Genomic DNA, 115,343 nt, shown 5'->3' on the forward strand with positions numbered 1-115,343 from the left:
GGAGGCAATGAATATCAACGAGTTATGAAATTGGCATGGTGTAAATTATCCACGACAAGGAGGTGTTTTCCAAAATATGGATATGGGAAGCATATTGGGAACTGCTGCCCATAGTATCCGAACGTACAAGAGTGCGACGCAAGTACAGCTGCACTTGGATTTATTGCCGGGTACACCTATATTTTTATGCAAAAAATATAGGCAAAAACAGATATTTGTTACAAATAACATCTTGCCACCAAAACATACTGCCTAATGGCAGGTGCATGCACATGAAAAATATTAATACCATTAAAGTAAATTTCAAGGGAGGTATTATTCATCCCGATAGTTTGTACAATATTCTAATTGCCGCCGGTAAATGTGGCTTGCGCCATGTGCGGTTTGGGCTGCGACAGCAACTTTTGTTTGATGTGGAAATTGAAGAGCTGGACCATATTACCACCGAACTGGAAACACTGGGTATTAGCTTTGAAATTAATAAGGAAGGTTTCCCCAATATTGTAAGCTCGTACCCGGCTGAGGAAATATTTATTAATAATACCTGGCTTACAGAAAATATTTATAAAGCCATTTTTGCCTCATTTGAATATACGCCCACTTTAAAAGTAAATGTGAGCGATGCCAACCAAAGTTTTACGCCCTTGCTAACCGGTAATATTAATTGGGTGGCTTCGCCCGAAGCAACCGATTACTGGTATTTGTTTATACGGTTTCCTAAAACCAATATTATTTACGAGTGGAAGGATATATTGCCCACCAAAGATTTAGCTGCCATAAGCCAGCGTATTGAAGAAACCATATTGCAAAATGCTGCTGCTTTTTACGATAATACTGAGGCCGATGGAGAAGCCTTATACGAGAAAGTAAAAGCATTTACCCTAAATAGCCAGCCCGCCACAGTACCCCTGGTGTTGCCCGCTTTTAACCTGCCCTATTACGAAGGTTTAAACCGCTATAACGATAGTTACTGGCTGGGTATTTACCGCCGCGATGAATTGTATAGTATTAAGTTTTTGAAAGAAATATGTATGCTTTGCCTTACCACCGGTGCGGTGCAATTATGCGCCACGCCATGGAAAACCATTATTATAAAAGGTATTGCCGAAGTAAACCGTAAGGACTGGAATTACCTGTTGGATAAATACCAGATAAATGTGCGTCATGCCGCCAACGAACTTAATTTTCAGGTAGAAGATAATAGCCTGGCTGCCATAAAATTAAAACAGCATCTGGTTAAATATTTAAATGATGCCGATACCAGAACTTTTGGTGTTTGCATAGGTATAAAAACAAGACGTAAAAGCGAAGTGTTTAGTAGCATTCTGGTACGCCGCAGGCCATTAATACGTATTGGTAAATGGGGCTTTTTACATATGTACGATATTTTGTGTGCCAAAGAATATAACCCCAACGAGCGTACCGATTTTGTATACAGTAAAGACAATTTTAAGTTTGTACTGGCCGAGCAATTGCGCCGTGCCGTACTATCGTTTTATCAGTACCACGATAAAAAAGAAAAAGAAGCTGCCGCCAAAGCAGTAAGTGAAGAGTAAGGTAATTTGGATATTATTAAAGAGCAGGGCAATACAGGTGTGTTGCCCTGCTGTTGTTAAATGGCGGCTTTACTTGCGTCGCACTCTTGTGCTTTCTGTTCATTATGCAGCTTTTTATATTGCATATAATATACAGCAGCCAGTTATCAATCCTTAACACAACGCACTGAAAGGCCGTCCCTTTTATCGGCAGCACCCCTAAATACAGTGCCATCGTTATAATTTAATCTGTAATACAAGGGCAGTCCGCTACTGTCTGTATTAGCACTCCAGCCCCAACCATAAATACGAAAGTAGAGAAACTGACCATTGTTATACCTGTTACCACCCGGCAGGCCGGTAAAACCGCTGCTATTGGTGGCATTGGTATTGGGGGCCGACCAATGGGCTAATCCGGTTTCTTTCATTTTGCCACCGGCTACCAGGTTGCCACCAAGGGTGTTGATAAGGGTAGTCCATTCTGCATCGGTGGGTATATGCCAACCTGCAGGTGCCAGGCCACGGGGATCATTTACGGCATGCCAGTTGTAAATTTTACCATATACTGTTCCGGCCAAAGAATCGTTATTGTGCCAGCACCAGGCACCGGTGGTTAATGCGGCCCATTTTGCTGGATTTGTTACCTGTGGTATCCTGTCCCCATTTCTATAACGGCTTACATTCAGGTTGCTGCTCATCCAGCGTTGGTTGCCAATTTTTGCAATAGGCATTTCGCCGGTAGTATTTATATCTGCCAACAGGTTATTGGCTGCATTGCTTTGGGTAATATTTGCATTGGCATTGCTGTTGTTTTTATTACAGGCCATCAGAAGCAATACCAGCAACATAATGGTGAAGTGGCTAATTTTTTTCATGGTAATTAATTTATGTATGGAAAATGATGATTAATACAAACCGACTGTGTTTGTGGTAGAAGAAAGCAATCATGAAGATCGCTGATCTTTTTGGTGCTACAGGTGATTTGAATCATTAAGCTGTGCATAATACAATTATTTCCGGAAGTTGGCTTGTGCTGGCTGTTTTTTTAATATACTGTTTCGTTAAGGGTGCAAGAAGTGTATGCCGGATAGTTTTATTGTATATGTGAGCAAATAAGCTAAAAAGCATTTATTTTTATGTATTGGCCCGTTTGCCACCTTAATGTTTGTATATGAAAAATTTATTTCCTTTTATGTTGCTATTGGGTAGTGTTTGTATGGGTTGTGGCGGTAGTAGTCCGCAACCCGTGATGCATTTTATACCACTGGTTTCATCTCATTTTAATTTTTCTGCCGATTCTTCTTTTGCCGTACCTGATGGAAAAGCATGGGAAGCCAGAAAGCGGGCACATGATAGCTGTATGGGAGAGTCGTTTCCTGCGAATGCCATATTTATAAAATCGAAAGATACTTTTCAAATTGGGGCCATTGTAAACAGGAACACAATGAAAGTGGTAAGAACGTTTAACATGGCCAACATACCACGTGATTTATTAAGTGATGCCTTTAATTTTGTTACCAAACCCTGTTATGAGAAAAGCGTGGTGCCTGTTTCGCCAGCTGTATTTATTAATGAGCATATTGTGCTTAGTGTTCCCGGTGCTGCCAATAAGGTAAATGAGGAATTGAATACAGCTTTTCAAAATAGTGTTCAAACGGAAATGGAAACAGGCTCCTGGCTTAATATCGAATTAACTGACGCTTTTGGTAAAATATTAGATACTACTACAAATGCCCTGTTGCTGGATTATAAAAATTATTTACTGGATAGCGCCAATATGGTACTGATAAAAAGTGCCAGTATAACCGATGTGAATTTTTATATTACTACGGCCAAACCTATGTCGGCCCCCCTGTTAGCGGCTTTAATTCAAAAGCCGGTGGTAGATATGGGTAATCCACTTTTGCATGCCCAATTATTTTATATAAGTAATACCAGTTTTCAATTAAAGTTTAATAGTATTTTTCAAATTATGGGGCAGTTTATGCAATGCAAGGTTGAGTAACAATTCTTAATTTGCAAAAGGCCTGCATCTTATCCCGAACATAAAAGTTGGTGTGGTAATTGCCCAAATTTGTATGGTGTTTTCCTTCTTAGTGCTGCGCCAACTATCCAGCCGCACAAGTGCGCGACGCAAGGATGTTGCCCTTGGTGCAATTGCCCGGTACATCAATCTGCCTTTGTATTTACACAATTATTTTCAGGCCTTTATGCAATAGACCGCCTGCAAAAATCTTTTATTTAAAGTATGACAATGGAATAATCTTCCACATATCGTGCGATAAATTACCTGTTAGTAATTCGTATAAAAGATAGATGGGCCAAAATATATAATGCACAATAAGTAAAATAATTGAGTGATTATAATACCAGCTTATCATGATGGTATACAGGCCCAGCAAAAAATACAGCAGTCCGCCATTTTTTTTGTCCATTGCGTTGGTGTTTTTATTGTTAGCAATTGTGCCTTATAAAGGTAGCCAATTTTTGTGCCAGACAATTTTCTATTATGCAGCTTTACTTGCGTCGCACTCTTGTACGTTTGGATACATGGTGCAGCCAAATTATTGTGCATTAATGTAAGTATGCACTTTTAGCAAGGTATTATTTACTCTTTTTAAATACAGCCAGGAAATACAGGGGCTTGCCTTTGGTATCAAATGCTTCGGGATAGTTATTGCCCATTAAATTATAGCAAATGGTTAATTGCTTGTTTTGATAGATATAAATGGCGGTAAAATGTTTGCCTGCATTAACACCATCCTTGCCATAAATATCCATTTTTCTATCCTTGTATCGGGCAATGCCTTTATCAATACTTTCGGCGAATACGGTGTAGTTGCTGTCTTTTATAATTAGTTTTTGTTTTTCAAATGCGGTGGCTGGTAGCTGCGTGCCACCTATTTCCTGGGCAATGGGTAGCCAGGTGCCATTTAACATATTTGCTTGAGTTGTAGTGTTTTTAATGCCGGAACAGCCTGCGAAAAAACAGGATAACCAATAATATCTGTCGCATAAAAAAACAATTTGCAGAAGTTTATCAGGCTTGTGCCTTTATTTTCTGATGCCAGTAATAATAAGAAATAATACCGGGTAATATAAATGCCAGCATAGATATCATCATAGGGTCGAATTTACCGGATGATGCAATGCTCGAATAAATGGCGCCTGCCAAATCGAAAAATAAGCCGGCATAAGCCCATTCTTTTATGCGCTTAAAACCTGGCAGTAGAATAGTAATGGAACCCAGCAATTTTGCTACGCTGATAAATTGAATAAAATACACAGGATAGCCCATGTCATCATGCAATAATTTGATAGTGTCCTCAGTTGGCCCTAATCCGCCCACAGCAGATACCAGCATTAGCGCAGCGAAAATAATAGTAGATACCCAGTAGATAATGTTGGTTGTTTTGGTTGTCATACAATTGTTTTACAGGTGGTTATTTTAAGAATAAATATAAGTGCTTCCGTTGAGTTTATATCTTAAATTTTTTCAGCTGTTTTATTAAATTAAGACTGTGAAGTATACAATATAGACTTCAATTACCTGCCTTAAAATACTGTAAGACATTTTTTAAGCAAGCCAAAGTGTTTATTTTTTTACTCTACTACAAGAGGCAGGTAATACAATTTTGCTTTTTTTACTTTAAATTACAATTAATAACAAGGTATATAACAGTTGTTCGTTACTTTCATATAACAATGAAACCCAACTTAAAAGCAAGCCTGATAGTGTTGATATTCGCACTATCCTGCACAAAAGAAAACGCCCTGCAACCATCTGCCGTATCTACATCTTCCACAGCAAATGCGGCCACTACACATTATTTGGGGGAAGCATTTGGAGGAGGCATTATTTACTGGATTGACAGTGCCGCCGGCACCGGTTTAATTGCAGCCACCGAAAACCAGAGTGATGCAATGGCATGGAATAAAGACAGCTCTTATAAATTGATAGGGGCAAAGGGCAAAAGTATTGGTACCGGCAGAATAAATACCCAAAAAATTATTACTGCATTTGGTACTGCAGGCTCGCCTTATGCCGCATTGCTTTGTGTGAATTATAGGGGTGGCGGGTTTACCGATTGGTTTTTGCCTTCCAGGGAAGAACTGTATAAAATGAGCCTGAACAAAAAATATCTGCAAGGGCTTACCGGCGGCAACTACTGGAGCTCATCTGAGCGGAATTCTATAACTACCTATTTGATACATTTTCACAATAACCTAAAATCCAACACCAACAAAAGCGATACTTTTCATGTACGCGCCATTAGAACTTTTTAAGTTTGGTATGCAACCAGATTTTAAGTGGTATTGTAATTAGATGTTGCCCTTCTTTAATTCACTTACTGCATAATCGCATGCACGGGCTGTAAGTGCCATATAGGTTAAGGATGGGTTTACACAAGAGCCCGAAGCCATACAACTACCATCGGTAATAAATACATTGGGCACTTCGTGCATTTGGTTAAATGCATTTAATACAGAAGTGCGTGCATCCCTGCCCATACGTGCTATGCCCATTTCGTGGTTGGCATTGCCGGGAAAGGAAATACTTCCGTTTACTTTTACATTGGTATAGCCGGCTTCTTCCAGCATTTGCTTACCGGTGGCGGCAATGTCGGCATGCATTATTTTTTCGTTTTCCTTAAATGCGCAATCTATGGTAATAGTGGGCCGGCCCCAGGGGTCTTTCTTATCCTTATTCAGGGTAATACGATTATCGCTGTAGGGTAAGCATTCGCCAAAAGCATAGAGGCTTAACTGCCAGTTGCCTGGCTCGCTAAGTGCTTCTTTAAGATCGGCACCAATAGCGGTATCATGTGCCTGCCTGCTGCGGTAGGCATTGCCTGCAAAATGATAACCGCGTAAAAAATCAGCAGTGGTTTCCTTTACATTTTTAAACCGCGGAATATACACCGGTGCCGGTCTGCGGCCATAGTAATAGCTGTCTTCAAATCCATCAATATTGGCAGTAATGGAAAGGCCTTTGTGATGATCCATCAGGTTGCGGCCTACCTGGTCGCTGCCATTACCCAACCCATTTGGAAAGCGGTTTGACACCGAGTTGAGTAAAATAAAAGCTGTAGCTACCGTGGCCGCATTTAAAAAAATAAGTTTGGCATAAAAGGTTTCTGTTTGTTTTGTTTCTGTATCTATTATTTCAACGCCGGTGGCTTTCTGCAGTTGCTCATTATATAACACTTTATTTACCAGACTGTGTGGCCTAACGGTAAGATTACCGGTAGCATAAGCTGCTGGTATAGTACTGGCATTGGTACTAAAATAGGCACCATAAGGGCAGCCACGATGACAAAGATCCCGGGCCTGGCATTGTCCCCGGCCTTTAACCGGTTTCGTTAAATTGGCGGTGCGGCCAATAATTACTTTTCGGTCGTTAAAAGTAGATTCAATTCTTTTTTTAAAATCTTTCTCGGCGCAATTCATTTCAAATGGCGGTTGAAATTTTCCATCCGGTAAGTGGGGTATGCCTTCCACCGATCCGCTAACTCCAATAAAAGATTCTACATAGTCGTACCATGGTGCAATATCTTTATAACGAATAGGCCAATCCACGCCATGCCCATCTTTTGCATTGGCTTCAAAATCAAGATCACTCCAGCGATAGCAAGCCCTTGCCCATAACATGGAGCGGCCGCCCACTATATCGCCACGTACCCAGTCAAACCTTTTGGTTTCGTCGTAGGGATTTTCTTTATCGTTTATATAAAAATGTTTATTGTCTTCGCGGTAAGAGTAATGGCGGCTTTGCACATAGCAACGTTCCTTATCTTCTTTACTAAGACTAAGACGGTGCGCAAAATTCCAGGGATCTTTGGTAGCAGTTGGGTAATCGCCATGTTCAACATTGCGGCCCCGTTCCAGTAACAATACTTTTAAGCCTTTTTCGCATAGTTCTTTCGCGGCCCAGCCGCCTGTAATGCCCGATCCAACCACAATGGCATCATAGGTGTTTTGTTTGGTAGCTGTATTGTTTACATGTAAAGTATCGCCCGGCATAACAGGTATTGTTTTGTACGAAAGGTAAATATATTTTTTACAAATACATGCAGCCATTTTTGTTCCCGTCAAGGAGTAATATGGCAGCTTTACTTGCGTCGCACACTTGTACTGCAACAACCATGTGCAGCAGTCATATATAATAGAAAATAATTTTTGCCTGATGAACCAGGGCATACATATTTTGTTATTTCACATTCCAGTAGAAATCGTACATTTCTTATCTGTTTATGACAATGCCATCTAACTATATCAGGATACTACTGCTTTTTGGGGCTATGGTATTTTCATTGCACAGCAGTTGGGCACAGGAAATTTGTAATAATGGTAAAGATGATGACAATGATGGCTTAACGGATTTGTATGACCCGGAATGCCAGTGCCGTTTTACAGTAAATGGGAACCTGCTGTTAAATGGTTCCTTCGAATTGTTTGACCATTGCCCCGTAAACTATGCGTATGATATAGACCATAATATTGCCAATAATTGGGAGTATGGCACTTACACCAATATTAACGAAGCCGTATTTTATCATCATCTTTCCTGTGTATACGATTCGGGCCAGGTAATGCTCACCATGCCACCAGCCACGCCTTTGCCCAACGGAAAAGGATTTATTTCAATAAGAAACAATGCCTATAACCAGCCTATTCCCCAAAATGAAATGACCAAGAGTTATGTGGGGCAATGTTTGCAGGCACCATTACAAAAGGGGGAAGATTATACCTTAAGCTTTTATGCCGGCAGGTTTAGATCATGGGATAATTTGAGGGGTAAAATTTATCCCTTTACGGTAGCTGTTTTTGGTAATGCCGATTGTAATGCAGTACCATTTGGTAAGATATATGCCTCCGGCAATGGCTGTCCGGCAAATTATCCGGGATGGGTATTGCTGGGTAAAACTACTGTATACAGTTATGGAGATTGGGTGCAATCTGTTGTGCATCTTACCATACCATTTAATATTAATACCATACAAATTGGCCCTGATTGTTCCGCACTGCCACCCATTGCCGATCAGGCAGATAGCACCACTTTTTTAGATTATCACTTGTATTATTTGGATGATATGCACCTGCTGCCGACCAAAGATTTTCCTTTTCAGTATATTCATTTACAAACCGGGGTTTCCTGTAATATAAACCCTGTTTTAAAAGCACCTGTGCTGCCCAATGCCAGCTACCAATGGTATAAGGATAGTATTGCCATTATAGGTGCTACAGATAGCATATATGAGCTACCCAATGCATCAATAAGAGCTTATTATAATGTGGTGATTAATACAACCCCAACCTGTATTATTACTGAGCCTTTTTTGGTAACACCCAGCAATCTTTCTAAAATTCAAATACCGGCAGATACTACAATTTGTTTAAATGCCTCCCTATTGCTTGCTCCAGGTATGGAGGGTATTAGCTACACGATAAATGGTGTTCCTGCTAATGAAGTGATGATTAAGAATGAAGGCTTGTATACCATTATGGCAACAGATATTTACGGATGCCAAAAATTATTTGCCACGCAGGTGGTTGCGCAAAATTGTATTGATTGCGATGCATTCATTCCCAATGCGTTTACGCCAAATGGAGATGGGTTAAATGATGTTTTTAGGGCAAGGATAGATTGTAGTGTTACCAAATATCATTGCAGGATATTTAACCGATGGGGTAAAATAATATTTAGCAGTAATAACCCCCAAACCGGATGGAACGGCGCGGTTAGCGGTACAAAAATGCCTGCGGGTAGCTATGTTTATTTTATTGAATATACAACAGCAGCGGGCAGAAAGAAAATAGTAAAAGGGGTATTCACGCTGCTTTAAAAATGATGAAAAGTGATGGGTAGGCATTTACCAAATGAACCAGCATATACTTGCAGCACAATTATAATTCCTCCAGATTTTTGGGTGTATTAACAGGCTGTTTGCAGCTGCGGTATATTCTATAGTACAAGTGTGCGACGCAAGTAAAGATGCCATTGGGTATATTGCCAGGCTCTAAAAAATACTGCTTCAAATTTTTGGATACACTAGTTTGCTGTTGGTGTTAGAAGCCTTTTAAATCATAACTAGCAGTATCAATAATCTCTACTTTCTTGCGCATTTTCTTTTGGATAATTTTGAAATGATGTTCTTCTTCTTCGCTAATTAATGCAATAGCTGTACCGGGTGATTCGGCCCGGCCCGTACGCCCAATGCGATGAATATAATCTTTGGGAGAGCGGGGTAGTTCGTAATTAATTACATAGGGCAGAAATTGAATATCTATACCACGACTGGCAAGGTCGGTAGCTACCAACACCCTGAACACGCCTGCTTTAAAATCATTCAGGTTATTGGTTCGGGTGCCCTGACTTTTTTTACTATGCAAGGCGGCAGCTTCAATGCCATTTATTTTTAATTTCTCCACTACACTATCTGCGCGATGAACGGATGAGGTAAATACCAACACCTGTTGCATGTTTTGCTGTTTAATCAAATAACGTAATAAAGGGCCTTTTCTTTCTTCGGCCACAGAATAGGCCAATTGTTGTATTAAGTCAATATTTTCTTCAGCTTCTTCAATTTCAATTTTTATGGGGTTGTGTAATAATAGTTCTGTAATGGTATGAATATCTTTTCCAAGTGTGGCAGAGAATAAAAGGTTTTGGCGCTTTGGAGGTAATAAAGCAAATATCTTGTTCATCTCATCTTTAAAGCCGAGATTCAACATTTTATCCGCTTCGTCCAATACCAGTAATTCCACTATATCAAGGTGCAATGCTTTAACCGAAACAAGGTCAAGTAAACGCCCCGGTGTGGCTACCAATACTTCTACGCCCTGTAATTCCATCATTTGCGGATTAATAGAAACTCCACCAAAAACGGCCATTGTTTTTATTGGTTTCGGCAAATATTGGGATAGCTGTTTAAATACCTCGCCAACCTGTACAGCCAATTCTCTGGTTGGTACCAGAATCAGCGCTTTTATATGCCTGTTGGCAGCAGGTGGTTTATGCAATTGCTGCTGTAATACAGGCAATGCATAACTTAATGTTTTGCCTGATCCTGTTTTGGCAATTCCCAATACATCTTTGCCACCTAAAATGGCCGGTATAGCCGCTTGTTGAATAGGATATACGGTGGTAAAATGTTGTTGCTCTACTGCTTTTAATAAAGCTGCTGATAAACCGAGTTTTGAAAAAGACATACTCCAATATTGTTAAAGGTATATTTAGCCCTGCAAACATAGTCTATAAATGCCGCAAGCCGGCGATACGTTCTCTGTTTGGGGGATGCTATTGTTTTACAATGAATCGGTTAGGTCCAATTAATAACCTGCTTAAAGGGGATAGATAGCATAATAGTTGAGGCCATAATAGTTAAAACTGGGTCACAAACCGGCGAGCCACCTTTTATTGTGGGGTATGCATGCCAATGAAAAGTTGAGCAGTTTATTTACCAGTTACAATTTGAATTTTCCGGATGATAAACAGATGATCAGTGAATTATTATGGGTATAAATTTTTATATTCACTATTATGCAATAGATTGACCAACAAATCATTTGCCGATGCAGGAAACAAAAACAGTTAACCGGTATTTTATTATCAACAAACCGCCAAATATGGTATCTCAGTTTGTGAGTACACATGATGTAGGTTTGCTGGGCGATCTTGATTTTCAATTTCCTGAGGGCATACACGCCATTGGCCGGCTGGATAGCCATTCAGAAGGTTTATTGATTTTAACTACCAATAAAAAAGTAACAAAGCTTTTGTTTCAGGGAGCCGTGCCCCATAAAAGGGTGTATTTGGTGCAGGTGGTAAATAAGGTTAGCGAGGCAACGCTTACACAATTAAGAACGGGTGTAACTATCCGTATTAAAGGCGACGTGGATTATACTACTTCGCCCTGTGATGTTGAAATAATTGAACATCCGGAGTTGATAACCAAACAGGCATATGCTTTGCCTGACTATGTTTCGGTTACCTGGTTAACCATCACACTTACAGAGGGTAAGTTTCATCAGGTGCGGAAGATGGTGAAGGCCGTGCATCACAAGTGTAAAAGGCTTATCCGCATTTCTATTGAAGACCTGTTGTTAGGGGATCTTGAGCCAGGCGCGGTAAAAGAAATTGAAGAGCAAACTTTTTTCCGGTTACTAAAAATTGATAACTGGTAATTGCTCCTTCTGTTTAATAGTAATAACCCAACATGGCTTTTTGCTGCACAAAGTACAAAACCCTGAACCGAGCGTGGCAAGAAAAGATGCCAAGCATACAACTGCCGGTAAACAAAGCAATTATCTGCATGGCATAATTATGTGATATTAAAATGCTTAAGCTTGTACAATCATCTTCCCAGTATTGTCGCCGTTAAACAAGCCAAGAAATGCATTTGGTATTTCGTTAAAACCTTTAACGATGGTTTCTTTATACGTTAACTTGCCCTCCTTCACCCACTGTGCGAGGTGTTGTATACCTTCAGCAAACTGGCTTTGAAAATTACTTATGATGAAGCCCTGCATTAACACGCTTCTGGTAAGCAGCATAGGCTGTAATCTAGGCCCTATAGGCGTTTCTGTGCTATTGTAAAAAGATATTTGCCCGCACAAAGGTATACGTGCATGAAAGTTGATATGGCTAATGACTGCATCAGAAATAGGACCGCCCACATTGTCAAAATAAATATCTACTCCATTAGGGCAGGCTTCGGCAATAGCCTCACGCATATTGGCAGTGGTTTTATAATTAATAGCCTCATCAAAACCAAATTGCTCTTTTAGTAAAGCTGTTTTATCATCAGAGCCTGCAATGCCAATAACACGACAGCCTTGTATTTTAGCAATTTGGCCAACCACCACGCCTACGGCTCCTGCTGCGCCCGATACAACGACAGTTTCTCCTGCTTTGGGCTTGCCAATATGCATTAAGCCAAAATAAGCGGTTAAACCGGGCATACCCAATACGCCCAGGTAGTAACTGGCCGGGGCCAATGTGGTATTAATTTTTTGTAAACTATTGGCAGATGCTACTGTTTGTTTGCGCCAGGGCAAAAGACCAACCACCATGTCGCCTGCAATAAATAATGGTGAGTTACTGTTTATTACCCTGGCTACAACGCCACCCTGTATGGGTTCGTTTATCTGAAAGGGTGGCGCATAAGATTTGGTATCGTTCATGCGGCCCCGCATATAGGGGTCTACTGAAAAATATAAGTTTTCCAATAACACTTCTCCCTCGGCAATGTCTGGTAGTTCTACCGCTTCAAACCTGAAATTATCTATAACTGGTAAGCCTTTCGGCCTTGATGCGAGTACAATTTGTTCGGTGTTCATTATTTTGTTTTAGGGGCAAAGGTAGTGTAAGATGCTGCGTTGCTTATAGTAATATTGTTACAGATGATTATATAGTAATTGTTGTAGCCAAACTAAAGTAATATCATTAAGCACCGCTTGCGTCGCACACTTGTACGGTTATCTCTTTATGGGGCAAAAGGAAATGAAAAACAGTTTTATATATTTAGTTGCTTAAGCCTGCAGGGTGTTCAATGTAAAGAAAGTCAATGGGTTAAATTTTATTTAATTGTTGAAACAGCGAGATTTTTCATTTATAAATACTATATTTATTTCAGGTTTAATCCGGGCCGTAAAAGTCAGCTGCATCCCTTGTTCATGTAGCCTTGATTACTCAAATCATTTAAAGTCATGCATCCGAATTGCATGCAGAGGAATCCAATATCGATGAAAAATTACTGCTAAAGTTGCTATGGGTTTTTCTATGAAAAAAACCGGTATTATTTAATTTTTTAAAGGAATATTTTCTCTTTCTGGTAAAGAGAAAATAAATGAATTGCATTGTGTGCTATGGCAGCAATCATTTACTCAGGCGCTGTTGTGGGTAAACATGTTATGCCATGCGTGAGCCTGAGTATAGGATTTTAACAATTTCAACCTGGAGAAACTGGCCTCAGGCCGTTTTCATCCAAACAACATCATATGCAGGAGAAACTGGTTTACGAAAGCAAAAAATCTAAAATTTATTTTCAGGATGAAAGTGAATGGGGTAAGCCTGTAGCCATGAAAATCCTGAATTATGAATTTCCTACGCCTTCTGATATACAACAATTTTACAATGAATTTGAGTTAATTGAAGGGCTAAATTTACCCGGCATCAGAAATGTGCTAAAACGTACAAAAGCCAAAAACCGGCATGCTATTTATTTGGAATGGGTAGCCGCAGAAACTATCAGTAGTGCTTTTAAAAACAAGCAGGGCGATATAATCGACTTTCTCTACATTGCTATAGCAGCGGCAGGCGCTCTAAGTGAAATTCATAGAAATAATATTATTCATAAAGACATTAATCCTTTTAATGTACTGGTTAATCTGCAGGAGCGTTCCGTAAAGATTATCGATTTTGGTATCTCTTCTAAAATTGATTTGCGCCAGGTAAATTTGGGCAACCCCGAAAAACTGGAAGGCACACTGGCATATAACTCGCCTGAGCAAACCGGTAGAATGAATCGGGTAGTGGATTATAGAACCGATTTATATTCTTTGGGGATTACTTTTTATGAAATGCTTACCGGCAGGCTGCCATTTGCTATTACAGATGCTATAGAATTGGTACATAGCCATATAGCGGTTATACCCAAACCTGCATGTAGCATTAATCCTGCCATCCCCAAACCTATTTCTGATATTATTGATGTGCTAATGGCAAAAAATGCAGAAGACAGGTATCAATCTGCCTTGGGCTTACAACATGATCTTGCCATTTGTTTGAAGCAATACGAAGAGAAACGGCTAATAACTCCCTTTGCTTTAAAACAAAATGATTTCTCCGGAAAGTTTCAAATACAACAAAAATTATATGGCAGGGAGCAGGAAATAGCATTACTCATAAATGCTTTTGAACGTTGTGCAGCGGGTAAAATTGAAATGATTTTAGTGGCAGGGTATTCAGGGACAGGAAAATCTGTTTTGGTAAGGGAAGTGCATAAACCTATTACACAAAAAAGAGGCTATTTTATTGAAGGAAAATACGATCAGTTTCAAAGGGCGGTGCCTTATTACGCCATATTACATGCATTTAGTGAATTGATAAATATTCTTCTCACAGAAAATGAAGAAAGGCTGGGTAAAATCCGTGGAGAAATGCTGGAAGCCTTGGGTGCCGAAGGCAAAGTATTAACAGATGTAATTCCCAACCTTGAACATATCATTGGTAAGCAACCTGAAGTGCCGGTAGTAGGTGGGGCAGAATTGCAGAATCGGTTTAATTATGTGTTTCGTAAATTCCTGAAATCCATTTCTACCAAAGAGCATCCGCTGGTTTTGTTTATTGATGATTTACAATGGGCCGACTCAGCTTCTCTTAGTTTGCTGGACGTGTTAATGACTGATTCCACACAAGGCCATTTTCTTTGTATAGGTGCTTACCGGGATAATGAAGTAAATGCTTCTCATCCATTTATTATTACCAAGGGCGAGATGGAAGAAAAAGGGGCCATAATAAATACGGTTACGATTGGTAATTTAACGAATGAACATGTAAATAACCTTATTGCGGATATTGTTAAAGCTCCCCAAAATGCTACTACCGACCTAACAGAATTGGTATATGCCAAAACATTGGGCAATGCATTTTTTGTTAATCAATTTTTGAAATCATTATATCAGGAAAGCCTTCTCAATTTCAATTTTGATACCCATCAATGGGATTGGGATATTCAAAAAGTAAAGGAGCAGAATATTACTGATAATGTAGTAGCATTAATGGCTGGTAAAATTTTACGTTTACCTGTAGCCACCCAAAAAGTTATGCGGCTGGCCGCCTGTATTGGTAATAGTTTTGATGTAAATACCCTTTCAGATATTTCTCAGCAGGAAAAATCTGAAACAATTAAAGATCTTTTTGAAGGTTTACGTGAAGGTTTATTGGTGCCGGCAGGCGAGCATATGCGTTTTTCTCATGACCGTATTCAACAGGCAGTATATTCATTAATTCCGGATGCGGAAAAAAATGCTGTTCACCTGAGTATTGGTAAGCTCATGTTGCAAAATATTCCACAACCACAACAGGAGGAAAAACTATTTGATATTGTAAACCAATGGAACTGGGGTAAGGATATTATTAGTACCGATGAAGAAAGGGAATTGCTTGCCAATTTAAATTTACAGGCCGGGATAAAAGCAAAACAAACCTCCGCTTTTAAACCTGCCTTTGACTATTTTGAAACAGGAATTCAATTACTGAAATCAAATGCGTGGGTCAATCAGTACCAACTATGCCTCAATTTATATACCCATGCCACTGAAGCAGCTTATTTGAATGGGGATTTTGCTGAGATGGATAAGAAGTATAAAGACATCCTTGCCAATGCAAAAGACCTGCTGGAAAAAGTTAAACCCTACGAAATAAGGATCCTCGCTTATAAAGCAGAAAACAAATTGCTGGATGCGATAAAAACTGGTCTGGAAGTGTTGGCCCAATTAGGAGAGCGTTTCCCATCGAAACCAAATATGTTGCATGTAATGACAGATTTGGTAAAAACTAAATTTAAGCTAAGCGGTAAAAATAATGATAAGCTGAAGGAATTGCCTTTAATGACCAATGAGTATAAAATTGCTGCCATGCGTATTATGGCAGATATTGCCTCCTCCAGTTATTGGGCTACGCCAACTTTATTTCCATTACTTATTTTTAGAATGGTGCATCTTTCTTTGCGATATGGCAATACAGCTGTTTCAGCATTTGCTTTTGCTACATACGGTGTTATTATGTGCGGTGTATTGGGCGATATGAAATCAGGTTATGAATTTGGAAAACTGGGTTTGATTCTATTGGAAAAATTTAATGCCAAAGAATGGAAAACGCAAATTTATACACCTATTTATGCTTTAATTATTAACTGGAACGAGCATGTGCACAATACCCTACGGCCACTGCAGGAATCCTATCATATTGGGTTAGAAACAGGGGCAATAGAGTTTGCCTGCATTAACACCAATATTTATTGTATCCATGCCTATTTAAGTGGTAAAAGATTACCCCGGTTAGAGGAAGAAACCAGGGCTTACAGTCAAAGCTTTAGCCAGTTTAAGCAGGAAACTAATTTTAATTATAATGAGGTCTATCATCAGCCCATGCTCAATTTTATGGGCAAATCCGCAGACCCCATTAAGCTTACCGGTGAAGTATATGATGAAGATAAAATGATGGCCCAAAACCTGGAAAGAAATGATAAAACCGGTACCTTCTTTATTCATTTTAATAAATTGATTCTGTGCTATTATTTTCAGGAATATAACAAGGCTTTGTACCATGCAGCGGAGTCTCGTAAATTATTAGAAGCGGTACTGGCTAAATTTGAAATTCCCAATCATCATTTTTACGAGGCACTTAATATGTTATCGCTTTACCCAAAGGCTTCCAATGCAGATAAAGGAAAGTACATGAAGCGGGTGAAATCTAATATGGGCAAACTAAAAAAATGGGCTAAAAATGCACCTGAAAATTATTTGCACAAATATTATTTATTAGATGCAGAGCGCTTAAGGGTATTGGGTAAATGGGATGAAGCCAGGCTGGTATATGATAAAGCCATAGAAGGTGCTTCCAATAATGATTATATACACGAAGAAGCGCTGGCATATGAATTGGCTGGTAAGTTTTATCTGGAACAAAAATCAAAAGACCTGGCAGAGTTTTATTTAAAAGCTGCCTATAATGCCTATCGCGAATGGGGCGCCATTGCCAAACTGCGTAATCTGGAACAGAATTACCCCAAATATGTTTCTGGCGTTTTAAGACGGGAAGGCAGTTTTAGCGATACAGAAATGCTGGATGCTACAACAAGTATGGTGGATGGTTCGGTGCTGGATATTACTACTGTATTAAAAGCCTCCACTACTATTTCCGGAGAAATTGTATTGCCTAAGTTGCTTAGAAAATTAATGGATATTGTGATAGAAAATGCGGGTGCCCAATATGGGTTTCTAATGCTGGAAAAAGATGGCTCGCTGTTTATAGAAGCACAATCCTACCGCGATGCTGCGGCTGCCAATATCCTGGAACATATACCCGTAAATAACTCCGGATTGCTGGCAGAATCTATTGTAAAATATGTAAAACGTACTGGAGAAAGTGTGGTAATTAATGATGCCGGAAATGATTTGCGTTACGAGAAAGATCCTTTCATTGTAATGCACAAACCTAAATCTATTATCTCCTTGCCCGTATTTAATCAGGGTAAATTTATTGGAGTGCTTTATCTCGCTAACGATCTTACCACAGGGGCATTTACACAGGAGCGTATCGACTTGTTGAAACTGCTTTCAGGGCAGATAGCTGTTTCTATTGATAATGCCATATTGTACGATCAAATGGAACAAAAGGTAAAAGAACGCACTGCTGAATTGGCTACCGAAAAGAAGAAATCAGATGATTTGCTGTATAATATCCTTCCGCTGGAAACTGCGGAGGAGCTGAAACGCGATGGTAAAACAAGGCCAAGAAAATTTGAAAGCGTTACAGTAATGTTTACCGACTTCCAGGGATTTACGAAGATATCAGAACATCTTTCTCCTGATGAATTGGTTAACGAAGTAGATACCTGTTTTGGGGCTTTTGATGAGATAATTGGCAAGTACGGTATTGAGAAAATAAAAACCATCGGAGATTCATACATGTGTGTTGGGGGCCTGCCCATTCCCAATTCTACACATGCACAGGATTTGGTAAATGCTGCCTGCGATATTCAGCAATGGATGCAGGCGCATAGCAATCAGCGTATTCAAAAAGGCCTGCCGCATTTTGAAATTCGTATTGGTTTGCATTCCGGCCCTGTAGTCGCCGGAGTAGTTGGTACCAAAAAATTCGCATTTGATATTTGGGGCGATACAGTAAATACCGCCAGCAGAATGGAATCAAGCGGTGTGCCTGGTAAAGTAAATATTTCCGGGGCTACGTACAGGCAAATTAAAGACAAGTTTAACTGTACCTATCGTGGTAAAATTGCTGCCAAGAATAAGGGAGATATAGATATGTATTTTGTAGAAAGCGCTATGCAAAATACGTTAACTGTGTAGTAGCATTGGAGTGTAAAAAATATATTGTTAATCAACTGTAAGCCTCATGGCAGCTTTACTTGTGTCACTCACTTGTACTGACAGATACTTTGGGCAACTAAAATATTTGATTGCACCATAAAGAACAGAACGTACAAGAGTGCGACGCAAGAAACGATAAAAAATAGTACAGTCGCCGGGCTATAAATATTAGAAATAAATATCCAATTGTATAAAATTAAATGCAATGACGAAAGCAGAAATTGATGAAATTATTGAAAGCTGTTTCCTGGAAACAAAAATTGTCTTTGGCGATAAGGGGCATTTTTTTTCGCCCAAACTGGGGGGCATAAATTACCTGGAAGTAGGTAAATCAAAAATCATCCGCAGCTGGGTTACCATTATGGCGGAAAGGCTATATCGTTGGATTGATAGATTGAAAGATGCCATTGAGAAATGGTGGAAAGGAATGACACCACGTACAAATGTTATTTATGGTTCTGTCTTCGATAGTAGTCTTGTAGGTACCCTAACTTTTGCAAGACCAGGCGATATTGCTATTCCCATACATAACAAGCGGGTGCAATTATGGGCACGTACCAAATTTTTTAAATGGCGAAAACTGGGAGAAGCTATTTCTGCGCAGGATGGCAGTTTTGTACTTCCCTTTGATTTAAGGGCGGCAAGGGCCTGGGTAATACGTAAAAAACTTCATGTTGAAATTTACCAGATAACTGATGTGGTAAACGATAATGGCCAGATGATTCCAAATAAGATAGTGTTTAAAACCTTATTTATTTCCAAAAAGGATTTGATTGGCATGGAATATAACCTGAGGGATGTGCAATTGTTTTTTTGGGAATACAGGGATGATACGCCATTACCACGTGTGGTAATAAAAGACGATGGAACAGATGTACCCGAAAGCTATACCCATGGCAGGGTAGAAGCGATGAGCGAACAACTGATACCGATAGAAATAACCAAACAAAAGCACCTGTTGCAAATTGCCCGTGACCCATCATCCATTGATGTATATGAAATTCAAAGCGACTACCCAAAAAACCTTACAGTAGCTATTGAAGAAAAACTACCCGGTTATACCAGAGGAGATGATTGGTTTGGCGAAAGAATGATGAATGGAATGAATATGGCAACATTTTTACAAGATAAAACTGACCCCGCTTTTTATTGGGTAAAATATTTTGGCGCCTGTAATTATGAAGTAAATGATGAATATGCTTTTCCTTCGGTAGAAATAAAATTTACGCTAAAGGAGGATGGACTGCCTTTACCTGTGGAAATTCATTTAACGGGGCCTTTAAATGCAATTAATAAGGATCCATTTCAAAAAATAGTGGTTACACCTCAGGATGGCGACAAATGGTTACAGGCCAAAAGAGTAGCCAGGGTATCGGGTGCCTTATGCGCAGAACTTGATCAGCACCTGGCAGGTACCCATTTAAATACAGAACAGTATTCTATTGCTATTCACCGTAACCTACGGCTAAACCCTGTTGTATTGTTATTGATGCCACATGTAAAATCGGTAGCACTGATAGATAAGGATGCAGATAGACTGTTAATACATGGATATATTCCTAATGCAACCGCTCTTACCGTAAAAGGAGCTGAAGAACGTGCCTGTGATTTACTTGGATTGCAGGACTGGAAAGGCTGGAAGCCTATGAAACAGCTTTCTGAAGCACATATATACGCAAAAGCCGAGGATCTTTTTTGTGAGGTAGTGCGTGAATGGGTAGATCTTTTTTTTGAACAAAATGAATTCGAAATAAAAAAACAATGGTTTGAAATTTACCGTTTTAGCGAAGAGCTGGTAGAACATGCCGTACCATTTTTCCCTTCAACTGTTGACTTGTCTGCAATGTCTCCCGAGGAAAAAGATTTTACCCAACGCCGGCTGGAATATTTACTGGAAGAATACCGTGTGGATATCAATAGCCCAAGAGTAACAATAAATGGTGAATTAAAAGCCGTATCGCCCATAACCAATTCACCAGTGTTTGATGAAAATAGCGATGACTGGCAAAATTTAAAAGATTGCTGTTGCTATATTATTACTACCGCTACCTTTTTGCATACATGGGTAAACGAGCACCAGTATGAAGATATTGGTGAAGTATTATACAGTTGCCTTGGGCTGCGCTTTGGCACCAAACCGCATGGCATAATGGCGCCGGAATCTGATTTAAGTATTGCGCCAGATGCTACCCGCAGCACCCAAATGATGTGGTTTAGTAACCTGCTTTCAAGAACCGAATATGGGTTTATTTTAAAAAATGAGCAAGGCGATATGTTCCAGGAATTTATGGATTTATTGGCGGCAAGAAAAGATGAGTTTGCCAAACTTAAAGTTGACGTTGAACAAATTGAATCACGTACTAATATTTAATAATTATGTATACCAACCTGGTAATGCCAAAGAAAAAAATAACCTTTTGGCGCTTTATTGCACTATGGATTGCTGCTAAATGGGATAAAATGATTTTATGGGGTATTACAAAAATATTTGCCCTGGCTATTGCTATAACCCTTGGTCTTAAAAAGCGTTACCGAATGTCGCATAATAATGGTATTGCCGGCCGCGGTAAAGTGCGTATTGTAAATAATCCCCAATTTCCTGAGCATGATTTTTTTGTGCCCGGTAAAGAATTTGATGCCCGTGTACGCCATGCTATGGCTACCTTTTTAGACGATGCTATGAAAGGTATCAGAAGCTGTTCTGTTAAATTTGCTGACACTGATTTTGACAGCCCTTTCGACCTGGAATGCAATACCGGTGAAATAAATTTATTTTGGAGTGCAGCCAGCTTTTTGCAGTTTGCCAAATTGCGCAAAGAACAATGGGGGGTAGAGTATGTGGAATATTACCGCAAATATCCACAGGGAATAAAAGGTGCGCAGGAAGCCCTGCGCAAAGATGCTACCTCTTTTACCAATTTGCGTTATTATGCACTTACACCTTTTTTGTTTTATGGTAAAGACAAAGTAAAACGCTATGCAAAATATAGGGTAATACCTTTTGATGATATTCCCGAAACCGGATTGATTGACAACCCCAGCGATTGGGATACTGCCAACCAACGCATCACCCCGCACGAAACCCGTGGCAGAAATTATTTAAAAGAAGAATATAAGGAGCATATTCAAAAAGAGGGCGCTGCAAAATACCGCATACAAATTCAAACACGGGTGGCCAATGATGATGATAGTCCTGAAATATTTAATAACCAAATACCATGGGATGCTGCCATCTTTCCCTGGTACGATTTGGCTACCATGGAAATAACCGAAATACTCGATTGGAAAGAAAGCACACTCACCAGCTTTTCATTAAATAATATGCCCAAAACACTGGGTATTATACCGGCCAAATCTATCTATGATTATAACTCGCTAAACTATATGCGTGCCAATGCCGAAATTGCCAGAAAAGCCAGGTTGTTGTCCTATAAATTAAAAGGTATTCCGGGGCCTATACCCAATAACGATAACAGAAATACAGATGTATGGGATCCTAAAAAATAAAATACTGAATTGAGATAGTATACATCAAATTAAATACAGCTGGGCTGTATTTTTCTAAGTATGGAATCATCGCCGTTTACTATAATTCCCTGCAATACAAAGCAGCCAATTATGGCACCAGCTAATAGCAACTATTTAGCTTTACTTGCCACGCTCGGTTCAGGGTTCCTCCCTTGTGGCGGCTATTAAATACAAGGCTTATTTAACCTGGTTGCCGTCAATATTTTTTGGTTTGTATTCAGGGTGTGTTTTATATCGCTCATAAACAGTGTCATCAATACTTTGGTTGTTATCGTCGTTAATATTAATGATGCGCCAAACGGGGCGCCAAAACCAATACATGGCAGAATATGAATTTCTAAGTACGCCTTTATAATCAGGTTTTATTTTGTCCAATACATCCTGGTTATAACAAAGGCCGGCCTCTTTTGCTTTGGCAATCAGCCATTGTAAAGCAATGTCGCTTAGTCCGCTATCTGCATAGCCGCCACCTACATTAGAGTGTACACCACTAAACCATCTTTGTTCCAACTTTTGTTTATGGTTCGGGTCTTTTTTTACTGTTTCACTTTTTTCCCAAAGGGTAGGCAAAAACAGTTTTCTTTTTTCATCAACTGCCAATGCGTGGTAGGCATTTTCTACATAGCTGCTTAAGGTAACATCGTGAAATTTATATTTCTGAATATTCTTTATTTTATAGGCCGGTAAGGGTATGCCAAGGCTGCCCACTGTATCCCACACGCCAATAAATTTAATAGGCGTAATATCTTCATAGCAATAATTACTTCTAAAAAATTTCATCATATCACTATCCGGCGTGGTATAGCCATTACGGTCCCGGTAAAGGTTATAAGCATCCTGAATAAGATAGTAGTTCTCTGGTTTTAAAATACCGCAGTTTCTAATAAAACCTCCAATGCTTCTGGCTGTATAGGCACCCCGGCTAAATCCAAACAAATAAATTTCATCACCGGGCTGGTAGGTCATTACCAAAAAGCTGTACATGTCTTTAATATTCTTATCAATACCTGCACCGGTGGTGCCACCCATAATTTTATCAGTAAGGGTATAGCCGGTGCCTACCCCTTCTTCGTATGCTTTAAGTTGTTGCATGCCATTACCATCGGCGCAAATGGCGTTAAACATTTTTTCTACATTGGTTTGTACAATGGTATTGCCGTCTTTACCGCCAATTTTATTCCAGGTGCCATCGCAGCAAACAATAATTCTTTTCATAAGGTGCAGTTTTGTATTGGGTATACGAAATGTTATAGTACAAAATATTAATTGCATTTACATGTGTAAATATTTGCAATTAATGGCAGCATGCTTGTTTGAAGATAAGATTTTTGGATTTTAATAGCTGTAATAATGCTATATTCTTACCTAATTATTTTTTTGAAGCAGCTGGCGTGAATGATGTTGTGTGTTAGAACAACTAAATGCTTATGTTAACAAAATTTCGCATGCTGTATCTATTTCAATAGCTGCGTGTAGAACCGAACGCACAAGTGTGCGACGCAACGGATGCCCGATGCCTGCAACTTGCCTGGCTCAAGATATTTCTTATTATTTTTATTTTTAATAAATTAAATCCAGTTTACCTGTAACCCCGTATATGCCTGTGAATGTATTACTCATCAAAAAAAACAGGCATGAAAAACACCAAACTTAAAAAAATTGTATTAACCGTTTTATCGGTTTTTGTGTTGCTGGTTGCGGTACTTGCAGTGCATATATATATGGTTACCAAACCTGCAACAGATGCACATACCAAAGTAATGGCACGGTTAGATTTTAAACAAACCATACTACCTGCAGATGCCAGTACCATTACCAATTGGTTATATCAGCAAAAAGGAGTGGAGCATGTATTGTGCAACCCCAAAACCAACATCGTTGTATTTACCTATTATCCTGTACAAAACAATGCAGATGTAATTGCCGCCAATTTAAAAGCTAACCTACATTATAATCTGGTGCGCTACAAACCCACTGCTGCCGAAATGCAGGGAGGTTGCCCGGTGGCTGCCGGTTCTGCTACCGCCAGGATATATAGTTCCATCTCAAATATTTTACATTAACACTAAAAATGAGCATTATGAAAAAAACACCAGTATTACTGTTAGCCGGCTTTGTAGCCATGATGAGTTGTTTTGTGGCGTGTGATAAAAACGACACACCCGTTCAACCCGTTGTATTAACCTTGTATGATTCCTTAGGGGGTACTACATTGGTTACCGACCCTACTAATCCGTCCATGAAAATTGAGCAGGGTAGATTGGGCATAAGATCAGTTGTAGACAGTACCATTTTTGTTATTGCTGCAGATACTGCTATTAACTCTTATTTCACGGTATTGCTATCAGAAGTTACTGTTGGTAACCTGAGTGGCTTTCAGGATTTGAGTAATGAGTTAACCAATTTTTTCTGTGTAGCTACGGGAGCAAAAAACTTTATGTATACCGGACTGAATATGGTAGATGCACATGACCCCGCCAAAAATTCGCGTATGAATGGCAAAGCAGGTAATGATGATTTTGATGCTTTTGTGGCAGACCTGGTGGCAGGTGCACAACAGAATGCATTGCCGGATTATTTAATTGCCCGTGTAGGTGCATTGGTAGAAACCCTGCGTACACAAGTAGTTCAACAATAGTATGAGTGTTTTTTTGAGTATAAAGCTGTTGCCAAAGGGTAACAGCTTTTTTGTTGTAATACTTAAAGCAACTTATTTAACTTTTTTCAGCTCTTTTACCACCATACGGGTGATAACTGCATAACCCTTATCAGATGGATGCAGCCCATCAAATGTCATATCCATAGCGCCGGCTGGGTATGGGTATTCATCCGTGTCCGGATTAAAGGGGTACAGAATGCAATCGGGGTAAGTTAAGTCTTTATACAAACCTGTTGCAGGGTCTTTTACGTGTTTAAATTTTACCATATTATGCAGTGTCATGCCACTTTTATTAAACAAGTCAATCACTGCAACATCTTCCTCCTTGCCAATAGCAATTACTGCATCGGCAAATTGAGATAGCAATTGGCCATTCTTTGCTTTATACGAGCCCCATGCATTATTGTGCATATCGCCCACATACACAAAATCAAGCCGCTGCATAGGCGTAATTAAAATAATTTTTGCATCGGCATTCAGGCTGCGCAGTTTATTAATAATAATGCGGAAAGAACCATACACCGTGCCATTGCCGGTATTATTGGTATAGTCGGCAATAGTGCCAACAGGCCTTCCCTGCCACCAATCGTTGGTGCCTAAAAAAATAGAATATACATCGGCCTTAACAATGCCCAGTTGATCAATCTGCTCAGCAATGCCACCGGATGTCCAGCCATTATGCCCCTGATTGATATAATGTATATTGGGTAACTGTTCAGTTACCATGGTCATATAGCCTTTGGTAATTTTATGGGCAGTTTCTTCGGGGTGATCGTTAAGATAGGTAATAGAATCGCCAATGGCCACCCAGCTAATATCTTTTGGTGTAAACGAAGTAGTAATACAAAACAGGCAGCAAAAGGCAATCAGTTGTTTCATGGTATATTTTTGAGCATGGTATAATCATAACAATGCCAACTAAAAATAATGAAATCTGCTCAGCCTTGCGGGTAAATAAAATAGTGGGGTTAAGATTTCTTTTTTCTTATATCCGGGGTATAGTAAAAAAAGCAGCGATAGGTATTATTAAAATCGTACTGATAGCCATTGGCTTTTTCCTGAAACACCATCATATAACCCAGGTCAAAACTCAGGTGTGGGTTAATGGTTTCTTTAATGCCTACAAAAGCCCTGTTTTGGTCAAAAGTATTATACACCACTTCTTTGCCTACCTGCAGGTTTATTTCGTCTGATATAAGCAATGAGGGCACATGCGGTTTTTTACTAAGGGGTATATTTACGGTTAACGTATACCTGAAACGGTTGGTAAATTTATTGGTATGGGTGCTGGTGTCTTTCACCACTTTTTCCTGCCAGCGCTGTTCAATTCTAAGTCGGTTGATAATATTAACATTGCCCGTTTTGGCACTGGTTTGTATTTGCTCGTAAATCCTGTTTTCATCTGCAAAAGTAGTATAGCCGGGGGTGGTAGGTGCCAGCCATAAATGCCCGTAACCTGCGGCAATACTGGTACTGCTGTTAAGGGTATAGCCTGCACCAAAACGTATAAAATAAAAGCTGGGGTCGCTGGCAAAATGGTTGCGGCGCATATGCATATCCACAATAGCACTCCATTTATCGCTAAGCCTGATGGTATTATTTAGCGATAGCCATGTTTGTGTTTGGTAATTAATTTCTTTGGGTTTGGTTTGTGCTGCCAGCGGGTTATTAAATAGCAGGGATATTGCAAAAAGGGCTGAAAAAAACAAGTAGTGCAGCTGTGTTTGGTAGCCTATATAGAATTTCATGGCCCAAAGGTAAAACCGCAGGTGGCAGCATTTTGTGATTTTTATCAGCATTATTATAAAAATATATCATGTATAAACCCGTATGTACGCAACAGTAGTTTTTATGTGTACCCGACCATTGCAGCCCTATTTGGCTTTACTTGCGTCGCACTCTTGTGCGGTTGGATACTTTGGGGGGCTTTTATGGTGTGGTTTGATGTATGAGATTGGCTTTGTATGGAAAGATACTAGCTATTTGGAAAAACACTATTAGCATTGGATTATGAAACCAGACTTTTTTGGTATGGCTATTTAGTTCGGGTATTTTTGAGTTGGCAATAATTGTAAACAAGCTTTACGATTCTAAGCAAATAAGTGTGTGACACCTTATGAACAAAATCAAACATAATTTATCGGACAAAGTGAATGGTAAACTTCTTAAGTATCGACAAGGTGACTGCTTAAGTGTCAACTGTAAGAATGGAAAATATTTGGGAGTTTTAATTTCAAACAAATTCAACAAGTATTACGACCTAACAGTAATTGATTTTTACGAGCCACACAAGCCAGGTTTGACAGACTTCATTAATGGAAAATTCTTTGGGACACGTTTTGGTTCGTGGGAAGAACTTACTTACGCGGTAAACGTTAGAATGATAGAATGCAAGTATGTTGATAACTGTTCGGAAATAGAAAAAGTCGGTTCAGTAAAATTAATAAGCAATTTCATAAAAGACGGTTATGCTTATTTAGACGACATTGAACAATTGGAGCAACATTATATAGAGGAATTACCAATTAGAATAGAAAAAAGCAAAAACGCAGAAAAGTTTCCTGACTTAGCTTTTGTAAGTAAACATTTTGTTGACTTTAGACACATCATGCAATAACAACTATTGGCAACATTGGGTTTTATGCAATTTGGGCCTGACCAACAAACGTCAACCAATTGAAAATCCAAGCTGTGATTTGGGCAGCACAAACAACTTTCAACTTTAGTTCTTAAATTCAACTTTATATTTTCAATCAGCTGCGGTAGTAGGCAATCGGAATTCTAATTCCCAATCTGCATAAAGTCCTGCTCGTAGCATGTTATTTTAAAGCCAAAGACTAATGTTAGACTTCGATAAAGTAATAGAAAAAATAACATCATTCTTGAAGGCCTATAACTTTTTTGTTGTAGAAAACCATAAGAATCACGTTAAGTATGAATCGACAAAGACTTCAATCGTAATTGGATATGATGAAAGGGAATATTATTATTTTGCAATTGTAGGAGACAAATCAAATATTTCTATCCCACTTGATGTAAACAATTTGACAAATGTTTTTCAATATGATAGTGAAAAATTTATTAGGAGTCCGTTTGAGGAATTTTTTATTGACTTCTTTATGACAACCAATGGAAATCGTATTCTGACTGGCGATAGAACCATTTTTGAAGCTTTGAAAAGGGATAGAGACAAACGAGCAGAAGAATATACAAGACAACTCTTACAACGACAAAACTTGGATTCTGCAGACAAAGCTTGGCTTTCAAATAACTACCTTGTATTTGTTAAGCATTTGGACTTGATTGATAAGTCGAGTTTACTACAATCGTATGAACTTAAGTATTCAATAGCAAAGAGAAAACTAAACGAATAACAAATCAGCACACAACTAAAATATCATTTTAAGTTTGACAAATAGACTTTTGTTGCTATTAGTTGTCAAGCTAAAATAAGAAAAGTCTTAAATAGAGACAGTTTTACATTCATAATTGCTGAATGCCAATTAAAATAATAATATGACTGAGAAATTTATAGAATTACTTTTTTGTACAGTTATAATATTTTTGTTCTTGTTGAATTTTAATAATAGGTGGACAAATAGAAATTATGAAAAATTGAAATCAAAGAATTCAAGTTGGTATTGGTTTAGAGCTTTTAAAATTGCAGAAACGAAGGACAATTTCATAAAATTTCAAAAGGGACTTAGCATTTTTGTAATTGTAATTATGATAATAGCAATTTTAAATGTTTTAAAATCATAAGACAGACCAAGATAAAATCGCACTACAGCCAACTGTCTTGTCCAGCAATAGATGGACAAAAAATCAACTCAAAATGGCCATCAGCAACAGTTTATTTCCTGTGCTTTTGAAACACTTTCCGCCACATATATGCTGCATAACATTCCCACATGTACAAGAGTGCGACGCAAGGGAAGGTAAATAGCCATTGTTTTGCCAGGTCAAAATTGAATATTAAAAATTAGATGTACCATGTACGCATTGAATATTAACACCAGACTATTTTTGGTATGGCTATTTGGTTCGGTTATCGGCTACGGTAAACTGATAACACGTTATGACGCAACTGAAGCAACAAATTGATAAATTTGAGACAGTTGCCGATAATAATTATTATTTCGAAAATCAAAAAAACATGAAAGACTTCAAATCAGCTAATAAAGCACAAATAAGGTATATTCAATTGCTGAAGGTTGTATTTGGCTTATTTATACTGACACTTTCGCTTAGTAAAAATGCCATGGCACAAGAAAAAGTTCAAATGGTTAGGTTAGCAAAAATAAAAGTTGACCCACTACAATTAGACAAGTATAATAATGCAATAAAAGAGCAAATGGCAACTGCTATTCGTCTTGAGCCAGGAGTGTTAACATATTACGCCGTTGCTGACAAAAGTGATCCATCACACATTACCATACTTGAAATTTATGCTGATACTGCTGCATATCAAGCCCACATAATAACACCCCATTTTAAAAAGTACAAAGAGGCAGTTAAGGATATGGTTAAATCGTTGGAGCTAGTTGATGTTAATCTAATTGCATCTGCTAAACAACCAAGCTTATAATTTGAGTAAAAACCGTTAAGCTGGGCTGTATTGTTTACAAGGACAGCCGTCAGGTAGTTAAGTAATTGCTGGTAAAGCAATACTATTGCAATGTATGTATGTTATTTTTTGTTGTTAAATAGAACAATATGCTTACCAAAAGGCTGCATAGCAATTCCACAAGTACAAGAGTGCGACGCAAGGGAAGTTAAATAGACATTCTTTTGCCGGGCCAATAATGGAAACACTATTCAAGTGGATGTTGTCAATGCCAGACTTTTTTTGGTATGGCAATTTGGTTCAGTTATTTTTGATTTAGGTGCCATCATTCCAAAACATCTCTTCTACATGCATAAAAACAAGCAACTAGTTAGAACCATAGGCTGGGCATTTTTAATTTTACTTATTGTTTTTTTGTATTTAATTTTCTGGCCAAGGCATTACAGTGTACAATCAGAAGCAACCGAAATAAATAGCAGGTTCTGGCACTTATCTACAGGATCTACTATTGGGTATACTTACATATCCTCTACTGCAAAAGACACCCAGGTATATCCTATTATTTATTTGCATGGGGGGCCAGGTGGCGCTATTTCCAGGCGGGTGATAGATGATTTAAAACCGCTTAGCAACGATGGCTTTGATCTATACTTCTATGATCAGGTTGGTAGCGGCGCATCAGGCAGATTAAATGATATTTCAGCATATACAGTGCAAAGACAAGTGGATGATCTCAATGAAATAATTACTAAAATTAATTCAGGAAAAGTTATATTAATTGGACAGTCCTGGGGCGCTATATTAGCTGCTGCCTACTTATCAATGCACCCTGAAAAGATTGACAAAATAATTTTTACCAGTCCGGGCCCTATTTATCCAATAAATGATGCAGAAATAAACACTCCTGCTCCGGATAGCTTTAGATTAAGGGCTCCATTATATACAAATAAAGCCGCAAATGAATCTTCAACCAATATTCGGGTAAAAGCAATTAGTTTTTTCGCTACCCATTTTGGTATAAAAATCGCTTCTGATAAAGAAGTAGACGAATACGCCAACTTCCTTGATGCTAAATCTTATAAATCTGCTTTGTGTGATACATCCATAAACCTGGCAAATCGGGGTAATAATGGATTTTATGCAGGTATTATGACCTATAAAAGCATATTGCAGATGAAAGATTTCAGAGAGAAAATTAGAAGTAGCAACACGCCGGTTTTAATTTTGAAGGGACAATGTGACAATCAGTCATGGGGCGCTACCAATGAGTATTTGCGTCTTTTTCCTAATCACAAATTTGTACTAATACCAAATGCGGGACACTTCATAAATGTGGAGCAGCCTGAAATGTATATCCGTGAAATAAGCAATTTTTTATTACCATAATGGCTGGCCAAAAATTGGGGTTTTATTCTGGTTGGGCTGGAGAAATAAATCTCAACAATAGTTCTTACATTCAATTATATATTTTTAACCGGAAGGCGGAATGCTATTCCCTAGCTGTGTAAAACCTGAATGAGAGCCGCGATTCAATTATCAATTATAAAAAAATCAACACATTGAGAAAAGTAATCTTCTGTACTATTGCCATTTTTTTTGCTACTCTTTTGCATGCACAACAATTATTGTCAAAGCAGGAACAGGAAATACAACACGCTGTTGTTAACATGTTTCAAGCCTTATCTAACAGGGATTCAATTGCCTTAAAATATTATTGTGCTCCTGATATAACATTTTATGAATATGGGCAAATATGGAATATTGATACCCTTATAAAGAAAGCAATTGCAATGAACCAGTCGGCAGATTTTGAGCGAACCAATACTTTTGAATTCATCAATACGGCATCAGATAAAACTACCGCATGGGTAACTTATCGGCTGAACTCGGTTATAACTAAGGATGCAAATAAAACAAATATACAATGGCTGGAAACTGTTGTTTTAATAAGGCAAAATAAGCAATGGAAAATAAAGCATCTCCATTCAACAATGATTAAAAAAAGCTAGCAGAGATTTCCGGCCTTTCTTGGTATACGATGGGCAATGATCTATTTCAGTATTTACTGATGTAATTGAATGACAAAATAGATATTTGATATTCAAAAACGCACTATAAAAAGAACGATTAGCAACACCAGATTTTTTTTGGTTTGACTTCTTAGTAAGGTATTTTTGAATTGGCTGAAACCAATAACCAATTAATCAAACTTATGAATTTCGATTCCTTATTCTTTTTGGCATTCGGTATATTTTCTTTAATCATGGGGGTGTTAAATAGGGGCGGATTATTTTGGTTTTCCATGTACGATGGATTAAAAAAGGTTTTAGGTAAAGATTACAATCGGGTAACCAATATTATATGGGGAATAATAAGCATACTCATAGGGTTGGCATTATTTAAAAGGTAGTTTTAAGAATAATTCTTGATCTTCATATGTCCCCTAACAATAAAAATTCCCTTCAGGCATACGCAATAATAAAAGCCCAATAAAGTTCCCACCATACAAGTGTGCGACGCAAGTAAAGCTGCCATGTAGCTTTTGCCCGGCTACAAAAAAGGCTGTTAGATTCTAACATAAAAAAAGCTGCTGCGGAACTAACCGCAGCAGCCTGGTTTTCAAAAAAGCCTTGGGCCTTAGTCTTTTATTAATTGTGTTCGGCCAATAATGGTATTGTTTTGTTCTGCAATTACCATAAATACGCCTCGGGTAAGTTTTTCAAGGCCATTTAGTGTAAAGGTATTTTTACCCTGTACTGCATTGCTCATTTTTTGAGATAACAATAACCTGCCCGACAGATCGGTTACTTTTAAGGTGATTGCACCTTTTTGTTGTACATCCATATTTACCGTAACCGCTGTACCTTTTACAGGGTTAGGCATAATATTTACCACAGTATTGCCTGTATTGGCAGGAGTGGTAGCTGCTGCTGCAATTTCAGCAAATGCGGTGCCGCCGGTTATATTAACACTGTAATCTTCTGTTTCACCATAATCAAATGTGGCACATGGATCGGTATTTAAAATACCATAGAACATTTGTACCCTTAATAAACCGCGGCCATTTTTTGCCGTTAATGGTACGGTAAATGTAACCGTGGCAGGTGCTGTGGAAGCTGTTGTAACAGTGCCTACCAGTTCACCTGCATCGGCAAGGCTGCCATTTCGGTTAAAGTCAATATACACTGCCCAGTTTTCGCTGTAAGCGCCGGCCACAAAACCTGGTGTTAAGGAAAGTTTATAAGTACGGCCTGCTTTTAACTGACCAACAATATTGGTAAGGTTGGCATAGCCATTATTGTTGCCGCTGGTATAACCAACAGGTCCTACTGCAATACGATCTATATATTCATATGCAGTACTTAGTCCGGCAGAAGTACAATAACCACCTACACTTAACGTACTAAAGGATACGGCAGAACTATAACCACTTCCAGTACCACTTGGGCAATTGCTTTCTACTTTAAAGTCGTACGATAAGCCGGCACCAAGGCCAGTTAAATTATAGCTGGTAGTGGCAATAGTAGAAACGGTTGTCCAAACTGATCCGGTAGTAAGTTTATACTGGAGGTTATAGGTGCTTACACCTGCTACTGCATTCCAGTTTAAGGTAGCGGTATGTTGTGTAATGCCAGTGGCTACCAGGGTGCCTGGTGCATCGCAACCAGTGGCAGATGAACCAATACCCACGGCATAAAATGCATTTTTAACCTGTGCAACTTCGTTAGAGGTGGGGCCATATAAATCAGATGCTGCATTTATACAGGCGGTGCGCCAATCGGCATATTGTGAGTTGGCAACCAGGTATACTGTTTGAGAACGGTAGATGATCTGGTCGGCAACGGCAAGACCTAAAGCACCTACATTATAGCTATTGCCAATATCGTTGGTGCCGGTACCGCCATTTACCAATAAATAAAACATAAAATTACCTACGCCGCTGTTATAGTGTACGCCACCATTATCGCCAAAACCACTATACCAGAACGTGCCCTTGTAGGTGTCTGGCTGAGAAATAAGGTTGGGGTTACTCATGTCGCGAATAATCCAGTTCATATCATTACTCAGCTGCCAGTTAATATCAGTTGGCTTGGCCCAAAACTGTACTGATTTTCCCATAATATCACTCAGGCTTTCGTTAATAGCGCCAGACTCATAGCTATAAACCAGGTTACAGCTACTTTGGGTAACACCATGCGTTAATTCGTGGCCGGTAACATCAATACCGGTAACACCGCCGGCTTCGCCGGTGGAGCGCTTGTTATAATTCATGGAACTGCCATCCCAAAAAGCATTGTCGATATAGGTAGGGTCGTTTACATAACTGTATAATGCAGTACCCAATCCGTCGTAACTGTTACGGCCAAAATTGGTCATATAATATGAATAGGTTTGCTCTACACCAAAATGGGCATCAAGGGCGGCAATATCAGCACCTGCCAAACTCCAGTTGGCTGATGCGCTGGTATAATCTGTACCTCTTTTGCCTGCATCGCCATGTAATGTAATTACACCACCACCGCGGGAATAATCACGCAGGCGGTAAGCTGTACCTGTAAAATCTGAATGGATGGTTTGGGTACTGCTCCAGTAAGTAGCTGCAGTGCCGGTAGCATCAGAAAAATAAATTTTATCCTGTTTGCCAATTACTTCGCCTGTAATAGCGTCTACAAAATAATCGGCGCGGCTTAATGGTTTTATGGCGTAAACATCTACTTTATAGCAAAGGCGCAATTCCCTTGGTTGCAGGGTTTCGCCGGGGTTAAACCAAACCAGGTTAGCCACGGGTGCATAGCTGGCGTTTTTATTACCTGTTTGCATTTTAATACGGTCCTGCATGCTTTCATCCTGCCATGCATAAGTTTGGGCACCCACTTTTTTAATGGTATTTTGTATGGCCGCCGCGTTGTTAATGCGTGTACTGCTGCGTTTGTCCATCAAAGGGTCAAACTCAGTAACAATGCTGCCACTTAAACCCTTAACCAGTTGGTTGCGGGTATGTATGGTGTACATACTGTTTTCTACCGGTATACCCTTATAGGTTTGATAATACCGGTAATGCACAAAGCCCAGTTTGTCGGTCTCGGTACGCGTTAATACCAGGTTGGCATTGGCGGCTAAGCCCAATATGTTTTTTACATCATTGCCATTGAACGAAATGTTCTGGTCTTTGGCCAATGTAACAAAATGGTTACTAACCCCTTTTGGGCCACGAATGGCGCTGGATAAATTGTTTTGCGCAGCGGCACCCAATGCCAGAAAGAGTACAATCGCTGAAAGTAAATGTCGTTTCATGGTTTGTGTTTAAGTATGTAAAAAATAAAATAGCCAACTGTTACCACCCGCATACAGCAATAGGTTTATTAATGCTGTGCACAATGCAACCCAAATGAAATGTGCATAATTTTCATTTGCATAGCATGTTAATATGCGGGTTATTTAAAATAAGGTTTGAAAATGAAGTGCTGGCTTTGCAGTAGATATTGGACCTAAAAGGTATTTATATTTTTTTGAAAAAAAATAATTTTATTCTACGCATTTTATCCCTAAGTGTACGCTGTTTACAAAGGTGTAACATTGTTTTTATTTATATGTATTCAAAGTATTTGGTACATTAAAATGCATTGTATTATTAGCCGAACTGTGTAATTATATGGCGGCTTTACTTGCGTCGCACTCTTGTGCGGTTGGATTATATATGCAGCATAGAGACCATTGCAAAAAAAGTAGTTAACACCCAAATGCCTGTTGCCTTTGCATGCAAGTGGGTTTATTTTATTTTTCCTGGCAGTTATGCATTCTTGTCGTTTATAAAAGCTGCATCAGGTATCTAACCGCACAAGAGTGCGACGCAACGGATGCCAAATAGATATTCTTTAGCCGGGTACCCACATTTTTTATTTATTTTGCCGCCAGCAAAGCACAACCAACAATGAAAATAGCATTGATAGGCTACGGTAAAATGGGCCAGGCCATAGAACAAATTGCCCTTAATAAAGGCCATGAAATAGTATTGCGTATTGGCATTGAAAATGTAGAAGATTTTACTATTGAGGCAGTACAAAACGCCGATGTAGCTATAGAATTTACCGGTCCGCATAGTGCAGTAGACAATATTAAAAAGTGTTTGGATGCTGGTGTGCCCGTTGTAAGTGGCTCTACCGGATGGCTGGCCCAATGGCAGGAAGTGACCGCCTATTGCCAGGCTTGTAATGGTACTTTGCTCTATGCCAGTAATTTTAGTATTGGCGTAAACCTGTTTTTTAAATTAAACAGTTACCTGGCCAGTATTATGCGCCAGTATGAAGAATATGAAGTGAGTATGGAAGAAATACACCATACGCAGAAAAAAGATGCCCCCAGTGGCACTGCCATTACCTTGGCAGAACAAATTATGGGGCAAATACCCCGTAAAACAGGCTGGGTAAACCACGCTACTACCGCTGCCAATGAACTGGCCATAATCAGCGAAAGAGTAGACCCTGCCCCAGGCACCCATAAAATAAAATATGCCTCGGCCATTGATGATATTGAAATTATTCATACCGCCCATAGCCGGCAGGGGTTTGCCGCCGGTGCCGTTTTGGCTGCTGCTTTTGTGCATGGCAAAAAGGGTATTTTTAGCTTTGACGATATTTTAAAGGCATCTGAAGTATAATTCCCGGGTTTTATGGATAAATTCTACGTTTGGTTAAAATATAATAGTGTATTTTGACCGGGTAAAACCAATACGCTTTAACGATGCCCTATTATATTAAGATAATGCTGACCATTTCGGCATGTTTTGTAATCCTGTTTGCCCGTGCGCAGCAAACCACTCCCATTATTGATAGCATTGAAAAACTCTTGCCAACACAAAAGGATAGTGTGCTGGCAGCTTCGTACAACGAACTTACCTGGCAATACCGCCTGGTAGACAGGGATAAAGCCATTAGCTATGGCAATAAAGCCATTGCCTTGGGTAATCAGCTGCATTATAACAAAGGGGTGGCCCAGGCGTATAATGACCTGGGAATTATTTTTTACGATAAAGAAAACTATGATACCGCAATTTACCTGTACCAGCAGGCCCTGAAAATTCGCCAGCAAATGAACGACGATTTGGGTATTGCCAAATTGTATAATAAAATAGGGATTGTTTACCAACGCGAAAGTGTGTTTGATAAAGCGCTGGACAACCAGATTAAAGCACTGGATATTTTCAGAAAATTTAATAACGATATCGGGGTCTCATACTCGCTTAATAATATTGGTATTGTAAACCAGAACATGGGGCAATACGAGGAAGCGATTAAATATCACTTGCAGTCGGTGGCCATTAAAGAAAAAATAGGGGATAAAACCGGGCTGGCAGGATCTTTTGTAAATATTGGCAATATTTACCTTATTCAGGAGGATTTTGATAGTGCCAGGATTTTTTATATAAAAGCTACAGATATGTGCCGGCTATTGGGCGATAAGGAGTATTTATCCAACTCGCTGAATAACCTGGGTAAACTATATATCAAAACCAGGGATTTTGCCAATGCCTTGCCGGTTATTAAAGAATCGTACCAGTTACGCAGTGAACTTACAGATACCAAGGGCATGGTAAGCTGTCTGAGTAATTTAAGTGAAATATATATTGGTCTAAAGCAATACGATAGTGCTGCAGCTGTTTTAAACAAGGGGATGGTAATGGCAAAATCGGCCGTAAACTGTAAGCCCGAATTAAATGGTATTTACCAGAATTTTGCCAACCTGTATGAAGCCACCGGCGATACCGGCAAGGCCCTGGCCATGTATAAATTATACTCCACCACCAAAGATTCTTTATATACAGATGAACTGGGCGAAACCTTTGCCGATTTAGCCACCAAGTATAAAACACTGGAAAAAGAAAACCAGATTCAGCAACAGGAATTTGAAATAAAACAGCGCAATTACTGGATTGCCGGTATTGCAGGTTTACTGGTGTTGGGGGCTTTGCTGGGTTATTCTTACTACCGCAGAATGCGGTTGCAGCAACAGGCAAAGCTGCAAACGGAAATACTAAAACAACAGGAACTGGCTACCAAAGCGGTTATTGAAGCAGAAGAAAGAGAGCGTAAGCGCATTGCCGGCGATTTACATGATGGCGTGGGTCAAACCATGAGCGCAGCCAAAATGAACCTCTCCGCCATTCAAAGTAACCTGCCATTTGTAAGCGAAGAGCAGCGCATTAATTTTGAAAAAGTAGTACACCTTATTGATGAAAGCTGCCAGGAAGTAAGAACCGTTTCGCATAATATGATGCCCAATGCGTTATTAAAAGCAGGCCTTTCCTCTGCCGTAAGGGAATTTATTGATAAGATAGACCAGCATATTATAAAAATAAGTTTGTACACCGAGGGTTTAAATGAAAGGATTGATACCAATGTGGAAACGGTACTCTACCGTGTAATTCAGGAATGTGTAAACAATGTAATAAAACATGCAGGAGCCAGCCAGCTGGATATTTCCCTGATAAAAGACAAAGAAGGCATCAGCACCACCATTGAAGACAATGGTAAAGGGTTCGACAGTAAAGACACCACCAAATTCAATGGCATCGGGTTAAAGAATATTCAAAGCAGGATAGATTATTTAAAAGGTACAGTAGAGTGGGATTCATCACCCGGTAATGGTACATTGGTGGCAATACATGTACCTGTAAGCCTATAACAATATTTTATGATTTAAGAACCTGTGACAAATATGTAATGGTTGGCTGACAAGCATCAGTTGTTGGTATCAACCAAAACAGTTAATTTGTACAAGACATTTTACCACAAAAGCTAAAAAGAAATACCGGTAAAAATTGTAACCAACCGGAACACACCACAGGAGACAGATGCTTTTTTAGTACAAGTGTTAAATTATTATGTAATCCAATGAACAGCCCTCACATCAAAATTGCCATTGTAGACGATCACCGTATTGTGATCGACGGTATTAAATCCTTGCTGGAAGATCACCCTTCTTTTAAGATTGTTGCCTGCTCTACTTCCTCCGGCCAAATGCTGGAGACTTTACAGCAAACACCAGTTGATATTCTGCTTACAGATATCATGATGCCCGAAATGACGGGGCAGCAACTGGCAAAAGCAGTAAGAAAACAATTCCCTGCTATAAAAATTCTTGCCCTTAGCATGAGTGGCCAGGGCGATATTGTAAGTGAAATGATTAACGATGCAGATATTGCAGGGTATGTATTAAAAAATATCAGTAAAGAGGAGCTCACCACCGCCATTCTTAAAATTGCCGGCGGCGGTATTTATTTTAGCGATCAGGTATTGGTAGAATTGGAACGTTTTAGCAATATGCAAAAACAAAACGATGAAGCCCATCTTACCCAGCGCGAAATAGAAATTATTAAACTAATAGAAAAAGAACTTAGTAATAAAGATATTGCCGATACACTCTACATTAGCGAAAGAACCGTAGAAACACACCGTAAAAATATATTTCGCAAAACCAAAACCAATAGCGTAATTGGCCTGGTTAAATATGCTTACGAACATAAACTAATCTAATTACAGCCCTATGGCCAAACCGGCCTTAATACCCACCCACGATGCAAAACCAGCAGGGTTGCTGCGGGTAAACCCTTCATAATCCATTTGTATTTCCAATGGGCCCAGTTTAACACCGGCACCCGCATCGGCGGTAAATTTTTGTGTGGCATCTGTATACTTGTTTTTAATATTGGCAATGCCCATATCGCCATGCAAATACACCAGTTTGCCAATAATATATTGCCTTATTCCTGCTTTAAAAGGTACTACGGTTAAAGCACCTGCGCTATTATTGCCGGCTGCGCCAAAACTGTTATAGCCAACCGTTCCCACAATAAAGGTTTTTTTCCAGCCAATACCCAGCCCGGCTTCTGCGCCAATGCCTGCGGTGTATGCATTGTTTAATTGGGCATCTGCAGGTTTATTGTAGGCGCCATGCCCAAAAACAAATACCAGCTTTTGCGCATGCGCCTTATTTGCTAAAACACCCATACAACTGCAAAGCAGCAACAGGGCAATTGGTTTAACGGTAATTTTTTTCATATAAAATCTTTGTATTTTAAAATAGGCAATTAAAATGCCAAATCAATTAACTTGCGTAAAACAATTGAATGCTTTCCAAAAAAACCCAATATGCTTTTAAAGCCTTAATGTATCTCTCGCAGGAATACGAAAGCGGCCCCATACTTATTGCCGACATAGCCGTTAAAAAAAAGATACCGCTTAAGTTTTTAGAGAATATTTTGTTACAATTAAAAAAAGCCGGCATTCTCGAAAGTAAAAAGGGCAAAGGCGGCGGCTATTTTCTGGCCCGTGACCCACACCAGATTTTACTGGCCGATGTTTTACGCCTTGTAGATGGTCCCATTGCCCTGCTGCCCTGCGTTAGCCTGCATTTTTACGAGAAATGCAAAAACTGCGACGAAAACAACTGCGGACTTAACCGCGTAATGATAGAAGTAAGAGATGCCAACCTGGCCATTTTAGAAAAGAAAACCGTAGCCGATATAGCCAATTTATAAAGCCATTTTTTGGGGCCAAAAGCCAGTACTGCTATGCAGCATCCTTGCGTCGCACTCTTGTACGGTTGGGTACTATATGCAGCAAATACCTATACAACTACCCCCAAAAAGGCATAAAGCAAGGCAGTGTTTTTACCTGCCCCCAACACAGCAGCACTACCATATATAAATAAATTGCAATAAAAATTTAATGTGCTAACCACCCGGTTTGTGCATATTCTCGCTATATTACAAACCTATTAATACCCAGAATCCAACCCATGCTAAACGCAACAATAGAATTTTAAAACAAATGGGTGTGTTAAAAAGCACCACCCTTGCAAACAGGTACCAAGCTATATTTCCTGAGTATGCGTTTTTATACATTATAAAACCAACCAACACGTATGAAACAATTAACCCTAATTGCATTTGTTTGCATTGCTTGTATGTATGTTTCTGTAGCGCAGCCTGGTACTCTTGATAGCAGTTTTGGGCAAAATGGAAAAGTAATTACTAGTTTCAATAATGATGTTTCAATTTGCTACGGTTCAGCTACGCAAAAGGATGGGAAAATAATCGTAGTTGGAGGTGGCAACATAGATAACGGTCAAGGAGGTTTTCTGGCAGTCCGTTATACTATTGAAGGGCAACTGGATGCAACATTTGGTGTGGGAGGAAGGGTTCTTGTAACTTTTGAAGAAGGAAGTGGAGAAGCACGAGATGTAGCAATACAAAATGACGGCAAAATAGTAATTGTTGGTTATGGCGGTACTACCAAAACAACACCTAATGATATTTTTTTAGTAAGATTAAATTCTAATGGATTAGTCGATTCCACTTTTGGACTTAATGGAAGAGTTATTACTGATTTTAATAATTATGAAAATGCAAGGGCTATAGCAATTCAAAGTGATGGTAAAATTATTGTTGCAGGGAACTTTGAGCAACAAAAATTTCTAATAGTAAGGTATTTATCAAATGGGGTAATTGATAACACTTTTGGCGAAAATGGAAAAGTAATAGCACCTTGGGGTGGACTTGCATTCGCAAATGATGTTTTAGTACAACCAGACGGCAAGATAATTACATGTGGGTCAAGTGGTGGAATTGCTGTAATTGCACGCTATTTTCCCAATGGTATTCCTGATTCTGCTTTCGGCACTAATGGAGTTATATCAAATAGTTTTGGTTTTGCATCTACAAGTTTTAAAAATGTATCTCTTGATAAAAGTGCTTCCATTATTGCAGCGGGTTCAGCAGGTGATGGCATAGGCAATAACATGCTATTAGTAAAATACAATTTAATAGGAAAGCTCGATTCAAGCTTTGGCGTTGGCGGAAAAACAGTAATCACATTTAATGAGGGTTTTTCCAGAGTTTCTGCAATCGGATTGCAAAAGGATGGAAAAATTGTTGCAATGGGAGATGTATATAATCCATTCAATGGCAAGAAAAATAATTTTGCTGTTGCAAGAGTAGTTTCTGATGGCACTATTGATGAATCTTTTGATTTGGACGGGAAAGTTATTACAGATTTTGGCAGTGATTATTGGGAATATGCAGTAGATGGTTTTTTAACTGCTGAAGAAAAAGTTGTCGTTGTTGGCAATTCTGGTAACTATGATTCCCCCGTTGGTTATGCAATATTATTAGCCCGTTACAACGGCGATGCCCCCGAAAAAAACAAATACCTCCGCATCAAACACTGGCTGCACCACCACGGCATTACCTGGGAGGATAAACCCAATAACCTGATTAATTATTACAGCATACAAAGCAGCACCAATGGCAATGCATTTACTGAGGTAGCACGTATATTTAGTAACCATAATGGGGGCATACAAACCTATACTGCGGCCAACAATGCCACTGCCAATTACCGGGTAGCAGCCATAAGCAATACGGGTAATATTACCTATAGCAATACACTTACTTTAACCGCTACGCCCACCATACAACTCTACCCCAACCCCGCCAAAAACAACCTGCAAATAAAGGGCTTACCCGCAGGCACCACCAAACTTACGGTAACAGATATAAGGGGCAATACCAGCATAATAGCCACCACCAACAGCACGGTATACAATATAAATATAGCACAGCTAACCAGCGGCAACTATCTGCTACATATTAAAACCGCCAACGAGGTTATTACCAAACAGTTTATAAAAGAATAAGCAAAAAATGCATTGTATGAAATCACTCCTCATTTTATTGGTATTGGTAAATTGTATGTACATAAGTAAAGCGCAGCCTGGTACTCTTGATAGCAGTTTTGGTGCAAATGGAAAAGTATTAGGTGAAGCTTTTCAAGGAGTTGCAAACTCGATGATTGTTCAGCCTGATGGTAAGATAGTTATTGGGGGAACACAATATGGTGAACACAGTGGTTTTCTAGTTGCGCGTTATAATATGAATGGTACATTGGATATTAATTTTGGTGACAGTGGACGCGCAGTAAATAATCTTGGAGATGTAGCGTTCAGTAAGATAATTTATTCTATTGCGCTACAAAAGGATGGAAAAATTGTGGCTGTTGGGCAATATGCAAGTACAGGTGATAATAGTGGATTTGCTATAATGCGCTTTAATTCAGATGGAAGTATTGATAAACAATTCGGGGATAACGGACTTACAATAACATCAGTATCTGGCAATTATGATATTGTTCGGGATATGGGTATATTACCTGATGGAACAATTATAGTTACTGGGGATACTGAAAAGAATCCCAACGACAATAAACGATCATTTTTAGCAAGCTATAATAGCAGTGGAAATTTAAATGAAAGTTTTGGAAATAAAGGCATACTTATAATCACACTCATAGATGTTGCTGATATAAGAGCATTGGGGATAACAAATGATTCCAAAATAATAATTGGAGGTTATTATAAAACATTTGAGAAAAGCATTTTATTGAAATTTAATTCTGACGGAAATGCTGACAAATCATTTGGAAATAATGGATTAGCAGAGCTTTCGTTTAATAGCAATATCTACTTTAATCAATTAAATGACATAGCAATTAACCCTGACAATTCTATTGTAGCAACTGGATTTGTTCAGCAATTTTCAAATGAATATTATAATATCATTGCCGAGAAGTTTCTTTCAAACGGAACGCCTGATAGTAGCTTTGGAACTAATGCCTATTCTTTAATTGGAATAGAAAAAAAGAACATTTATGCAAACTCAGTTCTATCTGAATCTAACGGAAAAGTTATTGCATCTGGATACTATGTAGATAAAGGAATAGGGTATTTTTTAGTATCTGCCTTTACGAAAAATGGGAAACCTGATTCAACATTTGGTATCAATGGAATACAAACAACATCTTTTGAAGGATCTGGAACGGCTTATTGCTCCGCGCTTCAAGAAGATGGTAAGATTCTTTTAGCTGGTACGAATGCCGATTATTCTATACCACGCTATCAGGTAGCAATAACCAGATACATGGGAAATGGTAGCGATAAATTGATGTATGTAAAAATAAAACACTGGCTGCACCACCACGGCATTACCTGGGAGAATAAACCCAATAACCTGATTAATTATTACAGCATACAAAGCAGCACCAATGGCAATGCCTTTACTGAGGTAGCACGTATATTTAGTAACCACCATGGGGGCATACAAACCTATACTGCGGCCAACAATGCCACCGCCAATTACCGGGTAGCAGCCATTAGCAATACGGGTAATATTACCTATAGCAATACACTTACTTTAACCGCTACACCCACCATACAACTCTACCCCAACCCCGCCAAAAACAACCTGCACATACAGGGCTTGCCCGCTGGCACCACCAAACTTACGGTAACAGATATAAGCGGCAACACCAGCATAATAGCCACCACCAACAGCACGGTATACAGCATAAACATAGCACAGCTAACCAGCGGCAACTACCTGCTACATATAAAAACCGCCAACGAGGTAATAACTAAACAGTTTATAAAAGAATAACCAAAAATGCATTGTATGAAATCACTCCTCATTTTATTGGTATTGGTAAATTGTATTTACATAAGTAAAGCGCAAACCGGTACGCTTGATAGCAGTTTTGGCATCAATGGAAAAGTTATAAGCGAAACTTTCAAGGGGCGCATCAATGGAGTTGCAGTCCAAAAGGATAACAAAATTCTTATAGTAGGTTCAGGAAATTATGATGACAAAGGAGGTTTTCTTATAGTTAGATACAATCCCGATGGGAACCCAGATGAAAGCTTTGGGAATTCTGGAAGGGTAATTACAACTATCGCTGGCGCAGCAAATGAATTTTTATCAGTAGCTGTTCAATCAGATGGAAATATAATAGCTTCCGGGTACTATTCCCCTAGTGGCTCAGGATCTGTAGATGCTGTCCTAATTAGATATAAGTCGAATGGTACTCTTGACAGTACTTTTGGAAATAATGGTATCGTTATTACTAATATTGCCCGTTGGGATTACCCTTATGATTTGACTTTACAGAAGGATGGTAAAATTTTAATTGTTGGTGATAAAAGGATAAATGACAATGATAACCAAACATCATTTATTGCTCGATATAACATTAATGGTAGTCTTGATGAGGGATTTGGGATAAATGGCATACAATTAACGACTTTTAATAGCCTAATTAAGATGCGTTCAATAGCATTAACTTCAGACGAAAAAATCATAGTTGGTGGTACATATGGCGCTGGGGACGCATTTATTCTTGTTAGCTACTTAACTAATGGAGCTATAAACCCTGAATTTGGAAATGCCGGCAAGGCAACCTTATCATTATCAGATGGGGAGTTGGACGAAATTAAGATTCAAGTTGATGGGAACATATTAGCTACAGGTGTAGAAAGAAATAACGTTATTATAGCAAGATTTACAAAGAGCGGTGGGATTGATAATACATTCAGTAACGATGGGTTTAATGATAAAGTTTTTGAATCAGGTTTTTCCGATGGGAAAACTATTTTGTTACAGCCCGATATGAAGATAATAGTTGCTGGAAATAGGAGTAATAATAATGGTTCGTTTTATACCGTTTGTCGTTTTAAATTGGATGGTACATTAGATTCTACTTTTGCTACAAATGGTATTCAGCTCACATCTTTTGATGAAAGCACGTCTACACTAGTTTGTAATGATGCGGCATTACAAGCTGATGGAAAAATTGTTTTGGTTGGTAACTTAACAGAAGGTTTTCCGCCAGGTATATACGCAGCTTTGGCTAGATATAATAATGATAAGGGTTTAGGATCAAATCCACAATATGTAAAAATCAAACACTGGCTGCACCACCACGGCATTACCTGGGAGGATAAACCCAATAACCTGATTAATTATTACAGTATACAAAGCAGCACCAATGGCAATGCCTTTACTGAGGTGGCACGTATATTTAATAACCAGCATGGTGGCACACAAACCTATACAGCAGCCAACAATGCCACCACCAATTACCGGGTAGCAGCAGTAAGCAATACCGGCAATATTAAGTACAGCAATACACTTACTTTAACCGCCACACCCGCCATACAACTCTACCCCAACCCCGCCAAAAACAACCTGCAGATACAGGGCTTACCCGCAGGCACCACCAAACTTATAGTAACAGATTTAAGCGGCAATACCAGCATAATAGCCACTACCAACAGCACGGTATACAGTATACATATAGCACAGCTAACCAGCGGCAACTACCTGCTACACATTAAAACTGCCAACGAGGTTATAACCAAACAGTTTATAAAAGAATAAGCAAGCCAGGGCATATATATTAGGTAATCCGGATTTTGCAGTTGGCTGTATTGGATGTTAAAAGCTGAATTATATGCTGTAGTACAAGTGTGCGACGCAAGCTAAGATGCCATTGAAACCTGCCGCCTGGTTCAACATATTTCTATTGCAAAATTTGGGTGTAACTATACCACAAAAAAAAGGATAATACCACCACTGTATTATCCTTTTTTAATAAAGCAAACAAGCCCCGCCCTATATGGCAAAGCCTGCCCTAACCACCACATCAACAGTACCTGTATTGGTAAATTGCAGGTTGGTTTTTGTGGTATCTAAACCCATTTCTGTCAAGGTTTTCTTGTAAGTAATTTGTGGTTGTGCGGTAAAGCCATTGCCGCTGGTGCAGGCAGTACCGGCATCATCGGTACTGCACACAATAATACCATTACCACCAATAACCCGCAGGTATAATTGCTTGCCACTGGTTAAGCTGCCGCTAACAAAATTAATCAACCCATTGGCAGGCACGGTATAATTGCTAACATCAAAACCTGCAGAATCGCTGCCGCCACCGCTATTATCTATGGCACGGCTTAATACCCAACCACTATACAAGGGTTCGTTGGTATATTGGTAAATGGCCATTTGGTCATCCGCATTGCCAAGTACTACATCTGCATTACCAAATAAAGTACCTACCTGTTCACCGGCTACCTGACTGTTTATTTGCTCAGTTCTTGGTTTTTGTACCCAGTCTTTAAAACTGTTGGTTAAACTGTTTAAACTGGTAATGGTAGCGGCATTAACACCCCAGGGTGCCAGTTGGGCGCTTAAGGGGGTAGCCACATCCAATATCCTGTCGCTAATAACCAATACATCCGCATCCCGGCTATTATACAGGTCAGTTTTAACAAGGCTAACCAATTGCTTTTTAGCCGTATTGGCATTAGTGGTGTAATAGCCCCGGCAGGCGGCAGCAACGGTAAGAATAACAGTTTCTAACTGGGTACGTACTTCGGCTTTGTTTTGTGTATAACCTGTAAGGTCACGGGTGGCGGTACTGTCTGCATCTACAATGGCATTTATGGTAGTATCAAGGCTGGTAGCCAGTACCGCAATGGCGGGGTTAATGGCAAGGGTGGCAGCATTGTTTTGCAGGTACAGTTTGCATTTAATAAACATGCCTAATTTGTCTTCCTGAATTGCGTTCATAATTTTAAGATGTTAGGTGAGGGTTTAAGTTAAAAAATATTGCAGAAAAACACCAAAAAAACGCCTCCTTTTTTTCAAAAAAAACCGTATTTAATGCATTGTTTATCAATTAGATGTGTAAATTTCCCGTCCACATGGCAATAGTGTCTGTCCACATGACAATAGTGTCCGTCCATAGGGCAATAGTGTCCGTCCATAGGGCAATAGTGTTTGTCCATAAGGCAATAGTGTTCATCCATAGGGTAATAGTGTCCATCCATTAGGCAATAGTGTCCGTCCAGATGGCGAACCTGTCCGTTTAGATGTTTTTTTGGCATTTTTGAGCTCCAAAATGAAACATATCCCGCCCCAAAAAAATAGTACGGCAGCTTGTTCATGTTCAAAAAATTTTTTACTTTAATCGGGTAATTGTTTCCCTAAACAATAAACACACCCTATGATTCATATAAATATTGCAGCCCTGGCCAAATTGCGCGGCATACGCCACCCGCACAGGCATTTAATAAAAGCTGGTATTAGCGATAAAGTAGCAAGGGAATATTTAAGAGGTAAAAAAGACCGGCTGGTAGTGCAGCATATAGAAATATTGTGCGAGTTATTCAATTGCAGCCCCAACGAATTATTTGTATGGCAGCCCGATAATAAGGCCAAAGACACGCCGCAACATCCCCTGCAGGTAATACGCGTACAACCCCTGCCCGATACCATACAGGCATTACAACAGATACCCGTAGCCGAAGTAAAAAAGTTAATGGAAAACCTGCAGCAGCAAAAGCAACCATAGCCAGCCGGCGGGTAGCCCTGCGCCAATTAATTAATTGAAATAAAACATTTTTGGCCCGGGCAATAGCAATGTTATGCAGCATCCTTGCGTCGCACTCTTGTGCGGTTGGGTACTTTATTGGGCTTTTATAAGTAGGAAAAACTAGCAGATAGGCATGGTAGAGACATGCACCATCTATTTGAAAAACGTACTATATAAGAAGTGATTATCTCCACCAGACTTTTTTTGGTATGGCTATTTAGTTCGTTTGATTTTGAGTTACTGTGAATTGCATGAGCCCCATACTTACTATCAACATTCCTTCACTGACAGTCCTAAAGACGGGCAATATTTACTATTTTTGATAAATGAGTTTGGACAAAAAAGATTTACAACCTTTAGGTGAAGTTTTCGGTTTTCCTATTAACAATGAAAGTGATAGAGCAAAACGTTATCGGGACAATAAGCTTTGTCCATATAATAACATCGTCTCAAACTGCACAAAAAACAGTATTGAGTTTCCATTAGGTGTTTGTAGTCTAAATCATAAAGACAAACAGGTAATCATATGCCCAATAAGGTTTAGAGAAGATTGGACTATCATAAGTGATGCAGCTAATTTTATTTTTGACAGCAAGGCGACATGGACTCATGTTGGGGAAGTAAGACTTAAAGACAAGCATGGTAAATCCGCAGGCAATATTGACTATGTTTTAGTTTCTTATGACGATAAAGGCCGTGTTTTAAACTTTGGTTCACTGGAAGTTCAAGCTGTTTACATTTCAGGTAACTTAACAGGGCCGTTCACTGCATATCTAGAAAGCCCAACACCCAAGTTTAACTGGATGCAGGCCTTCAAATATCCAAAACCTGATTACCTATCATCGTCAAGAAAAAGACTTATCCCACAAATAATTGCGAAAGGTTCAATCTTGAAGCAATGGAATAAAAAACAGGTTGTTGCCTTACAAACAAGTTTTTATAACACGTTGCCTTCTCTTCCGGAGTTTGATAAAGCTGATTCTGATTTTGCATTTTTCCTCTATGACCTTGTGCCTGATAATAAAACAAAAGTATTATCTCTCAAACTTCAAAGAGTGGTGTATACCAATTTCGCAAGTGCATTAGAACAGATAGCCAAATTTGAAGCAGGTTCTATTAGTCAATTCACTGAAATGTTACAGAAGAAACTTGACGCTAAACGAGCAGGATCATCAGATATTGATAACCTTGAAAACATAGTTGTAGAATGAAAAATCAATTGACTATGTTCGATATTGGCGAACAAAACCCAACTCAATCCATCATTAATGTTGCATCTGTTCCTCAACGCAGCCCTTTTCGTTATCCAGGAGGCAAGACATGGCTAATCCCGACTGTTAGACAATGGTTAAAACAAGAAAGTAAAATTGCGAAGGAATTAATAGAACCATTTGCAGGTGGTGCTATTGTTAGTTTGACAGCAGCATTTGAAAAAATGGCTGAACACATTACGATGGTAGAAATGGACGAAGAAATTGCTGCGGTTTGGCAAGTTATTTTAAACGGTAAAAATAAATGGCTTGCAGACAAAATTTATTCTTACGACTTGACACATGCAAACGTAAAATCTGAATTAGAAAACCCAAACAAAAAACTACAGGACATTGCATTTTGTACAATATTAAAAAATAGGGTTTTTCATGGAGGTATTCTTGCAAAAGGTTCTGGAATGATTAAAAACGGGGAGAATGGTAAAGGAATTACTTCCCGTTGGTATCCAAAAACACTGCGTGACAGAATACTTGCAATAAACTACGTTAAAGACAAGATAACATTTATTTCAGGTGATGCTTTTGAAGTGTTAGAAGAAAATGTAAATAGCGAAAGTTCTTACTTTTTTATTGACCCGCCATACACAATTGCTGGCAAACGCCTATACACATATTTTGAAATTGACCATGAAAGATTATTTGAACTTACTTCTCAACTAAAAGGAAAGTTCATGCTGACATATGATGACACCCCAGAAATACGACAGCTTGCAAACAAGTACAATTTACAATTCAGGACTATACCAATGAAGACAACGCTTCATTTTGAAAAAAATGAAATTATTATTTCAGACAACTTCTCATGGTGGTAAGATAGTAGCTTCTGTTAACAATAGATTTGCCAAAAGGAGCGGACGAAAGCCGTGTGTTAACTTTTTGTTTGTCTCGCCCTTCAATAAGTTGCCAAATAATCAACATGAAATTGTCCTCGAAAACGCTTTCCCCCCCCCTTCCTTAAAAACTCCTTACTTCATCACAATCTCCTTCAATAAATCCCTTTCTCTTTAAAGGTCTTAGTATTGTTAATGCAGGGTAGTGAGTTGTTGTTGCAGGGCTTTTTCCTTGCGGGAGGGGCGTTTGATTTCGGGTATCAGATTAGTTAGGGTCTCGAATTGGTTGGTTCACTGTACCCTTCGCCGTTGTTGTAGTTGTCTCCAACCACCTTCGCATTCATCTTCGCTTCGATAAAAGCTCCACAAAATTCCGAACGTACAAGAGTGCGACGCAACGGCTGCCTCATACAGCATCTGCTGCCGGGTACATAATGGCTGTATTAGTGCCAGTTTCCCTAACTGCCGTAACAAATAATTATCTTTACGGCTCATGCAATACACATTAAAAAAATCGCTGGGTCAGCACTTTTTAAAAGACGAGCATATTTGTAAGCAAATTGTGGCTGCCCTGCAACAAAGTCAGTCGGCCACCGGCATAACCCAATGGCTGGAAGTTGGCCCCGGTGCGGGTGCACTTACCAAATACCTGTTACCACTGCCGGGTATTAATTTTAAAGCAGTAGAACTGGATACTGAAAAAGTAAACTACCTGCAGCATACCTATCCTGCCATACAAGGCAAAATTATTCACCAGGATTTTTTAGAAATAGCACCCCCATTTACCGATAGCTTTTTGGTGGTGGGTAATTTCCCTTACAATATTTCTACCCAAATTGTATTTAAAGTGCTTGATTGGAAAGCACAGGTACCGGTAATGATTGGCATGTTTCAAAAAGAAGTGGCCGAGCGTATTGTAAGTAAAAAAGGCTCGAAAGTATATGGTATTTTAAGTGTACTGGTACAGGCATTTTTTGCGGTAGAATATTTGTTTGATGTACCGCCCGAAAGCTTTAATCCGCCACCCAAGGTAATGAGTGGTGTAATACGTTTTACCGCTTTGGAAAATAAACCAGCCATACGCAGCGAACGCGATTTATATGTGCTGGTAAAAGCGGCCTTTAACCAACGCCGTAAAATGTTGCGCAATGCCGTTAAAAGCCTTTTTGATGAAACGGTATTGGAAGAAGCCTTGTTTAGCAAAAGAGCCGAACAATTATCGGTAGAAGATTTTGCCGCACTTACCTTTCGCATGAGGTAGATAGTAATAAAGATGAATTGATTAATTTTTTGAGTAGAACTATGGATAAAACAGTGTTAATTACGGCTAAAGTGCATCCTTATTTGGCAGAGCGTTTACAAAGTAGCGGGTATACCGTTAATTATTTACCTGCTATTACCTATAATGAATTGCCGGCCGCCATTGCCAATGCCACCGGACTTATTATAACCACCCGCTTACAAATAGATAAACCAATTATTGATGCGGCTGCCCACTTGCAATGGATTGGGCGGCTGGGCAGTGGTATGGAACTAATTGATGTACCCTATGCAGAAAGCAAAGGCATTACCTGTGTTAGCAGCCCCGAAGGCAACCGCAATGCCGTAGCCGAACATAACCTGGGCTTACTGCTAAACCTGATGAACAACATTAGCAGCAGCTTTACCCAGTTACAGCAGGGCCAATGGATACGCGATGCCAACCGAGGCACCGAATTAAGCGGCAAAACCGTTGGCATTATAGGCTATGGCAATACCGGTGCTGCTTTTGCCAGGCTATTAGAACCCTTTAATGTTACTGTATTGGCTTACGATAAATATAAAGCTGGTTTTGCCAATCATTTTATACGCGAAGCGGCCCCCGAACATATTTTTAAATATGCCGATGTGGTTAGTATGCACATTCCCTTAACCGCCGAAACCCTGCATTTTGCCAATGATGATTTTTTTAATGCCATGGAACAGCAGCCCTATTTTTTAACTGCCTGCCGCGGAAAAGTAACCGATACCGCCGCATTGATGAGGGCCTTGCAAAACCAAAAAATTGCCGCCGCAGGTATAGATGTGCTGGAAAACGAAAAATTAGATACCCATACCGCAATACAAAAGGAGCAGTTACAATGGCTTTGCCAGCAATCTAATGTAATTGTAACGCCCCATATTGCCGGTTATAGCCACGAAGCTTATTTTAAAATGGCCAAAATTGTTTTAGATAAGCTTAGTATTTAGTAAGGCGCAAAAAAAGGATGGCTTTATCATTTTTTCATAGTACAAATAATTTTACTACTTTTACACCAGCAACGCTTCAGCAGGTCTGAAGCGTTGTTATTTTTTTGTATGTAGTTAAACAAATAAGACTATGAGTGATGTAATGTATGTTTCAAAAGAAGCTTTTGAAAGAATGAAGGAAGAACTGCAGCACATGAAAGCAGTAGAAAGACCAGCCGCATCAAGGGCTATTGCAGAAGCAAGGGAAAAAGGTGATTTAAAAGAAAATGCAGAATACGATGCCGCTAAAGAAGCACAGGGAATACTGGAAGCTAAAATGAAATTACTGGAAACACAGGTGGCCAGTGCCCGTGTGGTAGACCCCAATGATATTGATTTAAGCAAAGTATCTGTAATGACCAAAGTAACCATTACCAATATGGCTACTAAAAAAACCATGACCTACCAACTGGTTGGCGAAAAAGAAGCTGATCTAAAAGCGGGTAAAATTTCTGTAGGCTCGCCCATTGGCAAAGGCTTGCTGGGCAAGGTAATTGGCGATATTGCAGAAGTGCAGGCGCCCACTGGTATTATTAAATTTAAAGTAGAAAATATCGGTATTTAAATGATGCTGTATGGTATAAAACCACCTCTGTTTGGGGTGGTTTTTTGTTGGTAATATGTAATAAAGGCTAATACAAATTAATTTGGGGCATTCATCCAATAAAAATACTGTACTGTGGTAGCGGCTATCCGTTACTACTCCGCCACATCCCAAACGCACAGGCCTTCAGCGGGGTATCCACTTCTATCCGCCTGCCCTTCAGCTGCTGTAATTGGGTTGGGCAAAAGGCCATATGGTGCCAATAATTTGCCTGTTTATACTGCTACAAAAACCTAATTTTACGCCTTAACATAATTGCACAACATGACTATTTTTTCCAAAATAATTGCCGGCGAAATACCCTCATATACTATTGCAGAAAACGAACGTTTTTTTGCCTTTCTCGATATATTTCCCATGGCAAAAGGCCATGTGCTGGTAATACCCAAAATAGAAACCGATCATTTTTTTGATGTGCCCGATACTTATTTGTCTGAATGGCTGGTATTTGCAAAACCCATTGCCAAAGCCATTGAAAAAGCATTTCCCTGCAACCGCTGTGGTATAGAGGTAATAGGCTTAGAAGTGCCACATGCACATATGCACCTGGTACCCATCAATTCTGCCGATGATCTTAATTTTACCCGTAAAAAATTAACACTAAGTGCGGCTGAGTTAAAAGAAGTGCAGGAGAAAATACTGGCAGCTTTATAGCATAAACCAGTAAGGGTGGGAGTGTGGTTTATTTTTTAACCCTCTCCGGGTTTTTAGATAGAAAATCATCCCAGCCTTTAAAGCCCTTGCTAACACCTTTAAGTGCCGATGAAGTTTGATAATGATGGCATAATGCCACGGCAAGTGCATCCGTAGCATCAAAGTATTTTGGGGCTTCCTGTATGTTTAATACACGTTCTAACATATGCCACACCTGCTCTTTGGCCGCATTGCCGTTACCGGTAATGGATTGTTTTACTTTTTTGGGTGAATACTCAGTCACCAGCACTTTGCTTTGCATGGCAGCAGCTATAGCTACACCTTGTGCACGGCCCAGCTTAAGCATACTTTGTACGTTTTTGCCAAAGAAGGGTGCTTCAATGGCAAAGGTTTGGGGTTTATATTGTACAATCAGGCTATGCACTTTGGTATGTATCATTTCCAGCCTTTCGTAAATATCTTTTATGGCACCCAGTTTTAATACATCCATTGTTAAAATGCTGATATCGTTACCCTTTACTTCAATAATAGCATAACCCATTATCACTGTACCCGGATCTATTCCTAAAATAACTGTGCTGTTTTTTATTGCTGCCATAGTATGCGTACAAAGAAAGATAATTTACACATCATTTTCCCTGTTTTTGATTTATAGTATTGTCATTGCTATTTAATTAGGCTTTACCAACAGAGTTATGCCATTGCATTTATGCCAGATGCCACAAAGGGTGAACCCTGCAGTGTGCGACGCAAGTAAAGCTGCATAAGTGTTCCCCCGCCGGGCTCAATATAATTTCCACTTTACACACTATTATGCCACTTAAAGAAATTATAACTGTTTGCTGCATGATAAAGTTATACTTTCAAAAAAATTATTGCAAGTGGATGTATTAACACTTAATGGTATTACCAAAAACTACGGTAAAATTTGTGCACTTAATAATGTGTCTTTTACAGTGCCTGAAGGCAGTGTATTTGGCATTTTGGGCCCTAACGGTAGCGGTAAAACTACTATGTTGGGTATTGTGCTAAATATTTTAAAACCCAGTGCCGGCAGCTTTACATTAATGGGCCAGCCTTCAACGGTTAATATGCGCAAACATATTGGCACTTTACTGGAAACGCCCAATTTTTATCATTATTTATCCGGCGAAAGAAACCTGCGTATTGCAGCAGAAATAAAGGGTAAGGGGCACGATGGTATTGAAGATGCATTGCGTAAGGTAAACCTGCTTCACCGCAAGGATAGTAAATTCAGTACTTACTCTTTGGGTATGAAACAAAGGCTGGCAATTGCCGCTGCATTACTGGGTAACCCTGATGTATTAATATTCGACGAGCCTACCAATGGCTTAGACCCTGTGGGTATTGCCGAAATTCGCGAATTAATTACCCGTCTGGCTGCGGAAGGTAAAACCATTATCATGGCCAGTCATATGCTGGATGAGGTAGAAAAGGTTTGTACCCATGTTGCCATACTTAAAACCGGCGTATTAATTACTGCAGGTAAAGTAGATGAAGTACTCACCAACGAAGACCTGGTTCAAATTGGTGCAGCAGATATTAACGCTTTGTCGCAAATACTACAAGGTTATTCCGGATGCACTGCTATAAAGCAACTGGGTAGCCACTTACAGCTATCTTTTGCACAAGGCACTGCCCATTTGGAAAGCATCAATACTTTTTGTTTTAATAATGGCATTGTATTAAACCATTTGCAATTAAAGAAGAAGAGTCTGGAAACCAAATTTCTTGAACTTACCAATAAATAACATCATGCGGCAACTGTTAAAAATAGAATGGCTCAAAGTAAAAAATTATAAAACCTTCTGGGTTTTATCTGCCTTATACTTATTAAGCATTTGGGGTATAAATTATATTGTATTTGTATTTCAGCGTAAAGTATATGCCAATAAAGAAGCAGGAGATATGGCTAAGCTTTTTTTAGGTGGCCCTCCCTATGCTTTTCCCAAAGTGTGGCAAATGACTACCAATGTTAGTAGTTACCTGCTATTTATTGCCGGCTTAATTATGATTATTCTGGTTACGAATGAGTTTACTTTTAAAACCCACCGCCAAAATGTAATTGATGGTGTAACCCGCACACAATTTATAATAACCAAACTGGTTTGTGGTTTTATTATTGCCCTGCTATCTACCGTTTTTGTTTTTTTTACGGCGCTTTATTTTGGACTGGTAGAAGAAAGCAGTACCATTAGTTTTAGCGATATGCAATATTTGTTTTACTTCTTTTTACAGGCATTAAATTATTGCTGGCTGGCCATATTTATCAGCTTATTGGTAAAGCGCAGTGGTATTGCCATTGGCGTGTTTTTCTTATATACCATTGTCTTAGAAAACGTGCTGGTGCAAATGCTAAATTTTTATTTTGATGGTGCCGGCCGTTACCTCCCCATACAAAGCAGCGATGAATTAATTCCCGTGCCCGTATTTGAAAGTTTGCAAAAGCAAATTTCGTGGATTGAGATTAGTGTATACACTTTAATTTTGCTGGTATGTATGTATTTGGCTGCCTGGTTCTTTATTAGCAAAAGAAAATTTGAAACCGACGATCTGTAAAACAAATATGTATTGGCCCGGCAATTAAGCTACATGCAGCTTTACTTGCGTCGCACACTTGTGCGTTCAGATAAATGGGCAGCAAAAGCATGCTATATTATTTTGGCAGTAAGGTTGGTAACCGCCGCTTCAATAGAAGGATACAAAAATTGAAAACCGGCCTGCTTTATTTTGGTAGCACTAACTGTAGCACTTTTTAGTACTTCCACACTCATTTCGCCCAGTACTAGTTTAAGTGCAAACGCAGGCACATGCAGTGGAATATAATAATTACCCCGCATGGCTTTGGCAAGGCAAAGCGTAAGTAATTTATTGCTAACCGGTGCTGGCGCAACGCCATTATATATGCCTTGTAAATTGTTTTCTAATGCATATAAGTACATGCGGCAAATATCTTCAATATGAATCCAGCTGATTACCTGAGTTCCGCCACCCAGAATAGCGGCTGTGCCAAACTGCAAGGGCTTTTTAAACTCTGCCAAAGCGCCACCGGCATTGCTTAAAACGATGCCAGTTCTTATGATGGCCAGGCGCTTTCCTAATTTTGTAACGGGTTCTATACTTTCTTCCCACTGCTGGCAGGTATCACCCAGAAAATCTGTGGCAGCCGGTTCTGTTTCTGTAAAGGGCTTAATGGTGGAAATGGCTCCATCATCTGCACCATACCAACCAATAGCAGAGGAACTAATTACCCCCTGTACCTGATTGGGTATTTCGGTTAATGCTTTTACCAATAGAGTACCACTTTGGGTGCGGCTGTTAAGAATTTCTTTTTTGCGGGCATCACTCCATCTTTTTTCTGCCACACCGGCACCCGCCAGGTGAATAATATAATCTGCACCGGCAACCGCATTAGCATCAATTGTGCCGGCATTAACGTTCCATTGGGCGTACGATAGCTGCGGATTAGTGCTGGCAGGCGCAGTGCCGCGGGTAAGAATAATTACCTTATAGCCTTTGTTTAACAACATGGGTGTTAAAGCTGTACCTATTAAGCCTGTGCCACCTGTAATGATAACTGTTTGCATATGGTTATATTATTTCAAAATAACAACAATGTACACCGTATGTTTTGTTTCAGCTGTTAATATCCGGGTTTTATTTGAATAGAATGGGTGCAGTACAAGAGTGCGACGCAAGTAAAGTTGCAAATAGGTACCCATGCCTGGCTCAAAAAATTATAAGCATAAGACAAAAAAAATCCCTCCTGATGAACAGGAGGGAAACAACTAAAAACAACTAAAACTTATTTGGTGTTAATCTGGCTTTTTACCTTCCAGGAATGAATTGAACGAGGATAAATTGGTGGTATCATCATTCTCATTCTTTTTTACAGTGTATTTGCTATAAAACTGTTCGGCCGACGTTAACGTATTGCCGAATAATTCCATATTTCTGCGTACATAGGCGGGTACATTATCGTACTCGTTATTGGCCTCTTTAGAGTTCATGTTAAAAGAAAGGTTGCGCAGTTTATTAATGCGTTCTGTAGCACGTTTGCGCTGGTCCTGCTCCTCGTCAAACGAATTATTTTCCGGTGACTGGTAAGCATCAGCAACAGGCTTTGGTGCCTGCTCTTCTTTTACCACTAATGTAAATGCCGTATTATCTTCTGGTGTTGGTTCTTCTTTTACAAACATAACAGGTTCCTGTACCGGCTCCTCTCTGATAAACATTTCAGGTTGAGGTGCAACCAAAGACTCAGGTGCTTTTTGTACCACAGGAGGCTGCGTGTATGCAGGCATTACAGTTTGCTGCACAGGTGCTGGAATTTGCTGCGGCGCCGGCACCGGTGTTTGCATGAATGATTGCTGTGGTTCTGAAGCATAAATGTTTTTAGGCTTGTTTAATAAACTACTTCCCATAAACATTGGCTTGTTAACAGGTTCCTCTCTTTCGGTATAAGTAATTTGTGGTTCAGTGGGTACCTCTTTTACCGGAGTAGCAACTGGTATTGCTGTTTCCTGTACAGGAATTGCTGCAGGCATTTCCAGTTCAAAATGTACAACCGTTTCTTCTGGTACCGGAGCTGTGGTTGTTGCAGGTGTAGTAAAGGTAAACATGGGTGTAGCACTCACTTCTTCCTGCTCCATAATAGTGGGTGCATAAGGATCTGTCTCTTCTTTTTCAACAAAAGGAAGTGGTTGCTGGTTGTACATCTTTTTTTCCTCACCATCAATACCCAAAGTCATCACTATTTTTTCTTCTGTTTTTGGTTGCTCCTTAATTACCACCGGTTCTTTTTTAGCAAAAGGATCTTTGAATTCAAAGCCGGTAGCAATAACAGTAATACCAATTTTATTGCCCAGTGTATTATCGTAGCCTGTACCAATAATTAAATCAGCATGTTCGCCACTTTGCAAACGCAGGTGGTTATTAATGATTTCAAATTCATCCATCGTACATTCATGTTCACCTTCTGCACTATTGATGTTTACCAATATCCATTTCGCTCCGCGGATATCACTGTCGTTCAGCAATGGAGAATTCAATGATTCTTCAATGGCTTTTTGTGCCCTGTCTTCTCCTTCAGCAGTTGCATTACCCAGAATAGCTACACCACCATTTTTCATTACGGTGCATACATCGGCAAAGTCTACAATGATGGTACCACGGCTATTGATGATATCGGTAATACATTTGGCAGCGGTAGCCAATACATTATCAGCCTTGCCAAAGGCTTCAGTCATTTTAAGATTACCATATTGCATGCGCAATTTATCGTTGCTGATAACCAGCAAGGTATCTACATAAGGTTGTAACTGCCTGATGCCTTCTTCTGCCTGCTTTAAACGGCGTGGGCCTTCAAAGCTAAAAGGGGTAGTTACAATACCTACCGTAAGAATACCCAGGTCGCGGCATATTTTGGCAATAATGGGTGCGCCACCTGTACCGGTACCACCGCCCATACCTGCTGTAATAAATGCCATTTTGGTATTTACTTCCAGTATGCGGCGTATTTCATCCAGTGATTCTTCGGTGGCCTGTTTGCCTACCTCTGGGTTGGCGCCAGCGCCCAGCCCTTGTGTTAAATGGGGGCCCAGCTGTATTTTGTTATGTACTTTACTTTGTTCAATTGCTTTGGCATCTGTATTACATATGACGAAGTCAACGCCCTCAATATCCTGTTCGAACATAAAATTTACTGCGTTGCTTCCACCGCCACCCACACCAAGAACCTTGATGATAGATGATTTTTGTTTGGGCAGATCAAAATGTATCATAATAACTAAATTTAATGTAATGGTTAGTAGTAATAATTCTCAATGCTATATACCGATGTTTAAGTAAGTGTAAGCACCTGTATATAAGTGTATTTCTGTTTTAATTATTTAATTTCTGTATCACCTTCTTCTTTAAAAAGGTCTATCATACTTTCTTTGAATTTATCCCAAACACTGTTTAATCCTTTGCGTTTTTTGGTATCAACAGTGGTGGTGTTATTGGCATGAGCTTCTTCATTTTGTGTAGTACCGGTATCATGTTTTTTTAATACTTCAGGTACTTTTACATTCAGAAAATTCTGGTCAAAATCCTTGCGTTTATTTTCATAATCGCTGTACCCTTTTAATATTAAACCAATACAGGTAGAATACATGGGTTTTCTCAACTCGTCAATATGGTTGGCTGCCAGGTGTTCTGTTGGAAAACCTATTCTTGCATTTAACCCGGTTGTATATTCTGTTAACTGAATTAGATGTGTTAATTGTGCACCTCCACCCGTTAGTATAATACCACCATTCAGCTGGCGATGATCCATGCCAATTTGTTTTAGATGATAAGTAACAAAATCAAGTATTTCGCCCATTCTGGCTTGTATAATATTGGCCAGGTTTCTTACGCTTATTTCTTTTGCAGGCATGCCTTTTAAGCCCGGTATGGTAATATAGGCATTGGCTTTTGCCTCGTTAGATAAAGCACTGCCAAACTGTACTTTCATGGCTTCTGCCTGTGTTTTAAGAACGCCAAGGCCCATACGTATATCGCTGGTAATATTCTCGCCACCAAATGGAATTACTGCTGTATGTCTTAAAGTGCCTTCATAGAAAACTGCAAGATCGCTGGTGCCACCTCCAATATCAAGAATAGCTACACCTGCTTCCATATCAATCTCGCTCATTACAGCGCTGGAAGATGCCAATGGTTGCAATACCAGGTCTTTGGTTTTTAAACCACTGCGTTCTACTGCGCGGTTAATATTGCGTATGGCATTTTTATCGCCGGTGATAATATGAAAATTGGCACCCACTTTTACACCATTATAGCCAACGGGATCTTTAATGTCATTCAGATTGTCCACATGAAAATCCTGCGGAATAACATCAATAATCTGGTCGCCTGCCGGTATAAATGTTTTGCGTTGATTTTCAATTAGCTGTTCAATTTCTGAATGTTTAATTTCAATTTCCGGATCCTGCCTTACCATATCGCCACGTGTTTGCAGGCTTTTAATATGATGGCCTGCTACACCTACATATACTTCGTTTATTTCAAGATCGGGATTGCTGTTAATGCAATTGTCTAATGCCTGTTGAATAGCTTTAATGGTTTGGTCAATATTCAACACCTGTCCGTGTTGAACACCATTGCTGTTAGCCCTGCCAAAGCCCAGAATTTCCAGTTTCCCGTACTCATTCTTTCTGCCGGCAATAGCAGCAATTTTTGTTGTTCCAATGTCGAGCCCAACAATAATCGGCTGTTCAGTTTCACCCTTGGGATGTGTTACTGTAACATTAGTGCTCTGGGTCATAGATATGTTTTTAGTTGTTTGTTGTTTATAAAAATTTTAGTTGTCTCCATGTTGTTTTGCATTTATATGAGCCCTGCTATTGCTCATCATGCAGCTTTACTTGCGTCGCACTCTTGTGCGTTTGCCTTTGTGGCAGCTTTTGATAAAATCCCTTGCTTCTTCACTTTAACTTACTCACTTGCTCCACATTGTTCCGAACCCTGAACCGAGCGTGGCAGGTAAAGCTTATTGCTTGTACTTCTGCCGGCTACCAAATATTTATTGTTTTTTTAGTAATGCCTTTGGCTGCTTTTTTACTGCCGCCGGTTTTACTTGTTTTTTTATAGTAACTGGTTTGGCAATCGGCTTTTTATTATTGGCCAAATGCTTTGCTGTATCTGTTTTTACCGCCAATGATTTTATAACAGGTGCAGCATACAGCGTATCTTTTTGCAATTGCTCCAGTCGTTTTTCCATGGCAGCCATTTGCATTTTAGCCGAAGCTGTATCAGCAATGGTAACTGGTGCGCCTTTTTTGGTGGCTACCACCTGGTTTTGATATTGCACATCAATGATGGCATATTTTTCAAAACCTGTTTTGCTCCATACCTGTTGATAGAAAGCTTTTAGCTTAGCAAATTTTGTATCCAGGTCCTGTGCATCGCCAATACGTATCAGTTGATTACCTAGTACAGGACTAAGTTCATAGTTACCCTGTGGTGTAATATCAATTTGTGCTATTTGAGCGCTAAGAAAACTATCGGCCTGTATTTTTAATGCTATATTTTTTACATCTATCAGTAAAAGGCTATCTGGCACACTTAACCTTTTATTATCCGACGGGAACGATGTAAACATAGGCACCCGGGCAGATAATGCTTCGCTTAGCGGCAAACGTGCACAGGCAGTATCAATGTAGAAAGAGGTGCCCAGAACCGTAAAAATTCTGGCAAGAGGTTCTCTCTCTTCAATTACTGTATGCAATACCTGGTTATTATCAAAGAACAAATCAGCTTTTCTTATCCACGCATTTTTAGACAGCTGCTTTTCTATGTTGCGTAAATCTATTTTTGACGTGATGGCCCCTTTAATAGCGCCAAAGTTTTTTAGTATATGCTCAACATCATTTCTGTTTACAAAAACATGTTCGTGTGCTCCATTAATTTCAATTTCTGTTGCTGTACATGCAGCACTGTCTTTTTTTTGAATGGCCGCTACCAGCAGTGTGCAGGTTGCAACGGCCAATAAACTCCACAGTGTTATGCGTACAATCTTTTTCCACATATAGTTTATGCATTGCCATTTTGCAATACTGCTTTAACCGGTTGCAATAAGGTATCTATATCACCAGCTCCGCACATTACCAATAAGCCTGGTTGTTTTTCCTTTATTTGTTGTACCATCTCTTCTTTACTTAGTACCATTTTGCTGGCAAGTTGCATTTTGCCTAAAATCAATTCACTGGTTACGCCTTCCATTGGTAATTCCCTTGCCGGATAAATGGGTAGTAGAATCACTTCATCTGCCATGTCTAAACTTTGGGCAAATTCTGCTGCCAGGTCTTTTGTTCTGCTATATAAATGTGGTTGAAAAACTATAGTGCATTTTTCAGCAGGGAACAAACTGCGTACCCCGCTAATCAATGCTTTCAACTCTTCGGGGTGGTGGGCATAATCATCTATCAGCGTATGTACACCATCCCTTAGCATATATTCGAACCTTCTTTTTACACCTTTAAAATTGGCTACGGCAATTTTTATTTTATCATCTTCAATACCCAGGTATTTTGCCACGGTAATGGCAGCAATACTATTTTCTATATTGTGCAGTCCGCCCATTTGTAATACTACATCCTGCAATGCCCATTCTTTATGTATTACATCAAAACGGTATGCGCCATTTTCTACTTTAATATCTGCTGCATACACATCAGCCCTTGTATCGGTTAAGCTGTAAGTATATTGTACAGATGCATGCAGGTCTGCAGCACGGCTTAAGCCATATTTACTTATTAGGCAACCCCCGGGTTTAACACGGTTTGCAAATTGTACAAAAGCATTTTCCACTTCTGCTGCAGTGCCATATATGTCCAGATGATCTGCATCCATGGCTGTTACAATGGCTACATCGGGTACCAGTTTTAAAAAGGAACGGTCATACTCATCTGCTTCTACTACACATACATTTTTTTCACTGCTCCAGAAATTGGTATTATAATTTGCCGAAATGCCACCCAAAAAAGCATTACACCCATAACCGGTATCACGAAGCAGATGTGCTGTCATGGTGGTAATGGTTGTTTTACCATGTGTACCGCCAATGCATACATTAAAAGAACTTTCTGTAATCCATTGTAATACATCGCTACGTTTTACCACCTGATACTGATGCTGACGGTAGTATACCAATTCTGCCTGCGCTGCCGGAATGGCTGGTGTATACACCACCACGTCTGCATCTTTTGGAATCAGCTCAATGTTTTCTTCGTAGTGAATAGCAATACCAGCTGCTTCAAGGCTTTTGGTAAGCACAGTAGATGTTTTATCGTACCCGCTAACCAGTTTTCCCAGCGAATGAAAATACCGGGCAAGCGCACTCATGCCAATGCCACCTATTCCTATGAAATAAACCTTTTGTATGTTTTGTATTACACTCATCTGTTTTTATTGTATGCTTTGCAACACTTCTTTTGCAATTATTTCATCTGCATTGGTAACTGCATACCTGCTGATGTTTTGAATAAGTTTCTCCTGCATGGGAACATTTGTTGCCAGCATGGTAATAGTGCCAAATAGTTTTGATTGTGCATCCTCATCCTTCACCATTAGTGCTGCATTTTTATCAACCAGGTATTTGGCATTTACTGTTTGATGATCTTCTGCCGCCAATGGATATGGTACAAATACAACCGGTTTTTTTGTTACACAAAGTTCAGCTACCGACATAGCGCCAGATCTTGATATAACCACATCTGCAGCGGCAAATGCTTTATCCATATCTGTTATAAAATCGCTTACCCATACGTTTTTGTAGGATTTGCCTCTTTCAACATAAATGGCTGCAGTTGTTTTGCCAGTTTGCCATATTAGCTGCAGATGCAGTGATTCCAGTTCGTGTACATGTTTGGCCATAACCTCGTTAATACTTCTTGCACCCAGGCTTCCGCCAACAGCCAGGATGGTTTTGCAGGTTGTATCTAATCCAAAATAGGCAAGCGCTTCTGCTTTGCTAATGGTTGATGATACGATTGATTTTCTTACCGGATTGCCGGTGACCATAATTTTTTCTGCCGGAAAAAATCTTTCCATTCCTTCGGTGGCAACAAATACTCTTGTGGCGTTTTTGCCAATGAGCATATTGCTTTTGCCTGCAAATGAATTACTCTCGTGGATGAAAGTAGGTATGCCAAGACGTTGTGCATATTTTAACACAGGGAAACTGGAATAACCACCTACACCGATTACCGCGTTTGGCATGAAGGATTTAAAAATAGTTTTTACCTGGCCAAAACTTTTTAAAATTTTAAATGGCAGCGAAATATTTTTAATCAAAGAACTTCTGTCGAAACCTGCTATGTCCAGGCCTTTAATATCATAGCCAGCCTGAGGTATTTTCTCCATTTCCATTTTGCCTTTGGCCCCTACAAACAATATCTGCATATCCGGTGATTGCTCTTTTATAGCATTGGCGATAGCAATGGCAGGGAATATATGCCCACCTGTGCCTCCACCAGCTATGATGATACGTTTACCTGTTTGCGACATTGTTTCAATACCCATAATATCCTTTTTAAATCCCCTTTTTACTTAGTTTCTTTTTTGCTGCTTAAAATATCTGTTGTACAAGTGAGTGACACAACGATGTTTAATAGCAGCACCATTGCCTGTTACACCACCTGCTCATTTGCTTTTGCAGCTGCAGCCATTTGCCTGCCCTCCATTTGCTCCAGATTACGGGCAACACTTAGTACGATGCCTATTGATGCACATGTAAATAGGAATGAACTGCCGCCCATGCTTATTAATGGTAGCGTTACACCTGTTACCGGTACTATATTTACATTTACCGCCATGTTTGCCACTGCTTGAATTACCAGCGTGAAACTTAAACCCAATGCGAGAAATGCACCAAATGCATATGGACAACGCCTGAAAACCCTAATGCACCTAAACAAAAAAATGAGGTAAATAAACATAACAAATGCACCACCCAGTAACCCATATTCTTCTATGATAATGGCATATATAAAATCATTATAGGCCTGCGGTAAAAAATTTCTTTGTCTGCTATTGCCTGGTCCAAGGCCAAATAATATTCCACCATTTGCGATAGCAATATTTGATTGCTGCACCTGATAAGGAATTTCCTGTTCTTCGGCATACATGAATGATTGTACCCTGCTGACCCAAGTGCCAAAGCGACCAACACTTTGCATGCTTTGCGCCAGGCTGTTATTTGCAGCTTTGTTTTCAGTATTGGCATTATGTGTTGATACTGCCACACCTATTATTAGTAGGATAGGTATTAATGCAATGGCAATAACCAACAAAATATGTTTTACACTAACTCGACCAATAAATAATAATAATATACTTGTGGCACCGGTAAGCAATGCATTAGACAAGTTCGCCGGCATAATAAGTCCGCAGGTAATAAATACCGGAACGATTAATGGAATAAAGGCTTTTTTGAAATCTTTTATCACTTCCTGTTTGCGGCTTAATTGTCTTGACAGATACATGAACAGTGCCAGCCGCGCAAAGTCGCTGGTTTGGATGGTCATGTTAATAACAGGTAATTTTATCCAGCGGCTACCATCATTAATTTCTGCACCAAAGAATAAAGTGTAGATTAATAATGGTACTGAAATAAGATACAGTATTAAAGAAATACGCGAATACAAAGTATAGTTAATGCGATGCAGAAAATAGATAACCACAAAACCCAATACGATAAATGATAATTGCCTGAAGAGATATACCTCGTTATTGCCCTGATACATTTTATAAGCCAGAGAACCAGTTGCACTATATACTACCAATAATGAAATAAGCGCCAGCAATACCACAATACCCCATATGTAGCGGTCGCCACGGGTGCCCTTTAGTATATGGCCACCTGCAACTTCTACAGAAGGGATTTGTGCAAATAATTTGTCGGCTGTTTCGTTCATTATTGTTTTTATTAATTGGTATAGCAGCAATATTTATTGCTCACTTGCTGTTCATAAAGCCTTTACAGCTTCTTTAAATTGTGTGCCACGATCTTCGTAGTTTTTAAATAAATCGAAACTGGCGCAGGCAGGGCTTAATAAAACCGCATCGCCTTTGGCAGCTAGTTTAAAGCTTTCTTCTACGGCAAGTGCTGCACTATCGGTATCAATAATTACTGGTACCATTGCACCGAATGCTGCATGTATTTTTGTGTTATCAATACCCAGGCAAACAATGGCTTTTACTTTTGTTTTAACCAGTTCTTCCAGAATGGTATAATCGTTGCCTTTATCAACACCGCCTAAAATAAGAATGGTAGGTTTTTCCAGGCTTTCCAATGCATACCAGGTGCTGTTAACATTGGTAGCTTTACTATCGTTTATAAACTCAATACCACGCACATCTGCCACATGCTCCATCCTGTGTTCCAGGTTTTTGAAGGTGGTTACTGCTTCACGGATTTTTTCTTTTCTGATGTTCAGTATAACTGATGCAATGCCGGCTGCCATGGTGTTGTATTGATTGTGTTTACCCTTTAATGCAAAATCGTAGATACTCATCTCAAATTTTTCGTCCAGTGCTTTAATCATCATTTGGTCACCTATAATCCAGGCTCCGTTTTGTAGTTCTTGGTTCATTGAAAATGGCATTGAGTTAGTTGGTAAAATGTGGTTACTTAAATACTGCATGGTTACTTCATCATCTTTACAATAAATAAAATAATCCGTTGATTGTTTATTCCTAATTAAATTGAACTTGCTGTTGATATAATTCTCAAACTTATAATCGTACCTGTCTAAATGGTCTTCTGTTATGTTTAATAGTATGCCAATATCTGCCCTGAAATGTTGAATATCATCTAACTGAAAAGAGCTTATCTCAGCTACATAAATTTCTTTTGGTTCCTCAGCAATTTGTTTGGCAAACGAGTAGCCAATATTGCCTACCAAAGCGCAATCCAGCCCTGCGGTTTTGCAAATATGATAGATAAGAGAGGTACAGGTACTTTTGCCGTTACTGCCTGTAATAGCAATTATTTTACTATCGCCTTTAAACCGGTAAGCCAGTTCTATTTCGCTAATAATGCCAATACCTTTTTCTCTTATTTTTTTTACCATCGCATTTTTTTCAGGAATGCCAGGGCTTTTTACCACTTCGTTTGCTGCCAGAATTTTTGCTTCGGTATGAGTGCCTTCTTCAAATTCTATGTTGTTATCAATCAGCTCTTTTTTGTAATGTGGTTTTATGGTGCTGCCATCGCTTACAAAAACGGTATAGCCTTTACGCTTTGCTAAAATAGCTGCGCCAATACCACTTTCAGCAGCACCCAGTACTACCAGGTAATGCTTGTTTGTATTTGTTTCGCTATTTTGTTGAACGCTATTCATGTTTGCTTTTTTATGTTCCCGGCAATTAAATCTCTGGTGATCTTCCCTTGCGTCGCACTCTTGTGCTGTATATCATTTATCGGCTTTAGCTGCGGCACTTACCAAACGTACAAGTGAGTGACACAACGGATGCCTGATGTTTATTCTGCTGCTGGTTAACTACTACCTCATTTTTAAAGTAAGTATGGAAAACATAACACAGAATATGGTGATGATCCAGAACCTTAATACTATTTTATTTTCGTGAAAACCTTTCTTTTGATAATGATGATGTAGCGGACTCATTAAAAATACCCGCCGCCCCTCTCCGTATTTGCGCTTGGTGTATTTAAAATAGGAAACCTGTATCATTACGCTTAATAACTCCACCAGAAATACCCCGCAAAAAATAGGTATCAATAATTCTTTGCGTACAATAATGGCCAATGATGCGATGATGCCACCCAGTGCCAGGCTTCCGGTATCGCCCATGAAAACCTGCGCAGGGTAGGTGTTGTACCATAAAAAGCCTATACATGCACCTACAAATGCACCCATGAAAATAGATAGCTCACCCAGATTGGGGATATACATTACATTGAGGTAATCAGCAAATTTGTAGTTACCACTTACATACACAAAAACACCTATACCCGCGCCTATGATGGCACTAACACCAGCTGCCAAACCATCTAAGCCATCCGTAAGATTTGCGCCATTGGAAACTGCCGTTACAATAAATGTTACAATCAGGATATAAATGATCCATGTGTATTGTTCTGCACCTTCGCCCATCCAGCTGATAAGTTTGCTATAATTGAATTCGTGATTTTTTACAAATGGAATGGTGGTAATAGGTGTTTTTACTTTAACAAAGCGTCGATCTACACCATCAATTTTTCTTATAATAATATTTGTATCTATAGCAATTTTCTCGCCTTTTTCCATGGTGAGATTTTGACCTACAATCTCTCTTTCTACAGTTACACTATTATTGAAGTAGAGCGTGGCGCCAATAATGATACCCAAGCCTACCTGTCCAATTATTTTTGATAGACCTGCCAGGCCATCGCTATCCTTTTTCTGGTATTTTTCTCCTTTTTCTTTGGCTTTTTTTCTTGCTTTAAGTTTAAGTGTGTCATCCAGAAAACCAATAATACCAAGCCATACAGTACATAGCAACATCAGACGTACGTATACTTTATCCAAATCGGCAAATAATAAAGTTGGAATAATAATGGCCATAAGAATAATCACACCACCCATGGTAGGTGTACCTTTCTTTTCATTTTGGCCGGCAAGACCAAGGTCTCGTACAGACTCGCCGATTTGTTTGTGCCGTAAAAAATTAATGAGTCTTTTACCATACACGGTAGCTATGAACAAAGACAATACGATTGCCATTGCTGCACGAAAAGTAATGAACTGGAATAGTCCGGCACCTGCGAGGTGGTACTTTTCATCGAGCCATGTAAATAAATAGTATAACATAGTGTTTTGTTATGAATATGTGCAGTTTTTTTTGCTGCCTGATTTTATTTTCCTAATAATTCAAACATTTCTTTTAGTACTGCTTTGTCATCAAAATTTTCCTGTATGCCATTTAGAATCTGATATTTTTCATGGCCTTTTCCAGCTAATAAAATGATATCTTCTTTGTTGGCAAAGCTTACGGCTGCTTTTATTGCTTCGCCTCTGTTTACAATTGATAATGTTTTTCTGCGTGCGGCACTGTTTAATCCAGCCATCATATCTTTCAGGATTTCCTCTGGATCTTCGCTGCGTGGATTATCGCTTGTGAAAATGGCTTTGTCGCTTAGTTCGCAGGCTATTTGCGCCATGATGGGTCTCTTGGTTTTATCTCTTTCACCACCACAGCCTACTATGGTAATTACCTGTTCGTATCCTTTCCGTAATTTTTTTATTGTTAGCAACACATTTTCCAATGCATCTGGTGTGTGCGCATAATCTACTATACCAATAATGCCATTATTGCTGATGATATAATCAAAACGGCCTTCGGCACTAGTTAACATACTTAGGGTACGTAGTATTTCTTCACTGTTTTCGCCCAGGCATATGGCTGCGCCATAAACAGCGAGCAGATTGTATGCATTAAACTCTCCAATTAACCTGAAATGCACTTCTTTATCGTTAATCATCATTACCAGACCGGTTAGTGCATTCTCGAGAATTTTCCCCTTAAATTCAGCAAGCTGTTTTAGGCTATAGAAATATTTTTTTGCAAGCGTGTTTTGTAGCATTACCGGGCCACGTTTATCATCCAGATTTGATATGGCAAAGGCCGTACTGCCTAGCCCGTCAAAAAATGCTTTTTTTACCCTTATATACTCATCAAAGGTTTTATGATAATCCAGATGATCGTGTGTGATATTACTAAATAAGGCACCTGCAAATTGTAAACCGGTTATCCGGTGCTGGTGAATGGCATGGCTACTGCATTCCATGAATACATGGGTGCAGCCTTCTTCAGCCATCTTGTGCAATAATTTGTTAAGGCTTATTGCATCTGGTGTGGTGTGCGTGCTTGGTATAATAGTATTGGCAATTTGATTTTGCACCGTACTTATTAATCCGCAGGTATATCCCAGCGATGAAAAAAGTTTAAATAGCAGTGTGGCAATAGTAGTTTTGCCATTGGTACCTGTAACACCTACCAGCTTTAATTTGCCGGAAGGTTCATCATAAAAATTATGTGCCATGTGTGCAGCTGCTTCATGCGCATTTGATACCTGTACATAGGTGATTTGATCATTTTTTTCAGTGGGAATAATTTCACATATAATTGCTACAGCACCCAGTTCTATAGCTTTATTTATAAAGTTGTGACCATCTACTTTAACGCCAGGTATTGCGATGAAAACAGTGCCGGCAGCAACTTTTCTGGAATCAATCTGTATATCATTTACCTGCATGTTAGTATTTCCATGCACCGATAGCAGACGTACCTTATATAATATTTGCTGTAAAGTCTTCATTCAGGAATTAATGTTACTTGTCTATATTTTTTAATTAAGTTCTATGTTTACCGTTAAGCCTTTTATAATTGGTTGCCCTGGCAAGTACGACTGTGATATTACTTTTCCTTTGCCCTTTACGTTTATTTTCATGCCTATGTTCTCGCACAAATACACTGCATCTTTTAGTGTCATGCCATTTAATTGTGGCATTGTTTTTTTATCAATAGTTACCCCATTCATAACAGGCTTTGCATTTTCTTTACGCATATAAGCCATATCTGTTTTTTCTAAAGAAGAATCTTTATAAGGCATCTTCACTATTTCCATGATTTGCTGTATGTCGGATTTTTTACCTGTATACAGATAAGGAATACTGTCATTTATTGTAGTGGTGGTATACTGCATGTCGTCTGATTGTACAAACATGGTATATAACCTATCGGCGATTTTTTTAAATACCGGTGCAGCCAACTGGCCACCATAATGCAGCGCGGCATATGGATTTGTTCTTATCACTACAATACAGGTATACCTTGGTTTATCGGCAGGAAAATAGCCTACAAAAGATGCCAGGTAGATTCCATCCGAGTACCCATATTTTCCATCAGCAACATGTGCAGTACCCGTTTTTCCGGCTACTTTATAGGGTGTATTTATAAAAATGCCTTTTGCTGTTCCTTCAGTTACTACGGCACTCATACATTCCTGAGCGGCTTTAATAACAGAAGGGGTACAAAAGTTGTCAGTTAATACTACCGGATTAAATTGCTTTACCAGCTTTCCATCCTGTTGTACCGCACTGATCAGGTATGGTTTTACCATTTTTCCGTTATTGGCAATGGCATTATAAAGCGTTAGGGTTTGCATTGGTGTAACCTGTAAAGAGTAGCCAAAACTCATTGTTTCCAGTTCGCTAAGCCCTTCATGGCTTTTACTTACTTTGGCCAGTTTTGGTTTGTCTTCTCCTTTTAAATCAATGCCACTTACGGTATCCATTCTATATTGATGCAGGTACTGTATATATTTAGAAGGCTGTCCTGCAAAAGTGTTATAGGCTATTTTACTAAAACCTACATTAGAACTATGCGCAAAACATTCTTTAACTGTCATAATTGGTTTTGGTGCTCTTTCAGCATCATTAACATTTCTTACTCCTACGAATGCATTGCCTGTACTACCTACTTCCACCAAATCATTTATGCTGGTTCTGCCTTCGCTTAATACGGAAAGTAAGGTTGCCAGTTTGATAGTAGAACCTGGTTCGGTGGCTCTTAATGCGTAATTGTAATCCTCCCAATAAGAACCATTTGCTTGCTGGCCAAGGTTGGCAATGGCTTTGATTTGGCCAGTAGCTGTTTCCATCACAATGCAGGTGCCATATTTAGATTGCGACTGCTGCATCATATCAAGCAAGGCATTTTCAGAAATTTCCTGAATGCGTGTGTCAATAGTGCTCACAATGTCTTCACCATTTTCAGGCTCAACTTCATAATCATCATCAACGGGTACAGCAACACCGCCTGCAATAAACCTTACCAGACGTTTACCTTCTTTACCCCTTAGAAGGCTATCGTACGCTTGCTCCAGACCAATTTTTTTGGCATTTTCCCTTTCTAATCCTATGGTTCTAAATGCAAGCAATTGATATGGGTTTAACCTTACGTTTGTATTAATAGCAATGAATCCACTTTTGTTTTTTCCGAGCCTTACCAATGGAAATTTTTTCAATTCCTGATAATCGCTGAAACTTACTTTGCGTTTTAATAATGAATACCTGTCTTTTTCTTTGTATCCTTTATTTAAAATCGCTTTGTATCCACCTTTGGTTTTGTCTTTAAATAAATTGGCTAAGCAAAGACTTAGTGTATCAAGATTGGCTTTAAATAATTCTCCGTCATGTTCTCTTAATCCATCTGCGCCAAAATCTATGTATATATCGTATTGGGGAACACTGGTGCTAAGCATTTGCCCATCCGCACTATATATGGTACCCCTATCGGCTTCTACATCCATCATTTTCAGATGCAGGCTATCACTCAGGTTTCGCCACATAGTGCCCTGCATCTGTTGTATATATACGGCCTTTCCAAAAATGACAAGACATACCAGAACTACAGCCAGATAGGCCATATTTACTCTCCATGTTATGTCTTTTTTTACATCCATTTGTTAAAAAAAAGAGGTTAGCAACCCCGGTTGTGCTGTTCACAGGTTAATTTATATGGTTCTTCATGGATTTTATTTTGTGTCTTTAGCCATTTCTATTTTTAATCCCATTGGCGGCTGCGTTGAAATGCTAAGACCTAATGGGGTGGCTGCTTTTACTATTTGCGCTTCCCTGCTTTTGAACATTTCCTCACTTTTCAAACTTTTATATTCGTATTGCAATTCTTTTACCTGTTTGGCTGTATTGTTTATATCCCTGATAGTATTATCTGCTACATGTCCATTGGCGATGTACAGCACTGCTAAAAATGACAGGAATAAAAAAAAGAGCAGGTTTTTTAAAATCCAATGGTAACCTACCAGGCTTTTGAAAATATTTTTTCCTGATTCTTTCTGGTCTGTCTGAGCCATATAATTAGCTGTCTTTTTTTATTGTATTTGTCTGGCTGAGTATTGTGCAGGTGTACAAGTGTGCGACGCAAGTAAAGCTGATAGTTATGCCATTGTCCGGCTAATACTACCTTATTGCATTTGCGTTGTTATGCTTTTTCTGCTACTCTTAGTTTTGCACTTCGGGATCTTGGATTTTGTTTTGCCTCTGCATCTGTTGGTACTACCGGTTTTTTGGTAATAACTTTCAGGTCTTTGAATTTTTCGTGTTGTACAAACGGGTTATTATCTTCTATTTCCTCAAAACTGCCCTGTCTGAAAAAGTTTTTTACCAGTCGGTCTTCTATTGAATGAAAGGTAATTACCGCTACTCTTGCCCCCGGTTGAAGGAGGTTGGGTAGTTGTTGCAACATATCTTTTAAAGCACCCATTTCATCGTTTACGGCAATACGCAGTGCCTGGAAAACCTGTGCCAGATATTTATTGGGGTTGCCCTTAATTACTGGCGCCAGTAAAGCTTTAAACTCGTTTATGGTTTTAAACGTGGCCTGTTTGCGTTGTTGAACTATATGCCTGGCAAGTGTTTTGGCATTGGTTACTTCGCCATATTGACTGAACATGTTTTGTAGTTCCTGCTCTGTATTGCTTTGCAACAGGTGTTCTGCTGTTTCTGGCTGTTGTTGATCCATACGCATATCCAGCGGGCCATCAAAACGTATGGAGAAGCCTCTGTCGCCCACATCGAACTGGTGGCTGCTTACGCCCAAATCTGCCAGTATTCCATTTACTGCGGCTATTTTATGCAGGCGCAGAAAGCGTTGTATATGCCTGAAATTATGGGGCACAAACAAAATCCTATTATCATCCGGGATATTTTGTTTGGCGTCGGGATCCTGGTCAAAGGCTATTAATCTTCCATTTTCGTTCAGTTGCTCCAGAATACCCCTGCTATGACCGCCGCCACCAAATGTGCAGTCAACATATATCCCATCAGGCTGTATTTGTAAAGCATCCAGTGTTTCTTTGTAAAGTACCGGTATGTGATATTGTTCGCTCATATATTGCAGTTACTTGGTGTGTAGGTGGTTAGGGTAATTGTACGCCTCCCATTACCTCTGCGGCCAGGTTACTGAAATCTGCTGCTGAAAAATCTTCAAAGAACTGTTTGTATTTAGTGGCATCCCAAATATTAATCTTGTCTACATCAGACGAAAGCACGATGTCTTTCACCAAAGCAGCATATTCTTTTAAGGAGGGCGGTAATAACATTCTGCCTGCACTATCCAATTCCACTTCTGTTGCACCACCTAAAAAGAACCGTTTGAATTGACGAACTTTGGGGTCAAAATCATTCAACTTGGCTATACGCTCCATAATACCTTCCCATGTTTTTAGTGGATACAGGTTAAGGCATTTTTCAAATCCGCGGCTAATTACAAAACGGTCTTCCCCTTCCGGAAGCTGTTTTTTCAAACTGCCCGGCAATAAAAAGCGCCCTTTGTTGTCGAGCGTTGCTTCATATTCGCCTAGAAAACCGTTCATTTTTATGTATTTAGATGGTTTTTACCATTTGTTACCACAAAATAACACTTTTTCCCACTTATAATGCTTAAAATTCTTTTTGCATTTTATGCACATAGGCAAATGCCCTGTAATGCAACAGGGATAAGGGTTTTACTTGTTTTTTGCCGGGAAGTTTGTGCATATTGCTCAAATGTCTGTGGATAACCTGTTAATAATCAACATGGTTAATGTTAAAAACCACATTAAGTGGTTCATATACAATTGTTTATCTATAGAATTTTGATTGGTTTTACAATAAATTACTATTTAGTTTTGCTTTTATGCATCCAAAAAATATTGCAATCCAGGATTTTAGCTACGAGTTACCCGAAGATCGCATTGCGAAGTATCCCATGGCGCAACGGGATGAAAGCAGGCTTTTAATTAATAAGGAAGATCGGCTTACCGAAGACATCTATTTTCACCTTGATCAGCATCTGCCCTCAGATGCTTTACTGGTGTTTAACAATACCAGGGTGGTTGAGGCAAGGCTGCACTTTAAAAAATATACCGGTAGCATCATTGAGCTTTTTTGCCTGGAACCCGCCGATACTTATGCCGATATAACCACTGCCATGCTGCAAAAGCAACGCGTTTTGTGGAAATGTTTGGTAGGCGGCGCCAAAAAATGGAAAGAGGAGTCGCTAGTTTTACCTATAACTGTTGATGGTACAACAATAACATTAAAAGCTACCAAACAGGAAAAATTCCCCGATAGCTTTTTAATTCTGTTTGAGTGGACAGATGCAGCACTTAGTTTTGCTGAGATTTTGCACCATGCAGGTGTAATACCTTTGCCGCCCTATTTAAACAGAACAGCAGAAGAAAAAGACAAAGAAACCTATCAAACCATTTATGCCAAACATGATGGTTCTGTTGCAGCGCCTACCGCCGGATTACATTTTACCGATAGATTATTTAAAAAACTGGCAGCAAAAAATATACATACCGGTTTTGTTACCCTGCATGTGGGTGCCGGTACATTTAAACCCGTAAAAAGCAACACGCTGGAGCAGCACGAAATGCATACGGAGTTTATAGAAGTTGCCGAATTATTTATACAGCAATTAATACAGCATTTGGCTGGTACTATTATTCCGGTAGGTACTACATCGCTTAGAACCATTGAAAGTCTGTATTGGCTTGGTGTTAAAGTAATTTTGCAACCTGCTATTATGCCTGCCGATTTACAGTTGTATCAATGGGATGCGTATGAATTGCCCCATAATAATATAAATGCAACAACGGCTTTGCAGGCCTTATTGCAATGGATGCAGGCGCACAACATGCCGCAATTGATTACTAAAACGCAAATCATTATTGCACCCGGATATAGTTTAAAAATTGCCAGTGCAATAATCACCAATTTTCATCAACCGCAATCAACATTATTATTGCTGATAGCTGCATTTAACAGCAACTGGAAAAAAATGTATGCCTATGCTTTGGCGAAGGGATTTAGATTTTTAAGTTACGGCGATGGTTGCCTGATATGGAAACATAAAATATAACCCGCTGTTTTGCAAGGTGTTTATTTTGTTACCAACTGTAGATTACACATTTGGCTTTACTTGCCACGCTCGGTTCAGGGTTCGGAACTATGCTGGGCAGATGAGTTGTGAATGGTGAGTTGTGAATGGTGAGTTGTGAATGATGAGTGGTGAGCGGGGATTTATAAAAGAGCAAATTTTTTTTTGGTTATTTATTGTTGCCACGCATCCTGGCGAGCAAGAGTGCGACGCAAGTGAAGCTGCCCAATGTTGGGTCAGCCGGGTGTCGAAAAATAAATGTCTTAATACTACACTTTGAAATAGTTTTCCAGCTCCGTTAATGTATCAGCAGAAACAGGTAAATCGTTAATAATTTTTCCTTTCTCCATTAATAAAATGCGTTTACAAATATCTGTGATATGGTTAAGGTCGTGGCTGCTGATAAGAATGGTAATCCGTTTTTGTTCGTTTAATTCGCGCAGCATTTTTATTAAGCGCATTTGAGAACTGGGGTCAAGATTAGCAAAGGGCTCATCTAAAATTAACAGTTGTGGATTTTGGATAAGGCAGGAGGCAATCCCTACTTTAAACTGATTGCCTTTGGACAAATCGCGGATATATTTTCCATTTTGTAAAATGGCTCCATCAAAAAATGTTTCCAGACTTTTTAGCGTTTCATCCACATCGGCTTTGGTTCTGTTATGCAGTTTGCCGATAAAATAAAAATATTCTTCCGGTGTAAGATAAGTGATAAGAAAACCTTCATCCAGATAGGCTGCTGTAAATTGTTTCCAGTTTTCATTGCCGGCTACGTTAACGCCTTTGGAAAGTACTTCGCCTCTGTCGGCCCGCACCAAATCCAACAATAAGCGAAACAGCGTGGTTTTGCCTGCGCCGTTGTTGCCCACCAATCCAACCAATTCTCCTTCTGCAATATTGCAGGCGGCAATATCTACTACAATTTTTCCATTATAAGCCTTACCGATATTATTAAGTGTAATCATGGTATAAAACTATTTTTCTCTAAAGCCTTCCAGAATTTTATGTTTACGTTGCATTAATTGATTGGCAAGTATTTGTACCCACCAGTCCTGCAAAAGAATATTTACCAGTCCAAATAAACCAATGGCAATAACACCTGCCCAGGCATTAAATAACAAAGCAAATGGCAAGTATACAATGGCGCCAAAAAGCATAAATACCAAACCATAAATCCATTGGGCTGCGCCTGTGCCCTGATAATTAAAACTGGCAGATTTACTAAGGTCTAAACCTTTATAACTGCGGGTAGCAAAATAAATACTTAGCACAGTATTGAAACCGGTATTATATAGGTAAGCGGCAAGTTGAATAATAAGTATTTTCCAACTCATAAAACCATAAAACGATACCAGCATAAAAGTAATAGTACCAACACCTGCAAAAAGTAAAAACCTGCTTTTTATATATTGTTGCAGGGTAAAATTACCCGCCATTAAACCATCAAAAAAATTGCCATGCCAGGCAAATAGAAACTGGCCATAGGTAATGATAAAAATACCCGTAACAAATGTGGCCCCCAGTAGCAGAACGCCATACTGCCCTTGTTCTATCGTTTCTGGTTTGTAGAATAAAAAGCCATAAAATAACAGGGCCACAGACATTAATGCGGCAGAACGTGGTCTTTTATTTCTAAGGATAAGTTTTAGGTCAAGGCCAATTAATTCGCCGTAAATGCCAAATCTGTTTAGCCAGGTATAATTGGCTGATTCTTTTTTAGCCGAAGCAGATGAGAGTTCTTCCAGGTAAAGGTTTTGCTTAAGAAAACGCGTATTATTTACCACCGAAAAAAAGGCTAATGCTATGGGTATAATACACAGCAAGGGTGTTTTTAAAATATGTAAAAATACGGTAGAGGATATTGCTGAAACTGAAAATACATTGAAATAATCACCAGCCATACACAAAGCAATGGTTACAAAAAATGCTACCAGCCACCAGCCATTAATAATGGTTTTGCGTTTAATAAAAAGTATAGTGAAATGATTAAAGCAGGTAAGGCTTATAATGCAGATGATAAAAGCAATGGCAGCTGCACTACCATCCGTTTGAAATATAGAGGATACGGCAAACGGAATAAATAATAGAATAGGCAACAGGTTTAAAAATGTAAACAACGACCGGATATTTAAAAAACGGGTTAATTGTTTTCGCTGAATATTTTGTGCCAGGTAGGGCTGTATGCTAAGCGTGGGTAACTCCTGCCATAAAAACCTGAATAGCATATCAAATAAAAAATAGTAAAGTATAAAACCACAAAATACTTTTTCGGGATCCTGATTTGGAAATGCTTTATTGATGATGGTGCTAACAGAGAAACCCAATACAATGGCGGTTGCCAGCAGGTATACAATAATAAAGGCCATAAATATTTGCATGGCTATATTTTTACCTGCATTTCTGCTGCGCCAAAAGGCCTTCCATTGATGATTTAATAATGTTGTTATCACTGGGATGATTGTATTAATGCGGTTTTAGTAAAATGTATTAATTTCTTACAACTACTTTAGACATTTAAATGAATATTGCTGATTTTTAGACAGCCGTACAAGTGTGCGACGCAAGTAAAGCTGAAGATTGTTTTTACTGCCTGGCCAAAACAATTAATCATTGACTTTTGCTAAAGGAATTTCCAGCGTAAATGTGCTGCCTTTGCCCAATGTGCTTTCTACTTTTACCCTGCCCTTGTGGGCATCAATAATAGTTTTTACATAACTCATACCCAGCCCAAAACCTTTTACATTGTGAATATTACCTGTTGGGGCCCGGTAGAATTTTTCAAAAATACGTTTTACGTTTTCTTTGTTCATGCCAATACCATTGTCTTCAAACTGCACTACCAGTACCTTTGAAGTGCCGTGTGTGGTAATTTTAAGTTGCAATGCTTCGTTTTCTTTGGAGTATTTTATTGCATTGTCAATAAGGTTAGAGAACAGGTTGCCAACATGGGTTTCATCGGCAAGTATAACATCATTTTGTGCATTAAGCAGCAGTTTTACTTCGGCACCTTTTTCCTGTATTTGTAAATTAAAATTATCCATGGCTTTATGCAATAATACATGTGCCTGCAAGGGTTGCATGTTCATGCGTATATCCTGCCGGTCCATTAAACCTGCCTGCAAAATAGTTTCTACATGTTTGTTCATGCGTTTATTTTCTTCTTTAATAATACCGCTGAAATATTGCATCTTGGTTTTATCGGCCTGCACTTTTTCGTTACGCATGGCATCCACAGCTAATGAAATAGTAGCCAATGGGGTTTTTAGTTCATGCGTCATATTATTAATAAAATCACTTTTTATGGCATTTAATTTACGCTGGTTTAAAATGGTTTTTATGGCCAGGTAAAAAGCTGCAATAATAATCAGGTTAAAAATAGCTGCACCAATTACCACCCAGGTAATAGATTGCCATACCTGTGTTTTAAAATCGGGAATAATAATAATCAGATGTTCATATTCCATTAAACCTTCCAGGTCTGTACCGCTTTCGGGGGTAATAGGTATAAACCTTCTGCGGTAATGCGCTGTGTCCATGGATTCCTGAATAAAGTTCTTAGACATCAGCTCCATATTGGTGTACTCATTGGCATTGGCTGTAATGGCATATTCAAACCTAAGGTCGTTCAGGTCTTCATTGGAAAGGGCAATTCTAAGCCGGTCGCCAATTTCCCTTTCACTAAATCGGTCGGCAATGCTGGGTGGTTTCACTACAGAGAAAGACAGGTTATCGGGTACCAGGTTCATATCCCTGCGTCTTTGCAGTCGCATAACACGGCCCGATAAATTCTGTTTGCTTAAATCCTCGGTAACAGCAATAGCAGCTTTATCTACCTTGTATAAAAAATTCTCGCCCCTTACTACCAGTAGGTTAGAAAACCATTGTACCTGTATAATAATAATTCCTATAAAACTTAATACTATCAGTAATACGATAGTGGAAAAAATTTTCTTCATTCTTGCAAAATTAAATCGGCTGACCGTTAAAGATAGAATTAACAACCGCTTTACCAAGTTTTTAACCCGTTAAATATCGCGTTAAAAGTATTGTATAAAAAATTTGTATTAAATTCAGGTATGGCTAACTTATCATCAGGCATCATACTTATTGCCGATCCGTTTTTAAAAGACCCCAATTTTAAACGCACCAGCGTTTTCCTTTGCGATCATCAGCCCAATCAGGGTAGTATTGGTTTTGTGCTTAACCGGAAAGAAAATTTGCTTATCGGCGATTTGCTGCCCGATCTGGAAGCCTGCAATTTCCCCGTTTTTTATGGAGGCCCGGTGCAAACAGATACCCTGCATTTTATACACCAATGCCCACAATTAATTGCCGATGGAATTGAAATTACCGATGGTATTTTTTGGGGTGGCAATTTTGAACAAGCCAGTGTAGCACTTAAAAAGCAGCTAATACAACCCAATGAAATTCGTTTTTATCTAGGCTACAGCGGCTGGAGTGAAGGGCAATTGGCCGATGAAATTACAGAGAAAAGCTGGCTGATTACCGAAGCCAACCGTAAACTGGTTTTTCACACCAACGAAACGCAAATATGGCCCGAGGCAATTAAACAAATTGGCGGCGAGTATGTACAAATTATCAATTATCCTATTGATCCTGCTTTAAATTAGTTGTTTTGGTAGCCGGCATTTATTGCATTGGGCAACTGTTCTTGCCACGCTCGGTTCAGGGTTCCTCTTTCATGGCAGCTTAACAATACAAATGCAGAGTAGATTTGAAAGTATTCGCTTCTTTATTTACAATTTACCTTAATCATTTCAGGCATAAAAAAACCTTTGGCTTTCACCAAAGGCTGTAACGCAACACAACACCATCAAACAAACAGTTATCTCAGCGGAAAATGCACCCCAACATTAGCTGTAAGATGATTAAGATTATTTATACCAAATTTTTGATAACCTACATAGTTATAACCGGCACCAATATCCAGGCCGGCATCTTTGCCGCGTTTAAATGGCATTGTAATGCCAGCGCCTGCCTGTACTGTAAAAACGGCATTACTGCTGTTGCTGCCAAACTCGCCCAGGTACTGCCTGAAATCAACTAAACTAATACCACTGGCTGCAGAAATATAGGGCTGTATAAAAGTATTGCTGTTACCCATTGGTAAATAAGTGGCTTTAGCTAATACAGGTATTATTTGAATGGAATTGCTTAAAACTGCCGAAGTGGTTTCATGGTTACCGGTAGTATAAATATCACGTGGATATTTTTGATAAAAATCCTGAAAACCGGCTGATAAACCCAGCTGCCATTTTTTGTTAACAGGATACATAAAAGAGCCACTAAATCCCCGGGCTGATCCATTGCTGATTACATCGCTTTTAAAACCACCCAATGGCGCAGCGTAATTATAATTTAAACCAAATAAAATGGGTTTGGTTTGTGCGATAACTGTACCAGAAAATGCAAAGCATGCAGTTACCAGTACCAACATATAAATAGTCTTTTTCATACTGTTATAATTTATTGTACAGTGGTTAAATAAGGTGATTGACTAAACAGGGTTTGTACACCTGCATCGGCATTGCTGCTATTAAAAATACCTGTGCCACGGGCCAACCCATTCCACATTAAATTGATCTTGCCTTTTGTAGCAGCATTTTTTAAATCAAACATATCAATGGATACAAGCCCCTCGGTAATTTGGTAAATGCCATAATTATAGGGTACATAATATCCATACCCGCCATAGCCCCAATAATAAGGGTCAAAATAGCCGCCATAATTGCCATAATAATCGGTGTAATCTACCAGTCCGGTAGCGGTTTGATAGATGCGGTTAATATTAATACCAATATCAGGTGTTTGATCATTTGCTACCTGTACATAGCCGCGTTGTATCATGTACTTTTTAACGGCATCAATATAGGCCGCATCTGAGGCAGTTAATGTTTTTGCGTTTCCGCTGTTATCAATTACAGTAACTGAGTCGGCAATGCTAAAAGTTTTGTAGTCGCTAAAATGAATGGTAGAATCGTAGCTGCTTGTGTAAATTCTCGATTCTTCAGCACTAAGCTGGTTAATAGGTTCTTTTGTGCAACCGGCTATCAAAAGTGTAAGGCCGGTAATACCTGCGGTGATTAATTGTGTTATTTTCATTGTTAGGTTTTTTGTTTTGATAGGAGTGTAAATAACAGGCCGCGTTTACCAGCGATAGCTATTTTGTGATTTTTTTAGAGCAGATGTTAATGTTTAGGGAAACTTATGGCCTTACACAATTTTTAAGATTGCCGTTGTTGCTTTAAATCTTTCTATAACATTGTAGTATAGGGTATAGTAATAATGTTTACATCCCTTGCTGCAAATAGATATGCCGTACAAGTGTGCGACGCAAGTAAAGCCCTTGGTTTTTACTGCCGTTTGGCTCCCAATATTTTTCATCACTTAACATGGAGCACAGCTACCAAAAAACATTGTACATTCATTGTATAATTCTACTATTGTATGAAACAATTATTATTTGCCATTACCTGTATTTGCTTTGTTGCAGGCGCCATTGCGCAAAAAAAAGTAAAATTCAATCCGCCGGTTATTACTAAAAATGAAGACACTGATTCGGCATGGTTTAGCACAACTAAATTCAGGCTGGTTGGGCCTTTTCGTGGTGGTAGAAGCGGCGCTGCTTGTGGCAGTTATAAGGACAAGAACACCTTCTTTTTTGGTGCTACCGGCGGTGGTGTTTGGAAATCCACAGATGGTGGAAGTAACTGGAAAAATATAACGGATAAATATTTTGGCGGCAGCATAGGTGCCGTAGCTGTAGCAGAAAGCGACGAAAATATTATTTATGTTGGCGAGGGTGAAAATACCCTTCGTGGAAATGTAAGTGAAGGCATAGATGGCATGTGGCGCAGCAATGATGGCGGTAGAACATGGGTAAACCTGGGATTGAAAAATGCACGGCATATTACCAATATCATTATACATCCTAAGAATCCCGATATAGTTTGGGTTTCTGTTTCAGGTCACTTGTTTGGACCAAGCGAGGACAGAGGTGTATACAAAACAATAGATGGTGGCAAAAGCTGGCGCAGGGTTTTGTATTCGGGTAATGCACAGGCAGGTGCTATAGACCTGGTAATGGAACCCAATAATCCTCAAACATTGTATGCCAGTACCTGGCATGTAATACGCACCCCATATAGTTTAGAAAGTGGTGGCGAGGGTAGTGCACTTTGGAAAAGTACGGATGGTGGCGAAACATGGACCAACCTAATGCAGCACAAAGGCCTGCCACAAAAAGAAACAATTGGTATTATTGGGGTTACAGTAAGTGCCACCAACCCCGATAAAATTTATGCCATTATAGAATGTAAAAGCAAGGGCATTTATATGAGCGAGGATGGTGGAGAAACTTGGACCAAACAAACCGATAATGCAGATGTATGCCAACGTAGCTGGTATTTTTATAAACTTTTTTGCGACCCTAAAAATGAAAATACCCTTTATGTGCTGAACGTGGGTATGCATAAAAGTACTGATGGAGGCAAAACATTTTCCGACATATATACCCCGCATGGCGATCATCACGATTTATGGATTGACCCTGAAATGCCCGGCCGTATGATTGTAGCTGATGATGGCGGGGCACAGGTAAGCTTTGACGCCGGAAATAACTGGAGCAGCTATTATAATCAGCCAACATCGCAAATATATCGGGTTAGTACCGACAATAGTTTCCCTTACCGCATACTGGGTGCTCAACAGGATAACAGTACGGTACGTATTAAAAGCAGAACCTATGGTGGCAGTATCACTGAACAGGATTGGGGCCCCACGGCAGGTTTTGAAAGTGGTTATGTAGTGCCCGATCCTTTAAACCCGGATATTGTGTATGGTGGTAATTACCTGGGTTATATTTCCCGCTATAACCATATTACCGGCGAAAACAGGGCAATAAGTGTTTGGCCGGATAATACCCTGGGAGATGGGGTTATTGCTGCCAAATACCGTTTTCAATGGAATTTCCCCATTTTCTTTTCGCCGCATAATCCTAAAAAATTATATACGGCAGGCAATGTATTATTTTCCACCGAAAATGAAGGGCAAAGCTGGCAGGCTTTAAGTGGCGATCTTACTACCAACGATACCACTAAACAGCAATCAAGTGGTGGGCCTATTACTAAAGACAATACTTCTGTAGAATATTACTGTACCATTTTTACTGCAGCTGAAAGTGTTACAGAAGAAAATGTATTATGGACAGGCAGCGACGATGGTTTGATTCATGTTTCTACCAATGGCGGCGGCACATGGGCCAATGTTACGCCCAAAGACGCCCCCAAATGGATGATGTGGAATTGTGTTGAAACCGATCCGTTTAAAAAGGGCACGGCCTATTTTGTGGGTACCCGTTATAAGCTGGATGATTTTACACCATACATTTATAAAACATCCGATTATGGCCAGTCGTGGCAGCTAATTACCACAGGCATTCCCGATTTGCATTTTACCCGTTGTTTGCGGGCCGATAAAAAAGTACCCGGCCTATTGTATTGTGGCACTGAATATGGATTATACATCAGTTATAACGGAGGTGTAAACTGGAAGAGTTTTCAGTTAAACCTGCCAAAGGTGCCTGTTACCGATCTTACCATAAAAAACAACGATTTAATTGTAGCTACTCAAGGCCGTGCATTTTGGGTGCTGGACGATTTAACTATGGTTCAAACCAAAGCCAATAATAACCCTGCTAAAGATTTGCTGGTTTTTGATGTAAATGATAGCTACCGTATGGAGGGCTATACCGATCCTCACCCTGTTAATGCAGGCGCCAACCCGCCTAATGGAACAGTGTTTAATTATCGTCTGCAAAATGTAACCGATAGCGCCAGTTTTTCAATTACCATTTTTGATAAAGCTCACCAACCCATTAAAACATTTGCTGCTACAGCAAAAGAAAAAGCCGATCAGATAACGTACACCAACGGCATAAATAGATTTGTATGGGATATGCAGTATCCTCCAGCCGAAAAACTGGATGGACTTATTTTATGGAATGGTAATATAGATGGCCCCAAAGCCGCACCTGGCAAATACACGGCAAGGTTTAAGTATAATAAAGATTCTGTAGATGTTCCATTCACTATAAAACCTGATCCTAATTATACCATGACAGAATCAGAATATGATGCACAGGTAGGTTTTCTTTTACAGGTACGCGATAAATTTGGCGAGGTGCAAAAAGCCATTAAAAATATCCGTGATATACGCACACAAATAGATGAGTTTACCAGTAAAACCGATACTGCTAATACCAAAGACCTCCGTAACCTTGCTGATAGCATTAACAAAAAAATTACCTCTATCGAAGAAGCCTTTTATCAAACCAATGCCAAAAGCGGGCAGGATATCTTAAACTATCCCATTCGTTTAAATGATAAAATTTCGGGTGTTTATGGTTATGCCAGCAGCGGTTATAATCCGCCGGCTAAACAAGCTATAGAAGCATTTGTATTTTTAAGTGCGCAGGCAAATGTGCAATTGCAAAAATTGCAATCCGTTATGCAAAACGAGTTGGTGCAATTCAATACATTAATTCACCAAAAGCAATTACCTGTAATTGGAATAAAAAACAAATAAAGCCATTTTTTTTGAGCCAGGCTATTACCAGCTATTGGGCTTTACTTGCGTCGCACACTTGTACTGCAACAAGTTGATTGGGCTGTAGCAACAGCCGGTAGAAATATTGCTTTACAGCAAGTATAGCAAGGTAGAACTTATTGGATACGAACTATTTTTTACAGGGGCAAGTGCATTGAGAACAGAAGCAACGCCAATAGAATAAAGGTTGGGTAATGGCAAATTATTTACGACTTTTAAAATGCCCGGGCTTTAAAAGCTATTTATGGTTACACTAAAGGAAGGAATTTTTTATCCCGATGCGGTCTAGATATTGAAGTATTCAAACAACAAAGCAAAGCTGAATTAATCATCAGCCTTATGGATGCATCTAAACTAGTTGTAATGTTATGAACATTAACCTAGGCCTAAATAACAAAGTATAACATTATAGACAGGTATGCCACTCCAAATGAGTTGCCATTGAAACCGTATAAATTTCGCATGCATGATTAGAAATACAGCATTAATAAAATAAAAACAGGCCTTAAAAAAGGCCTGTTTTTATTGGTAAATTATATTTTATTTAGTGTGTAGTGTTTTTAAATATGCCAGACTAAGAGGCACCTGCTCAACAGAGCGGGATGATTCATCCTCAATAAAATAATGTTGTACACCTGCTTTTTTAGCGGCTTTCATTATGGCTGCAATGCCCACATCGCCGGTACCCAATACAACATTGGTTTCTACATCTGCTTCGCCGGTAAGATTGCCGGGAGTGCCAGTTTTTCTATCTTTCAGGTGCATTAGTAAAAAACGGTTCGGATATTTTTCCAACATAGCAACTGGGTCTTGTCCCGGATGCTTTATCCAAAACACATCCATTTCAAAATTTACATATTTGGGGTTTAGTTCCTGCATCAGGTATTCAAATAAAGTGGCATTGCCATATGGCCTAAACTCAAAACCATGTGCATGATAACAAAGTTGTAAGCCATTGGCTGCAAGTATTTTGCCGGCATTATTAAAAACTTCTACTGCTTTTTTAGCATCATCAATAGTAAATTCATCTTTATGTGGTATCCAAAAACAAACCACATATTTGGCGCCATATTTTTTGGCTTCGTTAATGGCTATTTGAGGGTCTTTGGCTAGTTCATCAAAATCAGCACCTACGCTAATAATGTTTAGTCCGTTGGTTTGTAGCAGGTTTTTAAATTCAGTTTCAGGCAAGCCATAAGTGCCACCACCTTCCACTTCTTTTATGCCCATCTGGGCAATCATTTTCAGAGTGCCGGGTACATCTTTTTTAAATTGATCACGGAAGGTATAGAACTGTACCCCTATTTGTTGTTGGGCAAATAATGGTGAAAAACTTAGCAGAAAAATAAACAAAAGCAGGCTTTGGCATAAATGCAAACAATTCTTTTTCATGGCAAATATTTGCAGAAAGATACTATTTTATTTATGAAAAGGAGGTGATTGAAAATGAGCTTTTTTTAAATTGGAGGCGGTATGTACAATTTATTTACAGGCTGTTCTGCTGCCATAAAAGAGGAACCCTGAAACGAGCGTGGCAAGCGGCGATGCCATTGGTTATATAGCTGACAAAACAATAAAAGTAACGGGTTAAAATGGTTGACATTGCCATTGATTTAAAACGACGGCAGGGTTTTGCGTTGTGGGGTTTTTAAATTTAAAGCCAGGCCAACACCCAGTGTTTTAGTAGCCGGAATATAGCTTGGTTGCACATTCATGGTAAGATTATCTGATACATCAAAATCTTTTAAATGCCCGAAAACAGTGGCATCTACCACATTTAGCCCCCAAATAATCAGCAGATATAAAACCGAATAATCTTTATCGCGTCGAAACTGGTTACGGTAATATTGCAGGCTTTCTGCATCCAGCGGTTCGCCGGTGGTGGGGTCTTTTAATTTCGAGTCAATTTCGTTGTAACGGTCAGTTTCGCCGTTGGCAACAATATTGTAGGCATCCCTTGTTTTTTTGTACCATTTATTATTATAAAAATAAGTGGCCGTTGGTATAGCAACCGCACCGGCTACAATAGGTATTTTCCAGTATTCGCGGTTATACGCCTGTCCTAAACCAGGTAATATGGCGCTTCGGATGGTAGCTTTATGGGGATCGTGTTTGGGTTTTGCATTAATGCTGTCGCCTAAATTTTGGGTGCTATCATTTATCGTTTTTGCAATTGCAGTATCTGTCCGTATTAGAACGCCACTACTATCGGTAAATAGGGCAGCCGCCTTTTTTTGGTTTGATTTCTGGGCCAGCCCCACTGTACATATACACAGTAAAAAAAATGATATGATAGATGTGATAAACCGCATTACAATTAGCTTACCTGAATATTCATTTGTTCAAGAATTTTGTTAAGCTCTTCGAGTGAATAGTATTCAAGGGTAATACTACCATAACCTTTTTTGTTATGTTGCATTTTTACCTTGGTACTAAAATGAGAGGCTAAATTATCTTCTATTCTCTTGTAAGCAGGTGCTAATTCAGATTTTGAAGAAGATTTAACAGCAGTGCCGGCAGATTTATACATTTTGCGTACCAGCTCTTCAGTTTGCCTAACACTAAGTTGTTTGTTTTTTATTTCGTTATACACAAACAGCTGCTTATCAATTGTATCAATATTAATAAGTGCACGGGCATGGCCCATGCTCATGGTATTATTGCGCACAGCCAATTGAATATCGGGTGGTAATTTTAAGAGACGTATATAATTGGTAACAGTGCTTCTTTCCTTGCCCATGCGCTCTGCCACCTGCTCTTGTGTATAATGTAATTCATCCATCATACGTTTATAGCTTAAAGAAATTTCAATGGCATTCAGGTCTTCACGTTGCAGGTTTTCCAATAAAGCCAGTTCCAGCACTTCATTGTCGTTGGCCTGTCTAATATAGGCTGGTACATCTTTTAAGCCGGCAATACCTGCGGCACGGTAACGGCGTTCACCTGCAATTAGCTGATATTTGCCCGAAGCCAGTTTGGTAACTGTTAAAGGCTGAATAATATCGTGCAACTTAATTGAAGCAGCCAATTCGTTTAAGGCCGTTTCATCAAAATCGTGTCTTGGGTTTTTGGGGTTGGTTTGTATTTGATCTAAACTAATACGGGTAATAGAGGTAACCGCTTCTACCACATTGGTTTTTAAATTCCCACTGGTGGTTTTAAGATCTGCATCAATATTTTGCAGTAAAGAACGGATGCCTTTACCTAATGCATCTTTATTTTGTTTTGGCGTTGACATGTAACTGGTAATTTATTGGCCCTGATAAGCAATTAAGTTTGTTTAAAAAAAAGGCCTTATTCAATAATTCTTTCTTCGTTGGTCATACGGGTCATTTCGTTTTTCTGTAAAATCTCTTTGGCAAGGTTAAGATAATTTACAGAGCCTTTGCTTTCAGCATCATACAAAATAACCGGTTTGCCAACACTTGGTGCTTCGCTAAGGCGGGTATTGCGGTGAATTATGGTAGCAAATACCATTTCATCAAAATGGCGTCTCACTTCACTTACCACCTGGTTGCATAGGCGTAAACGGCCATCATACATCGTCATTAAAATGCCCTCAATAGCCAATGCCGTGTTTAAACGGCTTTGCACAATTTTTATGGTATTTAATAATTTACCCAAACCTTCCAATGCAAAAAATTCACATTGTACGGGTACAATAACACTATCTGCAGCGGTAAGTGCATTCACAGTAATCAAACCCAGCGATGGTGAGCAATCAATAATGATAAAATCATAATCCTTTTTTATGGGCTCCAGAATATTTTTCAGCATCTGTTCCCTGTTGGGATAATTAATCATTTCAATTTCTGCACCTACCAGGTCAATATGCGATGGAATAAGGTCCAGGTTGGGAATATCGCTTTTTAAAACAACATCCTGTGCCAATACATTATTAACCATACAGTCGTATAAACTATTGGTAACATTATGTAAATCAAAACCAACACCAGTGGTGCTGTTGGCCTGCGGGTCTGCATCAACCAACAATGTTTTAAATTCCAGAACGGCTAAACTGGCTGCAACATTTATTGCTGTAGTTGTTTTACCTACCCCACCTTTTTGATTAGCCACCCCAATTATTCTTGCCATGTAATATGTATATAAAATTTATTTTTTTGCCCGGCAGTACCGCTTTTACCAGGCATCCTTGCGTCGCACTCTTGTACTTTCTCCTATAATGCAACAACCCAATGCGGCTGCTAAACAGTTATGGATTCGGCCAATGCCGGTAGCAAAAGTGTAAGCCCCGCCGCTGCAAAATCTGCCTGTGCTTTGGCCGAATCTATATTAATAATATCAATTGTATTATAATGTACCCCAACAATAGTGGTGCATTTTATAAACCCTGCTGCAATAATGGCATCGGCGCTATCCATTGTAAAGTTGCCTCCAATGGGTAAAACTGCAAAATCAAGTTTTGCCCAAAGGGGTATTAGCTGCATATCCATGGTTAAAGCTGTATCGCCGGCATAATAAAAGTTGCCACTTTGGCTTGTAACAACAAAACCCATTGGATTACCGGCATAGCCTCCATCCGGAAAAGAGGAGGAGTGAATGGCATTCACCCCGCGTACTGCCCCAAAATCAAAGGCAATAGGGCCTCCATGGTTCATAGCATGTACTTTGGTAATGCCCTGTTTACCCAACCAACCTGCAATTTCAGCCGCCGCCACACAGGTGGCGCCGTTATTAAGTGCTATGGCCACTGCATCTGCAATATGATCTCCATGCCCATGTGAAATAAATATATAATCTGCCTTAATTTGCTGTATATCAATATGCCCGGCATTTGGATTGCCGGTAATAAAGGGGTCGAAAAGCAAGGATTTGCCATTACATTCAATGGTAAAACAAGAATGCCCGTAATATGTAAATTTCATGGATGGTTTATTTGATTTACCGCAAGGGCAGCAAAAATAAATTTTAGCAATCAATTTCTATTATAAAATAATTGGCATTCCCATTTAAAATACAATCCAGTCATTATTTGACAATCTAAAGCATATAATTATTTTGAATAACTAGGATTTACCCTTTTTTTCGTTTACAAATACCAACGAAAAACACCTGATTGAATTAAAAAATGACACATATTACCTTCATTTACAAAGGCCAGGTACATTTAAAAACTAATTATAATCATAAAATAACACCAAACTGCCCCCTTTTTTTGGTTATAAAATTTTATCTTGCCGACTTAGCCGTGGAAACATTTACCATCAACCAGAAAAAAAATACATGAAAAATTTAGTTAATCTGTCTATCGTAGCTGCCATTGCAGCCGGAAAAGAAATTTTGGAAGTTTATAAGCAAGACTTTAGTGTAGAAACAAAATCGGACAATTCTCCGCTTACTATTGCAGATAAGCAATCACATGAAGTAATTAAGGCAGCATTAGCAAATACGGAATATCCTTTATTAAGTGAAGAAGGCAAACAATTATCCTACGATGAAAGAAAAGCCTGGGGTACTTTTTGGTTGGTAGACCCATTGGATGGTACTAAGGAATTCATTAAAAAGAATGGAGAGTTTACAGTAAATATTGCATTGGTAAAAGACCATTCACCCATTATTGGTGTGGTATATGTGCCTGTTACCGGTGTTTTATATTATGGTGCCGAAGGAATGGGCAGCCACATGGTTACCATTACCGGTGATGTAACAGCTGAGAATGTGGAAGAAGTGCTTGCAGGTGCTATTGCGCTGCCCGTTGCCAGTGCAGGTAAAGCATATACAATTGTTGCCAGCCGTTCGCACAACTCACCTGAAACTGAAGTGTTTATTGAAGCCAAAAGAAAAATTCATGGTGAGGTAGATATTGTAAGTTCTGGCAGTTCTATAAAATTATGTTTGGTTGCCGAAGGTAAGGCGCAGGTTTACCCGCGTTTAGCACCTACTATGGAGTGGGATACTGCTGCCGGACATGGTGTTGCCAAATATGCCGGTTGCAGGGTATATAATTATGAAACCAATACCGATTTGGTGTATAATAAAGAAAACCTGCTAAACCCTTGGTTTGTAGTAGAGATGGCTTAGTAATATAAACCTGAATGTTTATGCTGCCTCATTTGATGGCGTACAAGAGTGCGACGCAAGTACAGCTGAAATAGCGTTAAAAAGCCGGGTTAATATTTACATCCTTTTTTGAGCAAATAATATACAGTTATAAAAGCCACTATTTTGGGAGATAAAACATTTAAAATTGTGCAAATGGTACCCGCTTTGGGCTGGGGCGGTGCACAGGTTTTTTGTATTCAAATGTGTAATGCATTAGCCAATTATCCCGGGTATGAAGTAACACTGGTATCCATGTATCATCATAAACCCGACAGACATTTACCATTGGATATGCTGGATAAAAGGGTGAAATTTGTTACGCTGGGTAAAAAGCGAGGTCCCGATCCAAGAATTTTTGGCCGCATTTATCGCCTGTTGAAAGATATTGCACCAGATGTGGTGCATACTCATTTACATAGCGGTTATTACTGCTTTTATGCTTATCGGAAACTGAAAGAGTTAACATTTAGGAAGATTCATACTTTTCATAACCTGGTGAAAATGGATGCCCCCTGGTATGGCCGAAAAGCATATCAATATTTTTTTGGTAAGGGAATTATACAGGCTGTAAGTATTTCTGATGAAGTGCATAAAAGTGCGCTGGAAGAGTACAAAGGCTGCCCAATTATACAAATTAATAATGGATCAGACCCCGTAAAGCCATCGGCACAATTTTCCACGGCCGCCGCAGCTATTGCTGCATTAAAGCCCACACCAGCAACTAAGGTGCTGATAAATGTGGCCCGTATTAGTAAGCAAAAAAATCAACAGCTGTTACAGGATTGTCTTAAAACGCTGGAAGCTGAAAAGCAGGATGTAATTGCCATTATACTGGGCGAATGTGCGGTGGGAGATGAGAAGATATACGAAAACTTGCTGGCTTCAAAACCCGGCAATGTGCACTTTTTAGGCAAGGTGCCCAATGTATCTGACTACCTATTGAATAGTGATGCCTTTGTATTAACTTCTATTTTTGAAGGGTTGCCAATTAGCTTGCTGGAGGCCTTATCTGCCGGTGTGGTGCCAGTTTGTACACCGGTTGGTGGGTTAATTAATATAGTTAAACCAAACATCGGTTTTTTATCTGCCGATGTAAGTTATGAAACATATTTGGCCGCATTAAAAGCCTGGTTGCAGGATGATGAGGCACATATAAAACAATTACAGGAAAACGGTAAAGCGCTTTATGAAGCTTTATTTAGCATGAATACCTGTGCCGCAGCATATAATAAATTATATATTGCCTGATGTTTACTTGCCATGCTTTTAATTTTATAATAACAAAGCAATTTTATGCCTGAGATAATTTATATAATGTCTGATAAAAGGTCGGGCTCTACTTTATTGGAAAACATATTGTCAAAATCTGATGAATGTTTTTCTGTAGGAGAACTGGCCATGCTAAAAGGCCATTTAATAAAAGAAGGGCCGGGCAGCAATTGGAATTATAATTGTTCCTGCGGCAAATCATTTGAAGAATGTACCTTTTGGTCATCGGTAATTGGCCAGGTATACACACCTAAAAAAGACAGTTTTTTTACCAATATTAACTGGAACTTTAAATCGAAAGCACTGGCATTTAATGCCTTGTTTCCTTTTTTATTTAAGAATAAGTTTCTTAAAATTGTTAGCAACAAAAATAACCGTCAGGTTACGGCTACCCTAACTGATTTGTATGCGGCAATTGCCGAAAAATCGGGCAAACAATTTATTGTAGATTCTTCCAAAAGTCCCATGCAGGCTTTGGCTATTTATAAAAACCAAACCCAGTTTAAGGTAAAAATTATCTGGTTAAAAAGAGATATCAGGGCTATTGCTACTTCTAAACGTAAATGGAAGGAGAAAAACCGTAAAAAAGAGAAATCATTACTGCAATTGGTAATGGATATTTTTTATTATCGCCGTTTATGCTACACTGTTTCTAAACATGTAGATAAACAGGATATTATTTTTATGGATTACGAAGATCTGGCGCAGCAAACGCACCAGCAACTGCAACGTATTTTTACCGGATTTGGTTTACAGCCTTTTGCCACACCAGAATATATGGAGCTGGTAGAAGATCATACCATTGGCGGTACACCAGGCCGTTTTACCAAAAAACCCATACAATACGACGGCAGCTGGAAAAATCAGTTTAAAAATAATAAGCTGGCTTATTTTGTAGGTGGGCTATTAAACAGAATTTAATATTGTTTTCACTGCTAAATATTGCTACCCATAATGGAATAACTGAGTTTTGTAATAATAAGTACAGCAACCAGCCAAACACTAACCATTCAAATATTGCAATCTATGAGTAAAGCTGTTTTTCCAAATACATTTTTAATTGGTGTTCAAAAAGCAGGCACAACAACTTTAGATGATTGGTTAGCCCAACACCCGCAAATATTTTGTTACGAGTCGTTGAAAGATGTTCACCTGTTTGCACGTTATGCCAATAAAGAAGAAATAGATAAAAGGCTGCAGCAGGAAACCGCCGGTTATACCAGCCAGCCCATTGTATTGCAATCTGCCGTAAACTATTTCTTTTACCCACAGCTTTTGCAAAGTATTGCCCAGTATGCGCCACAGGCAAAACTGATAGTTATCCTACGTAATCCGTTAGACAGGGCCGTATCATCCTACAGTTATTTTAAGAAAATGCTTAGGGAGACAAGGCCAATGGAAGAGGCCATGATTTACCCACCCAAAGAGGCCACCGACTTTAATAAGGATAATAACGACTTTACCTATATAGAGCATGGTTTATATGCAAAGCAGGTAAAAAGCTGCCTGCAATATTTTACCAAAGAGCAATTATTGGTGTTAGATTACAATGATTTGGTAAAAAATCCGGCTGGCTTACTCAAAAATATGTTCACCTTTCTAGGGGTAGATGCAGATTTTATGCCCGACCTCACCCCAAAGAATGTAACCGGGTCAGTAAAAAGCCAGTTACTACAGGAAACCATTATTAAAAAACAAAGTAAGTTTAGAAAATGGGCGGTAGATAATATTATCGATCCTGTTTTTCCGGTGGGCAAACGCAAAATGCTAAAACGCAAATTATTTGAACTAAACACAGGCAAAAACCAGGTGGCCAAACCCGTTCAGGAGGAAAGTAAAGAAACCATTGCGGCGGTTAAGCAGGCTCTTGCGCCCTATTTTATTAATGATGCAAAAGAATTGGATGCTATTTTAGGAACCAGCTTTTCAGCAAAATGGTTTCCAGGCAAATAAATGGGTTAGTAAAGCCGGTTTTTTTGTTAGCCAGACTTTTGTAACAATATTAAACTGTCGTTGCGTCGCACTCTTGTACACTATATCTACAGGCGGCAAAACACAGTTTTATTATATTGCATCGCATTTAGGTATACGTTAACACCTGCTGTGCATGTATTTTATGCAACATTTTTGGCAGATACACACAATGCAATGGCCTTTTTTTGCCCAATATTGGTTTGCAGATGAAAGGATTGCGACGCAAGGAACGATGCCATATAATACCCGGCTGGTATTATACAATGCAAGGATACCCGATTTATAGCTTATGACAAACTTTATCATATTTACAACGCAGCGCAGTGGCTCCACTGTACTCACAAGAACATTGGACGGCCATCCGGAGATATTTTGCGCCGGTGAACTTTTTCACGAGTCTACAGATATTTACCATCCCGAATGGCATTTTCCTGTATGGGCACTTTCACAAAAAAGTAAAATGCTTCGCAAATTTGATAAAATACTGAATTACCCAAATTTGCGTTTTAGGGCTATACCACACATAAAAAAATTTTTCAATTCGGCCGGGAGCAATGAAAAGGTCAGGGGTTTTAAACTGATGATTTCACATATGAGAAGCATGCCTTATATGTGGGACTTTCTTAAAAAGAACAATACCAAAGTAATTGTTTTAATACGAAAAAATGTGTTTAATACCGGGCTTTCGCGTTTGCGTAAAGATGAAACCCGGGTACCACATGCGGCAGGCGCTGTTACGGTAACAGAGAAATTTAGGGTGGCACCAAATAAGCTGCTAAAGCATATGCAATACCTGGAAAAGGTAAACCAGGAGTTATTGGATTATACCCGGGATATGCCCCGTATTGTATTGTATTACGAGGATTTTGGCAACTGGGATGAGATGATGAATCAGGTGTTTAGTTTTTTGGAAGTTGGGCCGCAAACACTTCCGCCGGTACTTAAAAAAATAGGCGGCACCAGCTGGAGGGACGATGTAACCAACTACGAGGAAATAGAAAAATTACTAAAAGAAAATAATTACAATCAATATCTTTAATTATCATGGATAGAATAATACCTAATTTTTTAATAGGCGGTCCACCAAAGGGAGCTTCTACATCACTTAATTTTTACCTGAAACAGCATCCGGAAATATTTACGTCTCCGGTAAAGCAAACCCGTTTTTTTAGTGTGTATTATGAAAGGGGCAAGGATTATTATATCAATAACTTCTTCTCAGGGGTAACCAGTGAGAAAATGGTTGGAGAAGCAACACCCACTTATTTTTTACTGCCATTTGTAGCCAAGCGTATAAAGGACTACAATCCGGATATGAAAATTATCTTTTGTTTGCGTAATCCGGTAGAGCGCACCTTCTCTGGCTGGAGTATGCGTGTGAATAACGGAACCGAGCATTTATCTTTTCGTGAAGCCCTGGAAGCAAATGCCAAACAGCGGGAAACGCTAAAATTTGAAACAGAAGAAGAGGGAAAGATTTGGACTGAAGATATGTTAAGGGATGACAGGCTGGAAGATACCGGCACCAGAACCTATCTGGAAGGTAGCATGTATGCCCAAAACCTGCAGCATTATTTGGCTCATTTTCCGGCCAGCCAGATTAAGGTAATATTTTTAGATGATCTGCAGAAAGATGTACATGCTACTATGAAAGAGGTATTTGAATTTTTGGGTGTAGACCCGCAATTTCGGATTCAAAATACTGAACAAAAAAATACGTATAAAAAATCCAAGTTTAAAATTCTTGAACCAATTCTGGGAAAAAACAAGAAAATTTCTAAAATGTTGTCTGGTTTGATGCCAAAAACCTTCAAGAAAAAAATTTTAGACACAATGTATGTGGAGGGAAGCAAAAAAAAGTTAACTTTAGATGACAGAAGATTTGCGTACCAATATTTTAAACATGAAATAACCGAGCTTGAAAAGCTCCTAAATATTAATCTCGACCATTGGAAACTCGTTGAAAACACTTAATCATCCATCCCCTAATCTAAAATTCAATAATTATGAAAGTAGTCGTAGTAGGTACAGGATATGTAGGTCTTGTTACCGGAGCCTGTTTATCAGAAGTAGGTATTGACGTTACCTGTATCGATGTAAACGTGCAAAAAATCGAAAACCTAAAAAAGGGAATCCTTCCCATTTATGAACCAGGCCTTGATGGTTTGGTTGAGAGAAACACCAAAAAAAATCGCCTGAAATTTTCAACTGACATTGGCCAAACCATCATTGGTGCCGATGTAGTTTTTATTGCAGTAGGTACCCCTCCCGGTGAGGATGGAAGTGCTGATTTGCAGTATGTAATTCAGGTGGCAGACACAGTTGGTAAAAACATGACTGATTATTTGGTTGTGGTTACCAAAAGTACAGTTCCCGTTGGTACGGCTGCAAAAGTTAAAAGCGCTATTGCAGCAGCACTTGCTGCCAGAAGTGCGAGTATTGAGTTTGATGTGGCTTCTAATCCGGAATTCTTAAAAGAAGGTGCAGCTATTGATGACTTTTTAAAACCAGACCGTATTGTAATTGGTGTAGAGTCTGAAAGGGCAAAAAGTACCTTACGTAAATTGTATGACCCATTTGTTTTAAATGGTCACCCAATTTATTTTATGGATATTCCTTCTGCGGAAATGACAAAATACGCAGCCAATGCCATGCTGGCTACCAAAATTTCATTTATGAATGATATCGCCAACTTGTGTGATTTGGTTGGTGCTAACGTTAATGAAGTACGTAAAGGTATTGGTAGCGACGCCCGTATTGGTACCAAATTTATATATCCAGGTATTGGTTATGGTGGTTCATGTTTTCCTAAAGACGTAAAAGCTTTGGTTAAAACCGGTGAACAAAATAGCTATAAGCTCAGGATTTTGAGTGCTGTTGACGAGGTGAATAATGACCAGAAAATGGTGTTGGTAAATAAAATAAACAAACATTTTAACAGCGATATCAGTGGCAAAATCTTTGCTATATGGGGTTTGGCATTTAAACCAAATACCGATGATATGCGTGAGGCACCAGCCCTGGTAATTATCGAAGCTTTGTTAAAAGGCGGTGCCAAGGTAAAAGCCTATGACCCAGTATCTATGAAGGAGGCAAAACATATGCTAAGCCCGGAAGTAGAACTTTGCGAAGAACCAATGGCAGCTACAATTGGAGCAGATGCCCTTTTACTGGTTACAGAGTGGGCTGAATTTCGTTTGCCCGATTGGAATCATGTAAAATCTAATATGGCTGGTCATGTAGTTTTTGATGGCAGAAATATTTACAATGCCGAAGAAATGATACAAAGAGGATTTGATTATTATTGTATAGGTATGCGTTAATGCAGCTGAAGAATAATAGTTGTCCTTTAGTTTAATAATGTTAGCTATGCAGTGATATGGATTATACCAGTTTTACTGCATAGTTTTTTTATGCCCTTTACCGCAGACAACATTTTTTGATTGTTGCTGCCATTTTTATTGCAAATTGCACCACTAAACATTTTTCAATGGGCTTATATAGGATACTTAGTTTTTTTGTAAACTTTTTTTGTGCATTTCTGGCTGTTATTACTGCAGTGGGTTTGATGGTTTCGCTATCTAATCCTGCCGGATTGTTGCAGGTTTTTTTAATGGCTTCGGTGGTGTTGTATGGATGGTTTGCCAATAAGTTTTATTTGGAGGTGATAATGAAACTGCAAAAAATGAGTAAAAAGCAAAAAGACTGGTTACAGGTAAATGGTATTGTGGCATTGGTATTTAGTATACTTGGCATTAGTAATAGCATCTATATTTATTACAACCCTGATACTTTTGATGATTTATTAAGTGAAATGCCTGAAAAAATTGCCGACCCCCACCAAATGCTGATTAATGTTGCAACCGTGCTATTGGTGTTTTGTGCTTTATTGCTGGTTCATATTATTTGGACTTATAAATTGGTTAAAAAACACGCCGATTCTTTTGAAGGTTAATTTGGCTGGATATCGCATTCCCGAAAGTAAAGTTGAAGATATAATCTTGCGTTGCAGTGTGCGACGCAAGTAAAGCCGCATGACTTGGTTAGCCGGGTTCCAAAATTATTCCCTCTTTGAAGAGAAAGCATTTTTGCAGTTACCTGCAGAACGCTTTATTTTGTGGCATGACGGGCAGTGTTTATTTAATACCAACAGTTTTACATGAAGATGAGCAAGCATTAGCCGCATTGCCGGCTTATATTACGGATGCCATAAAAGCATGTGATGTTTTTTTTGTTGAGCAGGAAAAAACCGCACGCAGGTTTTTTAAAAAACTTTGGCGTGAAATGGTTATTGATAATTATGAATGGCATACCATACATAAGGCGGAGGCAGCAGTTAAAGCAAGTTTTATAGCCTGTTTACAACAAGGTAAAAATATAGGTATTGTGAGCGAAGCCGGTTGTCCGGGTATAGCCGATCCGGGGCAGGTATTGGTAGAAGCTGCACAACAGATAAATGCAGTTGTTAAACCATTAGTTGGGCCCAGTTCTATTTTGCTGGCTTTAATGGCTAGTGGTATGAACGGGCAGGGCTTTATGTTTAATGGTTATTTGCCTATTGAAACTGCTGAAAGAAAGGTGTCTATAAAAGCATTGGAAACCGACTCGCAAAAAAGAAATTGTACAGAAATTTTTATTGAAACCCCTTACCGTAACAATGCCCTTTTAAATGATATTTTGATAACCTGCCATGCAGATACCAGGTTATGTATTGCTGTAGATATTACAGCACCCGGAGAAAGTATTGTTACTAAAAAAATTAAGGACTGGAAAAAAGAGCAGGGCATTCAATTACATAAACGCCCTGCTATTTTTTTACTGCATGCAGGATAATTTACTTGCCCTGCAGTGTTGGCGTTACGCCTTTATCCAGTGTAACACCTTTTATTTGGTAAACACTGTCTACAATATATACCTGCATGCCGCGCCATGGTAATGCACCAAGGTATTCGCGGTATTGCACCTGTACCTCGGTGCCCGGGTTATCGTTAAGTAGTTTGGCTACTCTTTCGTTTTCTACGCTAAATTCAAACTCGTTGCTTTGTACATTGGCTTTAAAACCACTCTGTATTATTTTACCTTCCCAGGTTTTAAAGAGCACACCTTTTTCCATAAAAGTGTTTAAAACGCCAGCCCTGGTGCCTACAGCAAATACCCAGTAATAGCGGAAATAAAAAAAGATGGCAAATGATAATACAAACACAAGTGTTATGTAGCGGATAATTTTTTTCTTATTCATATTATAAGCCGTATTTATCTACAAGATACAAAAGAGCAGCCATGTTTACAGCACCCAGTTTTAGTTCTCTGATATTCACCGATTCAAACACATCTGATGCTGCATGGTGCACATCAAAGTAGCGTTGCGAGTCTGGCTGAAGGCCGGCCATGGGTGTTTTGAAGGCTTCTTTTAAATATCCTATATCAGCACCACCACCGCCCTGGGTAAAACCATCGCCGCCATAGGGAGTGAATAGCGGCTTCCAGCTATTTAATTTTGACCAAACGGCAGTATTTACATCAAAGCCAAAACCACGTGGCGTAAAGCCGCCTTCGTCAGATTCCAGTGCAAATATGTGTTTCTCATTTTTTTCTTTAGCAACCGCAGCATATTGTTTACCACCCCTTGTTCCATTTTCTTCATTGGCAAATAAAACAAACCTGATAGTATGCTTTGGTTTAAAACCCAAAGCGGCAAAAACCCTTAAAACTTCAATGGTTTGAATGATGCCTGCACCATCATCGTGTGCCCCTTCGTTAACATCCCAGCTATCCAGATGGCCCCCAACGGTTATGATTTCATTGGGGTATTCAGTACCTGTTAACTCGCCAATTATATTATGGCCAATAGTATCTGGCAACATTTTGCCATAGGTAAAAATTTGTGCGGTTATATTGGTGTTGTTATCCAATAAGCTATCTAATTTTTCTACGTCCCTAAGTCCTACAGCTACGGCTGGAATTTTTGGTAAACTATCTGCATAATTCATGGCACCGGTATGGGGGTTGTTATCCATGGCATGTGTCATAGACCTTACCATTACTGCTACAGCACCATATTTGGCAGCACGACTGGCACCGGCACCACGATACATTACATTTTTACCATAAGATTGAAATGTTTTAATAAATGTTTCTTCAAAGGGTACATTATAAAAAACAATTTTACCTTTTATTTCGGATTTTCTTTTCTCCAGTTCGTCAAAGCTATTTACCCTTATAACTGGTGCAGTTACGCCTTTTGGTCCGCTGCCTTCAGAATTGCCTAAAGCCAATACGTTTAAAGGCATATTTACAATTTTACCTTTACCGGCGGTGAAAGAAACAGTTGCTTTGTCTTTACCACCGCGTACCCAATGTGGTACCATACATTCCTGCATGCTAACTTTATCGGCGCCGGATTGATCCATGATGCTATAACCCCAGTTTTCGGCCTGTACCATTTGCGGGGATCCGGCCAAACGCCCACCTATTTTTTTGGTAAGATAAAACAGGTTATTATAGGCAGCCCTGCTAACCATAATGTTATCTGATATGGTTTTAATAAATACAGAGTCTGCAGTATAGTTTTGAGTTTGCTGGGCCAGAGCTGCTACGGGTAATGCGAACAGTAGGAAACATATTTTTTTCATGTGTATTATTTGAATATCTGTAGCGAATGTATTTCTTATTTACAGCTCAAACAACCTGTTTTTACGGGCTGATTGTTTTAGCTGCCATAAAAGAGGAACGTACAAGTGAGTGACACAACAGGTGATGACATAAAATGCTATTGCTCGCTAACAAATATGGGTAGCCAAACTGCCTGTATGCGTTAACTAAATGTTGCATATTTTGTAATTGTACGAAAGGCATGGCAATAAGCCGAAATGATTGTTACTTTGCCACATTAAAAGAATGCCATATGCGTATAGGTATAGTTTGTTACCCCACTTTTGGTGGTAGCGGGGTTTTAGCAACGGAATTAGGAAAAGCACTTGCAGATAAAGGCCATAGCGTACATTTTATTACGTACCAGCAACCGGTTAGACTAAATGTTTTTAATGCCAATATATATTATCACGAAGTAAGGGTGCCCACTTACCCTTTGTTCGATTATCCGCCTTACGAAATAGCCCTGGCCAGTACCATGGTAGATGTAATTAATAATCACGATTTGGATTTGTTACATGTGCATTATGCTATTCCGCATGCCAGTGCAGCTTATATGGCCAAGCAAATTGTACAAAAAAGTGGCAGAACCATTCCCTTTATTACCACATTACATGGCACAGATATTACGTTGGTGGGTAAAGATAAAACCTATGAACCCGTTGTTACTTTTTCTATCAATGAAAGCGATGCCATTACTGCAGTGTCGAATAACCTTAGGGAAGAAACTTTTCACTCATTTAAAATAACAAAAGAAATAGATGTTATTTACAATTTTGTAGATGTAAAACGCTTTAGTAAAAAGCCCATTGATGCTTTTAGACAGGTAATTGCGCCAAAGGGTGAAAAAATTATGGTGCATGCTTCAAACTTTAGAAAAATAAAAAGAGTAAATGATGTTATAAAAGTATTTGCCAAAGTAAGAAAAGAAATACCTGCCAAATTGCTTATGATTGGCGATGGGCCTGAAAGACCTGTATCAGAAGAACTGGCCAAAGAACTGGGTGTGCATGATGATGTACGTTTTGTAGGTAAGCAGGAGCAAATAGAGGAAATATTACTGGTGTCAGATATGTTTATTCTTCCCTCAGAATATGAGAGTTTTGGTTTGGCTGCCTTAGAAGCAATGGCCGCCAGTGTGCCGGTAATTAGCACCAATACAGGTGGTTTGCCCGAAATAAATATACATGGTGTTACAGGCTATACTGCCAATTTGGGAGATGTTGATACCATGAGCCGATATGCTATAGAAGCTTTTAGCGACGATGCATTATTGGCAAGTTTAAAAGAAGGTGCTTTTCAACAGGCACTTAAATTTGATATACACAATATTGTGCCCATTTACGAAAAACTGTACAGCCGCTTTTGCCGGATGAGTGATATTGAAATGCCTTAGTTCGCATTCCATAAGTGCAAATTCACTTACTTTTTTGCGGTGAAAAATGTGTAGCCATGCAGTTGTTTTGCTATGTAGCATCCTTGCGTCGCACACTTGTACTGCAGTAGGCAAGGCAGCTAAAAGAGCCCTTAAATAGTGAATTGGTTGAGAGGTTAAATGCTTAGAGGAAAATAGCTGCCAGTATATAATCGGCAAATAAAATCATAATACAACTTACCACCACCGAGGTGGTACTGGCACGGCCAATTTCCAATGCGCCACCTTGTACATGATACCCATAGTAAGCGGGTATACTACTAATAATAAACGCAAATGTATAAGCCTTATACAAGGCAAAATTAATGTTGAAAATATTCAGGTTTTGGCGTAAGCCATTATCAAAAATTTCTGGTGGCAATATGCCGGACATGGCGCCTGCTGTTCTACCACCCCAAATTGCGAGCACTGCAGATATGATTACTAAAAAAGGCACCACAATTAAAGCCCCCAGTATTTTGGGCATAATTAAATAACTGCGGGTATTTATGCCCATTATTTCCAGCGCATCTATTTGTTCTGTGGTGCGCATATTACCCAGTTCACTGGCAATTTTGCTGCCTACCACACCAGCCAGTACAATACAAACCACCGTAGGCGATAGTTCAAGAATAACGCTATCACGTACAATTTGTGCAATGGTGGCTTGAGGCACTAATGGACTAACCAACTGATATGCCGTTTGTACCGTAGTTACTGCACCCAAAAACAAGGATATGATGATGACAATGGGTAAGGAGCCAATACCAATTTCGCTGCATTGGTGCATGAGTTCTTTCCAGTACATTTTCATGTTCTCGGGTTTGGTAAACATGCTGCGCAGCATTACCAAAAACTTGCCTAAATGATTTAAAAAACGTGATAACACAATTCTATTTTTTAGTTGGTTTATTGCCTGCCTGTACGTTGTTGTATATGCATGGCTGCCAATGGTGCTGTTGTACAAGTGTGCGACACAAGCAGGTTAAATAGCACTACTATAGCCCGGCTAAAAAATGCATTTTTATGTGCATTAAGTAACCGGTAATTTGTGTTATTTACCGTGGCCTTTTTTTAAGCGCTTCCACCAGGGCGATTTGCTTATTTCATCTTCTACGTTGGCCATGCTTTTCATTTGCGCATCTACTACTGCAATATTAGCCATATTAATAATATTACGCACCGTGCTGCCCAATTGTAAAACGTGTACCGGTTTTTTTAAGCCCAGCAAGATGGGGCCTATCGCATCGGCGCCACCCAATTCTTTTAACAGGTTATAAGCTACGTTTCCTGCTGCCAGATTGGGGAAAATTAGCACATTTACATCATGATCTACCAGGGTGCTAAACGGATAGTTGTCTTTAAGTATGTCTTTGTTAAATGGTACCCACGCCTGCATTTCACCATCTATAATTAAGGATGGATCTCTTTCTTTTACCAGTTGTGTAGCTTCTGCCACCAATCTGGCTTCAGGCGAATCACTGCTGCCGAAATTACTGTAACTAAGCATAGCAATGCGTGGGGGAATGTTAAAGCTTTTTACTTCGCGTACCACCATCATGGTAATATCTGCCAATTCTTCGGCAGTTGGGTTAAAATTTACCGTGGTATCTGCCAGAAATAATGGGCCTTTGCGGGTAAGCAATAAATACATACCGGCAATTTTTTTAACGCCATCTTCTACGCCAATAATCTGCAATGCCGGCCTTATTGTTTCTGCATAGTTTTTGGTAAGACCCGAAATCATGGCATCGGCATCGCCGGTTTCTACCATCATGCAACCAAAATTGTTGCGTTCCCGCATTAGCTTTTTACTTTCATAAAAATTAAGTCCGCGGCGTTGCCTTTTCTTAAAATAAAGTTCAGCGTAATAATTGCGTTTTGCCTCTGTTTCATGGCTGCGTGAATCTATTATGGGCAGATCTTCAATATCAATATTGTTTTCATGCGCAATACGTTTTATTTTGGCTTCTTCGCCTAATAAAATAGGGTAGGCTATGCCATCATCGTAAATAATGCTGGCAGCTTTTAGTATTTTTTGGTTATCTGCTTCTGCAAATACAATGCGTTTGGGGTCTTTACGGGCTTTGTGGCCAATAATACGCATTACCTGATTATCCAGTCCAAGTCTTTTATTTAGTTCTACCGTATAGGCATCCCAGTTATCAATGGTTTTTTGTGCTACACCGCTTTCAATGGCAGCTTTAGCTACAGCAGGTGCAATTGCCGCCAATAAACGGGGATCTAATGGTTTTGGCATGATATATAATGGACCAAATGCCATTGTTTTTTGGTTGTAAGCCATATTAACAATGTCTGGTACAGGTGTTTTGGCCAGTTGGGCCAGGGCCTTAACCGCCGCCAGTTTCATGGCTTCGTTTATTTGTTTGGCACGCACATCCAAAGCACCCCTGAAAATATATGGAAAGCCCAATACATTGTTCACCTGGTTAGGGTAATCGCTACGGCCGGTGGCCATAATTAAATCTTTTCTAACCGCTGTTGCATTTTCGTAGGTAATTTCCGGATCAGGGTTGGCCATGGCAAAGGCGATGGGGTTTTTGGCCATGCTTTTTATCATATCCTGTGTTACCACATTGCCTACGCTAAGGCCAAGAAAAACATCTGCATCTTTCATGGCGGTGGCCAGTGTCCAATCGCTTTTCTCTACAGCAAATTTTTTGCGAATGTCTCCCAAATCTGTTCGGCCTTTGTGTAGTACACCATCTTTATCAAACAAAATAAAATTTTCGTAACGTGCACCCAATGCCACATATAATTGCGCACAGGCCATAGCGGCGGCGCCGGCGCCATTTACCACAATACGTACTTTTTCTATTTTCTTTTTTTGCAGTTCAAGTGCGTTTAATAATGCTGCGCTGCTAATAATGGCAGTGCCATGCTGGTCGTCGTGCATTACGGGAATATTGCATTGTTCACGCAACATTTTTTCAATGTAAAAGCATTCTGGTGCTTTTATATCTTCCAGGTTAATACCGCCAAAAGTGGGTTCCAGGGCTTTAACTATCTGTACAAATTTTTCGGGGTCTTTTTCGTTAATCTCAATATCAAATACATCAATATCGGCAAAAATTTTAAACAATACCGCCTTGCCTTCCATTACTGGTTTACTGGCTTCGGCACCAATATCACCTAAACCCAATACGGCTGTACCATTGGTTATTACTGCTACCAGATTGCCCTTGGCAGTGTATTTGTAAATTTCTTCCCGGTTTTTAAAAATTTCTTTACAGGGCTCGGCAACACCAGGGCTATAGGCCAAAGAAAGATCTCTTTGTGTTTTAGCTTCTTTGGTAGGTATTACTTCAATTTTGCCCGGCCGGCCTGAGGAGTGATATTCCAGCGCTTGTTCTACATTAAGTTTGTTAGACATAATTCTTGTATCTTTTATTTAAACTGTACGGCAGCAAATGCTTATTGTAGTGCACGTAATTTTTGTAAAAGTATGTATGATTATTGTATTAGTTGTACTGTTATAAAAGTATAGCCATGCAATTGTTAGTTATTTTATGGGCCCGGCAATTAAAGCTAACATGAACTTTACTTGCGTCGCACACTTGTACGCTTTTTTGGTAATGCAGCTGTTGAAAATGATAGTTTATTTTGCCTGTCTGCTGCATCATTTATAATCTGCAGATGAAAGGATTGCGACGCAAGGATGCTGCCATTTTTGCTGCAGCAGGTATTATAATTAATGGTGCTTTAAACAGTAGTTAAATGCTCTGTACTAATTGAAAATATTATTTCGGTACCCTTTTGTGGTGCGGTATTTATATGAATGGTTTCGCCCATTTTTGAAAGCAGATCGAAGGTGAACATTAAACCCAGACCGGTGCCTTTTTCGTTATTGGTACCGCGGGTGCTAATAAATTCCCTGTTATTAATTTTCTCCATAATATCTGCATCAATACCCGAACCTTCATCTTTAAATGAAACTGTTATTTTATTTTCTCCGGCGGTGCTTTGTATGGTAATAGTTTTGCCGCTGGGAGTAAATTTTATGGCATTTGATAACAGGTTTCTAAATACCGTTAAGATGATTTGCTTATCGGTTTTAACCATTAGGTTTGCCGGAATAAGGTTTTGTACCAGTAATTGTTTATCCTGAATTAATTGGTGATGCATATTAATTACATCTGCCGCACAGGTATGCAGGTTAAAAATTTGTTTGTGAATTTTAAGATCACTTATTTGTTCTCTGGCCCAGAGTAAGGTGTTATCCAGCATGCTCATTAAATGGCCGATATCATTATCCAGCAAAAGGCTTAACTGCGTAAACTCTTCTTCGTTCATGATTTTTTCACGGGTGAGGTATAGGGTGCTTTGCAGGGAGGTAAGCGGTGAGCGTACATCGTGTGCTATCATGGAGATAAGCTTATCTTTTACACCATTTATAATGGCCAGTTCTTTATTCTTTTCTGCTGTAAAGAGTTGTAATTCACGGGAAGTTTTTAAAGCTGCAGTTTTTTGACGGTATAAGAAAAACAGAAAAAAACAGATTAATACAAACACAAAAACCAGTGCTCCCAGCAAATAATTGTTTTTCATTTGCTCGTCCTGCAGGCGTTTGTTTTCTGCTTCTTTTTCTTTAACCTGTTCTTCTACCTGTGAACGTTGTAAACCTTTGTTTGTTTTATAGTTATAACTACTATCGTAAAGGGTGGTGTAATATTTAAGGTGAGCATATGCTTCCTGGTAATTGCCCAATACAGAATCTACCTCGGCCATATACCGCAGGTATTTGAGTTGGGGATCAAGAATTTTAGCTGCTTTAATTTTTTCAAATTCGCTGTGAAATATTTCGGAAGCTTTTTTGTAATCCTTTTCGGCCAGGGCTACCGCACCCAGACCTAATAAAGCCAGTGCATAATCTGGTTCAGAAATATCACCTTTTTTATAATTGGAAATTGTTTTTTCATAACAGCCTTTAGCCTGTGCGTGTAGTTTAAAGGATTCGTACATATCTCCCATTTGCTGGTATACATCAGCAAGCTGATAAGGTTGCTCAAGCTGGGTAAATATGTTTATAGCTTCAGTAAAATGAAAAACAGAGGAGTCTAGCCGATTGGTAGCACCGAAAAGCTTGGCAAAATTTATTTCAAGATCGCCTAAATGGGCTTTGGAAGCGGGATCGTTTAATAACATTTTCCTGCCCATTCGTAAATAGTTTTCGCCTTCTTTTATTTTCCCTACTCCAAAATATTCGGTGCCTAAATAATCATAAATAAACCCCCTTTCAGGAGATTCTACGGTTTGATCAACATATTTCAGGGCTTTATTGGTATTAATAAGGGCTTTATTCCAATCGTTTTCTATTTCGTATACATAGGCAATACTCAGGTAAGCTTCTCTTAAATAATAGGGAGAGTTTATTTTTTCTGCATACTCCAGAAGGGTAAATGCCTTTTTTAAAGCTTCGGTAGTTTTGTATTGCCAGGTATATACGCTTGTTAATTGGCGTAAAGCGGCACAGGTAAAGCTATCAATATTTATTTTTTTGCCCAGGCTGTCGGCCTGTAATGCATAACCTTCAGCTGAACGTAAATTGCTTGTTTGGTATCCTTTTGAAATTTGGATTAATAATTTTAATGAGGTTGTATCGTTCCCGGAATGTTCTTTTAGTTGTTGCAATAAACCATCTATTTCAATTTGTTGGGCATAGCTTTTTACCAGCATGACCATACAGCAGGCAACAATTATAATGCGTTTAAAAAAAGCTGAGCAATGCATTGCATTTTTATTTTGGATATTGAAAATGGTATAAGCCATTAAAGACTTGCACCTAACCATGCCATTATACCCATTCCAGTTTCAATGGCTCTTTCATCTATATTAAATACTGGTGTATGAACATTGTGAATAATGCCGGCTTCCTCATTTCTTACGCCTAATCTAAAAAAACAGCCGGGAATTAATTGTGTGTAATATCCAAAATCTTCTGCACCCATGCGCATTTCTGTTTCTGAAATATTTGCAGGACCCATATAAATGCCCGCTAAATCTCTTGCAGATTCATTTAATATTTCATCATTGTCTACTGCGGGGTAGCCAACATCAATTAATATATCGGCTGTGGCGCCCATGGCAGTTGCCATACCAAGCACTTGTTGTTTGATTAAGTCATGCGCCTTGTAACGCCAGGTTTCATCCATGGCCCTGAAAGTACCCATTAATTTTACTTCGCTCGGAATAACATTGGTGGTATTGCCCCCATGGAAAGAGCAAATTGAAAGTACTGATGGAGTAGTTGGATTATTATTTCGACTAACTATTTGCTGCAGGCTTACTATAATTTGTGATGCAATTAATATGGTATCAGCCGTTAAATGAGGGGCCGCAGCATGGCCACCTTTACTTTTGATAGTAATGTAAATTTCATCTGCGCTGGCCATTACCCTGCCACTTCTAAAACTTAACTGCCCTAATGGTAAACCGGGGTGCACATGCAAGGCAATTATACCTTTAGGGGCTGGGTTTTCCAGCACACCATCTTTTATCATTAAACTGGCACCACCGGGGTTTTTTTCTTCACCAGGCTGAAAAATCAATTTTATGGTGCCTTCCCATTCTTCTTTTAATTCATGCAGAATTTTGGCAGCACCTAGCAAACAGGTAGTATGTACATCATGCCCGCAGGCATGCATTACACCATCATTAACCGATTTGTAGGAGATATTATTTTCTTCAAAAATGGGTAAGGCATCCATGTCGCCACGTAAAGCAACTATTCGGCTATCGGGGTTTTTACCTTTAATCAGTGCAACTACCCCAGTAGTTGCCATTATCTGAAAAGGGATACCCATTTCGGCTAGTTTGGCTTGTATAAAAGCAGAAGTCTCAAATTCTTTGTAACTAAGTTCGGGATGTGCGTGCAGATGGCGGCGAATGGCAATACTGCTATCTAAGTATTTATTAGCTAAATCTTTTATTTTCTCTTTCAGCATAATCAATTTCTTTACTGATTGGTAGCCCCGTCATCATCGTCTTTGAGCACATAATCAATTACATCTTCCACAATGTAAGCATTTTGATTGTATGCTTTTGCAAACTGCTTTTGAAAAGCAACCGCATCAGGTTTTTTTAGAAAATTTCCGATACGTACTTTGAAATTGGGTGCCTGAAAAGATATATATGTTTTTTGGGAGGGGAATAGCCTCAATAAATCAGCCTTTGTTTTAAATGCCAGTTCCCTGTTGCGTGTATTCAAGACCTGTAAGCGATAGCCACGAAATTTTCCCGTACTCGTCATTTGAGCTGTAATTTTATTTACAGCAGCTTCCTTTTGGGTAAAAATTTCCAATCGGCTATCCTGATGGACAATAACAGTATCTCTGGCAGCAAAAAGGCTGTTTGTGTAAATGAATGCAAATGAACAAAATAGGATTGCTTTAATCATATGGCAATTTATTAATCATACTAACTAAAAATGATGCCAGCATTAATATCCGGCAGCTGTTGCATCCTGTTGCTGTACAATGGCAACACCGGCGCTACAGCCTAATCGTGTGGCACCACCTTCTATAAGGGCTTTTGCAAAGGCATAGGTTTTAATACCGCCGGAAGCTTTTATTTGAATGGATGGTGATAAATGTTTGCGCATAAGTTCAACAGCTTCTACAGTAGCACCTTGCTCAGCATAACCTGTAGATGTTTTCATGAAATCTATGCCGGCTGGAGCATATAACTGGCAGCATTTGATTATTTCATCGTTGGTTAATATGCCTGATTCAATAATTATTTTTACAGTTTTTTGTTGTTGTTTTATAACTGGGATGATATGGCTTATTTCGTTGGCCAGATATTGCCAATCGTTGTTTTTTAGGGCTATGAGGTTAATAACAATATCCAGTTCATCTACCCCATCTATCATGGCTAACACAACTTCTGCAATTTTTGCTTCTATAGCACTGTAGCCAAAGGGGAAACCTATTACGGTGGCTGTTTTAACAGTTGAACCCTGTAAAAATTGTTTGGCAGTTTTTATAAAAGGTGGTGGTACACATACCGCTGCAAACTGATGTTGAATAGCTTCTTTGCATAGCTTCTCTACATCGCTTATTAATGTGGTTGGCTTTAGTATGGTATGATCTATATAACCGTTTAGTTTCATGCTTTGTTTTTAAATTGATGCTATGAATGCGGAACCCTGAAGTGTGCGACGCAAGCGGCGATGCTATTTGTTTTATTAGCCGGGCCCATACTTGTTTTTATAGCTTTTGATAGGCTCAAAAATACAGCTTACATAAAAACCCCGCTGTTTTGCGGGGTTTTTATTTTATGCATCCTTACCGTGACAGGCTTTATATTTTTTGCCACTACCACAAGGGCAGGGATCGTTACGGCCAATTTTTGGACCCACTTTTACGGGTTCCTGTTTAACGGGAGTGGGATCTAAATAATCGTTTTCGTTGGCTGCGTAATCCTGTCCGGCAGCGTCTATCTGTTCTTTGTTGGCTTTTAAGCGGCTCATGTCGGTCTTTTGCTCACGGCCTTCACGTATTTGCTGGGGTTGGCGTTCCTCAGAAGGAATATCGGCATGGCACAGAAAATTAACAATGTCTTTGTTAACACCGGCATTCATTTGTTTGAATAACATATATGCTTCGCCTTTGTAAATAACCAGCGGGTCTTTTTGTTCGTAATGGGCGGTTTGTACGCTTTGCTTTAAATCGTCCATGGCACGCAGGTGTTCTTTCCATTCATCATCTATAAGCGCCAATGTGATGGTGCGTTCCAATGCATTTACCAATTCGCCTCCATTGCTATTTAGGGTTTTATCTAAATTGGCTAAAACCTGTAAACCTTTTCTGCCGTCGCTAAATGGTACAACTACATTTTCTATATGCGCACCCTGGGCCTGGCGGATATTTTTAAATACAGGAATAACATGCTGCATAATAGCGTGTCTTCTTTGCTGGTAATTACCAAATGCTTCTGTATATAATTTATCGGCCAGTTTTTGTTCGCTTTCTTTAGTAAACTCGTCGGCAGTTATTTTGGTATCGAGGCCAAAATTTACAATTACTTCTAATCGGAAACCATCAAAATCGTTACGTTCTTTAAACGTATTTACCAGACCTTCTGCTACATCATAAAATGCATTGTCCAGGTCTAATGCCAATCTTTCGCCAAACAAAGCGTGGCTGCGCTTGGTATAAACAACTGTTCTTTGTTTGTTCATTACATCGTCGTACTCCAACAAGCGTTTACGGATGCCAAAGTTGTTTTCTTCCACTTTTTTCTGGGCACGTTCAATACTTTTGGTAATCATGCTGTGCTGTATAACTTCACCTGGTTTGTACCCTGCAAAGTCCATTACCTTGGCAATACGTTCACTGCCAAACATGCGCATTAAATCATCTTCCAGCGAAACATAGAATTGAGTAGAGCCGGGGTCGCCCTGGCGACCAGCGCGTCCACGTAACTGCCTGTCTACACGGCGGCTTTCATGCCGCTCAGTACCTATAATGGCTAAACCGCCTGCTTCTTTTACGTTGGGCCCCAGTTTAATATCAGTACCACGACCGGCCATATTGGTGGCAATGGTAATGGCGCCTGCCAAACCTGCTTCTGCAACTACCTGTGCTTCACGGGCATGTTGTTTGGCGTTTAATACATTGTGCGGTATTTGTTTTTGCTTTAGCATACGGCTAAGCAATTCACTTACTTCAACCGAGGTAGTACCTACCAGTACAGGTCGGCCTGCATTGCGTAGTTCTTCTATTTTATCAATTACTGCACCGTATTTTTCACGTTTGGTTTTATATACCAGGTCGTGCTCATCGTTTCTGATGGCTTTTACATTGGTTGGAACGGTAACAACATCTAATTTATAAATACTCCAAAACTCTGCAGCTTCTGTTTCAGCTGTACCCGTCATACCACATAGCTTGTGATACATACGGAAATAGTTTTGTAAGGTAACAGTAGCATAGGTTTGGGTGGTAGCTTCAATTTTTACATTCTCTTTAGCTTCCAAAGCCTGGTGTAAGCCATCACTGTAACGGCGGCCATCTAATATACGGCCTGTTTGTTCGTCTACAATTTTAACGCCGCCATCCATTACTACATATTCTACATCTTTATCAAATAGGGTATAAGCCTTTAAAAGTTGTTGAACTGTATGTATACGATCTGTTTTGGTAGCATATTCGTTTAAAATAGCTTCTTTACGTTTTATTTTTTCCTCAGCAGGAGATACTGCATCATTATCCACCAATGCAAGGTCTACGCCAATATCGGGGATAATAAAGAAATTAGGATCTTCTCCGGCACGGGTAATAAGTTGAATACCTTTATCGGTTAATTCAACAGAGTTATTTTTTTCATCGATGTAGAAGTATAATTCCTCATCTACTTTTGGCATTTCTTTTTGCTGATCGGCCAGATAATAATTCTCTGACTTCTGCATTTTCTGCCTTACACCAGGCTCACTTAAAAATTTAATTAATGCACTGTTTTTGGGTAAGCCACGGTGTGAGCGGTATAAAGCAAGTCCGCCATCTTTAGGATCATCATTTCCCTCGGCAATTTTTTTGCGGGCCTCGTTTAAAAACTGGTTGGTTGCTCTTTTTTGGGCTTCTACCAGTTTTTCAATTCTTGGTTTAAGATCAAAAAATTGCTGAGTATTATCGCTATGGCCAATAGGGCCCGAAATAATCAGCGGTGTACGTGCATCATCAATTAATACAGAGTCAACCTCATCCACCATGGCAAAATGGTGTTTGCGTTGTACCATTTCATCTGGTGTGTGTACCATGTTATCACGCAAATAGTCAAAACCAAATTCATTATTGGTACCATAAGTAATATCTGCCATATAAGCTGCCCTGCGTTGTGCACTATTGGGGGTATGCTTATCAATACAGTCAACTGTTAATCCAAGCCATTCAAATATAGGTCCGTTCCACTCAGAGTCACGACGGGCCAGGTAATCATTTACCGTAACTATATGTACTCCTTCGCCGGGTAAAGCGTTTAGGTATGCAGGTAAAGTAGATACCAGTGTTTTACCTTCACCGGTGGCCATTTCTGCAATTTTACCCTGGTGTAGTACACTACCACCAATTAACTGTACATCGTAGTGTACCATGTTCCAGGTTACTTTTCCACCACCTGCGGTCCAGCTGTTTTGAAAAACTGAATTATCGCCATCAATAGATATATAATCTTTTTTAACACTCAGGTCCCTGTCCTGTGGGGTAGCTGTGGCCACCATTTGGATATTTTCTTTAAAGCGGCGGGCGGTTTCTTTTATAACGGCAAAAGCTTCGGGCAAAATTTGCTCTAATACTTCTTCTATCTTTTTGTTACGGTCTTTGGCCAGCAAATCTATTTCCTGGTAAATTACATCCCGCTGCTGAATCTGCTCTTCGGGCAAGGCCTCTGCAGCTTCTTTCTTTTCACTAATTATGGCATCTATTTCTTTCAGGTGCTCTTTAATTCTGGCCCTGAATTCATTTGTTTTGCCCCTGAGTGCATCGTTGCTTAACGATTGGTATTGCTGAAAAAACTGGTTTACTTTCGCTATAACCGGCTCTAACAATTTTACATCTTTTTCACTTTTATTACCTCCTAAAAGTTTGGAAATAAGCTTCAGCATGTATTATAATTGGGTATTGATAAATAATTTTTTTCTAATTCTTTCCATTTTTCAAAAACCATGCTATTCGAATTTTTTAGCCAAATTGACAGCAGTTTTATTGAAAGTGGGCAAAGGTAATCAATTTGCAATAGCCTTGTTGGGCCTTCAACCTATACAGGCTGCTTAAAGGCCAAGGTTAACTGTTTTTTAAAACCTTATTCATTTTTACGGGCTTTTTGTACCTGTTGTGATATCTTTTTGTAGCCCGGCTTTTTCTTTCTGTTCCTCTTTTCTTGCGTCGCACACTTGTACTTTCATATTGCTATTGGGCTTTTAACAGCGGGTTTACTTGCTGGTTTTGCGTGAGGGATAGCAGCGGAAAGCCCGCAGCAAACGAAGTGCAGCGAGGACTTGCAGCGAATAGCCCGACCCGAAGGGGCACGCCCGATGTAATTTTAAACCCACATTTATACCAACACATTTACTTAAAATAATTAGAGAACTTTTTTTTGGATTTGCCTTTTCAACAAATTCCCCTATTTTTGCGCCCCTGATTTAAAGATAATATGCTGATTAGGTTGTACTGCTACCCGCAGATGTAACCGGTAAGAATGAATTTCTTTAAAAGCGGATGTGGCGAAATTGGCAGACGCACTAGACTTAGGATCTAGCGCCGCAAGGCATGTGGGTTCGACCCCCTCCATCCGCACGATTCAATTATAAAAGGAACATGGAATAATGAATACCGCTTATTTATTCAAGATTCCCTGTTCCTTTTTATTATACAAGAAAAGCAAAACGCACAACAATGGCGACAGTTACAAGAGAAAATATTGGTTTGCTTAATGATAAGCTTACCGTTACAGTTGCGAAAGAGGATTACCTGCCTTCATTTGAAGCTTCACTTAAAAAATACGCTAAA

Annotated in this window: 93 protein-coding genes and 1 tRNA gene (1 of these 94 running past the window's edge); 46 read left to right on the top strand and 48 right to left on the bottom strand. The window is 39.3% G+C overall.

The features are described 5' to 3' along the window. The first annotated feature begins 272 nt into the window (after positions 1-272). The gene (locus GD597_RS16115) at positions 273-1,556 is read left to right on the top strand and encodes a rubredoxin (RefSeq protein WP_171608927.1); all 1,284 of its coding nucleotides are present in this window, start codon (positions 273-275) and stop codon (positions 1,554-1,556) included. A 146-nt stretch (positions 1,557-1,702) separates the two neighbouring features. Here GD597_RS16115 and GD597_RS16120 read toward each other — a convergent pair whose 3' ends face one another. Continuing rightward, entirely contained in the window at positions 1,703-2,410 is a 708-nt protein-coding gene (locus tag GD597_RS16120) for a fibrobacter succinogenes major paralogous domain-containing protein (protein ID WP_171608928.1), read from the bottom strand. A 296-nt stretch (positions 2,411-2,706) separates the two neighbouring features. Between GD597_RS16120 and GD597_RS16125 the strand changes: the two genes are divergently transcribed. Continuing rightward, positions 2,707-3,540, top strand: coding sequence for a hypothetical protein (locus GD597_RS16125; RefSeq protein ID WP_171608929.1), 834 nt, complete (start codon positions 2,707-2,709; stop codon positions 3,538-3,540). A 232-nt stretch (positions 3,541-3,772) separates the two neighbouring features. Here the strand turns inward: GD597_RS16125 and GD597_RS16130 are convergent, their stop codons facing one another. The 3 genes from GD597_RS16130 to GD597_RS16140 all read right to left on the bottom strand — a co-directional run bounded on the left by GD597_RS16130 (position 3,773) and on the right by GD597_RS16140 (position 4,959). Next, complete coding sequence (locus tag GD597_RS16130; RefSeq protein WP_171608930.1) at positions 3,773-3,970, bottom strand: hypothetical protein; 198 nt, start codon at positions 3,968-3,970, stop codon at positions 3,773-3,775. Between the two features lie 169 nt (positions 3,971-4,139). Next, entirely contained in the window at positions 4,140-4,475 is a 336-nt protein-coding gene (locus tag GD597_RS16135; RefSeq protein ID WP_171608931.1) for a hypothetical protein, read from the bottom strand. Between the two features lie 100 nt (positions 4,476-4,575). Continuing rightward, on the bottom strand, positions 4,576-4,959 hold the full coding sequence (locus tag GD597_RS16140; protein ID WP_171608932.1) for a DoxX family protein: 384 nt from the start codon (positions 4,957-4,959) through the stop codon (positions 4,576-4,578). A 281-nt stretch (positions 4,960-5,240) separates the two neighbouring features. Here GD597_RS16140 and GD597_RS16145 point away from each other — a divergent pair, with 281 nt between their 5' ends. Beyond that, entirely contained in the window at positions 5,241-5,822 is a 582-nt protein-coding gene (locus tag GD597_RS16145) for a DUF1566 domain-containing protein (protein WP_171608933.1), read from the top strand. 36 nt (positions 5,823-5,858) lie between these two features. Here the strand turns inward: GD597_RS16145 and GD597_RS16150 are convergent, their stop codons facing one another. Beyond that, entirely contained in the window at positions 5,859-7,559 is a 1,701-nt protein-coding gene (locus tag GD597_RS16150) for a GMC oxidoreductase (protein ID WP_171608934.1), read from the bottom strand. Positions 7,560-7,789: 230 nt separating this feature from the next. Here GD597_RS16150 and GD597_RS16155 point away from each other — a divergent pair, with 230 nt between their 5' ends. Then, positions 7,790-9,382: a gliding motility-associated C-terminal domain-containing protein gene (locus GD597_RS16155; protein ID WP_171608935.1), complete on the top strand. Its 1,593-nt coding sequence runs from the start codon at positions 7,790-7,792 to the stop codon at positions 9,380-9,382. Positions 9,383-9,605: 223 nt separating this feature from the next. Here the strand turns inward: GD597_RS16155 and GD597_RS16160 are convergent, their stop codons facing one another. Then, the gene (locus GD597_RS16160; protein ID WP_171608936.1) at positions 9,606-10,748 is read right to left on the bottom strand and encodes a DEAD/DEAH box helicase; all 1,143 of its coding nucleotides are present in this window, start codon (positions 10,746-10,748) and stop codon (positions 9,606-9,608) included. A gap of 363 nt (positions 10,749-11,111) precedes the next feature. On the opposite strand from GD597_RS16160, the gene GD597_RS16165 reads away from it, so the two are divergent. Next, complete coding sequence (locus GD597_RS16165; RefSeq protein ID WP_171608937.1) at positions 11,112-11,723, top strand: pseudouridine synthase; 612 nt, start codon at positions 11,112-11,114, stop codon at positions 11,721-11,723. A 156-nt stretch (positions 11,724-11,879) separates the two neighbouring features. On the opposite strand, the gene GD597_RS16170 is transcribed toward GD597_RS16165, so the two are convergent. Further along, positions 11,880-12,878, bottom strand: a complete 999-nt coding sequence (locus tag GD597_RS16170) for an NADP-dependent oxidoreductase (protein WP_171608938.1) — start codon at positions 12,876-12,878, stop codon at positions 11,880-11,882. Between the two features lie 660 nt (positions 12,879-13,538). On the opposite strand from GD597_RS16170, the gene GD597_RS16175 reads away from it, so the two are divergent. From GD597_RS16175 to GD597_RS16185, 3 genes are all read left to right on the top strand, one after another. Next, positions 13,539-18,635: an adenylate/guanylate cyclase domain-containing protein gene (locus GD597_RS16175; protein ID WP_171608939.1), complete on the top strand. Its 5,097-nt coding sequence runs from the start codon at positions 13,539-13,541 to the stop codon at positions 18,633-18,635. Between the two features lie 226 nt (positions 18,636-18,861). Continuing rightward, a complete protein-coding gene (locus GD597_RS16180) occupies positions 18,862-21,027 on the top strand; it encodes a lipoxygenase family protein (RefSeq protein WP_171608940.1) in 2,166 nt (721 codons plus the stop codon). Positions 21,028-21,032: 5 nt separating this feature from the next. Beyond that, on the top strand, positions 21,033-22,163 hold the full coding sequence (locus GD597_RS16185; RefSeq protein WP_171608941.1) for a catalase family protein: 1,131 nt from the start codon (positions 21,033-21,035) through the stop codon (positions 22,161-22,163). A 198-nt stretch (positions 22,164-22,361) separates the two neighbouring features. Here GD597_RS16185 and GD597_RS16190 read toward each other — a convergent pair whose 3' ends face one another. Continuing rightward, entirely contained in the window at positions 22,362-23,399 is a 1,038-nt protein-coding gene (locus GD597_RS16190) for a DUF2235 domain-containing protein (RefSeq protein ID WP_171608942.1), read from the bottom strand. Between the two features lie 419 nt (positions 23,400-23,818). Here GD597_RS16190 and GD597_RS16195 point away from each other — a divergent pair, with 419 nt between their 5' ends. Together GD597_RS16195 and GD597_RS16200 are read left to right on the top strand one after the other, a co-directional pair. Then, positions 23,819-24,247, top strand: coding sequence for a hypothetical protein (locus tag GD597_RS16195; protein ID WP_171608943.1), 429 nt, complete (start codon positions 23,819-23,821; stop codon positions 24,245-24,247). 17 nt (positions 24,248-24,264) lie between these two features. Next, positions 24,265-24,822, top strand: a complete 558-nt coding sequence (locus GD597_RS16200) for a globin family protein (RefSeq protein WP_171608944.1) — start codon at positions 24,265-24,267, stop codon at positions 24,820-24,822. Positions 24,823-24,894: 72 nt separating this feature from the next. Here the strand turns inward: GD597_RS16200 and GD597_RS16205 are convergent, their stop codons facing one another. Further along, on the bottom strand, positions 24,895-25,722 hold the full coding sequence (locus GD597_RS16205) for an SGNH/GDSL hydrolase family protein (RefSeq protein ID WP_171608945.1): 828 nt from the start codon (positions 25,720-25,722) through the stop codon (positions 24,895-24,897). 89 nt (positions 25,723-25,811) lie between these two features. Next, the gene (locus GD597_RS16210) at positions 25,812-26,591 is read right to left on the bottom strand and encodes a DUF2490 domain-containing protein (protein WP_171608946.1); all 780 of its coding nucleotides are present in this window, start codon (positions 26,589-26,591) and stop codon (positions 25,812-25,814) included. Positions 26,592-26,959: 368 nt separating this feature from the next. Between GD597_RS16210 and GD597_RS16215 the strand changes: the two genes are divergently transcribed. The 5 genes from GD597_RS16215 to GD597_RS16235 all read left to right on the top strand — a co-directional run bounded on the left by GD597_RS16215 (position 26,960) and on the right by GD597_RS16235 (position 31,419). Next, a complete protein-coding gene (locus GD597_RS16215) occupies positions 26,960-27,460 on the top strand; it encodes a hypothetical protein (RefSeq protein ID WP_171608947.1) in 501 nt (166 codons plus the stop codon). Positions 27,461-27,683: 223 nt separating this feature from the next. After that, positions 27,684-28,217 carry a hypothetical protein gene (locus GD597_RS16220; protein WP_171608948.1) on the top strand — a complete coding sequence of 178 codons (534 nt, stop codon included), beginning with the start codon at positions 27,684-27,686 and terminating at the stop codon, positions 28,215-28,217. A gap of 704 nt (positions 28,218-28,921) precedes the next feature. After that, positions 28,922-29,431, top strand: coding sequence for a putative quinol monooxygenase (locus GD597_RS22000; RefSeq protein ID WP_235954331.1), 510 nt, complete (start codon positions 28,922-28,924; stop codon positions 29,429-29,431). Between the two features lie 327 nt (positions 29,432-29,758). Then, positions 29,759-30,796, top strand: a complete 1,038-nt coding sequence (locus GD597_RS16230; protein ID WP_171608949.1) for an alpha/beta fold hydrolase — start codon at positions 29,759-29,761, stop codon at positions 30,794-30,796. A gap of 173 nt (positions 30,797-30,969) precedes the next feature. Further along, on the top strand, positions 30,970-31,419 hold the full coding sequence (locus GD597_RS16235) for a nuclear transport factor 2 family protein (protein WP_171608950.1): 450 nt from the start codon (positions 30,970-30,972) through the stop codon (positions 31,417-31,419). Between the two features lie 628 nt (positions 31,420-32,047). On the opposite strand, the gene GD597_RS16240 is transcribed toward GD597_RS16235, so the two are convergent. Beyond that, the gene (locus GD597_RS16240; protein WP_171608951.1) at positions 32,048-34,705 is read right to left on the bottom strand and encodes a M4 family metallopeptidase; all 2,658 of its coding nucleotides are present in this window, start codon (positions 34,703-34,705) and stop codon (positions 32,048-32,050) included. Between the two features lie 637 nt (positions 34,706-35,342). On the opposite strand from GD597_RS16240, the gene dapB reads away from it, so the two are divergent. The 3 genes from dapB (at position 35,343) to GD597_RS16255 (ending at position 38,943) form a co-directional block, all read left to right on the top strand. Beyond that, positions 35,343-36,068 carry a 4-hydroxy-tetrahydrodipicolinate reductase gene (dapB, locus tag GD597_RS16245; protein ID WP_171608952.1) on the top strand — a complete coding sequence of 242 codons (726 nt, stop codon included), beginning with the start codon at positions 35,343-35,345 and terminating at the stop codon, positions 36,066-36,068. A 104-nt stretch (positions 36,069-36,172) separates the two neighbouring features. After that, positions 36,173-38,092, top strand: a complete 1,920-nt coding sequence (locus GD597_RS16250; protein ID WP_171608953.1) for an ATP-binding protein — start codon at positions 36,173-36,175, stop codon at positions 38,090-38,092. Positions 38,093-38,301: 209 nt separating this feature from the next. Then, complete coding sequence (locus tag GD597_RS16255; RefSeq protein ID WP_171608954.1) at positions 38,302-38,943, top strand: response regulator; 642 nt, start codon at positions 38,302-38,304, stop codon at positions 38,941-38,943. Here the strand turns inward: GD597_RS16255 and GD597_RS16260 are convergent, their stop codons facing one another. After that, positions 38,944-39,468, bottom strand: a complete 525-nt coding sequence (locus GD597_RS16260; protein ID WP_171608955.1) for a hypothetical protein — start codon at positions 39,466-39,468, stop codon at positions 38,944-38,946. 68 nt (positions 39,469-39,536) lie between these two features. Here GD597_RS16260 and GD597_RS16265 point away from each other — a divergent pair, with 68 nt between their 5' ends. The 4 genes from GD597_RS16265 to GD597_RS16280 all read left to right on the top strand — a co-directional run bounded on the left by GD597_RS16265 (position 39,537) and on the right by GD597_RS16280 (position 45,677). Beyond that, complete coding sequence (locus GD597_RS16265; protein WP_171608956.1) at positions 39,537-39,947, top strand: RrF2 family transcriptional regulator; 411 nt, start codon at positions 39,537-39,539, stop codon at positions 39,945-39,947. 386 nt (positions 39,948-40,333) lie between these two features. Further along, complete coding sequence (locus GD597_RS16270) at positions 40,334-42,106, top strand: T9SS type A sorting domain-containing protein (RefSeq protein WP_171608957.1); 1,773 nt, start codon at positions 40,334-40,336, stop codon at positions 42,104-42,106. Positions 42,107-42,122: 16 nt separating this feature from the next. Then, entirely contained in the window at positions 42,123-43,901 is a 1,779-nt protein-coding gene (locus GD597_RS16275) for a T9SS type A sorting domain-containing protein (RefSeq protein WP_171608958.1), read from the top strand. A gap of 15 nt (positions 43,902-43,916) precedes the next feature. Continuing rightward, positions 43,917-45,677, top strand: coding sequence for a T9SS type A sorting domain-containing protein (locus GD597_RS16280; RefSeq protein ID WP_171608959.1), 1,761 nt, complete (start codon positions 43,917-43,919; stop codon positions 45,675-45,677). Between the two features lie 234 nt (positions 45,678-45,911). Here GD597_RS16280 and GD597_RS16285 read toward each other — a convergent pair whose 3' ends face one another. Together GD597_RS16285 and GD597_RS16290 are read right to left on the bottom strand one after the other, a co-directional pair. Continuing rightward, the gene (locus GD597_RS16285) at positions 45,912-46,868 is read right to left on the bottom strand and encodes a hypothetical protein (RefSeq protein WP_171608960.1); all 957 of its coding nucleotides are present in this window, start codon (positions 46,866-46,868) and stop codon (positions 45,912-45,914) included. Positions 46,869-46,977: 109 nt separating this feature from the next. After that, entirely contained in the window at positions 46,978-47,124 is a 147-nt protein-coding gene (locus GD597_RS16290) for a hypothetical protein (RefSeq protein WP_171608961.1), read from the bottom strand. 180 nt (positions 47,125-47,304) lie between these two features. Between GD597_RS16290 and GD597_RS16295 the strand changes: the two genes are divergently transcribed. The 7 genes from GD597_RS16295 (at position 47,305) to GD597_RS16325 (ending at position 53,300) form a co-directional block, all read left to right on the top strand. Continuing rightward, positions 47,305-47,652 (top strand): helix-turn-helix domain-containing protein, encoded by a 348-nt coding sequence (locus GD597_RS16295; RefSeq protein WP_171608962.1) that lies wholly within the window; start codon positions 47,305-47,307, stop codon positions 47,650-47,652. A 347-nt stretch (positions 47,653-47,999) separates the two neighbouring features. Further along, on the top strand, positions 48,000-48,884 hold the full coding sequence (locus GD597_RS16300) for a NotI family restriction endonuclease (protein ID WP_171608963.1): 885 nt from the start codon (positions 48,000-48,002) through the stop codon (positions 48,882-48,884). Then, the gene (locus tag GD597_RS16305; RefSeq protein ID WP_216368610.1) at positions 48,881-49,756 is read left to right on the top strand and encodes a DNA adenine methylase; all 876 of its coding nucleotides are present in this window, start codon (positions 48,881-48,883) and stop codon (positions 49,754-49,756) included. Before GD597_RS16300 ends, GD597_RS16305 begins: the two co-directional genes overlap by 4 nt. Before the next feature lie 511 nt (positions 49,757-50,267). Next, positions 50,268-51,035, top strand: coding sequence for a 16S rRNA (adenine(1518)-N(6)/adenine(1519)-N(6))-dimethyltransferase RsmA (gene rsmA / locus GD597_RS16310; RefSeq protein WP_171608964.1), 768 nt, complete (start codon positions 50,268-50,270; stop codon positions 51,033-51,035). 41 nt (positions 51,036-51,076) lie between these two features. Next, positions 51,077-52,003: an NAD(P)-dependent oxidoreductase gene (locus GD597_RS16315; RefSeq protein ID WP_171608965.1), complete on the top strand. Its 927-nt coding sequence runs from the start codon at positions 51,077-51,079 to the stop codon at positions 52,001-52,003. A gap of 130 nt (positions 52,004-52,133) precedes the next feature. Continuing rightward, the gene (gene greA, locus GD597_RS16320) at positions 52,134-52,607 is read left to right on the top strand and encodes a transcription elongation factor GreA (protein ID WP_171608966.1); all 474 of its coding nucleotides are present in this window, start codon (positions 52,134-52,136) and stop codon (positions 52,605-52,607) included. A gap of 303 nt (positions 52,608-52,910) precedes the next feature. Then, the gene (locus GD597_RS16325; protein WP_171608967.1) at positions 52,911-53,300 is read left to right on the top strand and encodes an HIT family protein; all 390 of its coding nucleotides are present in this window, start codon (positions 52,911-52,913) and stop codon (positions 53,298-53,300) included. A 28-nt stretch (positions 53,301-53,328) separates the two neighbouring features. Here the strand turns inward: GD597_RS16325 and ruvC are convergent, their stop codons facing one another. Then, positions 53,329-53,898 (bottom strand): crossover junction endodeoxyribonuclease RuvC, encoded by a 570-nt coding sequence (gene ruvC / locus GD597_RS16330; RefSeq protein ID WP_171608968.1) that lies wholly within the window; start codon positions 53,896-53,898, stop codon positions 53,329-53,331. A gap of 283 nt (positions 53,899-54,181) precedes the next feature. On the opposite strand from ruvC, the gene GD597_RS16335 reads away from it, so the two are divergent. Both GD597_RS16335 and GD597_RS16340 read left to right on the top strand, forming a co-directional pair. After that, positions 54,182-55,072, top strand: a complete 891-nt coding sequence (locus GD597_RS16335; protein ID WP_171608969.1) for an ABC transporter ATP-binding protein — start codon at positions 54,182-54,184, stop codon at positions 55,070-55,072. A gap of 4 nt (positions 55,073-55,076) precedes the next feature. Next, positions 55,077-55,880: an ABC transporter permease gene (locus GD597_RS16340; RefSeq protein ID WP_171608970.1), complete on the top strand. Its 804-nt coding sequence runs from the start codon at positions 55,077-55,079 to the stop codon at positions 55,878-55,880. Between the two features lie 92 nt (positions 55,881-55,972). On the opposite strand, the gene GD597_RS16345 is transcribed toward GD597_RS16340, so the two are convergent. The 14 genes from GD597_RS16345 to mraZ all read right to left on the bottom strand — a co-directional run bounded on the left by GD597_RS16345 (position 55,973) and on the right by mraZ (position 74,268). Then, complete coding sequence (locus GD597_RS16345; RefSeq protein WP_171608971.1) at positions 55,973-56,908, bottom strand: TIGR01777 family oxidoreductase; 936 nt, start codon at positions 56,906-56,908, stop codon at positions 55,973-55,975. 228 nt (positions 56,909-57,136) lie between these two features. Then, positions 57,137-59,104 carry a cell division protein FtsZ gene (ftsZ, locus tag GD597_RS16350; protein ID WP_171608972.1) on the bottom strand — a complete coding sequence of 656 codons (1,968 nt, stop codon included), beginning with the start codon at positions 59,102-59,104 and terminating at the stop codon, positions 57,137-57,139. 104 nt (positions 59,105-59,208) lie between these two features. Beyond that, positions 59,209-60,630: a cell division protein FtsA gene (ftsA, locus tag GD597_RS16355; RefSeq protein ID WP_171608973.1), complete on the bottom strand. Its 1,422-nt coding sequence runs from the start codon at positions 60,628-60,630 to the stop codon at positions 59,209-59,211. A 258-nt stretch (positions 60,631-60,888) separates the two neighbouring features. After that, positions 60,889-61,893: a cell division protein FtsQ/DivIB gene (locus tag GD597_RS16360; RefSeq protein WP_171608974.1), complete on the bottom strand. Its 1,005-nt coding sequence runs from the start codon at positions 61,891-61,893 to the stop codon at positions 60,889-60,891. Positions 61,894-61,898: 5 nt separating this feature from the next. Next, positions 61,899-63,266: a UDP-N-acetylmuramate--L-alanine ligase gene (gene murC / locus GD597_RS16365; protein ID WP_171608975.1), complete on the bottom strand. Its 1,368-nt coding sequence runs from the start codon at positions 63,264-63,266 to the stop codon at positions 61,899-61,901. Between the two features lie 6 nt (positions 63,267-63,272). Then, positions 63,273-64,388, bottom strand: coding sequence for an undecaprenyldiphospho-muramoylpentapeptide beta-N-acetylglucosaminyltransferase (gene murG / locus GD597_RS16370; protein ID WP_235954332.1), 1,116 nt, complete (start codon positions 64,386-64,388; stop codon positions 63,273-63,275). A gap of 107 nt (positions 64,389-64,495) precedes the next feature. Continuing rightward, the gene (locus tag GD597_RS16375) at positions 64,496-65,782 is read right to left on the bottom strand and encodes an FtsW/RodA/SpoVE family cell cycle protein (protein ID WP_171608976.1); all 1,287 of its coding nucleotides are present in this window, start codon (positions 65,780-65,782) and stop codon (positions 64,496-64,498) included. 51 nt (positions 65,783-65,833) lie between these two features. Beyond that, positions 65,834-67,210, bottom strand: a complete 1,377-nt coding sequence (gene murD / locus GD597_RS16380) for a UDP-N-acetylmuramoyl-L-alanine--D-glutamate ligase (protein ID WP_171608977.1) — start codon at positions 67,208-67,210, stop codon at positions 65,834-65,836. Positions 67,211-67,372: 162 nt separating this feature from the next. Beyond that, the gene (mraY, locus tag GD597_RS16385) at positions 67,373-68,680 is read right to left on the bottom strand and encodes a phospho-N-acetylmuramoyl-pentapeptide-transferase (protein WP_171608978.1); all 1,308 of its coding nucleotides are present in this window, start codon (positions 68,678-68,680) and stop codon (positions 67,373-67,375) included. 44 nt (positions 68,681-68,724) lie between these two features. Continuing rightward, a complete protein-coding gene (locus GD597_RS16390) occupies positions 68,725-70,188 on the bottom strand; it encodes a UDP-N-acetylmuramoyl-L-alanyl-D-glutamate--2,6-diaminopimelate ligase (protein WP_171608979.1) in 1,464 nt (487 codons plus the stop codon). A gap of 30 nt (positions 70,189-70,218) precedes the next feature. Next, complete coding sequence (locus GD597_RS16395) at positions 70,219-72,336, bottom strand: penicillin-binding protein (protein ID WP_171608980.1); 2,118 nt, start codon at positions 72,334-72,336, stop codon at positions 70,219-70,221. A gap of 72 nt (positions 72,337-72,408) precedes the next feature. Further along, entirely contained in the window at positions 72,409-72,747 is a 339-nt protein-coding gene (locus tag GD597_RS16400; RefSeq protein WP_171608981.1) for an FtsL-like putative cell division protein, read from the bottom strand. 128 nt (positions 72,748-72,875) lie between these two features. Then, complete coding sequence (gene rsmH, locus GD597_RS16405; protein WP_171608982.1) at positions 72,876-73,784, bottom strand: 16S rRNA (cytosine(1402)-N(4))-methyltransferase RsmH; 909 nt, start codon at positions 73,782-73,784, stop codon at positions 72,876-72,878. A gap of 28 nt (positions 73,785-73,812) precedes the next feature. Further along, positions 73,813-74,268: a division/cell wall cluster transcriptional repressor MraZ gene (gene mraZ, locus GD597_RS16410; RefSeq protein ID WP_171608983.1), complete on the bottom strand. Its 456-nt coding sequence runs from the start codon at positions 74,266-74,268 to the stop codon at positions 73,813-73,815. Positions 74,269-74,570: 302 nt separating this feature from the next. On the opposite strand from mraZ, the gene GD597_RS16415 reads away from it, so the two are divergent. Next, positions 74,571-75,800, top strand: coding sequence for an S-adenosylmethionine:tRNA ribosyltransferase-isomerase (locus GD597_RS16415; protein WP_171608984.1), 1,230 nt, complete (start codon positions 74,571-74,573; stop codon positions 75,798-75,800). A gap of 287 nt (positions 75,801-76,087) precedes the next feature. Here GD597_RS16415 and GD597_RS16420 read toward each other — a convergent pair whose 3' ends face one another. The 3 genes from GD597_RS16420 to GD597_RS16430 all read right to left on the bottom strand — a co-directional run bounded on the left by GD597_RS16420 (position 76,088) and on the right by GD597_RS16430 (position 79,774). Then, positions 76,088-76,783 (bottom strand): ABC transporter ATP-binding protein, encoded by a 696-nt coding sequence (locus GD597_RS16420; protein WP_171608985.1) that lies wholly within the window; start codon positions 76,781-76,783, stop codon positions 76,088-76,090. A gap of 9 nt (positions 76,784-76,792) precedes the next feature. Further along, entirely contained in the window at positions 76,793-78,268 is a 1,476-nt protein-coding gene (locus tag GD597_RS16425) for a DUF5687 family protein (RefSeq protein ID WP_317170318.1), read from the bottom strand. A 153-nt stretch (positions 78,269-78,421) separates the two neighbouring features. Further along, positions 78,422-79,774 carry a sensor histidine kinase gene (locus GD597_RS16430; RefSeq protein WP_171608987.1) on the bottom strand — a complete coding sequence of 451 codons (1,353 nt, stop codon included), beginning with the start codon at positions 79,772-79,774 and terminating at the stop codon, positions 78,422-78,424. A 120-nt stretch (positions 79,775-79,894) separates the two neighbouring features. On the opposite strand from GD597_RS16430, the gene GD597_RS16435 reads away from it, so the two are divergent. Continuing rightward, positions 79,895-80,449, top strand: a complete 555-nt coding sequence (locus GD597_RS16435; RefSeq protein ID WP_171608988.1) for a YqgE/AlgH family protein — start codon at positions 79,895-79,897, stop codon at positions 80,447-80,449. A 215-nt stretch (positions 80,450-80,664) separates the two neighbouring features. Here the strand turns inward: GD597_RS16435 and GD597_RS16440 are convergent, their stop codons facing one another. Continuing rightward, positions 80,665-81,294 (bottom strand): outer membrane beta-barrel protein, encoded by a 630-nt coding sequence (locus tag GD597_RS16440; RefSeq protein WP_171608989.1) that lies wholly within the window; start codon positions 81,292-81,294, stop codon positions 80,665-80,667. 11 nt (positions 81,295-81,305) lie between these two features. After that, positions 81,306-81,941 carry a DUF4136 domain-containing protein gene (locus GD597_RS16445; RefSeq protein ID WP_171608990.1) on the bottom strand — a complete coding sequence of 212 codons (636 nt, stop codon included), beginning with the start codon at positions 81,939-81,941 and terminating at the stop codon, positions 81,306-81,308. Between the two features lie 345 nt (positions 81,942-82,286). Between GD597_RS16445 and GD597_RS16450 the strand changes: the two genes are divergently transcribed. Further along, a complete protein-coding gene (locus GD597_RS16450) occupies positions 82,287-85,424 on the top strand; it encodes a WD40/YVTN/BNR-like repeat-containing protein (protein WP_171608991.1) in 3,138 nt (1,045 codons plus the stop codon). Positions 85,425-85,985: 561 nt separating this feature from the next. On the opposite strand, the gene GD597_RS16455 is transcribed toward GD597_RS16450, so the two are convergent. The 5 genes from GD597_RS16455 to GD597_RS16475 all read right to left on the bottom strand — a co-directional run bounded on the left by GD597_RS16455 (position 85,986) and on the right by GD597_RS16475 (position 90,331). Further along, complete coding sequence (locus tag GD597_RS16455; RefSeq protein WP_171608992.1) at positions 85,986-86,837, bottom strand: sugar phosphate isomerase/epimerase family protein; 852 nt, start codon at positions 86,835-86,837, stop codon at positions 85,986-85,988. Positions 86,838-87,058: 221 nt separating this feature from the next. Beyond that, the gene (locus GD597_RS16460; RefSeq protein WP_171608993.1) at positions 87,059-87,757 is read right to left on the bottom strand and encodes a DUF5683 domain-containing protein; all 699 of its coding nucleotides are present in this window, start codon (positions 87,755-87,757) and stop codon (positions 87,059-87,061) included. Between the two features lie 5 nt (positions 87,758-87,762). Continuing rightward, positions 87,763-88,683 (bottom strand): ParB/RepB/Spo0J family partition protein, encoded by a 921-nt coding sequence (locus GD597_RS16465; protein WP_171608994.1) that lies wholly within the window; start codon positions 88,681-88,683, stop codon positions 87,763-87,765. A gap of 56 nt (positions 88,684-88,739) precedes the next feature. Further along, positions 88,740-89,540, bottom strand: a complete 801-nt coding sequence (locus tag GD597_RS16470; RefSeq protein ID WP_171608995.1) for a ParA family protein — start codon at positions 89,538-89,540, stop codon at positions 88,740-88,742. Between the two features lie 110 nt (positions 89,541-89,650). Beyond that, positions 89,651-90,331 (bottom strand): metal-dependent hydrolase, encoded by a 681-nt coding sequence (locus tag GD597_RS16475; protein ID WP_171608996.1) that lies wholly within the window; start codon positions 90,329-90,331, stop codon positions 89,651-89,653. A 358-nt stretch (positions 90,332-90,689) separates the two neighbouring features. Between GD597_RS16475 and cysQ the strand changes: the two genes are divergently transcribed. The 9 genes from cysQ to GD597_RS16520 all read left to right on the top strand — a co-directional run bounded on the left by cysQ (position 90,690) and on the right by GD597_RS16520 (position 99,584). Continuing rightward, positions 90,690-91,487 (top strand): 3'(2'),5'-bisphosphate nucleotidase CysQ, encoded by a 798-nt coding sequence (cysQ, locus tag GD597_RS16480; protein WP_171608997.1) that lies wholly within the window; start codon positions 90,690-90,692, stop codon positions 91,485-91,487. A gap of 174 nt (positions 91,488-91,661) precedes the next feature. Then, entirely contained in the window at positions 91,662-92,756 is a 1,095-nt protein-coding gene (locus tag GD597_RS16485) for a glycosyltransferase family 4 protein (protein WP_171608998.1), read from the top strand. Positions 92,757-92,801: 45 nt separating this feature from the next. Next, the gene (locus tag GD597_RS16490) at positions 92,802-93,698 is read left to right on the top strand and encodes a sulfotransferase domain-containing protein (RefSeq protein WP_171608999.1); all 897 of its coding nucleotides are present in this window, start codon (positions 92,802-92,804) and stop codon (positions 93,696-93,698) included. A 105-nt stretch (positions 93,699-93,803) separates the two neighbouring features. Further along, positions 93,804-94,730 carry a sulfotransferase domain-containing protein gene (locus GD597_RS16495; RefSeq protein WP_171609000.1) on the top strand — a complete coding sequence of 309 codons (927 nt, stop codon included), beginning with the start codon at positions 93,804-93,806 and terminating at the stop codon, positions 94,728-94,730. Positions 94,731-95,343: 613 nt separating this feature from the next. Beyond that, entirely contained in the window at positions 95,344-95,790 is a 447-nt protein-coding gene (locus GD597_RS22220; RefSeq protein WP_394353250.1) for a hypothetical protein, read from the top strand. Between the two features lie 5 nt (positions 95,791-95,795). Then, positions 95,796-96,725 carry a sulfotransferase domain-containing protein gene (locus GD597_RS16505; RefSeq protein WP_171609002.1) on the top strand — a complete coding sequence of 310 codons (930 nt, stop codon included), beginning with the start codon at positions 95,796-95,798 and terminating at the stop codon, positions 96,723-96,725. Between the two features lie 32 nt (positions 96,726-96,757). Then, positions 96,758-98,074, top strand: coding sequence for a UDP-glucose dehydrogenase family protein (locus GD597_RS16510; RefSeq protein ID WP_171609003.1), 1,317 nt, complete (start codon positions 96,758-96,760; stop codon positions 98,072-98,074). Between the two features lie 167 nt (positions 98,075-98,241). Next, a complete protein-coding gene (locus GD597_RS16515; protein WP_171609004.1) occupies positions 98,242-98,706 on the top strand; it encodes a hypothetical protein in 465 nt (154 codons plus the stop codon). 116 nt (positions 98,707-98,822) lie between these two features. Then, positions 98,823-99,584 carry an SAM-dependent methyltransferase gene (locus tag GD597_RS16520; RefSeq protein ID WP_235954334.1) on the top strand — a complete coding sequence of 254 codons (762 nt, stop codon included), beginning with the start codon at positions 98,823-98,825 and terminating at the stop codon, positions 99,582-99,584. 1 nt (position 99,585) lies between these two features. On the opposite strand, the gene GD597_RS16525 is transcribed toward GD597_RS16520, so the two are convergent. Together GD597_RS16525 and GD597_RS16530 are read right to left on the bottom strand one after the other, a co-directional pair. Beyond that, a complete protein-coding gene (locus GD597_RS16525) occupies positions 99,586-99,990 on the bottom strand; it encodes a hypothetical protein (RefSeq protein ID WP_171609005.1) in 405 nt (134 codons plus the stop codon). A gap of 1 nt (position 99,991) precedes the next feature. Continuing rightward, entirely contained in the window at positions 99,992-101,383 is a 1,392-nt protein-coding gene (locus GD597_RS16530; RefSeq protein ID WP_171609006.1) for a M20/M25/M40 family metallo-hydrolase, read from the bottom strand. A gap of 272 nt (positions 101,384-101,655) precedes the next feature. On the opposite strand from GD597_RS16530, the gene bshA reads away from it, so the two are divergent. After that, positions 101,656-102,798, top strand: a complete 1,143-nt coding sequence (bshA, locus tag GD597_RS16535) for an N-acetyl-alpha-D-glucosaminyl L-malate synthase BshA (protein WP_171609007.1) — start codon at positions 101,656-101,658, stop codon at positions 102,796-102,798. A gap of 163 nt (positions 102,799-102,961) precedes the next feature. On the opposite strand, the gene GD597_RS16540 is transcribed toward bshA, so the two are convergent. The 7 genes from GD597_RS16540 to secA form a co-directional block, all read right to left on the bottom strand. Further along, positions 102,962-103,705 carry an MlaE family ABC transporter permease gene (locus tag GD597_RS16540; RefSeq protein WP_317170319.1) on the bottom strand — a complete coding sequence of 248 codons (744 nt, stop codon included), beginning with the start codon at positions 103,703-103,705 and terminating at the stop codon, positions 102,962-102,964. Positions 103,706-103,870: 165 nt separating this feature from the next. Next, entirely contained in the window at positions 103,871-106,210 is a 2,340-nt protein-coding gene (locus tag GD597_RS22155) for an NADP-dependent malic enzyme (RefSeq protein WP_171609008.1), read from the bottom strand. 329 nt (positions 106,211-106,539) lie between these two features. Continuing rightward, positions 106,540-108,519, bottom strand: coding sequence for a tetratricopeptide repeat-containing sensor histidine kinase (locus tag GD597_RS16550; RefSeq protein ID WP_171609009.1), 1,980 nt, complete (start codon positions 108,517-108,519; stop codon positions 106,540-106,542). Positions 108,520-108,605: 86 nt separating this feature from the next. Continuing rightward, complete coding sequence (locus GD597_RS16555) at positions 108,606-109,781, bottom strand: M20 metallopeptidase family protein (protein ID WP_171609010.1); 1,176 nt, start codon at positions 109,779-109,781, stop codon at positions 108,606-108,608. 11 nt (positions 109,782-109,792) lie between these two features. Continuing rightward, positions 109,793-110,233, bottom strand: a complete 441-nt coding sequence (locus tag GD597_RS16560; RefSeq protein ID WP_171609011.1) for an SPOR domain-containing protein — start codon at positions 110,231-110,233, stop codon at positions 109,793-109,795. Between the two features lie 42 nt (positions 110,234-110,275). After that, positions 110,276-110,947: a deoxyribose-phosphate aldolase gene (deoC, locus tag GD597_RS16565; protein ID WP_171609012.1), complete on the bottom strand. Its 672-nt coding sequence runs from the start codon at positions 110,945-110,947 to the stop codon at positions 110,276-110,278. Positions 110,948-111,112: 165 nt separating this feature from the next. Then, the gene (gene secA / locus GD597_RS16570; protein ID WP_171609013.1) at positions 111,113-114,439 is read right to left on the bottom strand and encodes a preprotein translocase subunit SecA; all 3,327 of its coding nucleotides are present in this window, start codon (positions 114,437-114,439) and stop codon (positions 111,113-111,115) included. 609 nt (positions 114,440-115,048) lie between these two features. Between secA and GD597_RS16575 the strand changes: the two genes are divergently transcribed. Both GD597_RS16575 and tig read left to right on the top strand, forming a co-directional pair. Then, positions 115,049-115,130, top strand: a tRNA-Leu gene (locus tag GD597_RS16575). A 99-nt stretch (positions 115,131-115,229) separates the two neighbouring features. Beyond that, positions 115,230-115,343: the 5' portion of a trigger factor gene (tig, locus tag GD597_RS16580; protein WP_171609014.1), read on the top strand. The gene runs 1,254 nt beyond the window's last position; only the first 114 of its 1,368 coding nucleotides appear in the window; it begins with the start codon at positions 115,230-115,232; its stop codon lies beyond the right edge, outside the window.

It is taken from the genome of Limnovirga soli, assembly GCF_013106755.1.
Taxonomy (GTDB): Bacteria; Bacteroidota; Bacteroidia; order Chitinophagales; family Chitinophagaceae; genus Limnovirga; species Limnovirga soli.

Coding starts and splice junctions, on each gene's coding strand:
- GD597_RS16115 (WP_171608927.1), top strand. CDS start 273: ATGAAAAATATTAATACCATTAAAGTAAATTTCAAGGGAGGTATTATT.
- GD597_RS16120 (WP_171608928.1), bottom strand. CDS start 2,410: ATGAAAAAAATTAGCCACTTCACCATTATGTTGCTGGTATTGCTTCTG.
- GD597_RS16125 (WP_171608929.1), top strand. CDS start 2,707: ATGAAAAATTTATTTCCTTTTATGTTGCTATTGGGTAGTGTTTGTATG.
- GD597_RS16130 (WP_171608930.1), bottom strand. CDS start 3,970: ATGGACAAAAAAAATGGCGGACTGCTGTATTTTTTGCTGGGCCTGTAT.
- GD597_RS16135 (WP_171608931.1), bottom strand. CDS start 4,475: ATGTTAAATGGCACCTGGCTACCCATTGCCCAGGAAATAGGTGGCACG.
- GD597_RS16140 (WP_171608932.1), bottom strand. CDS start 4,959: ATGACAACCAAAACAACCAACATTATCTACTGGGTATCTACTATTATT.
- GD597_RS16145 (WP_171608933.1), top strand. CDS start 5,241: ATGAAACCCAACTTAAAAGCAAGCCTGATAGTGTTGATATTCGCACTA.
- GD597_RS16150 (WP_171608934.1), bottom strand. CDS start 7,559: ATGCCGGGCGATACTTTACATGTAAACAATACAGCTACCAAACAAAAC.
- GD597_RS16155 (WP_171608935.1), top strand. CDS start 7,790: ATGACAATGCCATCTAACTATATCAGGATACTACTGCTTTTTGGGGCT.
- GD597_RS16160 (WP_171608936.1), bottom strand. CDS start 10,748: ATGTCTTTTTCAAAACTCGGTTTATCAGCAGCTTTATTAAAAGCAGTA.
- GD597_RS16165 (WP_171608937.1), top strand. CDS start 11,112: ATGCAGGAAACAAAAACAGTTAACCGGTATTTTATTATCAACAAACCG.
- GD597_RS16170 (WP_171608938.1), bottom strand. CDS start 12,878: ATGAACACCGAACAAATTGTACTCGCATCAAGGCCGAAAGGCTTACCA.
- GD597_RS16175 (WP_171608939.1), top strand. CDS start 13,539: ATGCAGGAGAAACTGGTTTACGAAAGCAAAAAATCTAAAATTTATTTT.
- GD597_RS16180 (WP_171608940.1), top strand. CDS start 18,862: ATGACGAAAGCAGAAATTGATGAAATTATTGAAAGCTGTTTCCTGGAA.
- GD597_RS16185 (WP_171608941.1), top strand. CDS start 21,033: ATGTATACCAACCTGGTAATGCCAAAGAAAAAAATAACCTTTTGGCGC.
- GD597_RS16190 (WP_171608942.1), bottom strand. CDS start 23,399: ATGAAAAGAATTATTGTTTGCTGCGATGGCACCTGGAATAAAATTGGC.
- GD597_RS16195 (WP_171608943.1), top strand. CDS start 23,819: ATGAAAAACACCAAACTTAAAAAAATTGTATTAACCGTTTTATCGGTT.
- GD597_RS16200 (WP_171608944.1), top strand. CDS start 24,265: ATGAAAAAAACACCAGTATTACTGTTAGCCGGCTTTGTAGCCATGATG.
- GD597_RS16205 (WP_171608945.1), bottom strand. CDS start 25,722: ATGAAACAACTGATTGCCTTTTGCTGCCTGTTTTGTATTACTACTTCG.
- GD597_RS16210 (WP_171608946.1), bottom strand. CDS start 26,591: ATGAAATTCTATATAGGCTACCAAACACAGCTGCACTACTTGTTTTTT.
- GD597_RS16215 (WP_171608947.1), top strand. CDS start 26,960: ATGAACAAAATCAAACATAATTTATCGGACAAAGTGAATGGTAAACTT.
- GD597_RS16220 (WP_171608948.1), top strand. CDS start 27,684: ATGTTAGACTTCGATAAAGTAATAGAAAAAATAACATCATTCTTGAAG.
- GD597_RS22000 (WP_235954331.1), top strand. CDS start 28,922: ATGACGCAACTGAAGCAACAAATTGATAAATTTGAGACAGTTGCCGAT.
- GD597_RS16230 (WP_171608949.1), top strand. CDS start 29,759: ATGCATAAAAACAAGCAACTAGTTAGAACCATAGGCTGGGCATTTTTA.
- GD597_RS16240 (WP_171608951.1), bottom strand. CDS start 34,705: ATGAAACGACATTTACTTTCAGCGATTGTACTCTTTCTGGCATTGGGT.
- dapB (WP_171608952.1), top strand. CDS start 35,343: ATGAAAATAGCATTGATAGGCTACGGTAAAATGGGCCAGGCCATAGAA.
- GD597_RS16250 (WP_171608953.1), top strand. CDS start 36,173: ATGCTGACCATTTCGGCATGTTTTGTAATCCTGTTTGCCCGTGCGCAG.
- GD597_RS16255 (WP_171608954.1), top strand. CDS start 38,302: ATGAACAGCCCTCACATCAAAATTGCCATTGTAGACGATCACCGTATT.
- GD597_RS16260 (WP_171608955.1), bottom strand. CDS start 39,468: ATGAAAAAAATTACCGTTAAACCAATTGCCCTGTTGCTGCTTTGCAGT.
- GD597_RS16265 (WP_171608956.1), top strand. CDS start 39,537: ATGCTTTCCAAAAAAACCCAATATGCTTTTAAAGCCTTAATGTATCTC.
- GD597_RS16270 (WP_171608957.1), top strand. CDS start 40,334: ATGAAACAATTAACCCTAATTGCATTTGTTTGCATTGCTTGTATGTAT.
- GD597_RS16275 (WP_171608958.1), top strand. CDS start 42,123: ATGAAATCACTCCTCATTTTATTGGTATTGGTAAATTGTATGTACATA.
- GD597_RS16280 (WP_171608959.1), top strand. CDS start 43,917: ATGAAATCACTCCTCATTTTATTGGTATTGGTAAATTGTATTTACATA.
- GD597_RS16285 (WP_171608960.1), bottom strand. CDS start 46,868: ATGAACGCAATTCAGGAAGACAAATTAGGCATGTTTATTAAATGCAAA.
- GD597_RS16290 (WP_171608961.1), bottom strand. CDS start 47,124: ATGGACACTATTACCCTATGGATGAACACTATTGCCTTATGGACAAAC.
- GD597_RS16295 (WP_171608962.1), top strand. CDS start 47,305: ATGATTCATATAAATATTGCAGCCCTGGCCAAATTGCGCGGCATACGC.
- GD597_RS16300 (WP_171608963.1), top strand. CDS start 48,000: ATGAGTTTGGACAAAAAAGATTTACAACCTTTAGGTGAAGTTTTCGGT.
- GD597_RS16305 (WP_216368610.1), top strand. CDS start 48,881: ATGAAAAATCAATTGACTATGTTCGATATTGGCGAACAAAACCCAACT.
- rsmA (WP_171608964.1), top strand. CDS start 50,268: ATGCAATACACATTAAAAAAATCGCTGGGTCAGCACTTTTTAAAAGAC.
- GD597_RS16315 (WP_171608965.1), top strand. CDS start 51,077: ATGGATAAAACAGTGTTAATTACGGCTAAAGTGCATCCTTATTTGGCA.
- greA (WP_171608966.1), top strand. CDS start 52,134: ATGAGTGATGTAATGTATGTTTCAAAAGAAGCTTTTGAAAGAATGAAG.
- GD597_RS16325 (WP_171608967.1), top strand. CDS start 52,911: ATGACTATTTTTTCCAAAATAATTGCCGGCGAAATACCCTCATATACT.
- ruvC (WP_171608968.1), bottom strand. CDS start 53,898: ATGGCAGCAATAAAAAACAGCACAGTTATTTTAGGAATAGATCCGGGT.
- GD597_RS16340 (WP_171608970.1), top strand. CDS start 55,077: ATGCGGCAACTGTTAAAAATAGAATGGCTCAAAGTAAAAAATTATAAA.
- GD597_RS16345 (WP_171608971.1), bottom strand. CDS start 56,908: ATGCAAACAGTTATCATTACAGGTGGCACAGGCTTAATAGGTACAGCT.
- ftsZ (WP_171608972.1), bottom strand. CDS start 59,104: ATGATACATTTTGATCTGCCCAAACAAAAATCATCTATCATCAAGGTT.
- ftsA (WP_171608973.1), bottom strand. CDS start 60,630: ATGACCCAGAGCACTAATGTTACAGTAACACATCCCAAGGGTGAAACT.
- GD597_RS16360 (WP_171608974.1), bottom strand. CDS start 61,893: ATGTGGAAAAAGATTGTACGCATAACACTGTGGAGTTTATTGGCCGTT.
- murC (WP_171608975.1), bottom strand. CDS start 63,266: ATGAGTGTAATACAAAACATACAAAAGGTTTATTTCATAGGAATAGGT.
- murG (WP_235954332.1), bottom strand. CDS start 64,388: ATGGGTATTGAAACAATGTCGCAAACAGGTAAACGTATCATCATAGCT.
- GD597_RS16375 (WP_171608976.1), bottom strand. CDS start 65,782: ATGAACGAAACAGCCGACAAATTATTTGCACAAATCCCTTCTGTAGAA.
- murD (WP_171608977.1), bottom strand. CDS start 67,210: ATGAATAGCGTTCAACAAAATAGCGAAACAAATACAAACAAGCATTAC.
- mraY (WP_171608978.1), bottom strand. CDS start 68,680: ATGTTATACTATTTATTTACATGGCTCGATGAAAAGTACCACCTCGCA.
- GD597_RS16390 (WP_171608979.1), bottom strand. CDS start 70,188: ATGAAGACTTTACAGCAAATATTATATAAGGTACGTCTGCTATCGGTG.
- GD597_RS16395 (WP_171608980.1), bottom strand. CDS start 72,336: ATGGATGTAAAAAAAGACATAACATGGAGAGTAAATATGGCCTATCTG.
- GD597_RS16400 (WP_171608981.1), bottom strand. CDS start 72,747: ATGGCTCAGACAGACCAGAAAGAATCAGGAAAAAATATTTTCAAAAGC.
- rsmH (WP_171608982.1), bottom strand. CDS start 73,784: ATGAGCGAACAATATCACATACCGGTACTTTACAAAGAAACACTGGAT.
- mraZ (WP_171608983.1), bottom strand. CDS start 74,268: ATGAACGGTTTTCTAGGCGAATATGAAGCAACGCTCGACAACAAAGGG.
- GD597_RS16415 (WP_171608984.1), top strand. CDS start 74,571: ATGCATCCAAAAAATATTGCAATCCAGGATTTTAGCTACGAGTTACCC.
- GD597_RS16420 (WP_171608985.1), bottom strand. CDS start 76,783: ATGATTACACTTAATAATATCGGTAAGGCTTATAATGGAAAAATTGTA.
- GD597_RS16430 (WP_171608987.1), bottom strand. CDS start 79,774: ATGAAGAAAATTTTTTCCACTATCGTATTACTGATAGTATTAAGTTTT.
- GD597_RS16435 (WP_171608988.1), top strand. CDS start 79,895: ATGGCTAACTTATCATCAGGCATCATACTTATTGCCGATCCGTTTTTA.
- GD597_RS16440 (WP_171608989.1), bottom strand. CDS start 81,294: ATGAAAAAGACTATTTATATGTTGGTACTGGTAACTGCATGCTTTGCA.
- GD597_RS16445 (WP_171608990.1), bottom strand. CDS start 81,941: ATGAAAATAACACAATTAATCACCGCAGGTATTACCGGCCTTACACTT.
- GD597_RS16450 (WP_171608991.1), top strand. CDS start 82,287: ATGAAACAATTATTATTTGCCATTACCTGTATTTGCTTTGTTGCAGGC.
- GD597_RS16455 (WP_171608992.1), bottom strand. CDS start 86,837: ATGAAAAAGAATTGTTTGCATTTATGCCAAAGCCTGCTTTTGTTTATT.
- GD597_RS16460 (WP_171608993.1), bottom strand. CDS start 87,757: ATGCGGTTTATCACATCTATCATATCATTTTTTTTACTGTGTATATGT.
- GD597_RS16465 (WP_171608994.1), bottom strand. CDS start 88,683: ATGTCAACGCCAAAACAAAATAAAGATGCATTAGGTAAAGGCATCCGT.
- GD597_RS16470 (WP_171608995.1), bottom strand. CDS start 89,540: ATGGCAAGAATAATTGGGGTGGCTAATCAAAAAGGTGGGGTAGGTAAA.
- GD597_RS16475 (WP_171608996.1), bottom strand. CDS start 90,331: ATGAAATTTACATATTACGGGCATTCTTGTTTTACCATTGAATGTAAT.
- cysQ (WP_171608997.1), top strand. CDS start 90,690: ATGAAAAATTTAGTTAATCTGTCTATCGTAGCTGCCATTGCAGCCGGA.
- GD597_RS16485 (WP_171608998.1), top strand. CDS start 91,662: ATGGTACCCGCTTTGGGCTGGGGCGGTGCACAGGTTTTTTGTATTCAA.
- GD597_RS16490 (WP_171608999.1), top strand. CDS start 92,802: ATGCCTGAGATAATTTATATAATGTCTGATAAAAGGTCGGGCTCTACT.
- GD597_RS16495 (WP_171609000.1), top strand. CDS start 93,804: ATGAGTAAAGCTGTTTTTCCAAATACATTTTTAATTGGTGTTCAAAAA.
- GD597_RS22220 (WP_394353250.1), top strand. CDS start 95,344: ATGAGAAGCATGCCTTATATGTGGGACTTTCTTAAAAAGAACAATACC.
- GD597_RS16505 (WP_171609002.1), top strand. CDS start 95,796: ATGGATAGAATAATACCTAATTTTTTAATAGGCGGTCCACCAAAGGGA.
- GD597_RS16510 (WP_171609003.1), top strand. CDS start 96,758: ATGAAAGTAGTCGTAGTAGGTACAGGATATGTAGGTCTTGTTACCGGA.
- GD597_RS16515 (WP_171609004.1), top strand. CDS start 98,242: ATGGGCTTATATAGGATACTTAGTTTTTTTGTAAACTTTTTTTGTGCA.
- GD597_RS16525 (WP_171609005.1), bottom strand. CDS start 99,990: ATGAATAAGAAAAAAATTATCCGCTACATAACACTTGTGTTTGTATTA.
- GD597_RS16530 (WP_171609006.1), bottom strand. CDS start 101,383: ATGAAAAAAATATGTTTCCTACTGTTCGCATTACCCGTAGCAGCTCTG.
- bshA (WP_171609007.1), top strand. CDS start 101,656: ATGCGTATAGGTATAGTTTGTTACCCCACTTTTGGTGGTAGCGGGGTT.
- GD597_RS22155 (WP_171609008.1), bottom strand. CDS start 106,210: ATGTCTAACAAACTTAATGTAGAACAAGCGCTGGAATATCACTCCTCA.
- GD597_RS16550 (WP_171609009.1), bottom strand. CDS start 108,519: ATGGTCATGCTGGTAAAAAGCTATGCCCAACAAATTGAAATAGATGGT.
- GD597_RS16555 (WP_171609010.1), bottom strand. CDS start 109,781: ATGCTGAAAGAGAAAATAAAAGATTTAGCTAATAAATACTTAGATAGC.
- GD597_RS16560 (WP_171609011.1), bottom strand. CDS start 110,233: ATGATTAAAGCAATCCTATTTTGTTCATTTGCATTCATTTACACAAAC.
- deoC (WP_171609012.1), bottom strand. CDS start 110,947: ATGAAACTAAACGGTTATATAGATCATACCATACTAAAGCCAACCACA.
- secA (WP_171609013.1), bottom strand. CDS start 114,439: ATGCTGAAGCTTATTTCCAAACTTTTAGGAGGTAATAAAAGTGAAAAA.